Genomic DNA, 115,343 nt, shown 5'->3' on the forward strand with positions numbered 1-115,343 from the left:
AACCGTTTGAGTACGTGGAAACAAAACATGGCTTATAGAATTTCACATGGTCTTAAAATGCTTATCAAAGGCTCCCCTTTTGGGGGAGCTTTTCTTCATATTATGAGTAGAAATGTTAAAAAGTATAGATTTTGAAGAAATCGTTTCAGGCGGACGCTTTCCGGCAGGAAGCGAGTCGGGCTGTGCCTAACTCGTTTGCGACGAAGCGCTGAGCCTCCTCGGCGCAAGCCCGCAGGAAAGCGGAGTTGGTTTGCGGAATATGAACAGTAGGATAGAAGCAAATATTATTAAAAGCTTGACCTATACAATGAAAATATATAGGTAGGTCAATTGATGAAAGAAAACAAACACCGAAATCTGAAATAGTGAACAACTGGAGAGGGAGTCGTTATGACAACATTTAAATTGCTCGCAACAGCAGCAATGGGCTTGGAATCCATTGTAGCCAACGAAGTAAAAGAATTGGGATACGAAACAGAAACAGAAAACGGCAAAGTGTTTTTTGAAGGAAATGAGCGGGATATTGCCAAGACCAACTTATGGCTCCGGACAGCTGACCGCGTTAAAATCATTGCTGGTGAATTTAACGCTTATACTTTTGATGAATTGTTCGAACGGACAAAAGAAATTGAGTGGGAAAAATTCCTGCCGGTAGATGCGGAATTCCCGGTACAAGGGAAATCGGTTAAATCCACTTTACACAGTGTGCCAAACTGCCAATCAATTGTAAAAAAGGCGATTGTTGAGCGTTTGAAGAAAGCTTATCACCGCAATTCGTTCTTAGATGAAACAGGACCACGCTTCAAAATTGAAGTGTCAATCTTGAAAGATAAAGTTCAATTGTCCATTGATACGAGCGGAGCGGGCTTGCATAAACGCGGCTATCGTTTGGATCAAGGTGAAGCACCATTAAAAGAAACCTTAGCTGCGGCCCTCGTGAAATTATCAAGATGGACGCCAGACCGTCCATTCGTAGATCCATTTTGCGGTTCAGGAACAATTGTTATTGAGGCAGCAATGATTGGACAAAATCTGGCACCGGGTTATAACCGTGAATTCGACAGTGAAAAATGGCCATGGATTGGTCAGGCAATTTGGGATGAAGTCCGCGAAGAGGCAGAAGAACTGGCAAATTATGACCAACCGCTCAATATTCTGGGAACGGATATTGACCACCGTATGCTTAAGGTTGCAGAAGAGAATGCCCGTGAAGCCGGTTTCGCCGATTTAATTCAGTTTGAGCAGCGGCAAGTGAAGGATTTCACCGCCACGGAAGAAAATGGCGTTGTCGTTGGCAACCCGCCGTACGGAGAGCGTATTGGCGAAATTGAAATCATTGAAGAAATGATTGCGGACATGGGGCGCGTGTTTTCTAAACACCCTACATGGTCCGTTTACATGCTGTCTTCCATGGGGCGTTTCGAAACACTCTATGGTCAGCCAGCTACAAAGAAACGTAAATTATTCAACGGTTTTATCCGCACGGATCTTTTCCAATTCTGGGGAGAACGTTCTAAAAAATAAATGAGACGAAACGGGAGGGCAGCAGCTCTTCCGTTTCTCTGTGAGGAGAGTTTATGAGACAGCCACTACCATTTCCTTTAACGAAGGACAAAACTTTCTTTGAATCACTCAATGACTGGATCGGCGATGTATTTTATGATGAGTTGCCGGAAAAAGGCTACGATTTGCGCGATGAACAAATTTTCATGTCTTTCCAGATTGAACAGTCTTTAAAAGAAAAAGCGGTGCTATTTGCAGAAGCTGGAGTCGGTACGGGGAAAACAATGGCTTATTTGCTGCCGGCTATTGCTTATGCGCGCTATACCGGAAAACCGGCGCTTATTTCATGCGCAGATGAAACCCTTATCGAGCAATTGGTCAAAAAAGGCGGAGATGTTGACCGCCTGAACGATCTGTTCGATTTAAATCTGGATGTGCGCTTGGCAAAATCCCGTGATCAATATTTGTGCCTCCAGCGGCTCGAAGGTGCTAAAAAACGCAGCGATGCCGATTTTCTGGATGACATCGAATACAGCTTGCCGGAATTCGTCAACAAAACCTTTTCGATGCAAAATACTTACCCGTACGGTGAGCGCTCAAGCTATCCGGATGTTACAGATGAAGAATGGCAGCAGGTCAACTACCATCCGATTCAGAATTGCAATGCGTGCGATATGCGCAATAAATGCGGCCAAACCATTCACCGAAACCATTACAGACAGGCGACCGATTTGGTTATTTGCTCGCATGATTTCCTGATGGAACATATTTGGACAAAAGAAACGCGCAAACGTGAAGGACAGAGCCCTTTACTTCCCGAGTTCTCTCAAATTGTTCTTGATGAAGGCCATTTATTAGAATTTGCTGCACAGCGTGCATTGACTTATGAAGTACAGGAAAGCACCCTGCAAGATGTTACAGAGAGTATTCTCTCTGATGGCATGCGCGAGAAAACATTAAACATGATTGAGCAGACAATTGATCTTCACAATGATTTTTTCCGTCTGCTGCGCATTCACACGGTTAAGAGTGATGAAGACCGCAAAGCGATTACGAAAGACCCTGAATTGGTCAATGTCGGCAAAATGTTGGTTCGCCACATTGATCTGATGATGGAAGAGTTTGTCTTTGAAGGTGAATTGTTCACCATCCCCGAATACGAATTGCGCCTTGCTGAAGAATATTTCGAACAATATACTTTCTCGATGCGTTTGTTTGTAGAGGAAGGCGACGCTGTAACGTGGTTGGAAATAAAAGATGAGATTGAGACTTTGGTCATCATGCCGCGTTTGGTCACTGATATTTTGGACGAAAAATTATTTGATGGAAAAATCCCGATTATTTTTTCTTCAGCAACTTTGTCGATTCAAAAAGATTTTACTTACCTTTCAGACAGTCTGGGAATCGATAAGTACCAGTCATTTTCTGTGCCATCGCCCTTCGATTATGAGGATGTTATGAAAATTTATAAGCATCCACTCGAACAGCAGCAAAAATTCGAACGTGTTTATGATTTATTCAGCACAGGCGATCAGTCGCTGGTGTTGTTCACTTCGAAGATGGAAATGGACAACTTCAAGAAATCCTTGCCTTTGGACCATCAATACACCATCGAATTTGAGGGCGACCGTGAACTGTCGACAGTGGTCAAGGAATTCCAGGAAGGCAAATTCCAAATTTTATGCTCGTATCACCTCTGGGAAGGACTGGATCTGCCAGGCGAAGCTTTAACAAAAGTCATCATCGTAGATCTGCCATTTCCTCCAAAGGATCCAGTTTTTGATGCCAAACGCAAATTCAGCAACAACCCGCTGGAAGAAATCGATTTGCCGTTCATGCAGCTGCGCATCCAACAGGGAATCGGCCGCTTGATCCGTACTTCAAACGATCACGGTGAAATCCATCTATTGCTGAATGAAGACGAATTGCGTGTTGAGCATCTCTGGGAAACGATTCTTCCTGTGCCTGCTGAAAACTTCTAAGAAATTGGAAGCGTGTGATACAATAGTCTCATCAACCATTGGAGGGATTTTTGTGTCACTCGAAAAACGATTTAGCGAACATTTCAATAAGATCAAAGGTTATGAAGAAGCAATTGCTTTACTGTATTGGGATTTGAGAACAGGGGCGCCGAAAAAAGGAATGGAATTTCGTTCTGAGAGCATCGGTACTTTATCTGCAGAAGTTTTCAATTTATCCACGTCGGACGAGTTCGGCGAATTGCTGTCTTCGTTAGAAGCAGACCAAGCCACATTGGATCCATATATTCGTCGCTCAGTGGAAGAAGCACGGAAAGAATATGATTTGAGCAAAAAAGTCCCGCCTGAGGAATACAAAAAATTCATCATCTTGCAATCCAAAGCGGAATCTGTTTGGGAAACTGCCAAAGAACAGTCGGATTTCTCAATCTTCCTGCCTTATTTGGAAGACTTGGTCAGCACGACCAAAAAAATGATCGGTTACTGGGGCGAGAAAAATGGTAGCCCTTATAATACATTGCTCGATCAATATGAACCTGGCATGACCACTGAAATTCTGGACGAAGTGTTTGGCAAATTGCGTGAACGCATTGTGCCGCTGGTGAAAAAAATCGCGGCTTCACCAAACAAGCCGGAAACAGCATTTTTGTATGAGCATTTCCCTAAACAGGCCCAGCAAGAATTCAGCCGTCAGATGCTGGAACAGCTGGGCTACGATTTCGAAGCCGGCAGGCTGGATGAAACGGTTCATCCATTTATGATTTCGGTCAACCGCAAGGACATCCGCGTGACGACCAAATACGACGAAAGCGATTTCCGAACGGCGGTCTTTGGCACCATCCACGAAGGTGGCCATGCTATGTATGAACAGAATTTGGGAGAAGCCTTAGCAGGTTTACCAATCGAAACAGGTGCTTCTATGGGAATCCATGAATCCCAGTCCTTGTTCTGTGAGAACTTTATCGGCCGCAATGAACATTTTTGGCAGCAAAACTTCAATTTGCTGAAAGAATATGCACCTAAACAGTTTGCTGATGTCGAGCTGCTGGATTACGTACGGGCAATCAATGAATCCAAACCATCGTTGATTCGCATTGAAGCAGACGAACTTTCGTATGCACTTCATATTATGGTGCGTTACGAACTTGAAAAAGGTCTGTTCGACGGGGATATTCAAGTCAGTGATCTGCCGGAATTATGGAACGCCAAATACGAAGAGTATTTGGGTGTGCGTCCTTCAAACGATGCAGAAGGCGTCTTACAGGATGTTCACTGGGCAGGCGCAAGCTTTGGCTATTTCCCATCTTATGCACTGGGGTATATGTATGCAGCTCAGTTCAAAGAGGCGATGCTGAAAGACTTGCCGAACTTCGATGATTTATTGGCGGCACAGAATATTAAACCGATCCGCGAATGGTTGAGCAAAAACATCCATCACCATGGTGCGTTCAAAAAACCGCTTGATATTTTAAAGGAAGTTACTGGAGAAGGACTGAACCCGGATCATTTAGCGGAGTACCTGGAAGAGAAATATTCGAAAATTTATCAGTTGGATAAATGATAACTTGCCATCGTGAATCATCGCGGTGGCTTTTGTTATTTTTAAGGACAAATGACGAAGAGTTTGATTATAATAAGAGCGGAGGCGATAAGCGATGTTAAAATCATTCAGTTTGGAAGGCAAGACAGCCATTGTCACAGGGGCCGGAAAAGGAATCGGCAAAGCGATTGCCATGGCATTTGCAGAAGCAGGAGCCAATGTCATGCTGGTGGCACGCACCGAGTCCGATCTTCAGCAGGCCCAGCAGGAAATTGGCAACAACCGCACTTCCTATGCCATTACTGACATTACGAAACGCAGCGACATCGAGGCGGCAGTGGAGAAAACCATACAGCAATTCGGGGCGCTGGATGTTCTAGTCAACAATGCAGGGATGAATATCCGTTCTTCTTTATCGGATGCAACAGATGCGGAATGGCACCAGATTATGGATACCAACGCTCAAAGTGTTTTTATGTTCTCACAGGAAGCTGTCAAAAAGATGGAAAGCGGCAGTTCCATCATCAATATCAGCTCAGTGGGAGGCGACCGTGCTTTGAAGACCGGTGTCGTTTACGCCGCATCTAAAGCCGCCATTATCCAAATGACCAAAGTCATGGCGATGGAATGGGGACCGAAAAACATCCGTGTCAATGCAATCGGACCATGGTATTTCAAGACGCCTTTAACGGAAAAAATCTTGAATGATCCAGAATACCTGGATTCCATATTGGCAGTTACACCGATGAAGCGGGTCGGTGAATTGCCGGAAGTGGCTTCGCCAGCCGTATTTTTGGCGTCGGATGCTGCTAGTTATATTACCGGTCAGACCTTGTTCGTTGACGGCGGCATGTCGATCCATGGATTTTCCTAATAATTACGGCATCCTTCTCAAAATCGGGAAGGATGTTTTTCGTTCTCTCTTAAAAATGATATGATAGAGAGCAGTAAGCGGAGAAGGAGATTTCTAAATGACAGTTCTTGACCATAAAAAAGAATTACTTGAAACGGCACATCTTTACCGGATCTTCAAAGACAACGAAGATACCGAGAGGGAAGCGAAAGCGCATTTATTTGCAAAGAAAATCCTGAAAAATAATTTCATCATCGGCTTTGCCGGACATTTCTCATCCGGAAAGTCGTCCATGATCAATGCGCTGACAGGTGAGACTTTACTGCCATCCAGCCCAATTCCGACTAGCGCCAATATCGTCAATGTCCAGAAAGCGGATAAGGATTTCGCAATCGTCAATATGCGAAACGAGAAGCCCGTCTACTTCCCTGAAAATTACGATTTCAACGCCGTAAAGGAATTCTGCAAAAATGGAGATGTCACGCAGATTGATATCGGCCACCAAGCTTCAGTCCTGCCAAAAGGAATTACGGTTATGGATACGCCTGGCGTCGATTCCACAGATGATGCTCACCGCATGTCGACAGAATCGGCACTTCATGTGGCGGATATGGTCTTTTATGTGATGGATTATAATCATGTTCAATCCGAATTGAATTTCAATTTTACAAAAGAACTGCAGAAATACACCGAGCTGTATTTGATTGTCAACCAAATCGATAAGCACCAAAGCAGCGAGATGAGCTTTGCGGATTTCCAGCAATCGGTCCACGATTCTTTTGCAGCATGGGGAGTGGTCCCTAAAGGAATCTTTTTTACATCCTTAAAAGATTTTAATTTTCCGGGCAATGATTTTGAACAGGTTAAAGAGCTGGTATCTTCAACGATGCACAATTGGAAAGGCCATATCGGCGAAGCTTCTGATTCGGCATTGAGTCAACTAAAAGACGAACACATCAAGTTTTTGGAAGATGAAAAAGCAGAGCGTCTGCAAGCCTTTTCAGACATTCTCGATTCTGCCGAATGGGAAAACCGTGAAGACTTGAAAAAAGAAAATGCATTGGTGTCACGCAGAATGTCTGTGCAGGATTTCGAAAACTGGCAGTCAAAATTCGAGAAGAGCCGCAAAGAGCTGTTGGAAAACTCGAATATCATGCCCTATGAACTGCGCAGTGCATTAACCAGCTACCTGGAGTCCATTCAGCCAAATTTCAAAGTTGGCATGCTGTTCAGCGGCAAAAAGACAGAAGAAGAACGGCAGAGAAGAAAGCAGGAAGTAGATGAGCGGCTTGAGACGACAGTGTCTTCCCAAATCACCAATCATCTGAAAAAGTTGATGAAGTCTTCATTAAAAGATGCGGGACTGCTGACCGACAGCGAATCGCTAGCTATTGATGATTTGGTATTCGATGTTCCGTTCGCCGTTGTTGAAGAACAGGTTCCGACGGGTGCTTCCACGACTGGAGATGCTGTGCTGAATTTTGCCAATAGCATCTCAACTGCAGTGCAACGCTGGTTTATCCGTGAAACAGATGGTTGGAAAACGGCGCAGGAAGAAAAGTTTAAAGGCTTGTCGGACGATGCCAGTACAGAGATTGATATGAAAGCTCAAACCATGTCTCAAAAAGTGCTTGCTATCGAAACACTTGAAGAAATGGACAGCAAAATCGATAAAGTCAAAAAATCCTATTCAGCCATGCTGCCAAAGCAAAAAACGGCAGCTGAAGAAAAAGTAGATCAATGGCTGGAAGAATTTGAAGTATCCATTGAAGAAATGACGGAATTCGATCCGGCGATGCTTGAGAAAAAGGAACAGCAAAAGGCAGAACCGGAGCAGCAGGCTGAAACACTTGAAGTAGCTGCGTTCGATGAAATGGCAGTACTTGAGCGTGCCAACCGCACTGCAGAAGTGATCACTCCGATCAAAGGCTTTGCAGAAACTGCGGCTTACCTGAAACGGAAAGCGGGCCGCTTGGAAGGACAGGAATTCACGATTGCTTTATTCGGTGCTTTCAGTGCCGGGAAATCGTCATTTTCGAATGCTTTAATGGGAGAATCGGTTTTGCCGGTATCACCGAATCCGACGACGGCAACCATCAACCGGATACGTCCTATTACAGAACAGCATCCGCATGAAACCGCGGATGTGCGTTTAAAGACACGTGCTCAAATGACAGAAGACGTCAAAAACTCATTCCATGTACTGGGTATTGAAGTCGCTTCACTGGAAGATGCCTATGCCAAATCGCTGAAATTGCCGGAAGATACTCCGACTGAGCAGCAGGTCCATAAATCGTTCATCATCGCATTCAATAAAGGCTATCCGGTGTTTAAGGACCGTCTGGGTGAAACCATCCGGACCAATCGCGAGGAATTCGGACTATATGTGGCAAAAGAAGAGAAAAGCTGTTTTGTCGACGAAATCGACTTCTACTATGATTGCGAACTAACGCGCAACGGTGTCACGCTTGTCGATACACCCGGAGCAGATTCGATCAATGCAAGGCACACCAACGTCGCTTTTGAATACATTCGCAATGCCGATGCGATTTTGTTTATTACTTATTACAACCATGCCTTTGCGAGAGCCGACCGGGAATTTCTGATCCAGCTCGGACGAGTTAAGGATGCGTTTGAAATGGATAAAATGTTCTTTGTTGTCAATGCAATCGATTTGGCCAATGATGAACAGGAAAAAGACGCAGTTGTCACTTATGTGAAAGACGAGTTGCAGCGTTTTGGCATCCGTTTCCCTCGATTATTTGGTGTTTCAAGTCTTTTGGCGCTGCGCGACCGGGAGCTTTCCGGAATGCCCGAGTTTGAAGAAGCGTTTCAGCATTTCCTGAAAGAAGAGCTGAAAGGCATGGCCGTGCAATCATTGGCGGAAGAAGAACAAAAAGCGGTGGACCGTTTCCGCAGCCTGATCGAACATACAGAAAAGAACTTGTTGCGGAAAGACGAACGGCTGGAAGAACTCAAGCATCTTGAGAAGCAGCTGCGCATCCTGTTTGGTGCATCGATCGCTAAGCTACTGGAGCGGGAAGCATTGCAAGAACTGGATGAATTGCTGTATTACGTCAATCAGCGGGTATTCTACCGCTTTAATGACTTTTTCAAAGAAGCGTTCAATCCCTCGGTCTTCTCCAATAAATCGGCACAGCAGGCGCTTGATATCGCTTTACAGGATATGAATGAAATGACCGGCTTTGATTTCCAGCAGGAACTGCGTGTCACTAATTTCCGTCTTGCGCAATTTATCGAAAGGAAGCTGGAATCACGCTTTAAAGAAGATGCAGCCAAGCTGAAAGAATTGAATCCGGATTTCTCGTTCACACCATATGAAGTTCAGGAAGCGGGTTCTTTGGAAATCACCAAACCATTCGCAGATGCTGATTATTCATCGGTAAAATCGTATTACAAGAACAACAAGAGCTTCTTCGAGAAAAATGAAAAAGAAAAACTGCGGGATGCATTGCAGTCCATGATGGAACCGGATGCTTTACGCTACCTGGATAAAGAGAAAAAAGAGCTGGCGAACTGGGCGGAATTTTGGATAGAACAGGAAGCGGAAGGCTTGCGGCAGCATGTTCTTCGCCAGGCGGTCGATCAGATTGATTCGGAGCGAACCTTGCTTCAGCAATCCGAAAGATTGGCACAATGGAAAGAGCTTTATTCAAATTTGATGGATGGAAGGGTGTAGACGATGTCAGTTTTTATTGAAACGACCGATACCAATAACCATAGATGGATTGATGCGCGATTTGATTTGAAGGATCCATCAGCCGGCAGAAAATTGTATGAAGAAGAGCATGTGGCAGGAGCTGTTTTTTGGGATCTCGAAACCGACATGTCAGATATGGCATCTGCTGAAGGCCGTCATCCTATGCCGTCCAATCAGCAATTGACTAGATTGATTCAATCAAGCGGTTTGGAGTCCAGCGATTCCGTCGTCATTTATGACCAAGGCGGCTCTCCTTATGCTGCGCGTGCCTGGTGGCTGCTGAAATACGCAGGGTTTGATAAGGTCCACATCAGCAAAACGGGTTATGACAAATTGAAACAGCAGGGGATTGACGTTTCCACTGAAGTTCCTGAATATCAAGCAACAAGCTTTGAACCCGAGTTCATTACAGACATCTTTGCTGATCAGTCTTATGTGAAAGATGTTATTAGCGGCGACGAACTTGGAGTATTGGTGGACGCACGTTCTGAAGAGCGTTATGCAGGACGGGAAGAGCCGATTGACCCGGTGGCCGGAAGAATCCCTGGGGCTCGACATTTGGATTGGTCTCAATTCGTATCCAAAGGCGAGTTTCAAACGGAAGAAGACATCAGCCACATTGTCCAAAAGAATGAGCCGGCTGTCGTCTATTGCGGCAGCGGAGTGACAGCGGCTGCCTTGTATGCTGTCCTTGCTGATAAAGGGTACAATCAGGTAAGGCTTTATATGGGCAGTTACTCGGATTGGATCACCGATGCGGAGAATGTTGTCGAATTTGACCGAGGTGAGCATCCCGAAGCGGCGGACGATCAGACCAAAACTATTTTGGCGAAACTGATCGAAGAAGGCTATTCAGGTGAGATGCTCATGAAAAAATTCGAATACGAAAAATCATTGTTAGAAGAAAAATAAAAAATCACCCGGCAGCATTAGCTGTCGGGTGATTTTTTTGCTTATTCCGTTTCAAGTACCTCTGTTTTGCGTGTCAACAGTACGCGGATAATCTGATGATTTTCCATTTCCCGTACTGTGATGGTGTGAGTCGGCAATTCAACCGACTCGCCTTCACTGATGTCCGTGTTTTTCAACTGGATCCATCCGCCGATGGTGTCGACGTCTTCACTATCATCAAATTCGATAGCAAAACGATCTTCCAGATCCGACAACAGCACTCGGCCATTCAAGAGATAATTATTGATGTCGACGGCTTTAATCTCGTCGCGCTCATCTTCATCGAACTCGTCGCGAATTTCCCCGACGATTTCTTCCAAGATGTCCTCCATTGTGATGACACCGGCCGTTCCGCCGTATTCGTCGACGACAATCGCCATATGGACATGTTCTTTCTGCATTTTCAGCAGTACGTCCTGGATTGGCGCCATGTCATGTACAAACGGAATATCGTGAACGACAATGCTATCATTCAAATCCTGTTTATAGGTGTAATTGGTCAGCATTTCCTTGACGTTGACGAAGCCCAGTATGTCATCTTTATCACCCTGTTCGGTAACGGGATAACGGGTATACTGGTGGTCACGCACAATCTCCATCAAGTCGTCATGGCTCATTTCAAGTGAAATCGTCTCCATTTGTGTTCGCGGCAGCATGATATCCTTTGCCATACGCTCATCGAAAGAAAAAATGTTCTGCATATACGAAAGTTCCGTTTGATTGATTTCACCGCTTTGGTAGCTTTGCGTCATGATGATCTTCAGTTCTTCTTCTGAATGGGCCTGCTCATGCTCTGCCGGTTCAATGCCAAAAGCGCGAAGCAGTAAACGGGCTGATCCGTTCATCAACCAGATAAATGGGGACAAGATCACTCCAAACAGATAAAGCGGACGGGCAAAGATAAAGGCCATTTTTTCTGCATATTGAATTGCCAGAGTTTTAGGCGCAAGTTCGCCGATCACGACGTGCAAAAAAGTAATGACGGTAAAGGCAATGATAAAGGAGAAAATCGACGCAGTCGGTCCTTCTACACCAAAGTTTTCAAAAATCGGATGCAGGATCCGTTCTACAGTTGGTTCACCCAACCACCCAAGGCCAAGCGCTGTCACTGTAATTCCCAGTTGGCAAGCGGACAAATAATAATCCAGGTTGCTAATGATTTTCTTCGTCAGAATGGCATTTTTATTGCCTTCTGAAACGAGTTGATCGATCCGGGACATCCTGACACGAATAATCGAAAATTCCGATCCAACAAATAAAGCGGTCAGCCCGATTAAAAGAGCGACCAAAAACAAATTGATAATGAGTATACTGTCCAATTCGTCCCTCCGACTAGGAGGGTTCACCTCTGCTTTCTATAAGTAAAAACAGTATAACATAAATGAAAGGGCTTTTGCTTTGTCGACGGGCCGGTGAAAAATTCAATCCAAACGTATTGAATGCAGCAACAAATAAACTTATGATGAGAATAGAGAAAAGGAGTGGTTGGATGAACGTATTATGGCATGGGGGAACAATCTACACAATGGAAGCTGAAGGCGCTACTGCGGAAGCGGTATTGGTGTCGGATGATCAAATACAGAGAATCGGCTCATACGAAGAATTAAAACGGCACGCTGATAAAGAAATCGATCTGAAGGGGAAAAGCATGTATCCAGGATTGGTTGACAGCCATATGCACATGATTGGCCATGGCGAAAAACTGATGCGTGTAGATTTGTCTAAAATCGAAAGCTCCGAAGAAATGCGTGAGCAATTGATCGAGTCGACTAACGACTTAGCTAAAGGCGAATGGTTTATCGGAGAAGGCTGGAATGAAAACAATTTTGCGGACCGTAAAATCTTCCACCGCAATGAACTTGACGAAATCAGTCAATCACCGATGATGTTGAAACGAGTTTGCCGACATGCGGTACTGGCCAATTCCAGTGCTTTGGCACTTGCCGGTATTACCAAAGAAAGCCCAGATCCAGAGGGCGGTGTGATTGTACGCGATGCAGACGGAGAACCGACCGGTTATTTATTGGACGCGGCACAGGACCTGGTAGCAAACCAGGTGCCGGAGGTCAGCGTAGAGTATTTGACTCGTGCCCTCCAAAAGTCAGTGGACCATTTGCTGTCGCTTGGCTTGACGGGGGCCCATACAGAAGACATGGGCTATTACGGCCATTACTCAAGGCCATTGCAGGCATTCAAGAATGTCGTTGGCAAAGAGGTGAAATTCCGGGCCCATCTGCTGAGAGCCCATAGTGCTTTCGAAGATATGATGGCAACCGCCTCATATGCGGAGCCATTTGTCGATCCCGGCCCGATGAAAATCTTTGCAGATGGTTCGATTGGCGGGCGTACAGCGTTATTAAGCAAGCCATACAACGACGACCCATCAACCATTGGAGTTGCGATTCAGTCAGATGAGGAATTTAAACGCCTCGTCTCCATAGCGCGTAAACACGGAGAAGCAGTTGCAATTCATGTGATCGGTGATCTTGGCCTCGAGATGGCACTGGACGCCATCGAAGCGCATCCGGTACCGGCAGGAAAGCGTGACCGGTTGATTCATGCAATGGTTGTCAGGGAAGATCTGGTAGCACGCATGCAGCAGATTGACGTGGCGTTGGATCTTCAGCCGAGCTTTGTGACTTCCGATTTTCCATGGGTTGTAGAACGTCTGGGAGAAGGCCGTTTGGAATGGGCATATGCTTGGAAAAAACTTCTTAACCACGGGTTGATTTGCGCAGGAGGATCAGATGCGCCGATTGAAGAGGTGGATCCGTGCCTTGGCATTTATGCAGCGGTTACACGGAGAAAGCCATACGAATCGCATGAAGGCCATCAGCCAGAAGAAAAGTTATCCCGCTTTGAAGCCATTCAGCTATATACAAGCGGCAGTGCAGCAGCAATCTGTAAAGAAGATGTCCGAGGGGTGATTCGTGAAGGGTACGATGCCGATTTCACAATTTTCGACCGGGATCTGTTTACAGGAAATGAAGAACAGATTTTAGAAGCTCAAGTCGAGATGACGGTAGTAGCAGGAGAAATCATGTATCAAAAAGGCGGGCAGGAATAATGGCAAAAGAAGCGTATATCATTACTGGAGCTTCAAAAGGGATTGGTTTCGAATGGAGCCGGCATTTGAGTGACGCGGGACATGTGGTCATCGGAATCGCGCGCACCGAGCCGGACAACTGGCCGGGCAAGCATTTTCTGTCCTTTGACCTGATTCATCTCGATGCAATGGAAAACATCGTCGCAGAAGCCTTAAAACTGATCCCCGAAGAAACAGAAACAATTGTTTTAGTGAACAATGCCGGAACCATTGAGCCAATTGGCCTGGCTCATACTAATGAAGCGGAAAAGGTCAGCCAAAGCATCGTCTTGAACCTGACGGCACCAATGCTGTTGTGCGGCGCTTTTATTCGGCAATTGAAAAGCAACACCGCTGAAAAGAAAATTGTCAATATTTCTTCCGGAGCGGGACGTAAAGTTTATGAAGGCTGGAGCGCTTATTGTGCCGGAAAAGCCGGTCTTGATCATTTCAGCTCTTGTCTGGATGCGGAAAACGACGACGTAAAAGTGGTGTCAGTAGCACCGGGCATCATCGATACCGCTATGCAGCAAAAAATACGCCAAAGCGAAGCAGCTGATTTCCCACTAATTGAAAAGTTTAAGGATTACAAGGAAAGCGGACTGCTCAGCAGCCCGGAAGAAACAGCTCAACTCTTGATGGAAATGACCCAAAGAGCAGATTTTAACGAACTGCCAACCATTTTGGATATCCGCAACTTACCAGCAGCGGGAAAGGGGAGTTTGAATTGAACAAGACACCGGAAAACATCCTGACCAAACTGGCCGATGCAAACCAAGCGGGGATTGACATGGACAGCCCGAAAGCAGTCGTCACCTTTTTGCTAGCGCAAGGAGAAAAAGAGTCCATCCTGTTCTTTTATAAATCAAACAGCATTGAATTCGATTTCGACAAATTCAATGGGGCGGTAGCCGAAATGAATGAGCGGAAGAATTAAACAGGACTTTTTGATGTTCGTAAATGTCCGGTAGAATTAGTGAACGTTCGCAACGTGTTTTGACACGTTTACGAACGTTTTTTCTATGTGCTTTAAGCGAGGTTTGAAGTGTTCGTAAAGGTGTACTTTTACGAACGGTTTGAATAATCAAGGAGTAAACAAGAAAAAGTCAACTTATAACTTTGCGTCTATTTCTTTCACTTTTCCCAACCCTGCTGAAATGGAAAAGGTCATCCGTAGTGGCGGTAGAGCTACGAATTTTGAAGCAACTACGGAAATGCAGATTCCTTCAAGTTATCAGAACACTTATACGTTAAGGGAAACCAATGGATATCCATTAGTCGGAAGCCTGAATCCTTTACGTCACATTTATTTCATGATAATGTTTAATTCGAGTTATATCGAAATACTTTAGGGTAAAACATTTTATATTAGAAAAAGGGGTGCATCAAAAATGGATAATGATCAAATTGTTAAAGTTCATAAAGCATTGGGGGATAGTACCCGATACAAAGTTATCCAAATTATCGGTGAGGAAAATAGTTTGTGTCCGGCACAACTTGAAGGCCGTCTTGATAGTATTCCTTTATCCACATTATCTCATCATTTAAAGCAATTATCAGATTGCGGAATTTTAAAGCCTGAGAAGCGAGGAACCTATATTTTTTATAGTTTGAATGAGGATGTTGCAAAGAAATTTGTACCTCATCTGTATGATAGCCATTAAACCGGGCAAACCGAAATCCTAACTATAATAATTCTGTATTCCTATGGAATTATTTTTTGTTTGTTATTTCTATTTTTTTCGAAATATAAAATGTTCTATCCTAAAAGGATTGGAGGTTTGATAACAGGACGTCTCTGTAAATGACGACAATTTGAATTTATTCGCTTAAAACGATGTTTTGATACTTTGGTATTACGATAAAGATTTGAATAATCATAAATTTAAACTGCTTTCTATTTCTATATTTTTAGAAACACGGAAATATAAAATATCGAGTTGTTAATGGTTATGTCTCAAAACTTAACCACATTAAGCAGTGAATTAGTGGAAGACCGAAACATGGTGATCCTAACAGAATATGAATCAAACACTTTACGCGGTAATTTGGGTCTGCCTTATCCTGAAAATAGATACTCACTTTGAAACAATTTCCGGATAGAGCCCCTGATGGAGTTACATACTGGCCTTCATGCTTGAATAGTTAAACAGACAAGGATTTGCTAAAAAATAAACGCTTTTACTTAAAGTGATTTTCGAGGAGATATATATAAATGGAAAAGAACTACAATACACGTATCATTATGGCAGCGTTGCTGCTCTGCGGTTTCTCCGGCTATCTAAGCGAAACGGCCATCAATATTGCAATGACTAATTTAATGGAAGTATTCCAAGTTTCAGCGGCAACTGTACAGTGGTTAACAACTGGATACATGTTGACGATAGGCATTTTAACGCCAATAAGTGCGATGTTGCTGCAGATGTTTTCTACAAGAAAGCTCTTCACCATTTCGCTCACAAGCTTAATCGCCGGTACATTGATTTCGGCGCTGGCGTTCAATTTTGAAATGTTAATGTTCGGTCGGATTTTCCAGGCAGTAGGTATGAGCACCTTAATTCCACTCCTGTTCAATACAGTTCTCATCATTTATCCACATAATAAACGGGGGGCGGCAATGGGGTTAGTCGGGCTTGTGACCATGTTTGCCCCGGCAATCGGACCGACCTTTGGTGGTCTAGTAGTCGGATATTTAACATGGCAGTATATCTTCTGGTTATCACTCCCATTTTTAGTTATAGGGTTGTTGATGGGGTTGAAATATTTGGAGAACGTTACCGCTGTCACAAAGCAGCGGATTGATTTACTGTCTGTGTTACTGTCAACGATTGGATTTGGAGGAGTTGTTTATGGCTTTAGTCAGGTGGGCGAAGGATCTGAAGGCTTGGGCAATCCAGTTGTGATTGCTTCGATCCTTGTTGGCCTCGTCGCACTGGCGCTGTTCGTGTGGCGTCAAAACGTTGCGAGTAATCCGTTGATGGACCTGAGCGTGTTCAAGTATCCGATGTACGTTGTCGGACTGGTTCTAGTAGCGATAGTCCCGATGATTTTTATGGCGACCCTGATCATCCTGCCGATGTTTCTGCAGACGGGTGCAGGATTATCTCCGTTCACTGCGGGACTCATGCTGTTGCCGGGCAGTGCGCTTTTCGGTCTCCTTTCCCCGCGAATAGGGCACTTGTTTGATCTATATGGCGCAAAATGGCTCGCTATTCCCGGGTTCGTCATCGTTTCAGTCATGTTATGGTTCTTTACTAACCTATCTCCTGCTTCTTCAGTAGCCTTAATGGTGGCTTTGCATATAGGGCTCTCAATTGGGACAGCCATGATATTAATGCCAGCTCAAACGCACGCACTAAATCAATTACCGCCAGAATTATATCCGCACGGTACGGCAGTTATCAACACAGTGCCACAGGTTTCAGGGGCGATTGGAATTGCTTTAGCTGTCAGTATACTTACGGGTGGTATGGATAAATACCTGCACAACTTCTCCGTTCCCGCCAGACAGGTCGAAATGGCTAACGCGATGTCGGCAGGATCACATAACGTGTTCTTGTACATGATTATGTTGGCACTGATTGGTTTAGTCACAGCGTTCTTCATTCGCCGTGGCGTAGTCAGCCGCAAAGAGGTGCAGGCGTAACATCAATGTTTTGTCAGCGAATCCTTTATTGGTATCTCTGAAAACGATTTAAGGAAATAAGGCTTTGCAAAAAATAAACCGTTATTAAGTTAATTAGGTTACTAGGAGAGAAAAAATGAAGAAACAATACAATACGCGCGCCATCTTGGCGTCGCTGCTGATCGTCGGTTTTGTGGGCATGTTCAGCGAAACTGCCCTTAATATTGCCATGACTAATTTAATGGACGTGTTCCAGATTACGGCTGCAACTGCACAATGGCTGACGACCGGGTTCTTACTGACGCTCGGCATCTTGATGCCAGTAAGCGGTTTGCTGCTGCAGAAGTTTACAACAAGACAACTGTTCGTAAGTTCGCTAATAAGCTCAATTGCGGGCACATTGATTGCGGCGCTCGCGTTCAATTTTGAAATGTTGATGTTTGCCCGGGTTTTACAGGCAGTTGGCATGGGCTTGCTGCTTCCGCTCCTGTTCAATACGATTCTTGTCATCTATCCCCCTGAAAAGCGGGGAGCAGCTATGGGATTCGTCGGACTGGTCATCATGTTCGCACCAGCGACCGGACCGACCATCGGCGGTTTACTGATCCAGTATTTTACGTGGCATTACATTTTCTGGTTCTCGCTGCCACTTTTAGTCGTAGGGTTATTGATCGGGTTAAAGTATTTGGAAAATGTCACCGAGGTCACGAAACCCCGGATCGATCTCTTATCGATTGCCTTGTCAACCATCGGCTTTGGCGGAGTGGTCTTTGGCTTCAGTAAAGCAGGCGAAGGCTCAGAAGGTTGGACTAGTACAGTGGTGGTTGCTTCCATCGTTGTCGGGCTCGTTGCTTTAGTCTTGTTCGTCCTGCGTCAGACTTCTATGAAAGATCCTATGTTAAACCTGAGCGTTTTCAAGTATCCCATGTACGTCATTGGGCTGCTTCTGGTCCTGATCTGCATGATGATTATTATGTCCAGCATGATCATTTTGCCGATGTTCCTTCAAACTGGCGCCGGATTCTCAGTATTCATTGCCGGACTCATGCTTCTGCCGGGCAGTGCGCTAAATGGTATTCTGTCTCCACTAGTAGGACGGTTATTCGATAAGTATGGACCGACTTGGCTGGTTATTCCAGGCCTTGTTCTCGTTGCGGTTATGCTTTGGTTCTTTGCCACGCTATCCCCAGCTTCTTCCGTGGCCTTTATTGTACTGTTGCATATCGGGCTCATGGTGGGGATCTCCTTGATTTGGATGCCAGCACAAACGAACGGTTTGAACCAATTGCCGCCGGCATTATACCCGCACGGTACAGCCGTCCTGAACACGCTGCAGCAGGTTATGGGAGCGATTGGAACAGCGGTCGCCATCAGCATCCTGACGAGTGGTATGGAGAAGTACCTGCATGGCTCCTCCGATCCGACAAAGCTAACCGAAATTGCCAAAGCGATAACTGCAGGTTCACAAAATGTCTTCTTGGTTGCAATGTTCGTTGCACTGCTAGGCATTGTCTTAGCGTTCTTCATCCGTCACACAGTTGCCAGCCGTAAGTCGGCGCCATCCATCCATTGATTTCATTAAAGGAGAACGGAATACGTTAATTCTTCGTAGCTGGTGGATGAATAAACCAACAATATAAAAAACATGAAATCTCTGAAGTCAGTATGGGTCCACGCTCGGACTTATGCTGACTTTTTATAAGGAGTGTAGTCAATGATTTCAGTAAGAATGACTAATAGAATATGCGAAATATTAAATATAGAAAAACCAATTGTACAAGGCCCAATGTCTTGGATTACAAATGCCGAATTTGTTGCAGCGGTAAGCAATGCTGGTGGACTAGGATTTCTAGGCCCAAATGCCGGTCAGATTGACACAACTCGTTCACCCGAAATAAGTGCGGAACGAATGAGAGCTGAAGTACAAAAATTAAAATCATTAACTGATAAGCCATTCGGAATACCTGTGATCGTACATTCTGATTTAGCTTACACATGGCCAATTTTAGAAATGGTTATTGAGGAGAAAGTTCCTGTTGTTATAGTGAACGGTATATTGGATGAAAGAATCTTTAAACCATTAAAAGAAAATAATATAAAAATTATTTATAGACCCCTTACTCCTACTATTAAAGATGCAAAAGCTGCAGAAGAATTTGGAGTAGATGTTTATGTAGCGACTGGATTTGATGAAGGTGGGTCGGTTCCAGAACGAGTCATTGGAACATTTTCGATTGTTCCAATGATTGCAGATGCGATAAATATTCCTGTAATGGCAGCTGGTGGTATTGGAGATGTTAGAGGAGTGCGTGCCGCATTTGCTCTAGGCGCTGAAGGTGTGTTTGCTGGGAGTGTCTTTATTCCAACAAAAGAAAACCCGGCTGCAGAAAACGTGAAACAAATGATTGTAAATGCTACAGCAGAAGATTTACTGATGTTCCGTACTTTGCCTGCATACTATCGTTCTTTACCAACTCAATTAGCATATAAACTAGTCGAAATGGATAACCAAGGTGTTAGTCGTGAAGAAATAGCAAAAACGATGGTTGGCTCAATTGGTATGCGTATCGGTATGCTGGAAGGCAATACAGATGATGGCTATATTTCTATAGGTACTGGAATTACGCCAATCAAAGAAATCAGAACCGTAAAAGAAGTGGTTGATACTTTAATGCAAGACTTTAATTGAACTTATTAAACAACTGTCTCGAAATATAAAGATTCTCTCTATCTTCTTAATAGAGACCCTAAAGAATTATGTGTAAATAGTTAGTTCGAGAAGTTAGTGCATAAAAATTAAGAGAACTGGAAAAGAGAATTTAGTTGATGAAATTATGATTGTTGATTTTTATGGGGAACAAGAAGGTCGGTTAAAATCCTATAATTTGCTTGCAGAAGAATTCTTACATTCAACATAAGAAAATAAATACTTAAAGATTAAGATAACCATCATATTTTATTCCGATAGAGAGAAGGTAAAGGAATGGATAATAGAAAAAAGTTAAAAATAGGCGCTATTATTGAAGGTGTTGGCTACAACCATATGGGGTGGCGACACCCTGACATGCCTGCTGATGCGAGTGAAAATATCGATTACTATGTAAAACAAGCAAAAATTGCAGAAAAGGCGAAATTCGATACTTTGTTTTTAATCGATGTCAGCCATGTTGGGCCGGGAAACATACCACATTACTTGAGCATGTTTGAAGGGGTCAGCATCATGTCAGCGCTCAGTATGGTTACTAAGAATATTGGCCTTTCAGCAACCATTGCTGCGTCGTACGGAGATCCATTTTCTGCTGCGAGACAGATATTATCCCTCGACAAAATCAGCAAAGGCCGGGCTTCCCTAAATGCGATTACTTCTAATCCCGGTGGAATGGTGAACTATAGCAGAGGGCACCTAACAAAAGCAGATCAGTACCCGATGCAAAAAGAATTTATGGAGATTCTCTTAGGTTTATGGGATTCATATGAAGATGATGCTTTTATACGAGATAAAGCAAATGGAATCTATTTAAATCCACAAAAAATGCATCCTATAAACTATAGAGGGAATTATTTCTCGGTAGATGGTCCATTGAATCTCAGTCGTTCGATTCAAGGCAGACCGGTACTCTTCACGGCGGGTATGTCTGATAATTTTATGAATAATGCTGCGAAGTATACGGATGGAGTCTTTACCTTTGCTCAATCAGTTGATCATTTAAAAGAAATTGTGACAAAAATTAAAAAAAAGGTAGCATTAGAAGGACGATCTCCTGAGGACTTTATTGTTGCGGTTTCACAGCAAGTGCTTGTTGGCAGAACTGAAAAAGAAGCCGAAGAAAAATTCCGGGAAATGGAAAATCTAATCCCTCAGTATCGAATTCAAAAACCTTTATTTTTCGGTTCGGCCGAGAAAGTCGCCGATCAAATTCAGGAATGGTATGAAGCAGGTTTCATGGATATGTTGTTGGTTCAACAAGAGCATCCAACAGCTTTAGAAGATTTCGCTGATTTAGTCGTTCCAATTTTACAGGATAGAGGCATTTTCCGTACAGAATATGAATCAAATACGTTACGAGGAAATTTAGAATTGCCTTATCCCCAAAATAGATATTCTATCTGAATAAATTGAAGAGAGGTGTGACTAGTGGAACTAGAAGAAATCATCCTCGCTTGTATAGAAGAACACCCAGGAATGAGTGCAAAGAAGGTGGTTTCATGTTTGGATTCAAAAACAAACGGTTTCACAGTAACCGAAGAAACGAAGCTACAAGCTTCGATTTTCAAACAATTCTGAAGTGATTTTAAATAACGTTTATTGAAGGAGAGATTCTTATGGAAACAAAAATTAATATTATCGCCATATCAGGAAGTAGTCGAAAAAAATCTTCAACTCTAAAAGCACTCAATAGCCTGAATAAATTCGTACCCAGCAATGTTAATTATGAAATATACGATGGCATTGAAAAACTTCCGCATTTTAATCGTGAATTAGATAATGATAACGCTCCAGCAGAGGTGGAAGTATATAGAGAATTGCTTTCTAGAGCAGACGGAGTCATTATCTGTACACCCGAATATATAAAGGGGGTACCAGGAGTCTTAAAAAACGCTTTAGAATGGTTGGTGTCGTCTGCCGAGCTTTATGCGAAACCAGTAGCGGTTATTACAGCTTCATGTGATGGGGAAAATGCTCATCAAGCCTTGCAACTTAATTTATCTATGGTAAATGCGAATGTGTTCGATGGCGGCGCCTTATTAATTTCAGGTGAAAACAATAGATTGAACGAAGACGGGGAATTTATAAAGGATGAGGTTAATTCTTCACTAAAGCTATTAATATCGAAATTGCTTGAAGAAATTAATAAAAAAGGGTCTTTTTAAGATCGGTTTTTTAGATAAATTAATATAGAAGAAAAACCAGGTATTTAGATATTTAGAGAAATACTAAATTGCTGAAATGAAAGGATAGAAAAATTATGAGTGATATTATTATTATTATTTCTGGAAGTCCTTCTGATACCTCAAAAACGAAGAAGGTTCTTGACTATTTGGGGACAATTTTGGAGTTGGAAGGATTTTCAATAAAACATATTTCAGTAAAGGATGTTTCCAAAGATGTATTATTCGATGGGGCATATGATAGTCCTGAAATTCGGGATATCGCTATTTTAATCCAAAATGCGAAAGGTGTCATCATTGGGTCGCCAGTCTATAAAGATGCCTATTCAGGGGTACTGAAAACATTAATTGACGTACTTCCACAAGATGTATTGGAACACAAACCGGTGCTTCCTTTAATGACTGGTGGCAGTTCTACACATCTTCTGGCACTAGACTACACATTAAAACCAGTCTTGGCCTCATTAAAAGCACACAATTTAAAAGGTCTATACTTCATAGACGCACAAATTGATAAACAGAGCGAAATTCCAATAAATGATGTGGACACGTTAAAACGGACGAAAAAACAACTGTATTACTTTATGGAGTTAGCTAAATAATTCGGTTTTAATAAGAGAAATGAAGATTTCAATGAGCTTGTCACCCCTCTATTACAAAAACTTAGTATTTTAAAGGCCTTTATCAGGCAGCTAGATGAAGAGTAAATTCAGATTTACTTTATATACCGAATCATTAGGTAGAAAAAATTAAAAGAATAGCCCAGTTATTAAATTAACTAAAGACAGGTAAACAGGAGATGCCAATATGAATTATTCAATACTTGATTACGTGCATATTTTTAAGGGAGAAACTCCGCAACAAGCACTGGAAAATACAAAAGAAACAGTGGCATTAGCTGATTCTTTGGACTATAAACGCTACTGGTTTACAGAACATCACAATGCAACGACCATTTTTAGCATGGCACCCGATTTATTAATGATGCTCGCAGGTACATTAACGAAAAATATGAACATCGGGGCAGGCGGCATTATGCTGCCTAATTATAGTCCTTATAAAGTGGCGGAAAACTTTGCGATGTTAGAAGCAGCGTTTCCGGGTCGTGTGGATTTGGGAATGGGACGTGCATCTGGTACAGACTTTTTAGCAAAAATTGCACTCCAAATGACCAGAGAGAAAATGATTGAGGTGGATACAGCTGATCAGATTCAAGAGATCATCTATCATTTAACGAAATCCTTCCCAGAAGGTCATCCGTTGCAAACGTTAAAAATTCCTGGTGGACCGTATAAGCCGAATATGTTTATGTTAGGTTCATCCGCTGGTGGCTTAAGCTTAGCGGCAGAATTCGGTTTAAAATTCGCTTTTGCAGGCCAATTAAACCCTAATCAAGACGTACAATTATTAAACCTCTATAAACAGCGCTTTGAAGCGCAAGGTCATAAAGAAAAGCCGTATAGCATTTTATCGAAATTTATTTTCGTGGCAGACACGGAGGAAGAGGCAAAGCTAGCGGCATTACCCGCTGAAATTAGCTGGATGAAAATGTATAAGGGTGCTAATGCAGAGGAACTGCAATTGTTAACGGTAGCAGAAGCTGCTAACTATAAATTTACTTCGCATGAACTAGCCATTCGTGAACAAAATAAAGGACGCTTTATTGTAGGGAATCCCGAGCAAGTTAAGGCACAAATCCAAGAACTTGAACGTGCAGCACGCATTGACGAAATTATGGTGGCGGATTTTTATCCGGATCAGCGTACGCGACTAAAAGGACATACGTTATTGGCTGAATTAATGAAAGCAGAATGGCTCTAGAAAGTAGATACCATATGAAAATAAACTAGGGGGATTTATTTATGTCTGAAAAAAAACAAATGTTGCTTGGTTTAGGATTTACAGGGGCATTCGGTGCAAATGCTAAAGCTTGGAAAAGTGAGGGTGTCAATGTGACTACTTATCCAGATATTAATGCAGATATTCGCTATGCTCAACTTGCTGAAAAAGGTAAATTTCAATTTATATTTGTAGGTGATTTCCCTGGAGCAATACCCGATGATAACAGGGAGGTGCCATCGATGACGATTGAACCTATCATTACTGCCACTGCAATATTACAACAAACAAAACACATTGGTGTGGCGTCAACTGTACATACTCAGTGGAATTATCCTTTTACTTTAGCACGTCAATTTAAAGGGATAGATTTAATGAGTGGTGGACGTATTGCTTGGAATGCTGTTACGGGATCAAGTCCAAAGGTAGCAGAAAACTTTGGTGTAAAACTAATGGATAGTAGATCACGTTATGAAAGTCATTATGAGTTCGTAGAAACTGTGCAGCACTTATGGGCAACATGGGGAAAAGATGCTCTAAAAGCTGATAAAGAAACCGGTGTATTTGCGGATTATAGCCAAGTAAAACCTGTTCATATATCTGGTAAACATATACAGGCAAATGGAGCCTTGCCAATTCCACCTTCACCACAAGGACAACCGGTCATCTTTCACTCTGGTGGATCTCCAAATAGTATTGCGTTTGCAGGACGCTATGCGAGTGCAATGATTGGTGAAGTGTGGACGAAAGAACAAGGTATTGCTACAAGAAATGCACTACGCCAGGCTGCGATAGACGCGGGTCGAAATCCAGATGAGATTAAATTTATCGCAGGACTCATGCCGGTTGTTGCAAATTCTAAACGTGAAGCAATAGATCGTCACGCAAGTTTTATGGATGAAAATATAGTACAACAACGTGCATTTCATATCGGAATGATATTAGGAATCAGCTTAACTCCTGAAGATTTAGAACGCCCGATCGCACCAGAACTTTTAGACAAGGTAAAAATCGACCGTTACTCTGATCCTCGTGCTGAGAATGTTTTAAAGGTGGCGCGTGAAGGTTGGACATTACGCGATATCATTTATCATTCTGTAATTGATTACCATCCTGCAACATTAGGTGATGCAAAAAAAACTGCGGATTACCTAACTGAAATGTTTGAAAGTGGCGCAGCAGATGGCTTTTGGATACTACCAGATGCTTATGAAACCGACTTTAAACGTTTTGTAGAAGAAGTGGTCCCTATTTTACAGGAACGTGGTGTATTCCATGAAGATTATGATGGAGAGACATTAAGAGAAAATCTTGGTGTGCCCTATCAATATGGTGTAGATAAACGATTATCTTAATAGAAGTCATATAGAGCACAGGCTGATAATGGCCTGTGCTTCTTTTTAATGGCTCTTATAATTTATAATTTATAATTTGTAAAAAAATAAGAATAATAAATACGGAACTGCAATTTCAATCTATGTTCTTTTTTAAGTTAAATTTATTTAGAAAGTCGTTTAACTTTATAGTGTTCCTCCTAGTTTGCTATTAGAATTACTGCTGTTTCTGATAGTCTACCTCAGAAATTTTATTCAAAATAAACCAACTGCTATTAAATAGATACCGACGAATACAAAAAGCGAACCGCTTATAATCAAAAACAATTTTAGCAGCCAGAAATTTACGATTGGTGGAAGGAACAGTGTATGTTTAAATCCTTTGAAATCATCTGTATCCAGAAATCTTTTTTTTCTCATATAAACTACTCCGAAGACTAGACAACAAACTCCCATGAGTAGGATTAATATACCAGAATTTAATTGGTTGAAATCCAAAGAAAACTCCCCCTTTACTAAGTTTTTTTAGTATCTAACTTCTGATAACCGGCGATATGTAAACTTATTCACTTACTTTTACAAAAGACTTATGCTCTTTTCTCTGTTTTTGCTGGTTCCATGAATTTAAACTGTTCAATTTGAGTCCCTGCAGAAATACCAAAATGGCGTTGTTATTTATAAAAAAACTACTGTGTATAAATGGAGACTCGTATTTGATATTCATGATTGAACTAAAAAAAGAGAAAGAAAATACTCTTGGTTCCGTTTCTTTTTTCCTCTTAGCAATTCATGATATGTGAATTTTGTTAATCATTTCATGAAATGAACAATAACCAGTTAGGGAATTGCTTACTGCCTGGTTATCGTTTAACAAAGTATGCACGAGTTAAGTGCTGTACGTAATTCCCCCGTGTTCTCATCTTTTCATTTTGAAAAATTCCATTAAAAAACCGCCAGGACTTTTTTGATCTCTTGGCGGTCAAGTAATTCATAGGATATTTACTTGTTTTTGATCGCTAAATAACTCACAGCCTGTTGAACAGTAGCCATAGTATCGAAAGTCGATAAATCTACTCCCGTTTCCAGCACTTTTCGGGCAAGATCTGGTCTTAAGCCCGTCAAAATTGGATGGATTCCCATGAGACTTATTGCTTCACTGATTTGAAGGAGATATGCGATTACTACACTATCTATATTGTAAGTTCCTGAAAAATCGATGATTAAAGAATCAATATTAAGGTTGTGGACTTTCGTTGGAATTTCTTCTGCCAATTGTTTGGCTCTGCTTGAATCAATTGAACCTACCAACGGAAGAATTGAAACGCCTTCAAAAATCGGTACAATCGGAGCAGAAATTGAATTGATTTCTTTTATAAGTTCTAGATTTTTTCTTTCTGCTTCTTTTCGTGGAGTTATATCCCGGAGCACGGATTGAATGGCTCGCTGGTTCCCATAAATCAAGGGCGTGCAATTTACCTCAACATCAATTGGTGTCCCGTCCAGTCTTAGCATCGTCTGCTCAATCAACTGGGCTGGTTTATTTTCAGACATGACTTTTTGAATTCGCTGTTTAATGGCTTCTTTATACTCTTCTTTAATGATACCCAGAACACTAGCACCTATAATTTCTTTTTTGGTTCCTTTTAACGCTTCTGAACCCGATTCGTTAATATACAGCACCCGATGATTCTGATGGATAATAATTATTTCACTAGATTGTTCGACAAGTTGACTGTAGATTTTTTCATGTTCCATAGCCGATTGGATAGCTTCGTCTGGCGCTTTGCTTTTCATTACATCTTACTCCTTTGTTGAAAGTTTATGCCAAATGTCTAATATTCTGAGCAGTGAGAATTATACCATATAACCTTCTGAGCACTTGATGCAGTTTCCTTCGACATTTTACAAGTGACTAAACAGCAAGCGTGAGTCTTAGATTTTTTGCAAAACGGGAAGTTCGATTTGAGTAAGAAGTTAACAGAGCTTGCATTGATTTATCTAAAAATAATGCAAAAAAGGCCTTTTATAAGACCTTTTTGACTTAACGAGTCGTGTTTCTTGTAGAACTGTGTTTTTCTGGGAATACATTGCGATCCAGGTACTTGTGGTAGAACCATTCACCTGCGCCAATCACCAATGCAGAGATGATAGCGGCTTGCATAAGGTCCTCAGTGTCCGCAAATAAGGCTTCGCCCATCAGCCAAATCACCAAGAAGGACGTTACAATATCGGCTACTGTCGCAATGGCATTGCGCTTTGTGTGATCGGAGTGATGATCGTTTGCGCCATTATGGTTTGAACGGTCTCCGGTTTTCCGGAAAATCAGGAGATCGCCTAATACATAAGCCACTAATGTTAAAACCAAGCTAATTAATAGCGTATCGTTGAACTCCACATCGTAAATCCCTGTCAGGATAACTAAAAGGACAACGGCAATCATAACAAATTTGATAATAAGAGCTTTTACATGATTCAAGACGTGTTCCTCCTTTGTATAATTTTTGGGTACAAATTACATATACCCAAGACTTTTTTAACCTAATCATTTTTTTAAAAATATTCTTGTAAAGACCTCCTCTCTTTGAAAAACTCCCTATGTACCGATTCATTGATTAAGTGAATTCCGTTTAGTTTTTTAAAAAAGACTGTTTATGGAAAAGAAGGATTAAATTCAAGAAAAAAAGGGCATTTCTTTTAAAAAGAGGGGAGAGATAACCAACCATGCTGCCGGTATTTGGAGAGAATGAACATAAAGTTTTACATGCCCTGAAATTAAACGGATTCAATCAAACATACAGCGTTAAGAAAAAGATTAAGGAAACCAGTCTTTATTCGGTATATCTTCTCTCAGTGAAGAAAAAGACCCTAACGCGTGATGAAGTGTTACTGATCGAGCATCCTCCTGCTAAAGAATCATCCGCACACATCTTACCCATCAACATTAATGAATTAGGAACGACAACAGAAACCATACAAAAAATCGCTGAAGCTGTATACGCTCACTTTGCACGGAATCCGTACTGGTTCCGTTAATAGATGGAATACTTCGTTTTTCATTAGAATAGAAGTTTAGGAAAAGGATGGAAGAGGAATTAATTAAACTTACAGACAAAAAAGAAATAGGAGTGATAGGGTATGGTCAAAATTGCAGTGGAACACCCATTTACAGATGTACGCAGTGCATTTAAGAAAAAAGGATATCAGGCAGATATGATAAAGCAGGCAACGGATGCAATTGGTTATGATGCTGTGGTCGTTCAAAACCAGAATGTATTTGCTGGTTCTCAAATAGAGGGCTCCTTAGTTGAAACCAGAGGGCGCAGTGTCAATGAAATCGTCGAAGAAGTGGAAGAGCGCCTTCAACGCGTCGGAAAAATTCCTGGTACTGCAGATGCCGCTAAAAGCAGTTCAGGTGGCAGCTTTAAAAAGGGTGTTGTAACTGGGGCTTTGATTGGTGCAGCGGCAGCACTTATCTTTACTCCGAAAAGTGGGAAAGAAATGCAGCATGTGTTGAAAGAAAAAGTATCAAGTGGCACTTCAGACGAAAATAAAAACACCCAAATAAACCAGATTAAAGAAAAAGTAACGGATGTAGTAACACAAGCAAAAGAACAAACAACAAAGGTGACAGATCAAGTGAAAGAAAAAATTACTGCTACAAAAGAACAGAATGAAAAAGATGGATCCAAAGAACAGGAAAAATCAGAAAAGCAAGAGAACGAAAAGAATCAGCAGTCCTGAATCATTTTTAAATGACGCCGACTAACATAGAGTACACGTTTCCAAACATTTCAAAATGGCTAAAAGATAATAAAAAGAATATTCGCAAAGTCTTTTTGACATATTGCGGACGTTCTTTTTTTGTGGGACATATTTGACCATTACTTACTAATTTTTCTTTGGTTTTTTCTTTAGAAATACTTTATTAAAAAAAGAATATGCAAGTATAATCAAACTCTTATAACATGAAACCAAAAGAGGTGGTGATTGTTGATAATGACTCCAAGCGAAGTAAGTGCAAAATTAATATCCAACCATCTACATTGCGAAAGTATTCGGCTTTGCTTGAACAGGAAGGTATTCAATTCAAACGAACCCATAAAAATGCCAGACTTTATACAGATAGCAAGTGCATAGCGATTGATTCTATGGAGGCTGAACTTTAAAGACATCCAGAGTATATAGCACATTGGAACAAGCCACGGAGACAGAATCCCTTAGCCTTTTCTAAGAAAGATGGGCCGTTTTATTACACTCATTATCCTCTAAAAAAACCTGCAACAAAAACGTCCGCAGCACTTTTTCAGAGGCAGCGGACGTTTTTGTAATGAAAAAGCATTTAGTTATTTGCGTAAATGCGTTCATAAATGACTTCAGCTGCTTGATCAACAGAGACGTAGTACTCTCGCTGCTGCGTTTTGCTGCAGGTTATTTCCAGCACGAACGGATCCCGTAAGCATTTAACATGCAAGCCATCTTCCTCGCCGATAGCAAAGGAATGCGTGATAAAAGATGTGTTGAAGGTAAGGGAAATCTGTAACAGGTTTTTGATGGTTTCTAGCTGCATACTCATTCATTCTTCCGGTTTCTGACTTAGTCGTTTTAGTCTCCAAAACATACATTCGGGTTAGTTGATTTTACCCTCTATTAGAAATTCTAATCAAAAAAAACTCCTGAAAAATCAGGAGTCTGTGCTCATCTCACGAGAAGCAATATAATCTATGATGTACTCAGCTGTTTTTTCCAGCGAATCGTTTTGAATGACCTCTTGAGTAGCTAAATGGTCAATTTCAAACGTATATGTACCCGGCAGACAACGAACGGATAAACTTGTTCCGTCTTTTGCAGTAAAGACCTGGTTAATCTTCACCGTATTGTATTCATACATCGTCTTAAGATAAACCATGACGCTATTATATTTCATATGCGGAATTTCCTTTCCAATGTTGGAAAATGACTAAGAAAAGTCGGGAATAATCCATTAATTGTTATAAATTATAACACACAAGAGTGAAACCACCTAAATAGAGGACTCTTCACTCTTAAGGATTTCTTCAACCACTAAACAAAAACCCGGCTAAAGGCACGTATTTAGCGGGTTTGCAGCGTTTTCTGTTGGTCTATTTCTCCTATTCCGTTGCATGTCCTATTACAACGGCTTCAGGGAGTCAGCAAGAAAGTATAAGCAGCTACCTATAGCTTTAATAATGCCTCAAAAAAAAGAACGAATGCAACTCGTTAAGTAATTCCAAAACGCTTTTTTAACCCTACTTAATTTTGAATTCCTAGAGGAGTCGATCGGATTTTTGAAGCAGTTCACAGTAATTGTGTAATAGTTACAGATGGTTTCAAACCACAAGTGGTTTGAAATGCCATGCCTCACACGAAAACCACTTGTGGTTCTAAAAGCTATTCGATCATAATTCTGGATATAATTTAACTACCGGTAGTTGAATAAATATAAATTTCATTAGACTACCGGTAGTCGTTCTATTGAAAGTGAATGTAACATAAGTGCAGATAAGTTACATTCGGATACGTTGAAAGCATAGGAAGAGGTGAATTTATATGAAATATATTCTAAACGGCTTGATTACTGTTTTATTATCTATTCTCGGATTTTATGCGATTTTGGTTCTTTTAATTTTTACGGTGAGTGATAGTGATGAAGTAGTGCTCTATGCATTTGCAATTGTCTTAGGGGTGTTACTTATTGTTATCATCAATCAGTTAGTTAGATTGAATGACAAATTGGAAGCAATCAAAAGTGAACTTAACTAAATTGAATGTAACTTATTGGTAATTAAGTTGCATTCAAAAAGGTTAGAAGCTGGAGGAGGATCCGTTATCGATAAACAAGAGTTGTTATTTAAGCAATTAAAGGAAATAAAAGATTATTGGGTTGAGACTGCAAACGATGGCTTAAACGAAGACCAAGACATGATATGGTCGCAAGTAGAAGAAGAATACAAAGTACTTCGCACTAAAATAACAAGTCAAGCAGAACGAGAAGCTTATCAAAAAGTGGTCGATGAGGTTATTAAAGGGGTCATGCACTCTGTTCTGGTGATGATTGACGGTGGCGACGAGTTAGCGGAGAACGTGCTAATTGATCTAACAGAACGTGACACAAACGAATCACTTTCGGGACAAACAGCATTACATGAAGAATTTTTTGGTTATTTATTAGACACTGAAGATGAGTAACCAAGTTAATTCCATTGGATTTGAATGTAACTTATTGTAAAGTAAGTTACATTCAAAATGCCGATCCCATTGACTTCATGAGAAAATCAAGTGAAACCCAATTTGCTAGAAAAAATGATTCAATCAATAGACTATTCTATAGGATTTATAGATAGTTTATATATGAATATTTATCGAAAGAAGGCACTTCATTTGAAGTACCTTATCTTTTTTGTTCGCAGAAGTGTACTTTTACGAATGGTTCTTTGATTTTGAAAAATCTTCAGAAAGAACTTTTGCATTTGAAGTCGTCGCCATACAATCGTATAATTGTATGAAAAGGATGGGGACTATGCCAATAAACTCATTTGAAAATTATCCAATGTCGTGGAAACCGACAGTGAGCCGAAAAGAACGGCCTATTTATCAGGCATTGGCGAAGCAGCTGGAAGATGACATTAAAGAAGGTCGTTTGCTGCCTGGCACAAAACTGCCACCGCAACGCGAGTTAGCGGATTATTTAGAAGTGAACTTAAGCACAATATCGAAAGCATTTAAAGTAGCTGAGTTAAAAGGACTCATCAGTGCAACGGTCGGTAGCGGCACGTATGTTTCCTATGATGCTGTTTCCAATGCCTATTTGCTTGCGGAAGAAAAACCGAAACATTTGATTGAAATGGGCGCCATGTTAACGGACCGGGTATCCTATAGTCCATTATTCGAGTTGCTGCAAGAAATGTTGCAGGAGTCGGATTATGCCAGATGGTTTGACTACAGCCGGCCTGGCGATACGGTTTGGCAAAAAGATGCAGGCGTCAAACTGATGGAGTTTGCAAGTGTCAAAACGAAAAAGGAACATATTTTAATGGCAAATGGCGGACAAAACGCCATTACCGCAACCCTTGCGGGACTTTGCCAGCATGGCGATCGAATCGGAGTCGATCACCATACTTATCCGGGATTAAAGACAGCTGCCGCAATGCTGGGCATCCAGCTTGTTCCGATTCGGTCGGAAGGAGATGAAATGAGTCCGGAAGCTCTTTTATATGCATGCAAAAATGAAAACATCAAAGGGTTATACCTGATTCCGGATTACCAGAATCCATTGACATATACAATGAGTGTCGAGACCCGCAAAGCGATTGCAGAGATTGCGATACAGCATGATTTATTTATTATCGAAAATGGAATGTTTCATCTGCTTCAGGACGAAGTACTGCCGGCCCTAGCGTCATATGCTCCTGAGCAGACAATCTATGTTGTTAGTTTATCAAAATCACTGGCGCCGGGGCTCCGGCTTGCTTACGTGGCGGTTCCTTTAAAATTCCTGGATCCGGTCCGGAAAGCTCTCTATAACTTAAACATCTCCGTGTCTCCGCTGTTTGCAGAGTTGGCAGCACGGGCCATTGTGTCGAAGCAGTTCGAACAGGTGGTTGCTCTCCATAAAGAGGAAACGAAAGCCCGCAATCAATTAGTGGACCATTATCTAGGTAAGGGGAACTGTCTAGGCAAAGCTACCGGGATTTTTCGATGGTTACATTTGCCGGGTTCATATACAGGCGACCAATTTGAGAAGCTTGCTGCAGTCCAAGGGGTACAAGTTTATAGTGGCGGTCGTTTTGCAGTAGGAAATATTGCTCCGGCAAATACTGTACGTTTAGCCATTTGCACGCCCGAAACGAGAGCGGAATTGGAGAGGGCTCTCGTAATCTTAAAAAAATTACTGAATGTGTAAAAACACGATTTATTTATATACAATATTGTATGCCACACAATTATATTATTGTGTGGCTTTTTTGTGCGTGCTACGCTAATAGAAACTTAGTCGAAGGATAAAATACTCTTCATAGAAAAAGAAGGAATGGAGGACCACTTGTGAATCAGAGACAATTATTACTAACTTACGGTTCCGTATTTTTAGTCACTGCTATTTGGGGACTTAACATGGTCATCATTAAAGTATTGGTGGAAGATTTGCCGCCTCAAACCATGACGGCATTCCGGATTATGATGGCGGGGGTTACAGCACTGATCATCATAGTGCTCGGGAAATCATTTCGCCGTTTATCAAAGAGAGAATGGATCTATACATTGTTTGGGATGTTGTTTGGAGTCGTCCTCCATCATCTGCTTATAGCCGTCGGGTTAACCATGATCGATGCTTCGAACGCTTCCTTAATCCTTGCCTTAGTACCATTGACAACCGCCATACTTGCGGTCCTTTTTCTAGGAGAACAGTTAACGAAAATCCGAATCATCGGTTTTCTACTTGCACTGATCGGCGTCTTTTTTATTCAGGGCGGTTCATTCAGCGGGATGCAGCTCTCTCAAGGGGAATTGCTTTTGTTTATTGCCGTCTTGGTCCAAGCCATAAGTTTTATTTTCGTGAAAAAGGCGACAGCTACGATGGATTCCAAACAGATCACCACCATCATGTACCTCGTCGGCTCGATTGGTTTGTTGATTATTAGTTTGATCACCGAGCCTGAAGGACTCCCGCAGATGACATCAGCTTCTCCTTTTACTTATTTCTTATTTATCGTATCTGGAGTTGTGGCAACGGGAGTTGGATATATAGTTTTTAATGCAGCCATAGAGAAAATCGGGGCAGGGCAAACGGCCATATTCAATAATTTTGTTCCATTTTTTGGCCTTGTGTTTTCTGCTCTTTTTTTAAGTGAAACCATTACAATACCTCAATTAATCGGATTTGTATTTATTGTATCTGGTGTTCTATTTGGTACAGGCTATATTGAACGAGTATGGGTGAATAGACGAAGACGGATTCATCATACAGAAAAGAGTGTAGGGTAACTACGATTATTGAAAAAGTCCTTCCTTTAGAAAACTAACAAGTACTCCCTCAATATATTGCAACGAAAAACGCCATTCTATACGAATAGGCGTTTTTATGCATTTTCAACAAAAAGGGATAATCATTGAAACTTAGTAGAGCCGCATTTACATCAAAATTTTTAGCAATACGTAATTTCGCGAAAAGCTACTTTAGCCATACTGCAAAATTAATAAACAAACTCTCTACAAGGATAGAAATTAGGTTTTCAGACATTAGACGGTTTTAAATTTTCAGATAAGTAGTTGACAATTACAATTTAGGTAGCTACAATGAAAACACTTACACAACATATGAGCGATACCTGCTCATATGTGCAAAAGGAGTGATAAAGTGGAGTGGGAAGAGGAGAGGTTATTATTTAAGATTGCTCAGCTGTATTATGAACAAGATTTTACGCAAGCTGAGATTTCGAAAGAACTCGGAATTTACCGCACCACTGTGGGTAGAATGCTGAAGAAAGCCAAAAAAGAAGGGATTGTAAAAATAGAAGTAAAAAGTAAAGTTAACGAACAAATAGACATGGAAGAAAAAATAAGGAAGTACTTTGGCATGAAAGAAGTTGTTATTGTTCCTTCTAAAAAAACAGCTACTCACTTTGAAGTGGAACAATTGATTGGAAAAGCCTGTTCCTAATTGCTGAACCGAGTCGTTAAAGATAAAGATGTGATTGGGTTAGCTTGGGGAACCACTTTAGGAAACATGGTTTCTCGATTATCAGACATTACCCCCAAAAATGTAGAATGTGTTCCTCTTGTCGGGGGACCGGGAGAAATGAATGTGGAGTTTCACGTCAATGCCATTGTCTATAAGTTAACAGAAATTTTTGCCGGTAAATCCTATTTTATTGATGCTGTAGCTGTGTATAGATCGAGTGAAACAACACAAGAAATTCTAAATGCCAGCTTCATGAAGAAGATTTTAGAATTATGGCAGAACCTGACGATTGCTATCGTTGGAATAGGCTCCCAGACAAGTTCTTCGAACATGGTATGGAGTGGTATTTTGGGGGAGTCGGACCGCAACTTACTGGAAGAGCATAAAGTAGTCGGAGATATTTGTTCGCGTTTTTATACCTTATCTGGTGAATTGATCGAATCGGACCTTTCCGAGAGAACAGTATCCATCGAAATAGAGAAACTAAAAAACTTAAACTATTCTATCGGTGTAGCTTACTCAAAAGATAAAGTTGATTCGATTATAGGTGCAATGAAAGGCAAGTTTATCAATGTACTGGTAACGGATGAAAAAACTGCTTTAGAAATTGTTGAAGCCATGGACACTCCAGAAATAGAAAGTGGGAGACAGTGATGGGGATTTTATTAATTATGGCGGCTATCATGGCGGCTTGGGTATTGCAAACTTTGTTTGGGACATATCAATTAAAGGATTTCAATCGGAATTACTCAGTAATGCGTGCACGAGGACCGGTTTCAATTGGTCGCTCAAAAGGGATTGTACGCACAGGCGTTGTGCTTTTAATGTCTTTAGACAAAGATAAAAAAATAACCGATGCGCGAAAAATGCAAGGGCTTACCATTTTCGCTAAATTTAAAAGCTTGCCTTTGCTTGAAAATCAGAATCTGCTACACATCGATCCTGTAGTTTATAACAAAATGGATCGATTTACGCAAAAAGCATTTGATGAAGCAGTAGATATTTATAAGAAGGTTGCCAAAGGAGAAGAAATTCCTCCATCACGAAGCCCTATCGGAGGATTAATCGCAAGTGTAACTAAAAAATAGGAGGTTTTAAATATGGACTTTTTAGTAAGGTTAGCTGAAGGATTTATTGGCCTTTTTGAACAAGGCGGAGAAATATTCATGGGATTTGTTACCGGTATTATCCCACTACTTATTGTGTTGCTTGTTGCGATGAACGCTGCCATTCGCTTGATTGGGGAAGACCGGATCAATAACTTGGCGAAGGCTTCATCCAAAAATATATTCTTGCGTTATCTGGTGTTGCCTTTTGTAGGCACTTTCTTTTTACTTAATCCAATGACGTTGTCTCTGGGCCGCTTTTTACCAGAACGATACAAGCCGGGTTATTATGCTTCTGCAAGCTACTCAACTCATTCAATGAATGGACTCTTCCCGCACGTCAACCCAGCTGAACTATTTGTCTTCCTGGGAATTGCTGCAGGTATTACGCAACTAGGACTTTCAACTGGAGATCTTGCTATTCGGTATTTGTTGGTTGGATTGGTTACGAATATGCTTCGAGGATGGGTCACGGATCTATGTGTAACTTACGTTGAGAAACAGCAAGGTCTTAAACTTTCAAAAGAATTGGTTGATGGAAAGGAAGCGGCTTAAATGAGTGAATACAAATCGATTGTTGTAAAAGCGGGAAGTGGCGGATTTGGCGGGCCACTGCATGTGACTGTGAACGAAAAAAAGAATAAAATCGTCAATATCACTGGCGGAACCATGTCTTCAGTTGCTGAAAAAGTAGCAGAAGTTAGCGGTGGAGAACTAGTGGATGGCTTCAGAACTGGTGTGCCTGAAGAGGAAATCGCTTGTGTGATCATTGACTGCGGCGGAACATTAAGAGCAGGGCTTTATCCGAAAAAACGAATTCCAACAATCAATATAATGGCAACTGGCCAAAGTGGACCGATGGCAAAATTTATCACCGAAGATATTTATGTATCTGCAGTAAAACCAGACAACATTTCAGTGGCTGCTGGTAGTGACCAAGCTAGCACAGAGGAAACAAATGTAGAACGTGCAACCGAAGAGCTGGAGGAAACAGGGCCAGCGAGAAAATACGATACATCGAAAAAAATCACGCAACAATCACAAGGAAATATCATGTCAAAAGTCGGCCAGCTTATGGGCGGTGTGGTCAGCGTCTTTTATCAAGCGGGACGAGATGCCATTGATACGGTTCTAAAAACGATTTTGCCATTTATGGCTTTTGTAGCTATGTTGATTGGTGTCATCTTAGGTTCAGGAATCGGCGACCTTATCGCCAACTTCTTATCGCCTTTAGGCGGCAGCATCTGGGGCTTGATTGGCTTGGCTGCTATTGTATCATTTCCATTGTTATCCCCGTTCTTGGGACCTGGAGCAGTAATTGCACAGGTTATCGGCACATTGATTGGTGTAGAAATTGGGCGTGGAAATATTCCCCCTCAATATGCATTGCCGGCATTATTTGCGATAAACGCACAAGCAGCAGCAGATTTTGTTCCTGTAGGACTTGGGCTGGCCGAAGCTGAGCCTGAAACTGTAGAAGTTGGAGTACCTGCTGTACTTTATGGCAGATTTTTAACTGGTGCACCAACCGTATTTATTGCTTGGCTTGCTAGTTTTGGAATGTATGATTCTTAAAAAAAAATAAAAAGGCGGAGAAAAATATGGCACAAACAATTTATAAAACAGTGGTAACAAAACTTGGAGAATCTGTAAATGAATTTTTGGAACAAGGAATGCTCATCACATTTAAAGATAACGCTCCTGAAACTCTTGCTGAATATTGCATTCTTCATTCAGAAAACGATTTAATGGAAAACATTGAAGTGGGAGACACTCTTTTTATCGGCAATGATTCATATCGCATTATTGGTGTGGGAGAGGCAGTTAATAAAAACTTAAAAGCATTGGGACATATTACATTTGATTTTAATGGTTCGGAAGAAGTTGATCTTCCTGGAACTCTAGCGCTAGAAAATAAAGAAATTAGCCAAATTGAAGTAGGAGACGTTATAAAGATTGAACGGTAATTAGAGGCGTTAACTCAAAATGGAATGGCCTCTTAAAGAAAGAGGCGGAATGGAGTGTGGACGATGACGAAAGCAGGAATTCAATTAGATGGAAAAGTAATTATCATCACTGGCGGAAATTCAGGTATTGGAGAGCAAATTGCCAAACAACTGCAGAAGAACGGAGCTAGTATAGTTGTTGCTGATTTGCACGTAGAAACAGGGCTTCAAGAAAATGGAATCTTTACAGTCCAATGCAACGTAACGAATAAAGATAGCGTAGATAATTTAGTGAAGTCGACATTAGAAATGTACGGAAAAATTGACGGATTGGTCAATAATGCAGGAGTCAACCTTCCACGTCTTTTAGTTGATGTCAGAGGCGAAAAACCAGAATATGAATTAAGTGAAAAAGATTTTGATTTTATGGTAGCAGTGAATCAGAAGGGTCCGTTTCTATGTGCCCAAGCAGTTGCTAAACATATGGTGAAACAAAAAAGCGGCGTAATCGTCAATATGTCTTCAGAATCAGGAGCAGAAGGTTCGGCTGGACAAAGTTGCTACTCCGCAACAAAAGGCGCGTTAAATGGCTTTACGAGATCTTGGGCGAAAGAACTTGGGAAATATGGGGTCCGCGTTGTAGGTGTAGCACCTGGTATCATGGAAAAAACAGGATTGCGAACAGACGCTTACAATGAAAGCTTAGCTTATACCAGAAATGTGGCAGTCGAACAGCTAGACGGCAACTATGCAAGTACAATCCCACTAGGGCGACCAGGTAGTTTGGAGGAACTAGCAGATTTAGTAAATTACCTAGTTTCTAATTACTCAACCTATGTAACTGGTACAACCATCAATATTTCGGGAGGGAAATCTCGCTGATATTAGAGGAGGAATGAGTAGTGAAAATCTATATTGATTCTGCAAATGTAAAAAGCATTGAGCGACTAACTGAGTACTTTCCCATAGCAGGAGTTACAACAAATCCCACTATTCTAGTAAATGAGAAACGACCTTATTTACCCTTACTAAAAGAAATTCGAAAAATTATTAGTAACGATAAAGCTTTATTTGTACAAGCAATCGGTAGTCAAGCAGAAGATATTGTTAAAGAAGCGCTTTTTATTACTGAACAAATACCTGGCAAAACCATTATTAAAATTCCGGTAACAGATGAAGGGATCAAAGCCATTAAATTGCTTTCTAGAGAAAAGATTCCTACATTGGCTACTACCATATATACACCTTTTCAAGCAATTATAGCTGCTCTCGCTGGAGCAAGTTATGTGGCACCTTATGTAAATCGAATAGAGAATTTGGCTGGTAATGGGGTCACAGTTACGGCAGAAATTGATCATCTATTTCGAACAAATAAACTAAACTGCGAAATTATAGCTGCGAGCTTTAAAAACGTACACCAAGTTCAAGGCATCTTTCTCTCTGGAGCAGACTCCGCAACAGTTTCTCCCGATTTAATTGAAAAAATGATAGAATTCCCTTCGACTGCAACAGATGTCGCCGAATTTAAAAAGCAATGGCAAAATGCTTATGGAGAAAACTCCAATACTATAATAAATAGTTAACTCTTTTATAACAAGGTTAGGACAATTGTACGCAAATTGTCCTGCCTTTTTTAGTCTTTCACAATGATTATAGCGAGGTTGATCTATACCTCAATAATTTTTTATTTTTCTCTTTTAATCTTTTAAGTAATGAGATAAAGAGGAGTCGGTAAATACTAGGATGAAACCAATTATCCATATTTTTTTGAATGTCAGCCTAGAACAGGATGACAGAACCGCTGTTATGAGCAGTAATAATGCGAGGATTAAAAAACTGCAATTTATCATGATAATTATTGCTGCGATAAGGAAATGAGGCAGGACTACACCAAAAACCATTCCAATCAGGATAAAAAAACCATTCTCTTATTAATAAACGATGAAATGATTTTATCGGAAAAATTATGATTAGCGCTATAATTTCAGCTATCATAGTTTGAAATGTTGTTATACTTTTAGAAGGCTACTGAAACCTTTACTGATAGCATAGTACATAAAAGGGAAGGAATAATCTGCTGTTTATTTGCATATGGTAATTTATAAAGAGAATAGTGATTAAACATTAGGTTTCTCTCCATTTTTTCATAATGAATTATATATGAATTGAAGTAATCTGACTCTAATAGAAAATCTAATAACTTACTTACTTTTTTAAGTATGAAGCTATTCAATTCTACTATTAATATTCTTTTAAGCATTTTTTATTTTCAGACAAATAATTGACAATTATCAATACACCCTATAAAATGAGAACACTTACACGACATATGTGCATATTCTGCTTATATGTGCAAAGGAGTGATAACTTGACTTGGGAAGAAGAACGGTTACTATATAAAATTGCCAAACTTTATTATGAGGAAGATTATACACAAGCGCAGATTTCAAAAGAATTAGGTATCTATCGCACTACTATAGGAAGAATGTTGAAGAAAGCCAAGAACGAAGGCATTGTAAAAATAGAAGTAAAGAGTAAGGTGAATGAACAGATTGAAATCGAAGAAAAAATAAGAAGCTACTTCGGTATGAAGGAAATTGTCATTGTTCCTTCTAAAAATGCCCTTACACGGGTTGATATAGAAGGGTTGATTGGAAAGGCTTGCTCTGAACTTCTTAATCGTGTGGTACATGATAAAGATGTAATCGGTCTAGCATGGGGCACTACTTTAGGAAATATGGTTTCTCGTTTAACGGACATCACTCCTAAAAATGTTGAATGTGTTCCACTTGTAGGGGGACCAGGGGAAATGAACGTTGAATACCATGTCAACGCTATTGTTTACAAATTAGCGGAAATATTTAATGGTAAATCTTATTTTATTGATGCGGCAGCAGTTTACAGATCAAAAGAAACAACACGAGAAATTTTGGAAGCGAGTTTCATGAAAAAGATTATAGAGCTATGGGAAAATCTGACGGTAGCGATTGTCGGAATTGGTTCACAAACAAGTTCTTCTAACATGGTGTGGAGTGGAATCTTGGGTGAGCCGGATCAGAATTTACTGGAAAGCCATCATGTAATCGGTGATATTTGTTCACGTTTTTATACCTTAGATGGCGAACTCATCGAATCTCAGCTTTCTGAACGTACAATTTCTATTCAATTAGAAAAATTGAAGGAATTGAATTATAGCATTGGAGTCGCTTATTCGAGAGATAAAGCAGAATCAATCATTGGAGCAATGCGTGGAAAATTTATCAATGTTTTGATTACCGATGAAGAAACTGCTGCTGAAATTATTAAAAGCATGAATAATTAGTGGGAAAAGGACAAATGGCTTTCAAGCGCTGTTTGTCCTTTTTCATAGTCACTAATGCGTATCCGTATTTACTGCTTCAATCGATTTTCTTCCATATGGGTCAACATCTGCTCATTGTCTTTATAAGACAGATTTGCATAGAGAGAAGTGGTTTCGATGTTACTATCCCCAACTGATTATGAAGGAGGACAATACTTCCGCCATTTCAGATATACTTAACGGCATAGAAAGGCATGTCTTTCAGCTGTTTTTAATCCATTGGAGGACATGCAATTCTTCGGCGGCAAAGCCATATTGTATGGGCCTTCTTTTAATAATTGATTTCTATATGTTCGTAAAATACCTATTTAACGAACGAATCTAAACATTTAAACAGGAGAGAAGAGGCTGGTCTATAAGGGTCTCTTCTTTTTCTTTTTGTTCGTAAGAGTGTACTTTTACGAACGCTCGTCAATATAAAAAGCTTTAAAAGACACTCGCGACAATTCGATACTAGTTCGCCAAGTATCCCGAAATTTCCCAACCTCCTAAAAATACTTTTATTTTAAAATCCAAGTTAAGCTTAAGGTGATACAATACAAAAAAAGTAGGTGGGGAATTAAATATGAGACTATTCAATAATATAGATTTAGCAAGAGAAATAGAAAACATTAAAATAAAAGGAACAAAAGAATATATTGTTAATCGGAAAAAAATATCTCCCATATATACTGGAGATTATTTGGCGCTGCATGGAAAAGGTTATGTTTTTAGCATGGAGAAATACTTTTTTAGTGTAGGCTTTGGATTAAAAGAGGAAGTTTCATCATCTGACATTAAACTTATAGAAAACTTTGTGCTTAACAAGAATATATTGCCATGTCCTCGTGTGCATTTTGAGGTGACTCCATATAGTGATCCGCTATTTCTGACAATAATTCAGGAAAAAGGCTATACGCTTGATCACTTTTTATCAGTTTGGGTACTTGATTTAGAGGCGTGGGCACCAACCGATACCAGTTTTAAGAGCGATGAAGTTTCAATTATAAGAGTAGCGACAAATCAAGCGTATGAATGGGCAAAAACGGTGGCATCAGGTATTGCCGAAGATAATACTGCAACAGAAGATTCTATAGAATCGATAAGGTGTTTTTTTAATGTCCCTGATACCGAAGCTTTTTTATTAAAGGATAATGACCAAAGTGTCGCAGGTGGCTTTTTAATGCTGAACGGTCAGCTTGGAGAATTGTTTCTCACCAGTACGATCCATTCTCATAGAGGCATGGGATATCAGAATTTACTGATTGAAGAAAGAATAAAATATGCAAAATCCAGAGGATGCACGTATTTGACAGTCACTACAAAACCTAATAACACCTCAGCAAGAAACATGGAGAGGAATGGTTTTAAATTAGGATATAACAAAGCAATTATGAAAAGTCCTTTGTTGAACTCTGCGAAGCATGAGGGTGAATTCAATTAAGTAAAACACAAATCACAACTTCCAAATAATTACTCATAAAAGAGGTTACATCTCAGAAATTACAGGAAGGAGAGGAGTATTAAATTTAGCTTCTTCCTTCTTGTGGTGGTTTAAGTGTACTTTTACGAACGCTTTTCTGCTCAGATTTATTTAGCTTTCATTTTGCTCTGTTGGTATATTCAAGTGGAGTGGGGAATCCTGCCAGACGGCGACTTAACCGATAAGGACTACAAGGAATGCGGAAGCCTACTGCGCGAATTAACTGATTTTGGACTGAGAAAATACAGGAGCCGTCCTGACTTCTTATGGACTTTTGGATACATGATCTCTTTGTTTCCTGAAGTTTTTGTCGATTCACATGATGAAGAGGCAGAAATGAAAGGGATAGAGATGTAACTTAATATGAACTAAGCTACATTTAAAACTAAGAAAATAAAGGCGATGAAAGCATGAAATGGGAAGATAAATAATTGCAGAGAAAGCATTAAAATGCCTGCTTATCGGAAGTCAAATTGATGGAGTTAGATTTGGTTCAGGACCAGGAATGATTTACATCTATTTTGCTCATTATTCTGACCAAGATCCGGGAATCATATGACTTCTGATTGAAAACAAAAAAGTGGCCGTATTTGCCAATCTGGAGCAATTGAAAATGGCTTCCAAAGAAAATTTGAAAGAACTGGACGATAAAGAATCGTTTCAGCTGTTTTTGGAAAACAGAAGAGAAAAAGTGAAAGTCGTTTGGTTAGGGTCCGAATCTCCAAATTTATGTATATTGCTCGAATCCGGAAAAGTGTTATATGTAAATGGAGAAGATGAAAACTATGAATGCTGGCAAATTGGAGACGGTTACGGCTATGTAGCAAATGAATGGTTAGTTGTTGCTGTACCAGGAAATGCAATAGCTGTATGGAGTCCTGAAGAGTTAATATGAGGCTTCTTATGATAAGAAAAAACTAGATGGAACATTATACTAATTAAGTTACATTTAAAAAAGCCAGACAAGGGGTTTTGCCCTTAGCCTGGTCTATATCGTTACTCTTCATTATTCTCATTTATCGTGGAGGAACTTACGTTTAAAAGCCCTATTAGCAATGAAAGGCTTTTTGTGTGCAGGCACCGGCAATAGAGTAAGACACGTAGTGTAATCTACGAGAACGTGGTGCTTTGCAAGGACATCAGTTGGCTTTATCCGCGTGGATTTTTTCATAGAGTGCCTTGGCTGCTTCATCGACAGACGTATAATGGTTGATCTGTTGAGTGGCACTGGATATCACTTCGAGTATGAATGTATCTTTTATACAGTTCACCCGTAGAACCTCTCCCTCGCCAACCGTGAAAGAATGGCTGATGGAAGAAGTGTTGAAATCACACGAAAGTTGCAAAAGATTCTTAATGTGTTCGTACTTCATCCTAATCGCGCTCTTTCTGTTTGTGACTTAGTGGTTTCATCTCAATATGCTATGAGATGTCGATATATAAATTTTACCCTTTTCAAGGGGTCTTTAATCAAAAAAACTCCTGAAGACTCAGGAGTTTAGGGTCAAATCATGAGAAGCGATAAACTCCCCGATATAATTAGCTGTTTCTTCAATTGAATCGTTTTGAATAACCTCTTGCGTTTGGGAATTGGTAATTTCGAATGTGTATGTTCCGATTAAACAACGAATGGACAGGCTGGTGCCGTCTTCGGCCGTAAAGACTTGGTTGATTTTAACCGTATTGTATCTATGCATCGTTTCAAGAAAAACCATAATGCCGTTGTTTTTCATATGCGGAATCTCCTTTCCTATTATGGAAAGTGACTAAGAAAAGTCGGGAAGAATCCATCTGCTTATTGATGGTAAGCATAACACAAAAGTATAGTGCTTGATAACTATATAGTTTTTTCTACTTAGTTATCTGTTTACAATTCCATTAACATTGCAACTTAATGCACGGTTACTGCCTATGGATTGTGGTGAGCTTTCCGAGGAGCCTTTCCAAGAAGTGTTAGAGTCTTGTAAATGTGGAACCACAGACGGTGGTGGAACCATGCTACGGCCAACAGGTGAAATGGAGTTTTCCGATATAGAAATACTTCTTAAAGACAATAATGTAGAAAATGTTAATAAACTATTACAAATTATCGATATAATTGGCGTACCAAGGGGTTCTTTTCTGAGAGCGGATGGTTTCGAACAATCTGTTGGAACGCTTGAAGGTTTAGCACTTTATTTAAACGGGACAGAATTGTCAGAAGAAGTGTATCAAAACAGTGATATAAATTGTGTGATTGAAAGATTTGACAAAGGGCTCGATGGTTCTGGGTGTTTTTAAAGCCATTGGGAAGGCCCAGAAAATACAGCTTTGTATTTTTACGGCAGTTCATTTGAAGAAATGAGGCAAAGAATGACTTCTTTTCTATCCGAATATCCACTTTGCCAAAAGTGTAGACTAGAACAAATTGCATAATAAATAAAATCATCTTAGTCAACTAATGATTGTGCTATTTTAACAAGTAAATTTATTAAACAAGAACTTCCCTAAATTAGGCAGTTTTATTTTTTATAAGTATTATCAACATTAAGCTTTAACAGAGCAAAGAGATAAAAATGGTAAACGGCACTTCTCGCATAACGGAATCTTAATAAGAAATATCTTTAGGCCATCACTGCTGCAGGTACAGGTTCTGGATATGGAACGCCACTTGGAAGTGCAAGAAGTGGTGAACTGGAACAGGCACTGCCCTAAGATCTATTAACTATTAAATAAGCAATGCGTACAAGAAGTTCATTCTTGTGCGTTTTTTTTTTCGGATAAATCTAAAAATAAGGATTTAGGGAGAGCAATTATATTTGAAGTAGTTACACATTAACTAGTGTTCTAGTAGATGAAGAATCTGATCATTTTACTGGTTGATACATACATATCTCCTGTTTTATTAAAATGGTAAAAGTTATACATACGTATAACTTTTAATTAAAATTTGTTGAAAAAGCTTAATTAACAGTATTTCTGGCGAATATTTTAAAGAAAATAGAATACAAAACATTGTTAAATTTTTTGTTGCAATATGTAAGCGCTTGCTTTATGATAAACGTACGTACAAATTAGAAAATTCTAAATATTCAGTAAAGGAGTTGGTAAATCTCGCTACTCATATATAACTTTGAAGATTATGGTTTTTACCACTCGCAAAACTAGAAATTTGTTTCAGGCGGAATTTACAAGCCAGTATTTTATTAAATTTTAAATAAAAACTCAACACACAAACAAAAAGGGGGAAATGAAATGAAAACTTTGTTCAAATCGAAATTATTCTTATTGTTGGCTATTTCGGTAATGCTGCTATTAACGGGATGTGGATCAGATACAACCACAGGGTCCAGTGAGGCAAACGCAGGTTCAGGTGGATCTGACAAACTGACGATCGGGTTTTCACAAGTGGGGGCTGAAAGTGAATGGAGAACAGCTAATACAGAATCAGTTAAAAGTGCCATTACAGATGCAGGGCATGAATTGAAGTTTTCGGATGCTCAGCAAAAACAAGAAAACCAATTGAAAGCAATTCGCGATTTCATCGCACAGGATGTAGATGCAATCGTATTTTCCCCAGTAGTGGAAACGGGCTTTGAAACGGTTTTGCAGGAAGCTAAAACTGCAGGCATTCCGGTATTCTTGGCTGACCGTGCAGTGGATATTCAAGACGATTCACTTTGGACATCGTTTATCGGATCGGATTTCGTTGAAGAAGGACGTAAAGCTGGCAATTGGCTCGTTGAAGAATACAAAGATATAGAAGGCGATGTAAATATCGTGGAATTGCAAGGGACGGTCGGATCTGCTCCAGCAATCGACCGCAAAGAAGGATTTGAAGAAGTATTGGCTGACCACCCTAAATTTAAAATCATCAAAACTCAAACCGGTGATTTTACAAGATCTAAAGGGAAAGAAGTTATGGAAGCATTCTTAAAAGATAAGGGAGAAGATATCGATGTTTTATTCTCTCATAATGATGACATGGCTATCGGAGCAATTCAGGCGATTGAAGAATTTGGTTTAGCACCTGCTGAAGACATTACCATTATCGGTGTCGATGGTGTCAAAGGGGCGTTCGAAGCAATGGCTGATGGGAAAATGAATGTGACAGTGGAATGTAATCCGTTGTTCGGAGAGCAGCTTGTTGAAATCATTGAGACACATTTGGCTGGTGAAGAAGTGGAAAAACGCATTGCAGTAGAAGAGGGCGTTTACACAATGGATCAGGCGGAAGAGCTATTGCCGGAACGTAAATATTGATAAATAAAGACTAAGGAATGGAGCTGTTTCAATTTCAGAGCAATGTTATGTTATCTGGCCACTAACTAACATAATGTGTCTGAGGTTGAGGCGGCTCTGTTTTATTTGTAGCCATAAAACGGGAGGGTGGAAATATGGAAACTAAACAGCCGGTAGTAGAGATGAAGGGAATTACAAAAACGTTTCCAGGTGTAAAAGCTTTGTCAAATGTTGATTTAAGACTATATGCAGGGGAAGTTCATGCTTTGATGGGCGAAAATGGCGCCGGTAAATCCACTTTAGTGAAGGTTTTAACCGGAGTCTACCCATATGATGAAGGAATTACCGAGCTCGAAGGACGCGAGTTTAAAGTGGACACACCATTGGAAGCTCAGGAAATGGGAATAAGTACAGTGTATCAAGAAGTAAACTTATGCTCCAATCTATCGGTAGTTGAAAACATTTTTATCGGTCGTGAAATCATGAAAGGAGGGAAAATCGATTGGAAAGAAATGAATCAGCGTGCAGTGGAAGTATTGGCACGACTGCATTTGAATATAGATGTTTCAAAACAATTGTCTTCTTTTTCAGTCGCAATCCAGCAAATGGTGGCAATAGCCCGTGCGCTGAATGTTTCTGCGAAAGTACTTATTCTAGATGAACCGACTTCAAGTTTGGATGCAAACGAAGTAAAGCAATTGTTTGCCATAATGGAGAAACTCAGAGATGAAGGACTTGCACTTATTTTTATTAGCCACTTTCTTGATCAAGTTTATGAGATATCAGACCGCATTACTGTTTTAAGAAATGGGGAGTGCATCGGGGAATACATGACGGCAGATCTTCCTAGGCTAGAACTGGTTTCTAAAATGATCGGTAAAGAACTCAATAATTTTGAGTCGATTGCACAAAAAAATGAAGAAAAAGAAGACGATGGAGACGTATTGCTAGAGGCAGAAAAAGTTTTTAAAAAAGGAAGTATACAAGCTTTTAACTTGAAAATTCGCCGCGGCGAAATAGTGGGTCTCGCTGGTTTATTGGGATCTGGAAGAACTGAACTGGCCCGTCTGTTATTTGGTGCTGACAAAGCAGATAGTGGAAAAATCACATTCAAAGGACGCAAAGTGGCGCTTTCATCTCCGCAAAAAGCCATTTCAAATGGAATAGCCTTCAGCTCTGAGAACAGAAAAAAGGAAGGAATCATTGCGGATTTGACGATTCGGGAAAACATGATGCTGGCCATACAGGCAAGAAAAGGTTGGTTTAACTACATTTCCAAGAAGAAGCAAAATGTCATTGTGAAAACGTACATTGACTTGCTGAATATCAACCCGCCCAATCCTGAACAGTTGATCAAAAATCTAAGTGGTGGAAATCAGCAAAAAGTACTTTTGGCAAGGTGGCTGATTACGAATCCGGAGTTGCTGATACTGGATGAACCGACACGAGGAATCGACATTGGCGCTAAAGGTGAAATTCAAAAATTGATGCTTAAGTTAAGTGAAGAAGGGATGTCCATCGTCTTTATTTCAGCAGAATTGGAAGAGATACTCAGAACCTGCCAAAAAATTGTAGTCATGAGAGATCATGAAAAAGTCGCGGAAATTCAAAACGATACAAATGTGACACAGCAAAGCATTATGAAGAAAATGGCCGGAGGGATGTGACATGATGAAATCCAAATTATTCTGGCCGATCATCGTATTGGTCAGCATCTTATGCATCAATTTGTTTTTCGACCCAAGTTTTTTCTCGATCGAAGTCAGAGGCGGCCATTTCACCGGAAGTCTTGTGGACATCGCAAATCGCGTAACTCCTCTGCTGTTGATTTCAATTGGAATGACACTCGTTATTGCAACAAAAGGCATCGATTTGTCGGTGGGTTCAATAGTTGCCATGTCTGGCGCTATGGCAGCATTCGTCGTCGGACGACCTGGAATTTCTGACGATAGCCTGGCTCCGTTATTTTTGGCTATTGCCCTTTCGATCGGTTTGGCTCTATTGGTAGGATTATGGAATGGTGCTTTAGTTTCCCGTGTCGGAGTTCAGCCCATTGTGGCAACTTTAATCTTGATGATCGCTGGACGCGGAATAGCTCAATTGATTACAAATGGTCAGATTACGACAATCTACTATGAACCGTACGCGTTTATAGGGGCTGGATATTTGTTTATGGTGCCTTTTTCAATCTACATAGCAGCAGCTGTATTTATTCTGGCTGTTCTGCTAACCCGAAAAACAGCAATCGGTTTATTTATTGAATCGGTTGGAGCGAATCCTGAAGCCAGCCGTTTAGCAGGACTCAATTCAAAAAATATTATTTTGATGGTTTATGTATTTTCAGGTTTATGTGCCGGCATCGGCGGCCTTATCTTAAGTTCGAATGTAGCAGCAGCAGATGGCAATAACGCAGGGCTTTATTACGAGTTGGATGCGATATTAGCAGTTGTGATTGGTGGAACCACACTTATGGGTGGGCGATTCTTCCTCATGGGCACTGTCATTGGCGCATTGATCATTCAATCTTTGACTACTACGATTTATTCGATTGGCATACCTCCAGAAGTTAATCTGGTTGTCAAAGCGGTTGTCGTATTGATCGTTTGTCTTCTCCAGTCTCCGGAATTTAGAAAGAAATTCACACGAGTGCTTACATTCAAAAAAATGACTAAAAAAGAGGGAGTGGCTCAGCCGTGAAATCATTAAAATTAAAATCTCAACACGTGCCTGTGATGGTCACTCTTATCTTATTTTTGACAATGTTTGCTTTTGGGGCTTTGCGCTACGATAACTTTTTTTCAACTCAGGTATTCTTGAATTTGTTTGTTAATAATGCTTTTTTAATCATCGCAGCAGTAGGAATGACATTTGTTATTATATCAGGTGGAATTGATCTGTCAGTCGGATCAGTCATTGCTTTGACCAGTATGGTAGCTGCGTCTCTTTTACAAGATGGCCAATTTTCAGCTTTAACAGTCATTCCTATTTCTTTACTGGTCGGAACGACGCTTGGATTTATTATGGGTTGTGTTATACATTTCTTTAATCTTCAGCCATTCATCGTAACGCTGGCAGGCCTGTTTTTAGCAAGAGGGCTGGCATACTTGGTCAGCATTGAAACAATTTCCATCAATAATCCATTCTTCAGTTATATGGCGAGTGCGAGAATTCCTATTCTTGACGGATTTATCTCAATCAGTGTAATTATTTCTCTGATTGTTGTTGCTCTTGGTATTTTTATTGCCAAGTCAACCAAATTCGGGCGAAACATCTACGCAATCGGCGGCAACGAGCAATCGGCTGTTTTGATGGGATTGCCGGTAGGACGGACGAAAATTTTAATTTACACATTAAGCGGTTTTTGTGCATCTCTTGCAGGATTGGTCTTTACGTTTTATATGCTGTCTGGTTATGCCCTGCATGCCAATGGGCTGGAACTGGATGTCATTGCGGCAGTTGTAATTGGCGGTACTTTGCTGACAGGTGGAATGGGCTATGTGGCAGGCAGTGTGTTCGGGGTTCTTATTTTAGGGATCATCCAGACAATTATTGTGTTTGAAGGGACCCTTAGTTCGTGGTGGACGAAAATCGCAGTAGGTGTTTTATTGCTGGCATTCATTGTTTTCCAACGCGTATTCATTACGTTAAGTGAAAATAAGAATACGATAAAACCTTCTGGAACGAATGAACAAGAAGCGTTGAAACTTAAATCTGGCGTTAAACCTGGAACAACAGCTGGAAGAGGATAGAACAAGTGGCTAGAATGAATAGTAGAAGTGGATAAATGTAATTTATATATTGAATATGGTATGTTAAACATATACGAATAAGTTTGCAGATTCCATTTATTCTCTAGTGAATTGAGGTAAGAACTATGACAACCAAATACAATATGGTGAAACAAGCTATTAAAGCCAAAATTTTAGATGGAGTTTACAAAACAAATGAGAAAATAAGTTCCGAAAGCGAAATGATGAAAGAGTTCGGAGTCAGTCGACATACAGTAAGGTTGGCAGTCGGTGATCTGGTTACAACGGGCTGGCTCTATCGCCAACAGGGATCAGGAACGTTTTGTGCAGATAGAAGCATGTTTGAAACAAACCAAAATAATGGTCCTCAGAAGAGAATTGCCATTGTCACGACTTATTTATCAGATTATATTTTCCCTTCCATTATCAGAGGCGCAGAAACAAAGCTCAGTGAAGAAGGGTATCAAGTGAGCATCTTTAGTACAAACAATGATCATATTATGGAACGGGCTGTATTGGAGAAAATTCTTTCCCAAGGGTTTGATGGCGTCATTGTTGAGCCCACAAAAAGTGCGTATTCAAATCCGAATATCTCTTTTTATTTAAACTTAGAGCAGCTTTCCATTCCCTATATAATGATCAATGCGTTCTATGATGAATTAGAGCCGATCAATATTGTAATGGATGATGAGAAGAGTGGGTATCTCCAAACCGATCACTTGATTAAATTAGGTCATAGAAACATAATCGGTTGTTTTAAAACAGACGATACCCAAGGTGTAAAACGAATGAAAGGATTTTTGAAAGCCCACCGGCAAAATAAAATTCCAATTGTTCCTTCGCATATTATCACTTATAACACAGAGGAAAAATATTCAAAACCCCTTGCCTCATTGGAGAAAATTCTAGACGCAAGCGGTGATTCCATAACTGGTTTAGTTTGTTACAATGATGAACTGGCTATGCAGTTATTGGAGTTGCTCCGGATCAGGGGTCTGCGGGTTCCAGAAGACATTTCAATTGTTGGCCATGACGACTCATTATTGGCGGAAATATCAGAAGTGAAGCTGACTTCTGTGGTACATCCGCAAAGTGAGATGGGCGAACTGGCTGCCAGTGCGATTGTGGATTTGATTGAATCGAAAAATAGAAAAACGGATAGTTTTAGTGCGAGTTCAAAAGTTTATGAACCAAAACTCATTGTCAGAAGCTCGACTAAAGATTTGAATTCTGTTGAGTCTCTTGCATAAGCAGCCAACTCTCATTCACTTATTAATATGAAAATAGTCCACAGGACAGAAACAAAACAAGTCATTGCCAGTATAAAAATCTATATGATTCTATGTAGTACCTAAACACAGCCAACGGATGATTACGATGGCTGTGTTTTTTACGAGCAAACATTAGTGAGATAATCTTGCATCTTTTCTGTAAAACTGTAAGATATTTATATTTTGTAACCTTGAATTATATAGTTTATAAGAAAAATCGTATGAAGAGCTAATATAAAAGGAAGAGGACACGCCCTAAATAGAGCATACTCTCTTCCTTCGATATTTATAAAAATTCATTGGCCGATTATACAAAATATGCAGCTTAAAAGGCATTTAGGCAAAGATCAGTATGCACATTCATTGGACAATGAAACTTTACTTTTGTAATTTGTATCCTATTTTGTTCAGCGCTGATTCAATATCCGTAACGTATTCTGTCTGCAGGTCTGATAAATGATTGCGAACTTCCTGAATTTTTACTAGCCATGGGGGAAGTCCAGTCATCATTACTTGTATTCCCATAATACTCAGTCCCAATACTAGATTCTTTAACACATCCGGAAATCGGTTTTCTAGTAGGGCGAGCTGTGATAAATCAATGATAAAAGAATGAATACTCTTTTCAGCTGCATAATGCAAAGTGTCTTCCATAATTTTTTGCGAGCGTTCTTCATTAATATTTCCTTGCAAAGACAAAATAGCCAAACCTTTTTTGATAGGAATGATTGGCACACTCAGCAATTCGATATCCGCGATGGTATTGTCCAAGTGAATTATGTATGACAAGACCTCAGCCATTTGTTTTAAAAAATGAATGTTCTCGTCGGTGAAATTTCTTTCTTCCTTATCCATTACACATAAGGTGCCGAAGACATTTCCATAAAAGTCGCGAAGGGTTACTCCTAAAAATCCTTTAACCTCGAGTTGATCTGTTACTTCCAGATCTTTTGTTAAATTGAAGCGGCCTAAATTATTTGTATACATTGCTTCTTTTTCGCTTTCGAGAATCAGCCGGCAGTAAGTACCATCATAGTCGACTTCATATCCTTCTGGGATAATATAGTGATCTTTATTGAATGAACTAATAACTCTCATAGCTTTAGGTTCGCGCTGAGTTACGTAAGCAGTATTGACATCCAGCTCATCGCTTATTACTTGAAACAGTTTATATGAAACGGTCTTTAATGAATCGTGGGTGGATGTTGTCTTCTTTTCTTGCATCTTTTTCTCCTCCCTAACGGATGTCAACAAGAACTTATGCTTAAGTTCTTGACTTTTAAGGCCATTTGAAGGTGCATATGTTGAGCGTGTATAGCTTAGAATTACGTTTTCATACAACTAGTAAAGCATTACAATTGTATACAAATCTAGATATACAATGCGTAATTCAATCTTCGAAATACCTCTACTTTTAACCCTATATGATATAAAGAAGATCAGCAACCGTTAGGTAATAAAGATTTTTAAAAAATAAAAAAAGCGGCAAAATCAGCCGCCCCCTCATTATTTTCTCATCCAATGTTGAAATTCAGCTGCCTTAAAATTATAAATAGGTTTTAATACGGATTGAATATCGATAGTGTCTTTCGTGTTATCTATAATTTCCTGCATCGTTTTATAAGCGAAAGGTGATTCATCGATTGTGTCCTGAGTAACGCTTGTGGTATAGACATCTCTCATGGTATCTGTAAAATCATTCAGTTGCAGGAGCTGTTTGGCTTTTGTTCTGGAAAGAATACGGCCAGCTCCGTGTGGACCAGATTGATTCCAATCGTCGTTGCCCTTGCCTTTGGCAAGTAGGGAACCATCGCGCATATTAATGGGAATCAGCACCATTTCGTCTTTTCTGGCCGATATTGCGCCTTTTCGCAAAATCATATATTCCAGATCAATATAATTATGGACGGTATCGATCCGGCCAACTTCCTTAAAAGCCATTGCTTCAAGGAGAACTTGAACCATGGCAGCACGATTCCATTTGGCGTAATCTTGAGCGATTTGCAAGTCGTTGAAATAATTTTCCATAAGAGAGCCAGTTAGATAGGCAAGATCATGTGGAACAATCGGCTGTGTGGATTTAAAAGACTTTATCGCGTCCTGTATTTCTTTATGCCGTCCTTCTTTCTTCAAATGAGCAATTAGTTTATCCAGTTCTTCTTTATCAGTGGATAAGCTCTCAATAGCTTTCTTTTGGTGGTAATTTGCTACTTTAGCTCCGAGATGACGGCTTCCGCTATGGATGACCAAAAACAATCGCCCATCTTCGGTTCTATTCATTTCTATAAAATGGTTGCCTCCTCCAAGCGTACCGAGGGAAAGGACGGCTGTATCTTTTGAAAAATTGGAAAGTACATTCTCTAACTTTATATTTTTCGCGAATTCATGCGCAGTCGTTCGAATAGATTGACCAGAAGGAACTAATGCACGAACAGCCGTATCCAACTTTGCAAAATCGATATCCTGCTTTTGAACTTCCACACAAAGCATTCCACAGCCAATATCAACTCCGACCAAATTTGGCACAACGCGGTCAATCACCCTCATAGTCGTGCCAATAACCGCACCTTTTCCGGCGTGGCAGTCTGGCATGATGCGAACATGTGCCTGTTTAGTCAATTCTTCATTTAAGAACTCTTCGATCTGTGATATCGTCATTTCGTCAATATTGTTTGTAAACACTTTTGCATCGCTGTATTTCCCCTTTATAACTTTCAAACTCACCATTCTCCCTTGTGTCTTAAATTTTCTCTAAATGAATTAACAGAATCTAAAGCTAAATTTATCAGGATTGAACCGAACTGTGTAAAAAAATGGATGAATTTCCATCTTGCGTTCAAATTTTAAGAATCACAGTTCAATTGTACTAGGAACTTTCAATTAATAATCATCGATTCTACATTTGGGTTAGGAAAATTTTAGAAAGTGAAAATTTCGTTTGTAGTCCAGAGTTTACGGGTTTATGTAATTTGAAAAATTGAAACTGCATGTTCGAATAAGATTAAAATAGAACCTGAATATACAGAAACTATTTGATTGAATATACTGAGTGTAATTAACAAAGTTTTAAAGAAGGATCTAGCCATTATTTGAAGTCATTAGTTCCTAAGCTGAAAACAGGTATTAATTAAAGATGTGAATATATGCTGATTTCTTTAAGGTCATTGTTTTTAAAGAAATAAATTAAGGTTTATCCATATGAATGGAGGAGCACTAGTGAATGAATTGGAATATAAGAACTTCTATGAGACTGTTGGTAAGGTGAATGGTTGGGATTTTAGCCAAGTACAAGTTTCTCTTGGTGAACCAGCTTGGGATTTCGGCGAAGAAGTGAAGAAAAGAAGCAACAAAACCGATATGTTGTTGGACATTGGTACTGGCGGAGGAGAGGGGCTTCTGACGATTTCCCCTTCTATACTTCTTGCAGTCGGAATCGATTCATCAAGCAGTATGGTGGAATCAGGACAACAAAATCTTAAAAAATCGGTTCAAAGAAATGTGCGTTTTATTGAAATGTCTGCTGAGAATTTACAGTTTCCAGAAGGTTTTTTTGATATAGTCATCAGTCGCCATGCTCCTTTCAATTCTGTAGAAGTGGCTAAAGTTTTAAAAAGTGACGGCATATTTATAACTCAGCAAGTAAGCGAAGACGATAAACTAAACATTAAAAATGCATTTGGACGTGGCCAATCTGTTGGTGAGAATGATGGCGCCTTAAAAGAAATATACATAAAAGAATTAAAAAAAGCTGGATTTGCTCATGTACAAGCTTACGATGACAACGTTAAGGAGTATTATCAAAGAACCGAAGATATTTTGTTTTTGCTTCAGCATACGCAGATCATACCTAATTTTGGTTGTGAGAAAGAAGACTTTGCCTTGTTGAAAAAGTTTATTGCAGCCAACCAAACAGCCAAAGGCATTTGTACAAATTCAAAACGGTTTTTGCTGATAGCGCGGAAATTGTAAAGTGAACAATAACCAGAATAATTCCTCTCAAAATAAGGAGTTCAAAAGATGACTACATCATACGTAAAATGGGGAGAAGCGACTGTCAAGTTAACGTGGGATTCTAATAAGTCACTTCCAGCCGTTAATTTAATAACTAGTGTGCATGGCTTTTGTTTTTGTGAAAATCAATTGCTATTGGTTAATTTAAGACATCGAGGTTGGGATTTTCCTGGAGGGCATATTGAAAATGGGGAAACGCCTGAAGAATGCATACAAAGAGAAGCAATGGAAGAGGGATATGTTTCGGGCAGCTGTCAATTGATAGGGAGTCTAGTTGTCGATCATTCTGAAAATCAACTATGGGACATGAATGGCAAATATCCCAAAATCGGTTATCAAGTATTTTACAGGATGGATATTGAAAAACTGAATGCCTTCAAAGCAGAGCATGAATCGGTGCAAAGAATGATGATACCAATCAATGAAGCGGCAAATTATCATCATGATTGGAATGGAATTTATCAAGAAATTCTTTCAGAAGCAATGTGCTTAGAAAAAAATGATAAAACGAAAGAGGCAACATGGAGAAGTAGTAATGAGTAACTGAGACAACTTCTTTAAGAAAGGATGATGAAATAATGGATATTGAAACGGTCATGCAAGAGCTGGAGGCTTTGGGCAAGGAACGGATGAAAAAAATCTATTTATCCAATGGAGCACATGAACCGCTTTTTGGCACGGCTACAGGTGCGATGAAGCCGATGGCAAAGAAAATAAAAATCAATCAGGAGTTGGCTGAAGAGCTGTATGCAACTGGGAATTATGATGCCATGTATTTTGCAGGTATAATAGCTGATCCGAAAGCGATGAGCGCGTCGGATTTCGAACGCTGGATGGAAGGTGCATATTTTTATATGCTTGCCGACCATGTGGTTGCGGTAACTCTGTCTGAATCAGACATAGCGCAGGAGGTAGCTGACAAGTGGATTGCAAGCGGCGAAGAACTGAAGATGTCCGCGGGCTGGAGTTGTTATTGCTGGCTTTTAGGAAACAGGCCGGATCCGGAGTTTTCTGAAAGTAAAATTTCCTCTATGTTGGATCTTGTAAAAGAAACAATTCAAGATTCACCGGAACGAGCAAAATCCGCTATGAATAATTTTTTGTATACCGTGGCAATTTCGTATAGGCCATTAAATGAAAAGGCCATTGCGACGGCCAAAGAGGTTGGTGTGGTGGAAATGAAGAAGGAAGGCAAAAAAAGCAGTTTTTTGAATGCCTATGAAAGCATTCAAAAACAAATGGATAAAGGGAGATTGGGTTTTAAACGCAAGTATGTCCGTTGTTAAAAAGCAGTAAAATATAGAGGATTCATTATATAGGATCCTCTCTCTATTTAAATACAACAAAACCTCTCTTTTCAATGAAATATCAATCGTCCTCTACGGTTTGCGAGGAGTAGCCAATATACAAAAAGACGAATCCGGTAATCAGTGTGGCACCTGCAAATACAAAACCGAAGAAACTAACTCCGATACCTGCCTGCACTATAGGCGCAATGATTCCCATAAAAACAAAGTAGATTAGAAAAGGGAGCAGAAATGCTGTGAAATAGCCGGCATTGATCCACCGATGCCGCTTCTGTCCAGCAAAACTTTTGACAGCAAAACTTAAAAGAGCAATATATACGGCTAAGATTAGTATCACTATTATACCTCCAGTTGGTTTTCTGGCTTTGTATTTTGGCACCCCTACTTTACTGATTCAATGACATCATAAAGTTCTTTATGTGTTCTGAACTGGCGGTTGGATTAGTAATGGGCAAGAGATGGTAACTGTCAGGAATCCGTTTGACTGTTGTGTTTTCATTCGTCAGGGTGAAACGGTTTACTTTCTCTTTTTCCAACTCCTCTTTTTCCTGATCAGCCAGCAGCAATAAAACAGCGAATTCCTTGGAATGCTGCAGACAATAATTGGTCTCCACTATAGCTTTGGAAAGTGAGTTTACAGCAAGCTCGCTGCTGTGATGCATATAAACACCATCTTTGAGGAGAAAATTTTGCAGAAAATAGTTTTCAATCCGCTTTTTGTTGCTGAAACTCAGCTTATCCATCGAATTTACCTGCTCTTTGATGGCCGCATGTAAATCTTCGATTTGTTCGACGATTGGAAGTTCGATTTCTTCTTCAGATTCTTTGTAATCGCCTGGAAAATAATAGCCTCCGTCCATCAAGCTTAGAGACAGTACTGATTTAGGGAAAAGATGAGAATAGGCCTGAATGATCCAGGCACCGATTGAGTTCCCTACGAAATGTGCTGTTGAGATGGATAATTGATTGAGAAGCTTATTTATTTCGGTTAGATAATTGGCGATTGATAAATCTTCAGAAGAATACTGTCCATGCCCGGGCAAGTCGATAGCAATAAGGCGGAATTCATGTAAGTTGATAGCCAACGCCTCAAAAATTTCTTTGCGCTCGCCAAGAGCAGGTATAGCAACAATGACGGGTCCTTCAGTTTTGGGATTGTACTGTACATACTGCATTATTAACTAAACCTCTTCCGAAAATCATTAGATTTATAAGATTACCAGGTCTATAACTAGTTCGGTAGACAATGGGAAATACCTGCTGTTTGAAAGCTTCAGTTGGAATGGAAAATATATAAAATGTTGAACAAACTTAAATGAGAAAAAGTAGATTACGATAGGGAATAGGAGATAAATGAATGAGGAAGATTTCTATTTGGATGATTGGCTGCTTTTTGATGGCAACGATTATATGTATTTTTGGGCAAGGACTGGCTTACTTTTTGAGTGAGAATATCGCGCCGATCGCACCAGTTTATTATTTGACCGGACTAACGATTCTCGGGGTTTTACTGTACGTGGTAACTGGTGTTTTGCTTTATTTCTTTTTTAAAAAGCAGACAATCACTTCGGAAAATCAGGGGATCTGCCTGATGATTTTAGGCATCGTTGCACCAAGTTCCTCTGCATGGGCTTTTTTTGTGACAGTGATGTGGTGGGGCTAAATGCGGGTAGTTGCGTTAAAAATAATTGGCTGAAAATATCTTCATACTTTCAGATATGTAAATTAAGAGAACAAGCAATTATCATACTGAATATGACCTTGTCCATGCTATAATGAGGAACTTAGGGCAGTTAAGGATTGTGCTCTTGATGGAACGGATGCCAAAAAGCCTCCGCTGACCGATAGAATATGGAGGTGTAAGAAATGAATAAACGATGGACCTTTACTGAAATCAAAGCATTTGTCGAGAAAAACTCAGACAGCAAATTATTGTCGACGGAATATCATGGCTTTTCTCAAAAGCTGCTGTTTAAATGTGCCTGCGGCAATAACTTCGAAAAAACGTTTACAAAATTTAATACGAAAAACCAGCGTAAATGTGATGTGTGCCAACCGCCAAAAGCGCCACGTGGTGCATAATTAATAAATGAAACACAGATTTCTATACAAAGGAATCTGTGTTTTTTTATTGTGAAAAAAGCGAAATCAAAAATGAGCCCAACCACGATATAGCTTTTTTCAAATGTAAAACTAATTCCATTTTTAACATCTCTAACAATCCTTCACCTATAATGAGAATAAAGTGGCAGATGAATACCAAACGGATGGGAGGAACTTGATAAATGAATTCTTTCTTGGATAGAGATAAAATAGAATGGCTTTTTGGAAGTCCCGAAATAAGAGGACTTGTGATTGTATATGCTGCAATTCTACTGTTGATGACATGTGAATGGTTCATAAGGAAAAAAACGGGCCAAAGATTTAGATCAGGTACAGCTGAAGGGCTTATCAGTTTTTGGGCTAAGTATTTACGGTTGTTTCTCGTTGTATGCGCATTGCCACTTCTTACTGCTCAAACGGCATTTGTTCTGGTAATGTTCTTAGGAACATTGTCAGCTAATATTTTCGTAGCGATATACTATTTAAAGTGGCTATGTTTTAGCGTTTTATTCTTGTTGATAGTAGTAAAAGCTTTTTATGAACGGAAACTTCTATCAGGAAAAATATATTTAGTGACTCTTGGCTCGGGCATTACAACTACAGGTTTGTTGTATTATATCTACACATTTTGGTTTTAAATGCCGGCAGTCTTCGGCATACATATTTTAGTGAAAGTTGAGTTAATGCCAAAAAGCAAAGTGACCATACATAATTAATAAAGAGACACTATGCTTGCAGGCATAGTGTCTTTTATTTGGTATTATCTGAAGAAGAGTTCTATCTTTCTTTTCCGGACAAGTGAACAATTTATATATACTTTTCATGTTAGTCTAGCAGAATTAAATATACATATAGGATCTTCAGCTTGACGACATATACGGTACATGCTATCTTTAATTTAATTAAAGACAATAAGAGTCTGTAATGTCTTTTAATAAAAAGGAGGTTGTTATGAAATATTCAAACGCGACGAATTATGCTTTGCACACGATGGTGTATTTAATCTGGCTGCCAAAAAGCAGTACAATTGGCGTTCAAGAGCTGGCGGAAATTCAGAAGCTTTCACCCACTTACTTGTCCAAAATTTTAACCAAGCTGACGAAAGCTGGGCTAATCGAATCGACACCGGGTGCAAAAGGCGGCTACAAAATCTCCAAATCTCCAAATGAGATTTCTTTTCTTGATGTCATTATCGCCATAGAAGGAGAAAGCAATTTGTTCAATTGCTCTATCCATCATAATGAAGGCTGCCTGATTGAAGAAGTTATGCGTCAATCTGAAGAAAATATGAAGGCGGAGCTAAAAAACAGATTGCTTGTAGATATTGTAAAAAAGATGGAGGAACAGAAACAGCAGAAAGCAAACAGCAACTAAAACTTATAGAAGGAAGATGATCAGATGATACTGGATTGTGCAGTAATTGGTGGAGGTCCAGCGGGCTTGAATGCTTCACTGGTTCTCGGAAGGGCAAGAAGAAAAACCGTCTTGTTCGATGACAATAAACCACGGAATGCTGTAACTTCAGAAGCCCATGGATTCATAACGCGAGATGGTATCAATCCGCAGGAACTGAAGCGAATAGCTCAGCAAGAGTTAAAGAGCTATCCCGATCTCAGTATTGAAAGACAGCGAGTGAATCATGTAAGCAAAGAACAACAGCTTTTCCGCATTGAGACAGAAAATGGAGACATCTATAAGGCAAAAAAAATAATCTTAGCAACCGGTTTCAAGGAAATTTTGCCGGAGATCCCTCACTTGGAGGAGTTTTATGGAAAAAGTTTGTTTAGCTGTCCTTTTTGCGACGGTTGGGAGCTCAGAGATCGTCCATTAGCGGTCATTGCAGAAATACAAGGAGCTTATCACATGGCGAAAGTGGCTTCTAACTGGACGAGTGATTTGATTGTATGTACGAACGGAAAACAAGTTCTTTCAAATAGTGAAAAAGAAAGCTTGGAGAAAAACGGCATCAAAATCAATGACAAAAAAATTCGTTCACTCATTGGAGAAAATGGAAGCTTAAAGGGAATCGAATTTCACGGCGGTGAGATTATTTCACGCACAGGGGGATTTGTTGCAGCAGAATGGGTACAGGCTACTTCTATTGGTTCGTCACTCGGATGCAGCGTAAATGAGCGCGGAGGGATAAATGCTGATCGTTTTCAACGAACAAATATCGAAGGGGTTTTTGCCTGTGGAGATACAATCATTGGAGGCCCATCGCAGTTAATCATCGCTGCTGCAGAAGGAAGCATGGCCGCTATTTCCGTAAATGGAGAATTGCTGGAGGAAAGGTTCATAACGGCAAGTTAGTTGTAACAGGACCGGGATATGGCTGTATAGGAGTAATGACTTGAAAGTAGAAGAGGAGAAATGCAAATGCCAAATGAACATAACAAGTCTCATGGATCTGCTCATCAACATGGAAAAATAAATTACCTGGAAAGTACAGAAAGAAGAGCGGAATTTTCTCCGGAACAGCTGTTAAGCAGAATTCCATTAAAGAAAACCGACAATATTTTAGATTTTGGAGCTGGCACAGGCTACATGACAATACCTGCAGCAAAGCGTGTGGATGGTACAGTCTTTGCACTCGATATTGATCCAAGCATGTTGAAAATCATCAGTCAAAAAGCAGCCGCTGAACAACTTGCCAATATTGTTGCAATCCAAGGAGGAAGTGCAGCACTTCCAGTAGCCAACGCATCTATCGATATCGTAATCGCCTCCCTTGTTTTACATGAAATCAGTCCTTTGACTGAAGTATTAAACGGAATCCATAAAGTTCTTAAACAAAACGGCTGCTTAGTTGTCGTTGAGATAGAACCCCAAGAGCATTCAGCACATAAAGCTCCAAGAATTTCATTGAGCGGCATGGAACAGGAAATAGCGGATGCAGGACTGCGGTTGACAGAAAAGTTCTTTCCTTCTGAATCTTTGTATGTCTTAATTGCAGAAAAAACTGATGCATAGAAAGCAAAACTATTTTTTTGTTTTAATTAAAGATAACAAGTATCTGTAAAGTAGTTAATTTAAAGTTTTTTCAAAAATATCAAATCACTGGCCAATAACTGTTTAACAAAATGAAAAGGAGCAGGAAGTCCTGCTTCTTTTTTATGCATAATTTTTATAAGACTTCTGGAAAGTTAATTACCGTATTCAAGTACTTCCATTATTTTAAAAAATTTAGGTGGGATAGCAGAAACTTTAACTTTTCGATGGTAGCTTATTGAAGTATATTTAGTATAAGTTGGCAGTAGGAAAAGATGACATCATTCATCGGTATTATCTGGCTTTAAACATCCGAAAATACTTGGATTGGAAGATAAAAAACTATGGGGCGGGAGATGCACAATGAAGTTTAAATTATGGGCAATAGGAGTCGCTATTGCCATTGGCATTATTGCTTTTTTTGTTTTAAAGGCAACCGTATTCAATACGGACGCTAGTCCTCAACCGTTGGGCAATGAGCCTGATAGGACAAATGCAATTTATAATATCAAACTTAAAAAGGGAGAACAAGGAGATTTTGAGGTCTCTTCTTCTGTTAATGTAACAAATGATTCACCGGACTCCTGGTCCGATATCGGTTTTTATTTGGTTCCGAACGCCATGAATTCTGAGGAGACGCCCTTGTATGAGGATGAAGATTTGGTAATTGATATTTCTTCGATAACAGTAGATGGAGAAGAAGCTGCATACGAACTGGATAATAATGAGTTGCTTGTCGAGTTGAATGCTAAATTGGCACCGAAGTCTGCGGCAAATGTAACTGTAGAATATTCGATGATTTTACCAGAAAATGGCATGCGCTTGTCGCAGGTAGAGGACAATTATTATTTGGCACATTGGTATCCGATGCTCGGCTTTTACGATGATGGGTGGGATATCAAAGATTACGACTCGAAAGGTGAGTCCTATGATACCGACTACGGTGATTTTACTGTGAGCTATGAATTGTCAAAAGACTATTTAGTGGCGAGTTCAGGAGAAGATGGCTCGATTGAAGCAGCATCGACCGGCACGGTGACAGGAGAAAACATCAAGGATTTTTATATGGCGATCATGGATCCGGAAGAATGGGAAGTTGAAAGCGTACAAGCCAATGAGACCGAGCTTCGGGTGTTCACCCCACGTTCAGCGAATATGCTTGAAGAGACTTCCGAATTAGCGGTCGATGCCTTTGTGTATTTTGAAGATAATATTGGTGATAACCCTTTTGCTGAGCTGGATATCATTTCAAATGACGGCTATATGGAATACCCGAATATTATTGAAGTGGCAGCCGATGAAGAATCTCAGGAATCCGTGCTCGTCCACGAAATTGCCCATCAATGGTTTTATTTTATCGTAACAAATGATCCATACAACGAGGCCTGGTTGGATGAAGGATTGACGGAATTCAGCAGTTCATTGTTTCTCAGTGAGCGCTATGATGACGACGAATATGGGTTTTGGAGTGCCACAATGGCTGCAGAGTATTATCCGCCTGAAACATATGTGAACCTGCCGCTCGATGAATTTGAAGAAGAAACGTATTACTCCACAATTTATGGAAAAGTCCCGGTATTGCTGAAAGAGTTTTTTGACGACAATGGAGGAAATAAAGCTGCTTTGGAATTCCTTTCTGCCTATTACGCTAATTTTCAATTCAAACAAGTAGACACGGTAGAATTTAAAGAGTTTTTCGAAGGATATTTTGACGGGGATCAAAGCGAGTTTTTGGATGGTTGGTTGAAATAACAACGTTATAGAGTAGAGAAGAAACTCACTATGAGTTTCTTCTTTTTTTAATAAGAAAAAGGCTGGAATTAACAAATTCATCCAACTGGAAGCATAATGGATTTTTATATGGTACTGTATTTATATGGGATAAAACCAAAAATAAGTAAGGTGTAAAAATAGTTGAATTAAATAGAACCAACGAATACATTATACAGCGAGCGAGGCTAGTAATTTAATGACAAAAATATTAGAAGTAAGGAACTTATTTAAAACCTATATAGGCAAAGGATTCGAAGTAAAGGCACTTAAAAATATTTCATTTGATTTATATAGCGGAGAATTCGTCGCCATAATGGGAACAAGCGGTTCTGGAAAAAGCACTTTATTGAATGTGTTGGGAGCTTTAGATGAGCCTACCAGCGGCACCATACGATTAAATGGCGTAGATTCAGAAGATTTGTTTGTGGAGCCAAAAGCTACCGATTACCGCAGAGAAAATATTGGGTTTATTTTTCAGGCCTATAACTTATTGAAGGATTTAACGGTGGAAGAAAATATTTCGTTGCCATTACTATTAAGCGGTGAACCGAAAGAGTCTACTGATTTAAAAACAAATGACATGATCGATCGTATGGGATTGAGTAATTGGAAGAAGCATCGCCCGGTTCAATTATCGGGTGGGCAGCAACAGCGTGTCGCCATTGGAAGAGCGCTTATTAGTCAGCCGCCCATTCTTTTAGCTGACGAACTGACTGGCAATTTGGATGCTAATACATCTGAGGAAATCATGAATGTATTGACTTCTATGAAAGGTTTACTTGACCAAAGCATACTTGTAGTAACGCATGACCCGAAAGTGGCTGCTTATGCAGACCGGGTCTTATTTTTTCATGACGGTGAAATTGTTAATGAACATAAAAATAGTGGCAACAATAATCTTGAGCAAATTATGAAAATCACCCAGCATATATTAAAAGGGATAATGAGTTGAAATCACTCAACCAGTTGGCGTTCCGTTTATTCAGAGAAAATAAGTTTTTAGTCTTTACATCAATAGCCAGCATCGCAATTGCCGTTTCCCTAGTATTGACGATGTCTCTTTTTGCTGTCAATGCAAAACAAACACTTAAAGATGACTTGAGAGAAATGTACGGTGATTTGGATATAGCCTTTGTTTACAGCAATCAAAACCCGGTGGAAAACGAGATGGCACTTTATCAATCTATTTCGAAACATGTTTCAACTGTCAGCGTTTCGGAAGTGCTGGCAACACAAGCATATGTAACACCACTGGGTGGTGAGGTATATGCCCTGGGTATTGAGAACGATCCGATTGCGAAAAGCCGGTATAAAACAACGGCAGATTTGACGGAAGATACAGTTATCCTTACAGAGAATTTGGCAAATTCCTTGAATCTTTCAATAGGTGAACAAATCGAGATTGAACAAGACTCGTTTGAAATCGCAGAAATACTAACTAATGCACAAGGAACAGGAATCGCTCCAGATATGGTCATTTTTTCATTGGAGAGAGCCAATTTGCTTAAAGACACAGAACAATCCTTTCTCCAAAATGAAACAACTGCTTTAATGGTGAAAGCCAAGGACCAAACAGATTTAATTGCAATGGCTAATGAAATCAAAAAAACACAGCCGAACGTGCGTGTGGATATTATCGAACAGGACGAAGCGGCGAAAAATAACATCGATTCACTCACATTATTTATTGTCGTTCTTTCAGGTTTAACATTGATCATCACTTCTGTTATGGTTATTTCCAATTTCGACTTGTTTATTTATAAGAATAAAAACCAATTCGCAATAATGCGTGCACTTGGAGCGAAAACAACCCAATTGTCAAAAATCATCCGGATTCAAAGCTCAATGATTACTGCTGCAGGCGCTCTGTTAGGGTTAGCGATTTCGTATTTGACTGATCAATTCCTGCAGCCAAGACTTGGACACTTGTTTTCAGTTTCTCTAACTGAAATGCCATTCGTATGGGAAGTGGCGATACCGGTGCTAATCGTGTCGAGTCTGGTGATTCAACTATTCCTGTATATTCCGGTCCTGAAATCATCAAATATTTTGCCATTGAACATATTACAGGAAAATGAAGAACTCGATTTTAGAGATAGTGGAATGCGTAAAATAATAATAAAAGTTTTATGGATTTCATCCATTGTGTCGCTGCTGTTTGGCCTCATTCTGGCAGCCGATGATAATGCGAGAGCGCTATTGATTTTAATCAGTGGTTTCTTACTGTTATCCAGTTTTTTTGCAGCACTGCCAATTTGGGTCTCTACTATCTTAAATACGATCGAACACAAATTTAGAAAATTTCTCTCAAGCAATACCTTACTTGCACTTCAAGTTTTAAAACCGCAAGTAAAAAAGAATAGTTTTGTCATCTTGTCAATAAGCGTGGTCATGGTTATCACGATATTCGGTTCGGTCATGCTAAACACCATCAAGCACAATACGACTGACTATATCAATGAGCAATTCCCCACTTCGGTAATCATCACTAGCCGAATCCATCAAAATGAAATTGATCCAGCAGAGTTGTCCGAAGAAGTGCGTATTCAAGTGCCGAATGCTCGAGTAGCTTCCGTCAGTACATTCGGTGGAGGAGAACTGTTCGCTGATGGAAGAACTGTTTCATTTGACTATACATTGGGAGACTTAAAAGCGTTGGAAAGCTTAAAAATCTTGCCGAATTTAACGATGGATGATTTAGCAACAGCAGCGATTGTATCTCCAGCATTTTCTAAACAAAACAATTTGGATGTCGGGGACTCTTTGGATATCGGTTTTTACTCAGAAGAAAAGCAACAAGCTGAATATGTGACTACAATGGTGGTAAGTGACATTTCAGAAGCGGTCACCGAAGGAGAAGTTCTTTTTGACTGGCAGGCGTATGCTTTAAATGATTCTGTCACTAATTTTGATAAACTATATGTAGACTTACTTGATGAATCAGAGGCTGCAGCTTCTCTCGAAATTTTGACAAGTATATATCCAGAACTCACAGTTCATACACGTGCCGAATCATTAGATGAATTTTCTTCAATGTTTCTACAGCGCTGGGCAATCTTCATTTTAGTACTGATTGTACTTGTGGTTTCGGTTATAGCAGGTGTCTTTAACACGCTGCTTAATAACATAATGGCTAAAAGGAAAGAGTTTGCAGTACTGAGGTCGCTAGGCGTAAAACCATCGGGAATTATGAAGATAGTTGTCACGCAAATATCCTTTTATCTTTTGACAGGCATTTTTTTGGGAATGCTTTATGGACTGATATTTACTTTGATCATTTTACTGATCGATCCTGGCCGATTCGCAATTGACTTTGCCTTGATAGTATACGTGGCAGCAGTCATGTGGATAATGGGTTTGCTTATATTCGTACCAGTAGGGTGGAAGCTTGGAAACAAAAAGATCAGCATGGAAATGGTAAATGATAATAAATAAATTATTAGAGGCTTTAAAATGTAGCATGAAAAAAAGAATTTTAATGAAGCAGTGTAAAGATCTCTTTGTATCGTGTTTAAGTTTGAGTTTTTACTATAAATTAATTTGGTTTCTTCGTACATCTAAAGTCTTAGTTTTAAGCCACCCTGAGGCCGATTATGTAACTGGATAACCCAGTTACACTATTCTTAAGTGATCAAAAGGCAGGAGGGATAGATATCGAAACAAAACGCTTACAAACAGTCCGGAAATTAGCTTCATTATCAATTTTGTTAATGATTGTTTTTTTAAGCGGATCTGAGATTTTCTTAAACTCCCTCGAAAAAAATCAATTGCTCCATGGTATGTTAATTGAAGTATTTGAACACGATCCTAAAGTTCAATTGGATAGGAGTAGAGGAGATACCACTATTACCGCGGATGAATTTGCAACCGACCTTATCCTTTTTGCAAAAGATATTCTTATGTATCCTTTTTATTTGATAATATTCTCCATCCTCTTCAGTTTGATGGGTCTGATTACTACTTATGTAAATCCGATGATAGCGGTCATTTTCTTAACTTTAGCCGGTGTACTTTCGCTTTTCACATTGTTGCCGCCTATCTTATTGTTTCTTGCTTCAAACACTTTACAGAAAGAACTTGGGCATTTTCATACAACACCGCATAGAAAAGTAATTTGAAGATCTTTGAATTTTTTTCAACTCCTTTTATTTTGCGAACAAATATGTTCTGTTATCTGAAGAACATAAGAAAGGAAGCTGAAAGATGAAAAGCTATTTCCCTTACATACTATTGTTGGTTTTGATTCTTATATCTGCTGTCGAAACATGGGGAGAAACAAACAAAACAATTTTATACGGAATTGCTGTTGCAGGTCTTATTGGATTAACAGTAATGAAGGCAATAGAAAAAAGACGGAAAAATTATTATTGATAGCTTTATACGGTTCTCTTAGATAAAGAATGAAAAGAAGCACACTTGTTGTAACTGCATTTTAAATTCTTTACAACCCAATTGGCGGAGAAATATCTTACAACGATCCAGACGATGCCATTAAAGTAGTAGCTTGGAAACACCTAGGGATGTACTGTCAATTAACTTAAGCTATACAGAAGACAGGGAAATGTTACTTTCTTTTTTAGGGGGTAACCAACTTTAGGTAGTTGACTAAAAGAGCAATTACTTATTAAATCATCGATTATGTAATATTAAAGGTAAAGTATTCTAAATTTGTAAGACTTATTTGACTAACGTGAATAGTTAAGATATGATGATTGAAAAATATGTAAATTCTGCGACGAAGAGAGTACTTGTAATTAGATACGACAGCGAATCGGGGATAGTGGGAGCCTGATGGTATTGATTGCAACGAAGCGCACTTCTGAGAAACGGCCTGAACTTTATCAGTAGGGCATTGTCGGGAAATCCCGTTATCATGTTAAGATGGTTCATATGTTCATGGACAAAAAGAGTGGTACCGCGGGAAAAGCCCGTCTCTGTATTTAAATATACAGAGACGGGCTTTTTTATTTTCACAAAAAAAGGAGGACGTGTTATGGAGTTATTGAAAACTTATGCTGAGGAGATTTCTTTGGAATTAGATGGACTGGTTGAACTTGATAAAATCATTGAACTAATCGAAGAACCAAAATTTGACTGGCAAGGTGACTTGGCTTTTCCCTGCTTTACCTTAGCTAAGTCAATTAAGAAGTCTCCTGCAAAAATTGCTGAAGAGTTGGCGCAGACAATCACTCATCCGCTATTTGAAAAAGTGGTGGCGGAAGGACCGTATTTGAATTGTTTTTACAATAAATTAATTGTTAGTTCAGAAATAGTAAAAACTGTATTGTCCATGCAGTCTAATTATGGAGCTTCAGCAATAGGGCAGACAAAGACGGTGACTATAGACTTTTCTTCTCCTAATATTGCAAAACCTTTCTCTATGGGTCATCTGCGTTCCACAGTTATTGGCAATTCGCTAGCGAATATCTCTGAGAAATTTGGATACAACACAATCCGTATAAACCACTTAGGTGATTGGGGAACTCAGTTCGGCAAACTGATCACGGCTTATAAGCTTTGGGGAAATGAAAAGCAAGTGAAAAATGAGCCGATTGCAGAGTTGTTAAGTTTATACGTGAAGTTCCATCAGGAAGTTGAGAAGAATCCAGAATTGGACAGCGAAGCCAGATTGTGGTTTAGGAAGCTCGAGAACGGCAATGAAGAAGCAGAAAAACTATGGAAGTGGTTTCGTGACGAGTCGCTTCAAGAATTCTCTAAAATCTATCAGCTGCTGAATATAGAATTTGATTCATATAATGGAGAAGCTTTTTACAACGATAAAATGGGGGAAGTAATAGAACTTCTTGAAGACAAGCAATTGTTGGTTCAATCGCAGGGTGCTGATGTTGTTGAATTGAGTGATTATAACCTGCCGCCACTCCTGATCAGAAAATCTGATGGCGCGACTTTATACGGTACACGGGATTTAGCGGCAGCATTGTACAGACAAAGAAACTATCATTTTGATAAATCATTTTATGTCGTAGGACAAGAGCAGACTCTTCACTTTAAACAATTGTTTGTAGTTCTTGAGAAATTGGGATATGAATGGCCAAAAGAGATAAAGCATATCGCTTTCGGCTTTATATTGAAGAATGGGAAGAAGATGTCGACTAGAAAGGGGGGAGTGGTGTTGCTCGAGCAAGTCATCAACGAGGCAATCGAACTTGTGGGGCAAAACATTGCAGAAAAAAACGCCGACTTGGTAGACAAAGAAGAAATTGCGAAAATGGTTGGAGTCGGGGCAATCATTTTCCATGATTTGAAAAATGAACGCCAGAACCATATTGAATTCTCTCTTGAAGACATGTTGAGATTTGAAGGTGCAACGGGTCCATATGTCCAGTATACGCATGCGAGGGCCTGTTCAATATTGTCAAAGTCAACGATCGACTTTAATCAACTCAATCCAATGGGGTTGACTGATTCTTACAGTTGGCCAATCAGTAAGTTGCTGCTAGCATTTCCTGAAGTTATTGAAAAAAGCTTTCATCAAACTGAACCTTCCCAGATTGCCAAATACCTCATTTTATTGGCTCAGGAATTCAACTCCTATTACAGTCATGTGAAAATCTTAAAAGAAGATGATGAACAAGAAAGTCGATTAGCTTTGGTTCAGTCAGTAGCAATTGTTCTAAAGGAAGGGTTAAGGTTACTGGGAATCCAGGCGCCTGAAAAAATGTAACAAGAAATTGAAAGGTGGATTATATGTCTAAGGAAGCGAATTGTCCGTTTTGCAATCCTCATCAAGACGAAAACCAAAATATTGTTTTTGAAAATGAAACCTGCTATTTTCTTCAGCATGCCAAAGAGCAAGATGTGCTTGAGGGCAGCGGTGTGATTGTGCCGAAGATCCATCGAAGCGATACTTTTCAATTATCTCAAGAAGAATGGAATGATACGTATGAATTGCTTCACAAGGCTAAGGAATATTTAGAATACAACTATTCGCCTGATGGCTTTACGCTTGGTTGGAACGTAGGAAAGGCATCCAATCAATCGGTCAATCATAGCCACCTCCATGTGATTCCCCGATATAATGATGAGCCGTTTGCAGGGAGAGGCATCCGATATTGGTTAAAACAGCCGGGAAATAAGAGGCGTAAGCAGAATTAATGAGAAAAGATAAGCATTTTTATTTCATTAACAATACACCTACATCAACCGATTTGTTTAAAAAGAAAACGATATTGATTTATCATGGTTGGGGTTCCAGTATTAAAAACTACAGAGAGTTTGCGCATTCTCTAGCTACACTTGGGTTTCAGGTAGTTGTACCCGAATTAATTTTTCATGACAATAGAGATAAATTAACGAATCATTATACGGTAAAAGCCACACAAGAATTCTTCTGGAAGACGATCTTTAAAAGTATAGATGAAGTCAACAGCCTCTGTTCTGAACTAAAAATAAAAACGGAGGACACCATACTGCTTGGCATTTCAATGGGTGGATTTATCGCGAATGGTATATATGCCAATGATCAGAAATTCGCCGGAATGATCAATATAAACGGTTCCGGTTCTTTCCTTTTATCAGAAAAAATTTTCAGGAAAAGAGATAATCGGCCGACATTATCTTATAAAGAAATCGATGCATTAACTTATTACGATCCAATAAGCAAGAACCGGGGATTAGCGCCAATTCTATTAATGCACGGTGAAAAAGATGAAATTGTCTCAATTAAAGGTCAGGAAGACTACTTTAAAACTATTACCAAAAAATATGGGGAGACTAACCTGGTCTTTCAAAAGTACAGCGAAATCAATCATGTTGTATCTGAAGAAATGGAAGTACAGTTGTTTAAGTGGCTGCAAGAAAAATTTGTAGATTATCAAAGGACAGAGAAAGATTTGTCTGATACATATTAACGTTTTTTTATTTATTTTACTAATTATGGAATAAAGGAGTGATATACTATTTCTACATAAATGGAATTTCTAAATAGAGCAGAACGATAAGATTTCGCCAGTAGGAGGAGAGGCTGTGAAACCGAAATTGAAAGAGTGGAAAACACCGGGGATTTTGCTGGGTTCCTTAGGGATCGCGAGCATTGGGGATTTTATCTACTTGGTTGCGATAAATATCATCGTCTATCAGATGACGGAATCTGCAGCGGCAGTAGCTGGTTTATGGGTTGTCAGCCCGTTGACCAATATTGTGACCAAGTTCTGGACCGGCAGCTTTATTGATTATCGCAGCAAAAAGAAAGTTGTCATGGTTACTTACATACTGAGAGGCCTATTCATTGCTTTGATTCCTTTTGCACCAAGCATTTTTGTGATTTACTTGATTCTTATTGCCCTCAGCATGGCCAAAGCTTTTTTCGGACCGGCTTCGATGACGTATGTCACCATGCTGGTTCCTTCTCAAAAAAGAAAGCGATTCAATTCGCTTCGTTCATTCACTTCCTCCAGCGCCTTTATTATCGGACCAGCTATTGGGGGTACTCTCATTTTATTGACCAATATAACCGTAACATTGTGGCTGAACGCGGGGTTCTTTTTAGTTGCCGCTTTGCTCCTGACATTACTGCCTGATACCGAAAAAATTGATCAAGAGAAAATTCCAACATTAACTCCTGCTCAAGTGGCTAAAGATTTTACAGTAGTTTCTGCTTTTATGAATGAGAGAAAATATGTGACAGCGATTTATTTAGGTTTTCTGGCAGTTATGCTATTCTCTTTTGCAATGGATGTGCAAGAAGTTGTTTTCACCCAGCAAGTCATTGGTTTATCGGAAGTGGAATACAGCTTGCTTATTAGCATCACCGGAATTGGTTCAGTGAGCGGAGCGCTTTTGCTCTCGATTTTTTCTGAAAAAATCTCTATCCGATCCATGATTGTAGTCGGGTTGCTGATGATGACTGCCGGTTATCTCATTTACGCTTTTTCCTGGTCTTTCGCCTCGGTTACAGTCGGTTTTATCATTCTCGGGTTTTTTAATGTCTTCCTGAATGCAGGTATAATGACTTTTTATCAAAATAACGTACCTGTCTCTGTCATGGGCAGAGTCACAAGCATATTTCAGTTGATTCAAAGCGTTTTCCAAATCGTCTTTATCTTGGCAATCGGGTTATTGGCTGATTTCGTTTCTTTAAAACTGACCATCGCTTCGCTTGCTGTCATCATGTTGGTCACTTCTTTTCTGTACTCTATTGCTGTGTTGAATCCGAAATACGCGGGATGGTATCGCGAAGAGGGCCAAGAAATTAAAGAAGAAGCCGTTTAGGTTAGACGGCAAGTTGCGTTACATTTAAGAAACCATTGCTTTAAATAAAAAAAAGGAGATTCAGTTTTTATGCAGATTGACGGAAAAGAATTTGAAAAGAACCACTTGGCGTACACTATACGATCAGCAGTTGAAAAAGATGCTGGGTCTTTGTCGAAATTAAGGGTTCAAGTTGATGGGGAAACAGAAAACTTAGACAGAGAAAAAGGCGAAGCATACATAGACGATGCAGGGTTTTCCAAAATTATCAGAGAGGATAGTAAGGCGTTCAACAGTCTGTTTTTGGTAGCTGAGGCAGATGGACAGCTAGCAGGATTTTCACGTTGTGCAGGAAGTCAGTTGAAAAGAACATGTCATCAAACAGAGTTTGGTATAGCTGTATTAAAAAAATATTGGGGATACGGCATCGGACAACATTTATTAATGGAGTCGATTCGGTGGGCAGATGAAAACCAACTTAAAAAATTGACTTTACGTGTTCTTGAAACCAATATCAAAGCTATTAAATTATATGAAAAACATGGTTTTGAAGTGGAAGGTATTCTAAAGAAAGATAAGCTTTTATCTGATGGCAATTACTACGATACAGTTTTGTTGGGCCGAATAAATCGAAAATAGAATCCAGTAGAAATAGGTTCATGCTGGATTCTTTTAGACCAGTAGTAATTAATTTGTTATTTTCTGGCTTTGATGATTATGGAAGTGGGGAAGCTTTGTGCTTTATAAAGAGAATAATAGCGATCGGAAACTTCTGCCTTCACATTTTTAAGATGATGGGGGACGTCTGTTTCAACGACTTCTTCAATTGAAAACCCTGCTTGAATCAATGAGTTTAAATAGGTACTGAATTTTCTTTTTGGAATAGAGATGGGTGCATCTTCTCCTTTAAAATTCTCATATCTGGTCCAGCCTTCATCTTGATAAGAGCCTTTCAACGAAAGAATGCCATCTTCACTATGTAAATGAGTATATAGTGGATGATCCCAACTAAAAATGAAACAACCGGCGGGCTTTAAATAAGAGTAAATAAGATTCAACGTTTTGACTAAATCTGTTGACCAGCCAATTGCATAAATGGAATAGATAATGTCAAAATAATGGTTGGGCAAGTCGATGTCTTCTTCCATGGCTGCACAATGCAGATGTGCCTTCAGCCCTTTTAAGGTTTCCTTCGCAATATCAAGTTGTCTTTCCGAAAAGTCGACACCCCACAATTCGGCAGCCCCTTGCTCTTTCATATATGCCAACGAATGGCCACTTCCGCATCCTATATCAAGAACCTTTTTGCCTGCAATCAAATCAAATATATTCAATTCATCATTGGTTTGAGAAAAAGGCCCAAAACTTGGCAACGCATCAACCCCATTAAAATGATCTGCAACGGTATTCCAGCTTTTTTTGTTCTGTTTGACTATTTCTGTTCTCACTTTTAGCCTCCTCCATTCTCTTCTATAATTCTCGAAAAAAAGGTAAAGTCCTTCATAAACAGAAGCTAACAGATATTTTGCCTCTTACAGGTGCTATTCGTAATACCATCACTCAAAAATTTGCGAAAACGTTCATAATGAAACTCTTTTCTTTGGTAGGAATATTAGTTGAACCTTGCAAAATGCAGTAAAAGAATGGAAAATGAATGATTGTGTTATTCATCACTTACTTTATTTGTGAGTATAAATTCTTTACTTTATAGGCTTCAATTGATTGATTATGCATATTAGGAGATCTAAAATGCCATTTCTTACGTTAATTAATAAAACTCGTATATAAGAGAAAAGAGGAGCAAGCAATGAACACAGGTAAAACAAACGCTGTTAAGTCGCCAAGAAAATCATCCGGTACAAATACATATAGAACCATTTGGAGATGGCATTTGTATGCGGGGGTAATTTTTGCGCCGCTTCTGGTGCTTTTAGCAATTACTGGCTCCATCTATTTGTTTAAAGCGGAAATTGAAGAAGTTCTTTATCAGGACTATTACCAGGTAGCCCCGCAAGATGAAAAAGTACCCGTTTCTGAACAGTTGGAAGAAGTAAACCGTTTATATCCAGATTCAGTCGTCACAAAGTATAGGCCCGGAGAAAACAATACACGGTCTAGCGAAGTGACGATAAATACAGACAGTGAATCCTTGACTGTATTTATAAATCCATATACAGGGAAATCCATGGGTCAGTTGAACAATGAGGACCGGATCATGGATAAAATTGAGGAAATACATGGAGAGCTGATGGCTGGAACCGTTGGCGACCGATTAGTGGAATTAGCAGCATGCTGGGCTATCGTCCTGTTGGTGACAGGATTCCTGCTGTGGTTTCCAAAGAAAACAAAAGGCTTGGCCGGGGTTTTATTTCCTCGCTTGAGAAAAGGGAAAAAGATAGCAATGCGCGACCTGCATGTAGTGCCGGCTGTCTGGATTTCCGGCGGACTGCTATTTTTAATTTTGACCGGGTTGCCTTGGTCGGGATTCTGGGGGGACAATTTTCAGGCTATCACTACGAATACCGGCGAAGGCTATCCGCCCTCGGTTTGGATCGGGGAAGCGCCTGTATCGGATTTAGAAACGAAGGACATTGCAGAAGTCCCTTGGGCTGCTGAAACTTTGGACGTTCCCGTTTCGAAGCTGCAGGGACTGGTTCCGCAATCGCTTGATCAAATCGTCAAGATCGCAGATCGAGAAGGCATCTACCCCAGTTATTCAATCTTCGTTCCTCAAGAGCCGGATGGAGTCTATACCCTTTCTGTATTTCCGCCAAAAGCTGAAGATGAAGCGACCATTCACATAGATCAATATTCAGGTGCGGTTTTGGCCGATTACCGTTACGACAATTACGGCATTATCGGCAAAGTCGTAGCATGGGGCATTACTTTGCACAAAGGATCTCAATTCGGACTGATCAACCAGCTTGCCAGCCTTGCAATTTGTCTGGGAATTATTTTTGTTGTGATCAGTGGCATCTACTTGTGGTGGAAGCGAAAACCGAAAAAAGGAATGGGGGGTCCTGCTGCACCGGCACTTTTCAAGACAAAGTCATTTTTACTGATAATGATTGTTCTTGGAATTGTATTTCCGCTTGTTGGTATTTCAATAGCGGCCGTTTGGCTGTTTGATTGGATGATTGTTCAACGGATTTCTTCAGTTAAGAGGTGGTTTAATGCATAAGAAGAGGAAAGAAGGACGACTCATGAGAAAACGACGATTGCTGCTTTTAAGTATCTTCTGTATCTCTATACTCAGCGCTTGTTCCCTGCGCAGCGATGCAGCTGATTTATACAAGCAAGAAAATCCTCTTCAAGTAGAAATAGCTATGCCGGATTCCATTGCTGCACAGGAGACTTTTACTATGCAAGCAGTATTAACTGAACCAACAGCATCCATAGAAGAAGCCAATTTCGTCCACTTTGAAGTTTGGAAACACGACCATTCAATACATCTTCCAATGGAAGAGGCAACATTTCTCGGCAAGGGTGTATATGAAATGGATTTTCAGCTAGAAGAGGAAGGGTTATATTATTTGGAAGTACACGCTGGAAACAATGGATCGATTGTGAGTCCTCGGCAGCAATTTATTGTCGGAAAACTTTCAGAAGCTGAGTTGAATACCTTAAAAGAAGGACCTGTAAAAGAGCAGGAATCATCAGAAAAGCATCATTGATAGTGATTCAATTTTATCTGAATAGGAGATAGGAAAATGATTATTGAAACTTCGCGCTTAGTCATGCATGCAGCTGACAAACAAGCGCTTCAAGTCATGAAAATTCACCAGTACAACAATGGACAGGAAGTAACGAATCATATAAAGGAGCTGGCTGTGGATGCCTCTCTCTTGGGTTGGGGAAGCTGGCTTGTTTTTCGGAAATTCGATGAGGCCTTGATCGGAGACGCAGGTTTTAAAGGAAAACCGAATTCGCGAAAGGAAGTAGAAGTGGGCTATGGTTTTCTCGAAGCTTATTGGGGGATGGGGTATGCAACAGAAGCTGTCGGTGGGCTTATCGATTGGGCCTTTCAAACCTCAACTGTAGAAAAAGTGATTGCAGAAACTGATTATGACAATGCTGCTTCAATTCGGGTATTGGAAAAAAATCAAATGAAGAAAACCCATGAGGCGGCTGGAATGGTTTATTGGGAATTGACTGAACGTTGATCTGAAATAAAGTGTTAAAAAAGACTGGGAGCGAGAGCATCCAGTCTTTTTTCTTATTGAATTATTTAAAATCAAAGTCGGTATGGTCTCGAAGAAAAACTAGCGAGTAGCTACTTGACAAGCAACTAAAAGGTTGCGTATTATGAGTGTATGGAAAACAAAGACTTAGTATTTAAAGCACTCAGTGATGCGACGCGTCGGTTGATACTGGACGAGTTATCAGAACGAGATGAAATGACTTTGTATGAATTGACAATTCGTTTAATTACAAAGCACAATCTTGACATTTCGCGACAGGCTATCGCTAAACACCTTGCCATACTGGATGAAGCAGAATTAGTGAAGTCCGCGAAAAAAGGGAAATATCGCGTATTGACGTTTGACAAAGAACCATTAAAAAATTTATTGGAAGCTTGGCTTGGTTGATTTATTGAAGTGGAGCGGTATGACACTTATTAAAGGGGGAAGGACGATATGAACATCGTTGTTACCAGTCTTTTTGTTGAAGATCAAGACAAGGCACTGAGGTTTTATTCGGAAACACTTGGGTTTGTAAAAAAACACGATATACCTTTAGGGGAATTCAATTGGATCACGCTAGTTTCTCCGAATCAGCCAAATGGTACGGAACTTGTGCTCGAACCGAATGCTCACCCGGCCGCCAAGGAATTTCAGCAGAAGATTTTCGAGGACGGTATTCCTGCAACGATGTTTGGAGTAGATGATGTTCAAAAAGAATACGAAAGGCTGTTTAAGCAAGGCGTAAGGTTTACGGTAGAACCGACAGAAATGGGCAACGTAAAGATAGCTGTCTTTGACGATACCTGCGGCAACTTAATTCAAATCGCACAGCCACTTTAAGGCTTGCAGCAATTTTTCAATAACCGCTCTTCAATTGAAGAACGGTTATCTTTTTGGCTTTACTTGTTGCTATGTAATTGTTCCAGGACGTTACCGGTATCTTCCCACTCATATATGAGTTCTTTCAATTTAACACCGCCAATTTCAATTTCGACGGCTTTTACTTTTTTTGCTCCATAGTGTTCATAGAAGAAGCGTGTGTTATTTTCCTCTAGTACTTCTACAAATATTTTTTCGTACTTTAACTGCCTAAACCGCAAAAACAACTCTTTTAACAGCATCTTCCCGATACCGTGCCCCTGATATTCCTTCAGCAGATAAATGGAAGTCAAATCTCCAGAATTCTCTACATGATTGGTTTTCCTTTTCGAAGCAGTACCGAAACCGATGATCTCTCCATCATTATTCTCAGCAACGACCACGTAGTCAGTTTTATCTCCAATGTTTCTCGTCCACAAATCTGTTCGCTGTACATACGATAAAGTATTCAAAAATTCAGCTGGCATAATGTGTTGATAAGTGGTTTTCCAACTGTCTACATGTACTTTTGCAATGCCTGCGGCATCATTTAGCTGTGCTTTTCTTATTTGCATTTCTCCACCCCTTTTTTAATTGGAAGAAACTATTCAAATTCTTTAAAAGCGATAAACAGATAATAACATATTTATCCAAATCCATGAAATTACATTCTATCGGCAATACTCCCTTACTAGTAGAATACGCAGGCAGAAATTTCGTGATTGAACTATTCTTGTCGGTGAAAGGCACGTATCCGCCTCTTCCAATTCAGCTAGGCAAGACCAAAAAACCCTTATCATTTTTAAAAAAAACAGACAGATTTGAATTGAGCGTTTCAAATCTTTCTGCTTTTTACTGTATTATTAATCAATACATCTACTGGGTGGACATTTTCTTCTTTTGATATTTACCTGCTGCTAGTTGGCAACAACAGTAAAAGCGGCGACAGTAGGCAGTTTGAATACTCGGTAAAAACTATCAGAATCTGTTATCTTCCGCCAAGTAAATCGAAAAGACCGCCGGCTGCACTGCCTTCACCTTGTGATCGGCCAGTTGGATTTTGAGGAGCTGCAGCAAATACACGGCTCGCTAAACGGCTGAAAGGCATAGATTGGATCCAGACACTGCCAGGGCCGCGAAGTGTAGCAAAGAATAAACCCTCGCCGCCGAATAAAGCGGTTTTAATGCCAGGTACACTCTCGATATTGTAGTCGACGTCACCTGTCATGGCAACTAAGCAACCTGTATCAACTCGCAGTACTTCTCCTTTTTGGAGGTTTTTACGATAAATGGTGCCGCCCGCATGAACAAATGCCAAACCATCGCCTTCAAGCTTCTGCATGATAAAGCCCTCGCCGCCGAAAAAGCCCGCCCCGAGTTTGCGTTGAAATTCAACGCCAATCGATACACCTTTGGCCGCAGCGAGAAAAGAATCTTTTTGGCAAATGATTTTACCGTTCAACATGCTCAAGTCCATTGGAATGATTTTGCCGGGATATGGTGCTGCAAAAGACACGTGGCGCTTGCCGGTCCCGTTATTGGTAAAAGCGGTCATAAACAAGCTTTCACCGGTGATGATTCGCTTTCCTGCACCCATCAGCTTGCCCATCAAGCCACTGCCGCCTGAACTTTTAGAGCCGTCACCAAAAATCGTCTCCATTGCAATGCCGTCTTCCATCATCATCAATGCGCCAGCTTCTGCAATAACCGTTTCAGAAGGATCCAGCTCTACTTCAACAAATTGCATATCATCCCCATGCAGCTTAAAATCGATTTCATGGTTATTCATCTTATTTCCTCCTCAATCTTCTGTGGTAGTTGTTATATAATGGATACGTCTGAAAATATAGAAAGTTTCACAATTTCAAGGCTGTCAAAAATAAAAAGAACGGGGATGAAAATTATGAAGGCAGAAGATTGGATCACGCATTTGGACATGGCCGCACATCCAGAGGGCGGCTATTACAAACAATCATTCGTCTCAACTGAAAAAGTCCAGATGGCTACTCACTCAGCTGAAAGAAATCTATACACGAGCATCTATTATTTACTCCGCTCACAGGACATTTCACATTTTCATCGGCTAAAATCGGATGAACTGTGGTATTTTCATGCAGGGCATGGTCTAACAGTGCATATTTTGGACGCGAAAGGGAATTACCGCACTGAAAAATTGGGTCTGGACATCGAGGCTGGTGAACGGCCTCAGGTATTGGTGGAAAAGGGCAGTGTTTTTGGTTCTTCCGTTGAGGCAGAAAATGCATTTTCATTAGTGGGCTGCATGGTTTCACCAGGTTTTGATTTCGAGGATTTTGAATTGCTGTTGCAAGATGAACTTTTGGAACGTTATCCCGACCAAGAGCATATCATCCGGAAGCTGGCTTACGAAAAAATTCCCGGCGCTCTATCGAATTCTGAGGATAAATGCTAGAATTGCGGGAGACATATCGAAAAGGTGAGGGAAACTAATGGGGAATTTTTTACTGATTTTAATTATTGCTGTTGCGATCTTTGTAGGAATTGCCTCTAAAAAATTCTACGACAAACCGTATATCGTGAATTTTGGCATTGCCGTGATGATGGCTTTATTGGTCATCCAGACATTTCAAATGACGCCGATTGGCGGAATCGGCTATGCGGCAATCATTCTTTGTTCGATTGCTTTTGTATTTCAACTGGTACTGGGTATCAGAAGTTTGAAAACAGCATCTTAAATTCTAAAAAAGGCGCTTGATCATTGATCAAGCGCCTTTTTTTACTAACTTGACTAACTAAAGACGATTGAGTGCGTCTGCGATGTCATCCTCACCGGATACAATTTCAAATGTCTTGTTATAAACATGTTCATTTTCAAGTGAATGCAATAGCACACGCGCCACATCTTCCCGTGGAATTTCACCAGAGTCCAAATTTTCCGTCGCCAGGACTTTGCCAGTTCCGGGCTCATTGGTTAGAAGGCCTGGCCGGATGATGGTATAGGTTAATCCGCTGGCACGCAAGATATTATCCGCGTGATGCTTGGCTACGTAATAATGCGCCATATCCTCTTTCCACATATCGCGTTTGTCGGCATTGATGGCACTGATCATGAGAAAGCGTTCTGTACCGGTCTGTTCTGCTGCTTCAATGGTTTTTGCGGCACCGTCCAAATCAATCAATAAGGTCTTATCGGCACCTGTTCCGCCGCCGCTTCCGGCTGTAAATACTACAGCTTCACAGTCTTTCATAGCTTCAGCAATCTCCTCCACACTGCCTTCCAAGCTGGTCAATATCGACTCTACTCCCAGACTGTTGAAAAAACTGATTTGCTCTTCTTTTCGGATCATCGCTTTCGGTATATGGTCTTCACTGTCTGCCAGCATTTTTACGAAATGCCGTCCGATTTGTCCATTTGCTCCGACTACTAATACTTTCATTCAAATCAGCCCTTCCAATAAATATATTTCTTTCTTTCATCATTATACCCCCGGAAGGCTGGTTCAACCAAAGTGCTCGTTTGTTTTTTCTGAAAAATGACAATTAGATGAAAAGGGGACTATATTCTCAAGTCAAGTTTAGTATAATGGTAGATATCTCAACGATTGACTGCAACTGATTTTAGGAGGAACAACATGGACCCGATGACAGACACAAAGACGATGAATCTAAAAGAAACAACTCTAAAGAGAGAGACCCCGCCTGATTTTTCTCAGTTTAAAGGGAAAAGATTAGATAAGGAACCAAGCCGTTTTCTTGAAATGCTGGGGTATGCGGTGTGGTTCTGTGCAGGAGCCGGTATTTTGATGGCCATGATTTTTTCGTTGTTTTATTTTGTTTGAAACTAAAAGGGGGACTATTGAATGATTCGTTATCCTGCTATTATGTTTACCACAATGGGTATTACCGCTCCGTCTTCAGGAGTTGGTCCTGAGCAGCATAGCCTTTTGGAACAAGCGATTGCTCGTCAACAAGAGAAAGGCTTTAAAGTAGTGACCGGCGACACCGCCTGGACGCAGGAGTTTGCAAAATCAGCACCTGCCAAAAAACGCGCGGATGAATTCATGGATATGATGAACAATACTGACATTGATTTTATCTTCCCTCCATGGGGTGGGGAATTGCTGATTGAAATACTGGAATATCTGGATTTTTCAAAAATACAGCCTAAATGGGTACTCGGGTATTCGGACCTTAGTTTACTGTTGCTGGCAATTACGTTAAAAACCGGAATAGCGACGGCACATGGCACCAACATTGTGGATCTGCGTGGTAAAACAAGCGATGAAACAACGGATCGCTGGTTATCAGTGCTAAAAACTGGACAAGGTGAAACGATAGCTCAAAGCTCTTCAAAATACTATCAGAAACAATGGAATCATGCTGAGCCGTCGCCAGTGGTCTTTCATTTAACGGAACCGACTGAATGGAAGACGGTTTCCGGGAGCTCTGAGACATTCTCAGGGCGGCTGTTGGGCGGGTGTATAGACGTTATCCGCCATTTGATCGGTACACCATATGGAGAAGTTCGAGCGTTTAGAGACGAGCACATTCCAGAGGAACCAGTTATCTGGTACTTGGAGAATTGTGAAATGTCTGTTGCCGATTTAAAACGCTCACTGACTGGCATGAAATACGCAGGCTGGTTTGAGAATTGTGCCGGCATTTTATTTGGCAGAAGCGGAGCGAATGAGCCAGTGGAAGGATATACGGTAGAAATGATGTATCAGGATCTAGCAGAAGATTTAAGTTTGCCGATTGCCTATGACATCGATTTAGGACACGTTCCTCCTCAAATCACCTTCGTCAACGGAGCGCATGCAGAAATCCAGGTTGCCGAGGGCAAAGGAACGGTTATACAGGAATTCAGATAAAAAGGATGAATGGCCATGGAGATTCGAAAGCTTAGTGTTCAAGACGCACAGGCCTATTATGATTTGCGTATTGAAGCATTAAAGAACAGCCCAGATGCTTTCAGTACAAGACTGGAAGATGCAATTCAACGCCCAGTCGAAAAAACTGCAGAAAATCTGGCTTTGGAAAATGCTGTCACTTTTGGTGCTTTTCGAGGCGGGGTGTTGTGCGGCAATGTAACTTTGCTCCGCAATGAAGCGCCAAAAATGCAACACCGAGCATTGGTGCTGGCTGTATATGTCACACCTGAAAAAAGAGGCAACGGACTTGCATTGCGGCTGATGCAGGAACTTCTCCATTATGCCTTAAAGTGGCAGGGACTCGAGAGGTTGGATTTAATGGTCGCCAGTAACAATCTGCCGGCAATTACTTTATATAAACGTCTGGGCTTTGAAAAATACGGAACTGACATACGGGCGATGAAAACACCGGAAAAATATATCGATGAAGATCTGATGGTGAAATTCATTTAACAGCGTAAAGGATTCAACTACAAAGAAAAGGTGTATTGGATTCATCCAATACACCTTTTGCTATTCATTCAATTTATAAAGTTTGTCATCATTATCCGCAGGGCTACCACGGCCGTCAGTATTGTTGGTGATAAAATAAAGTGAGTCTCCATCTGAGTAGACATCTCGTACCCGACCAAAGCCTTCAATCGAATCCGTCACTTCGGCGTTATCGAGATCCATAACTTTGATAGCTGTTCCACCGAGCGCTGCTACATAAAGCGAATCGTTATGCGTCGCTATTCCGCTCGGTGCCCACGTTTCATTAGATCCCGTGGTGTAGAAAGGGGATTCCATGCCTTCTTCAGACTCAGTGCCTTCGATAATTGGCCAGCCGTAATTATTGCCTTCTTCGATAATATTGATTTCATCATTTGCGGACTGGCCATGTTCAGAGGCATACATCGTGTCATTGTCCCAAGCGATGCCTTGAGGATTGCGGTGGCCGTGCGAATAGATTTCAAATTCATTGGAAGCGTTGAGTCTAAGAATTTTGCCGTTGACAGAACCTAAATCTTGAGCAAGATCTGGAGTTGAAGCATCGCCGATCGTCGCGAAAAGGGTACCGTCAGAATCCAATTCCAGCCGACCGCCGTGATGGACATTGCCAGTTGGAATTCCCTCAAGCAACACTTCATTTTCTTGCCATTGCCCGTCTTCCAAAAGCAAAGTGACAATCTTGTTGTAGTCCTGGCCATCGCGCTCATAGACGTAATATCCATAAGCTTCCTGACTCTCTTCAAAGTCTTGCTTTAAAACAAAGCCTAAAAATCCTGCTTCAGCGGCACCAGAGATAGAATCGCTAAAGTTGACTTCTTGGCGCATCAGGTCACCATCTGCATTTATATAGGCAACTGTGCCCGGCCTTTCCGAAATGTAGAATTCATCACCAATCTTATTGATTGACCAAGGAGTTTCAAGTCCTGTGGCGACTTCTTCGAACGGTGCAGTCGCTTCATCCGGATTAGGTGCTGCATTATTGCATCCCGCCAACAGCAAAAGGGAAAGTGAGGGTGTTAGAATTTTTCTCACAAAAGATACCTCCTTTTTTCCATCATAATTGAATAATTCACAGATAGGAAATAATAGTATGAAGGAGGTGATTCCATGCCCTTATTGAAAGACGTCAAAGAACAAGAAGAAATCCGAAAAAAACAGAACCTCATCCGCATCATTACTTGGGTCATTGTTGCCGTTGTTCTGGTGCTGGTTTGGTATTTCACCAGATAAAAGAAACATCCTCAGTTAACGCTGTACAAAAAAAGACCATACACAGCCCGAATCGTTCGAGGCTGTCTACAGTCATCTTAGGATGGCTTTTTTTTCGTCTGGATAATTTCAGAAATGACAAATCCTAGCGTTATACCCAACATTACGTTTATGAGCAAAGGACTTAAAAACTGGTCGCGGAAAATCGTCGCAACTGTCAGTATGTAAAACACCGCTTGTGTGATTTTGGCAATGGGGGGGATGGCGTCTTTAGGATAGCGCATGCGGGCCAACTGGAACACAAGGAAAGCCAGCAGCAAAACCAGGTAATGTGGCCACGAAAAGGAAGCGACCGTATTATTGATAACCGCGAAAATCACTAGCGGTATTAGATAGAACAAAAGCGATTTCAAAATTAAAGCCTCTTTTCAACTTATTTTTTCGTATTGCTCTGTTGTTTGCGTGCAACTAGTAAATACAGGTTATAGACGGAGAAGATGACCGCCACGGTCACGATAACGACCGATACTACTGGATAAACAGAAACGCCATTTTGCATCATATCAATAATTCGAGTGTAGACGATCCATGGTCCGATGACCAAAATAAAGATATCGAGTGCAGTACCAAGTTTAGTTCTCATAAGGTTCCTCCAATGATAGATAATACTTTAATCTTATCAGACTTTGGCGCTTACGTATGCATAGAAACCCAAACAGCCGACCATAAAGTTAAGGTCGGCTGTTTAGGTTGAGGACAAATTATTTGTGTGCACGAAGCTCGGTTCTCGCCAAAGCATCTGCTGCACGGTTTTGGGAGTCTGGAATCCATTTGATAAAGCAATAATCGAATTGATCGCCAATTTCAAGTGCTTGTAAAAGCAATGGCTTAAACTTTGGATTTTTAATCGATCTCTTTTCAAAAGCATCCACAGTCACTTTGGAATCGGACTTGATCGACACCATACCAGATGACAATTCTTTGGCAAGCTCGAGTCCTTTTACCAATGCAGTAAATTCTGCAGTATGATTATCCATCTCTCCTACATATTCGCTCCAGTGGATTAAATGGCCTTCACCTCGAATAAATACACCGACTGCGCTGACTTGCGGGGTGCCAGCCGATGCCGCATCCACAAAAACTTCCAGCATTACATCACCTGCTTTTCATCAATGGGTTTAATTAATTTTGCAAGATAGCCAAAAGGCGTATCCAAAACAGAGACGATAAACTTCAATACGTAAGTCGAAATAAAAATTTGCAGCCAAACATCGAACGGGAAGACGCCCCAAAAAGCGATGGACGTGAAAATCAAGGTATCCAGCAACTGACTCAGCAATGTGGAGCCATTGTTGCGGATCCAGAATTGGCTATCCTTTGGAAACATCTTGCGAAGCGCACCAAAGATAATAACATCCAAGTGCTGGCTGGCAAGATAGGCCACCATGCTGCCAATAGCGATTTGCGGAATCAGCCCGAAAATCGTTTCCAAAGAGCCTTGCGCAAAATCACTTTCAGCCGGGATAAACTTAATGCCGAACTGCATAACCAGCACCAAGATCAATAGAGAAGAGAAGCCGAGCCAAACTGCTTTTTTTGCTTCTTTCTTGCCATATTTCTCATTTAAGATATCCGTAGCAAGAAAGGTCGAAGCATAAAGGCTATTGCCGAGTGTAGCCGTCAAACCAATGATTTCAATGGTTTTCGTCACTTGGATATTGGCCAGCACCGTGGAAATGGCAACCCAGGCAAACAAGCCGGTCTTGCCGAAGAATTTATACATAAGCAATAATAAAACAAAATTGAACAAGGCAAAGCCAAGTCCCCAAAATTCATTAAACAAAAAAACTTCCTCCTTAGTTTTGGTAAAGCGGGAATTTGCGAACCGCTTGGTACCGTAAAAATGTCCTCAGTCAGTATAACTATTGTTGGAATAAAAAACAAATGCGTAGTAGAATGAGGAAATGACGATTTGCTAAGAGGTGACAAAGTGAAAAAAGTTTCCATTATTAACGAAATCGATGAAATGCTGACTACATACTGTGAAGGCTGCTTTGTGAAAACCCAACTTCGCAAAGACGAGGGGAAAACGGCTGCCCACAGATTCTGCATCAGCAATTGTACAGTTGGATCCCAACTGCAATTTTTGGGTAATGAACTTAATAAAGTCGGAACCGGCGATAAACAATAAATAGAAAGCCTGTGGCAGAAATTGCCACAGGCTTTTTATTTGACTTGATTGGAAGTGTGTTGCTCATGCAATTGAAGGACAGCAGAAGCAGGTTTTGGGACAGTTCCATAAAATTCGGCATTCTGAAAAGCATGGACTTCTGTGTAAACTTTTTTCATCTTTTCTAAAATCCAAGCATCTGTTACGTCATGAGGGGACCAGAAGAAGATATCCATTTCACTTTTTTCTCCGGTCATCGGATGTTTGCGGACATACTGAATGGCATGAACTTTCTTAAAATGAAGCTTTTCGTAAAAACGGACACGCCTAACAGATTCCGGATCTTTCGAGGAAATCGGATCAACTTCCAGAAGGATCGGTTTATTTTTGTTCTTGATCCGTTCCATCAATTTGCTGCCGATGCCACTGCCTCTAGATGAGCTGAAAATCAGAATGTAATCAATAAATAAAAAGCCAGGTTCCTCATAGTAGACCAAAGTGTATTCGGAGTTTGTTTCTACCTTATACTTATTGCTTTTCTCTTCCAATAAACAAGCCATGTGTTCTTCGGTTTTCATTTCTTTGGCTGGAAAATATTCCTTCAGGTTTAAAAACCATTGTCTCATCGAATCACTCCTTTCCTTTTATTTTGCCGATCTGGAGAAGGAGTAAACCGGATTAACTGTATGTTTAGAATATTTAACGAAGGCAATAGTAAAGATATGCAGGGACCTATAAACTATCGGATAAGGAGTGTTATTATGGAAGAAATGAAAGAGCAACAAAAACTCACAGCTTTGTTAGGGTGGAGTTTACCCGCAATAGAAGCGATTGATAAACTGGACCGGCCATTTGTAGTAGTCGGACCGCCAGATTTTCAAACCTTTGCAGATGAAAATGACATCACCTTTATTGCTTGGGATTTTGACCGCCTCAATGAAGGTTCGGACGAACTATACGAAAGATTGAAAGAACTGAATACGAAAGTGGCTGTACCCATCTACGAGGAAACTGTTGAATGGGCGGGGGCGTTGAACGCAAGATTTTTCGATGATCCACGGATATTCAACCGTTCGCTGTTGCTGCGCGACAAGGGCTTGATGAAGCGCAAAGCCCAAATGTCAGGCATTAAAGTAGGTGTTTTCGAAGAAGCCTACTCTAAGGATGATATCCACCGGTTCCTCAAACGTGTCAATGATGCCCTGATTAAGATAGATGGCGATTTAAACGATCCTATCCACATTAAACCGTTGAATAAAGCAGGAACCGTCGGACATATGATGATTCGCGACGCCAGTGATATCGATAAAATTGGGGATCAGGAATTTCCCTATCTTATGGAGAGCCATCTGGATGGCCAAGAATTTTCATGTGAAGCGTTTATCCATAACGGCCAAGTGAAATTCCTCAACATTACGGAATACGTAAGATTAGGACATTCCAATTTCGTTCCAGCTTCCCCTGCCCTTGAAGAATGGCGCCCTCAGATTCTTGAGCAAGTGCAAAAACTGGTGGATTCATTTGAAATTCAGTATGGTGTCATTCATCCCGAATACTTTATTTCCCACGATGGAACCTTAAACTTCGGTGAAGTGGCGGCACGCGTGCCGGGAGGACATATATTTGATTTGATTGAAAGAGCATATGGATTCAATGCATTTCAAGCACAAATTCTTTGCAGTGATCCTGATACCTCTCCAGAAGAACTCGATAATTTCTTCCCGGAAGAAGTCGTTTCAGCAAAAGGCTATGCGGGAAGTCTCATGGTATATCCGCGTGTTCGCTTGATTGAAAAATTGGATGTTCCCGAAGAACTAAAGAACGACCCATATTTCGAAAAGCATGACCTATTCATACCCGTTACCTCTAAAGTGGCAGAACGGGTAGGATTCGGCAATCATTATGGAACCTTGTTCTTTTTTGGAGACGACAGCGAACGAATGAAGGAATTGCTGAAGCATTACGAAGACTATGATTTTTATCATTAATAGCTTGGGGGAGTTTAAATGACAACAGAGTTAACGACCAAAGATAAATTCGGGCAAGCGCTCCAAACACTTGAAGACGCCAAACCATTCGCCAAAAGCATGTATCAGACGAATGTTTTTCAGTTGGCGACTGAACTCGCTTCTACGGAAGAAGGATTGGCTCAATTATATGAATTTGCACCGAAATTCGATCAAGCGGGCGTCTTTCACGGCGGACCTTGGGCGGATGCCTCGAATCTGGAAGCTCCATTTGTCGGTGGATCTCTGAAGATTAAAGGAATTAATTCGCTAGTTGAACTATTAAGCGAACTCCGGATGTTGGCAATAGCCGAAGGCAACTATGAGCATCCCGAAGTATCTTCAGAAGAAGCAGCCACTTTTCTAAACGAAGTACTGGCATTAAACCTGGATCTTCTTTTTCCACCTGAAACTGAAGAAGCAAGAGTGGCAGGCTTTGGTGAGCATTTAGAAAGAGGCGAGCGGCTATTCCGTTTTCTTGGAGGGAAGCTTTCCTATAAAGCGGTGGCCGAAAAGTTGGTGGAGGAAATCGAGCGCTTGACGGTTCAGCGTCCGATCATGGTCGACCGGATTATTCTAATGATTGAAACCGCAACCCGCATGATTGATGAAAATATTTCTGATGGTACCAAAGATCGGTTGTTGTATTTCAAAAAAGCGATATCGTATCCGACCGCTTTAAGCGAAAAATATACTGATTTGAAGTCATATCGGAAACAACTGATGCAAGAAAGTGAAGAAAATCTTCGTGAAGAAGCGCGGACATACGCCGAGTCGATGAATGCGACCGGGTTGGTATCACCTGCTAATGCGGTATTTGTCCGTTATCTTAACCGGAAATATCCTCATCTCTTGCCAGATGCTTTAAACCTGACCGAGCAGGGACAGGCAAGCCTGAATGCCAATGCTGAATTGATTCGGGATATGATCCAGATTTCTATTCACCCGGAAACCAGTAAAGTCATATATGGTTTGTCGAAAATGCTGGACCGGGGCGTGTTGACACAAGAACCTTTATTGCCGGCGCTCAGAAGACTTTTTGATATCGATATCCGTCCGGAAGTGAAAAAATTACTGACGAAACCTGAGTTTGGAAAAGGCGGCATTACAGCTAATGGCATTTTGGTTGGCGGAGTCATTAATATCCTGGGACAACCGCTTGGCATCGGACAAGGTTTGAATCCGACCTGTCAATCTGCGAGAGCCTTGAGTTTATGGGCACAGCATGGCATCGGCCAATTGCTTGAATACATCGCCCGTGCTGTTCGGGAAAACGATATTGATATGACGTTTGAGGGAGAAGCAATCCATTCCAACGTCGTCGTAAATGGAGTTGCTGAAGAGATTCATCAGGATCTGGATCCCGTCTCCATTGTTCTGGTTCCTCATTTAGATAAGATTTATAATGAAATGATGAAAAAAACCATCTTGCGTGGTGAAGACGGCCACAAGTGGGTCAATCCTGAATTTTACGGAGAATGGATCTCCCGCGGTTTTGCCAACATCATAGATCCATTGACTGGTTATGTAGCCGATTACTCAGCGTTTGTTCGGCTGTTTTACGCAACACACCATCCGGAATACAATGAAGGGTATGAAATGATTTACCCGAACCCTGTTGGAATTTATATCACGAATGTACATGGCAATCTTCTAGGCTTGCATGCCGTCTCTATTCAACGGATTGCAGAAGACCCACAAGGCGAGTGCCGCGTCTACTTTTATAATCCGAACAATGACAGCGGCCAGAACTGGGGTCAAGGAATCTTGACGAGCGTGCAGGGGAACGGGGAATTTGAAGGGGAGTCTTCATTGCCTTTCCATCAATTCACTTCCCGGATGTACGCATTCCATTATAATCCTTACGAACAAGGCGATTTGATCATGGTGGAAGATGCAGATGTAGAGAAAATAGAAGCTTTGGCGCGTGAAAGCTGGGGCAAAAATTACACGTGGATTTAATGCAAAAAAATAAAAGCAGGAACGGAATTTCCGTTTCTGCTTTTTTCTATTGTTTTATTCTGAATCAATTTGGATAACATTTGCTGCTTGTGGACCACGGTTGCCATCAATAATATCGAATGATACGATTTTGCCTTCAGTCAAGGTTCGAAACCCATCGCCCTGGATACCTGTAAAATGGACAAATACATCATCACCATCATTATACTCAATAAATCCGTAACCTTTTTCTGAGTTAAACCATTTCACTGTTCCCTGGTGCATGCGAGTTCCCCCTATTATTGAGTATGCCATGGACCTATAGACGCCATGTTATGGATGGCTATACTATACATGAAGCCTATGAAAACGTCAATAATCGTTGGGAATACAGGCATTATGGTGCAACTTCAGGTTATAATAGAAGAAACAAGCGTTAGGAGCGGAAGCATGGAAAAGGAAAAAATCAGGCAATGCAGGAATGAAGTCCAGAAAATTTATGAATCTTTCGATGCCAGCCATGATTGGCAGCATATTGAGCGGGTCATGAAGAATGCACAAGCGATTTTGAAAAACGAGTCTGCTGACGCGTTTATTGTCGAGCTGGCGGTGCTTTTGCACGATGTTTCAGACCCGAAATACAAAAAACCCGGTGAAGACTTGGAACAGGACATATTGAACCGCCTTGGACTTCCGGACGAACAGCTAAGACAGATTCAGAAAGTCATCGAGTCCGTATCTTTCAAAGGCGGCAACGGAAAACCGGCAGAAAGCATCGAAGCAAAAGTCGTGCAGGACGCTGACCGCTTGGACGCTATTGGAGCGATCGGCATAGCGCGTGCATTTGCATACGGAGGAGCCAAAGGACGAAAATTGTATGATTGGAACGAACAAGCGCGTACCGAGATGACCGAACAGCAATACCGGGAAGCGCCTACTAGCAGCGTCACGCATTTCTATGAAAAGCTTTTATTGTTGAAAAATCAGATGACAACGGAAACAGGTAAGCAGATGGCTGAAGATCGCCATGAATTTATGCTATCCTTCTTAGAGCAACTACAAACAGAAATGGATGGGAATAAATGAGCCACTTAAATATTACAAAATTAACGAAAACAGTTGGAGCCAAAACACTATTCAAGGATGTCGAATTTTCATTGTATCCAGGAGAACGTGCCGGACTGATTGGTGTCAATGGAACAGGGAAATCAACTTTGATGTCCATTTTAGCAGGTACAATGGACGCAGACAAAGTGGTTATGGACCACCCGAAAAAATACCGAATCACTTACTTGATGCAGGAGCCTGAATTCGATGAGTCCTTAACAGTACTTGAAACGGTATTCTCAGGAGAATCACCAATACTTGCTTTGAACCGTGCTTATGAAAATGCCTTGAAAAACATGATGGTTGATTCAAGCTCAACCCAATTGCAAGATGAATTGATGGACATCCAGGAAAAAATGGAGCAGGAGAACGCGTGGGATATCAACGCCTTGGCGAAAACGGCTCTGTCGAAACTGGGAATCGATATGTACGATCAGCAGATCAGTGAATTGTCAGGCGGCCAGCGCAAGCGTGTCGCACTTGCGAAAGCCCTGATCGAACCAGCGGATCTGATTTTACTGGATGAGCCGACCAACCACCTGGACGCCGTTTCAACGGAATGGCTGCAGGAAACATTATTGCGCATGGGTTCAGCTATGCTATTCGTAACGCATGACCGCTACTTTTTGGATGCCGTTTCAACGCATATTTTCGAGATTGCGGACCAGACGATGTATACGCATAAAGGGAATTACGGTGACTATCTAGAGAACAAAGCGATACGCGATGAAATGAACGCTTCATCACAGCAAAAGCTCGAAAATCGTTTCCGTTCAGAATTGAAATGGATACGCCGCGGGGCAAAAGCGCGTTCGACTAAACAAAAAGCGCGGATCCAGCGCTTTGATGAAATCAAAGAAAATGTTCAAAAGGAAAACGACAATACTTCACTCGAACTGTCGATGCAAAGCCAACGTTTAGGCAAGAAAATTATCGAGGGCAAAAATATGGGTGTTGCTTATGGCGACAAGCAGATTTTTAGCGGCTTTGATTTTCTTTTGCAGGGCGGCGACCGTATTGGAATCGTCGGACCAAATGGCGCCGGAAAGTCAACATTGATGAAAATGCTGGCTGGTGAACTGGAACCGACTACAGGCAAGATGGAATACGGCAGTACCGTGAAAATTGCTCACTTTACGCAGCATTTACCGGAAATGGATGAATCTCAGCGAATGATCGAATACATTCAAGAAACGTCGAGTGATTTCGAAGCCGAGAAAGGTGTGCGTCTATCAGCGACTCAAATGCTCGAGCGCTTCCTGTTCCCATCAAATGGTCACGGCACTCAAATTGGCAAGTTATCAGGCGGCGAACGGAAACGTCTGTATTTGCTGAAGCTTCTGATGGAGCAGCCAAATATCCTGTTTCTGGATGAGCCGACCAATGACTTAGACATTCAGACACTTTCAGTCCTGGAAGATTTTCTGGAAAACTTCCCGGGCGTTGTCATCACAATTTCGCATGATCGCTTTTTCCTCGATCGCATCGCGCGCAAATTGTGGACAACAGGAACCGGCCGAATTGAAGAATATCAAGGATTGTACTCTGAATTCATTAAAGAGAAAAACAATCCGGTCGTTCTCGCCGAGCAAGAACTGGTGGAAACACCGGCGGCTGAGCCCGTAACCGTAAAGACTAAAAAGAAAATGAGCTACAAGGAACAATTGGAATATGACGGCATCCTTGATAAGATTGCCGAAACGGAAGTGAAAATTGAAGCAGCTGAAGAAAAAATGGCTTCCGCTGGTGCTGATTATGATAAATTGCAGAAACTGACAGAAGAAGTTAATGGGCTGACAGCGGAGTATGATACGCTGATCGAGCGCTGGACTGAGCTTCAGGAAATTGCAGAATCATAAGCTATAAATTGCAGGAGGGATTTTTTGTGAAAATCATAACGATTGAACCGACACCGAGCCCGAATACGATGAAAGTGATCATCGATCAGGAATTGCCGTTTGGCAAAAGCCATAACTACCATAAAGACAATTTAGAAGATGCGCCGAAGGAAGTCCGGGAGCTTTTGGAAATTGAAGGTGTGAAAGGCGTTTACCACGTCGCTGATTTTTTGGCAGTCGAGCGCATTTCAAAATTTGATTGGGAAGCAATTCTGGCGCAAGTACGAAATGTTTTTGGTGAAGATCGGGAGCATACAAGTGAAGAAATTGAATTGGATGAGCATTACGGTGAGGTCTATGTCCATGTGCAGGAATTCAAAGGAATTCCACTCCAAGTTAAAGTCTTCGATAATAACTCTGAAGAACGTTTTGGCATGCCGGAGCGCTTTGTAACAGCGATGAAGCTTGTGATGGATCCTACAGAAGAAAATTACTTGCTGCAGCGCAAATGGGCTGATTACGGCGTTCGTTACGGCGACAAAGGCGAGATCGGCAAAAGCATGGTAGAGGAAATCGAAGCTGCTTATCCGCAGGAACGTTTGGATAACTTGACTACCAAGGAAGATACCGAACACACCGAAGTGGCATCACGTGACCGCAGAATTACAGCGGACGAATTCGCTGCGCCAGACTGGGAGACTCGTTTCCAGCTGCTTGATCAAATGATGGAAGCGGATATTGACGATCTGCCATTGCTGTCGCTCGCATTGGATGATGAAAAGATGTCCATCCGCCGCCAAGCTGCTATATTTCTTGGAGACATTAAAGACAAAGCAGTGGTTCCTTATGTCGAACGTGCCATGAAAGATAAAAGCTGGGCTGTACGTAGAACTGCCGGGGATACGATCAGTGATCTTGGATTTGAGGAATTTGAACCGATCATGATTGAGACCTTAGGCGACAAAAATAAACTGGTTCGCTGGAGAGCTGCGATGTTCCTTTATGAAACTGGAACAGAAGCGGCATTGCCAGCTTTAAAGCAAACAGAAAATGATCCCGAATTTGAAGTGAAGCTGCAGATCAAAATGGCAATTGCCCGTATTGAACAAGGCGAAGATGCTAAAGGTTCGGTTTGGAAACAAATGACCGAAGCGCGTCAAGCGATGAAAGAAGACTAACAATGAAGGCCGGTGACTAAGAAGTCGCCGGCCTTTTTCTGCTTTAATTTCAATTTGGCCGCAATAAAATGTTTCCATTCGCCCATTAAGAGGTAAAGTGCTCCTAACCAATATAAAATAGGGAGTCACAATTTACTGGGAGGAATTAAAATGGCAAACAGTGTTTATTCGATGGAAATTTTATATAGCGGAAAGTATGAATCATGGGAATTTAAAGATCGTCAAAAACGCGATGCTTTTTATAAGAAAGTAACGAATCAATTTAAAGATCAGAAAGTAACGGAAGAGGAAGATGCTATTGACGATACCCAAATCGTTCAACTTTCCTCTAATAATCTAACAATCAAGGATGATGGGAAATACGACCAGGATACGTCTTACGAATGGTTCGAATATGACATCTTCAGCCAAATGCTCGATTTTATCAATAAAGAATACGACAAGTTGGAATAACGCTTTCATTAGCTAAAGGAGAGTGGAAGAAGATGAGACTCACCAAAGAACAGTTAGAAATTATTGCGAAAACTTTGAATGATAAAGGGGTTAGTAAGGTTTGTGCGGCATGTGGAAAGAAAGATCCTGTTATCGTAGATGAGCTTTTGTTCCTCGGCAAGTCAACTTCGGGGAAATTTCCATTAATCGTCACTGGCTGTGGCCATTGCGGATTGACACAAAGTTTCGCGGTGAACAGATTGGTACCGGGACTATTCGATAATGTAGCAGTCGACAAAGAAAAATGAAATTGACATCCTTAAAGCTGCCCAAATCGGGTAGCTTTTTTATTGCTAGGAATGTGTGGTGTGAATGTAGATAGTGTCATAAATATAGGATAATATAGGTATTTAAAATCACTTTATACATCAAAAGATATGAATTTATCAAGATTAATAAAAATTATTAAAAAATATTAGGTCCTTGTATACGTTTGTTGTTATTAAATTTATGCTATCTTGTTAGTATATACATAGGAGGGTTTCAGGTGAATCTTACAGTCAATGGGATAGTATTAAGTGAAAAAAGAAGTTCGCTGATCATCAGTGAACTTATAAGAGAAGCGGTAGCAGAACATGCACAAGGTGTGGAAGAGTATTTAAAGGATTACAAGGTAGAAGAAGTCGGAAGCTCCATCATTCTTCGCCCGCCATCAGCTGAAGGCATTCAAATTTCGCTATTCAAGTCATCCTGAGGGATGGCTTTTTATAATTGACTGATAGTAAAAGAAAAAACCTCCTGTATGAGGAGGTTCGAAAGTTAAGTGGAATGGATCTTATTAAATAGACTTTCTGCCGCTTCATCAATAGAGGTATGGTGTTCGATAGCGTGACTTTCGCTTGTTGTGATTTCTAGAATGAACGTATCTTTTATACATGTGACTGTAAGCGTATCTTTACTGTCTTTTATAGAAAACGTATGGGTAATTTGAGACGTGTTAAAATGACAGGTTATCAATAGAAGTTCCTTAATATAATGCAAATTCATAGAATCGCTCTCTTTCAACGTTAGACTTAGCAATTTCACTTAAGAGTGAATCCGAGGCGAGGTTCATGAAAGGTGCTATATTTCACTGTTTTGAAGATCATAAAATCCTGAACTAATAGGGGGAAAGGGCAGCATGATTCATTTTTAGGGGAATTGACCAAGTGAAGCTTTAGTGAATCTTTTAATCTCTTCCGTGCCTCACTATAACACAAGGAAGAAATCCATGTACCAAATGTAAAAATAGCTGAAAAATAAGCTGCAGTTAAAAGAGGAAGCCCTTTGTTTATTTGTTTGCAATTCCGTGTTAGCGAGTAGTTGTAATGCTTCTTTCCAAAGTTTCTCTTTTGTTGTATATTGGTAAAAGAAAAGAGTGATACTATGGGCAGTGCAGTGTTTCCGGCAAAAAAGAAAAAAATAGAAGCGATGATCAATAAATATGGACAAGATATGACTTGGCATACGTTCAAAATTAATTTTAAAAACGACTATCCAGAGGATTGGGAGTTGATTACTTCTGCTTTTGAAAGTTATCAACGAAATACCAAAAGAGGCAAAAATCATCCGATGCCCCATCCGGATAAATACCTTAAGAATTTGTATACTAGCATTTCAAAAGATAAATAATGAAAAGGGTGTCCAAGGGGCACTCTTTTTCTTATTTAGTAGAAACTTATTCATGTCTTAACACGACTAATACTAAATAATGCAGATCGATGAAAATTAAAAAACATTGATAAGACGATTTTGGATCTTTTATTCGACGAGATTGCTGATTAGCAAAAGAGGAGGAATAATTATGTTCATGATCTTAAATGCAGCTGTCATTTCACTCTGGATTATATCGCTGTTGGCGTTTGGAACAAGTTATATTCGTTACTTAAAGGAAGAACAGGCTTACGAAAAAAGCCAAAGGGCCGATTCCAAATAGCTGAGTTATCTAAAGAGACACTCGGGTTTGATCGTCTTTCCGCAATTGCAAAAGCCCCTATCCGTAATTCTACGAGCCGAGAATAAGCAGCGGCTTCTTAAAATTACGAATAGGGGATTTTTGACTAGTTGGTGTAACAAGAGATTTTTCCAACTAGATTCAGAGCTTGCTATACAAATGATTAATCGTTCTTGGTATGAATAAAATCGTATTTCATATGATAGTCACTACGAGTTGAACGATAAGGTACAAACTAAAATCTTTTAACAAAGCAAGTCTCTTCTTTCTTCTGCTTTTTCCCCATCATACATCTTCCTGTCTTTATGAGTGTGTGTCGAATAGTTTATGAGCCAAAACTCTATTGATTCCTTTCTATATATATGACCCTAGGAAAGGAATTCCTGAAATTCTCTTTAAAAAATCGTACTGACCGACAAAAAATCTAAATCGGCATACTATGAAATTTGAAGCTATCTAGGTTACACTGAAATAGACAAGATCTTATACTATGTACAATGTCTAACCACTATTAAACGAAAGAAGGCGAAAGCATGAACGCATATGATGAGTACATGAAAGGCATAGTTGTGCCTATGCGCCAGGAATTGACCGGCGCGGGATTTAAAGAGTTGCTGACGGCGGAAGAAGTCAATGAACATATGAGCAGTTCTGAAGGGACCAGTTTAGTGGTCATCAACTCTGTTTGTGGCTGTGCTGCAGGATTGGCGCGTCCGGCAGTCATCGAAGCGCTTCAAACAGTTGAAACAAAACCTGAGCATTTGGTTACAGTATTTGCAGGCCAGGACAAAGAAGCAACTGCCCAGATGCGCAATTATTTTGAAGAAGTTCCACCATCGTCGCCATCTATTGCAATATTGAAGGACGGGGAGCTGGCACACTTTATTCCGCGGGAGCAGATCGAAGGCTATCCGATGGAACAGATCCGTGACCATTTGGCGCAAGTTCTTGAACAGGTGTCTGCTCAGTGAAAACGGTAGTCACTACAGCGTACCGGCCTACTTCATTTACTTTGGAGTGGGCTGCTCGCGTTTCAGCAGACCTGGGAATCTTGCAAGTCGAGCGCAATAAACGATCCATCGAGAGAATGCATGCGGATGAAGAAGCACATCTCCTAGTCTGTTTGAAGGAGCGGCTCGAGTTTTATCCATGGGGTAAGAACGAGCCGTTCTTTTTTCATCCAAATTCTGCGGCTTTTCGAACAAAAAGGCCGATTGAGCAGGACCCACTGATTGATATTTCTGGATTGGAAGCTGGCGACTCATTTTTGGATTGCACATTGGGGCTGGCGTCTGATGCGATTGTGGTTTCCCAGTGGGTCGGAGAAAAAGGACAGGTATACGGATGCGAAAGCCGTCCAGTTCTTGCCTATGTTGTTGGACAGGGCTTACAGCAGTACAAGGGCATGTCTCATTTAACAGAGGCTATGCAGCGCATCCAAGTTGTTTCTTCAAATGCTGTGTCATTTCTGCAGCAAATGGAATCTGATTCTATCGATGTCGTATACATGGACCCGATGTTTACTGAAGAAATATCAGAAGCCGCCAACTTTACTCCACTGCGGGGTCCAGCTGATCAAGGACAATTGACGGAGCTGTGGGTAAAAGAGGCAAAGCGTGTGGCACGAAAAAAAATTGTTTTAAAAGCACATTTCCGTTCTCAGGATTTTGAGCGTTTTGGTTTTATCCGTCGTGTGCGGCCTAATACAAAATTTCATTTTGGTGTCATTTCCTGCTGAACATAAAAATAAGCAATAAAAAAACTTTCTGTCATCCAGAAAGTTTTTTTATTGCTTATTAGTCTGTAAATGAAAGTGAAGTCAAGTATACAAGCATAAACAGGAGACCCAGTCCGATCAATAATGATGCATCCACGAAAATTCCTCCTTTTCAAAAAAAACAAGGCGTTGTTAATGACTTTATTGTACAATGAATTTCAAGAAGATGAAACCTTTACCAATGAAAATCGTATAAATAAGCAAACGCGTTACTAAAATGTTCATAAATGAAAAGGTGATGTTAATGAAAAATTGGTGGCAGAAGTCGCTGATGATTACAGTTGCCGTATTGACATTGGGCGCAATCTCCCCGAACCATCTAATCTGGGAGTCCCTTTTGGACGAAAAAGGCCAACCGAAATCACATGCAGCGGAAAGTGATAACAAACAATATATATATGATTGGATCGACCCGAGCGAATTTTACGACAATGGCGAATCTATTATTCACTCGGTCCATAAGTCTGCCGAGGAACAGGCTTACTTAAAATTCGGTTCCCGGATTGGACCTGTGATTCAAGACGAATTCCAAACGATGATACTACCAAATATACAACGGGCTATTGACGTTCATTTGGCAGGTCTAGATACCGGCAAATTGAACAAATTGGCCATATCTGAAAAACCATCAGGCGATTATTCGGAAAAGATTTTTCATGTTTACGACACGGAAACAAATAAAGACGAAATTCGTTTCCACGTTAGAACGGAGAAAAAGCCCCAAGTTGGCTATTCTTTTAATTTTCATTATCATTTGGCTGAAGACGATTTCCAAAAGCACATTACCTTGGGCGATATTTACTGGTCCAAAAATACGCCGCCAAAATGGCTCTCTTAAACCGCTCACTTTGTGACGGTTTTTTGTTTGGATTTTTTTGATTTTACTATTATTCAGTTCAGAGATGTCGTTAATAGCGAGTTTTTGTTATGATTAGAAATAACAATGGAGGCGATTTACATGAAGCAATATTTAGATTTATGCGAACATATTTTACATAATGGAGCGACAAAAGAAGACCGGACCGGTACAGGGACCTTAAGTGTTTTCGGCCATCAAATGCGATTTGATCTAAATGAAGGATTTCCATTGATGACGACTAAAAAAACAGCGTTCCGACTGATTGTTTCGGAACTTTTATGGTTTATCAAAGGGGACACCAATGTCCGTGCTTTACTAGAAGACAATAATCACATTTGGGACGAATGGGCATTTGCCCAATGGGTGGAAAGCGATGAATACACAGGACCGGATATGTCCGATTTTGGTCGCCGAGCCCAAAAGGATCCAAATTTTGCAGAAGACTATAAAAAGCAAATGCAAATATTCCAGCAAAAAGTATTAGAGAATCCTGTTTTTGCAGGGAAATATGGAGACCTTGGCCCAGTTTATGGCAAGCAATGGCGGTCTTGGGCAACAACAGAAGGTGGAACCATCGACCAACTGAAAAATGTTATTGAATCGATCAAGACAAATCCCGATTCCCGCCGCCATCTGGTCACTGCCTGGAATCCCGAATTTATTGATGACATGGCTTTGCCGCCTTGCCATATCATGTTCCAGTTCTATGTGGCGAACGGCAAACTTTCATGTCAGCTCTACCAGCGCAGCGCCGATGTATTTTTAGGTGTACCGTTCAATATCGCTTCATATGCTTTATTGACGCATCTTATTGCCCGCGAATGCAATTTGCAAGTCGGCGATTTTGTGCACACCACAGGTGATACGCATCTGTATTCAAACCACCTGTCTCAGGTACAAGAACAATTAACCCGCGAACCAAAACCATTGCCAACATTGAAAATCAATGACAGCGTCGAATCGATTTTTGATTTGAATCTAGAAGATATCACGATTGAAGGGTACGATCCGCATCCGCGGATCAAAGCCCCTGTAGCTGTATAACTGGTGATACCGCCTGGAAAAACTTCTTCAACTTGAGCAAAATTAAAATTCCCGCCATTGAGCGGGATAGGAGGAAAATGCATGATTTCATTAATGGTAGCGCATGATCCTAACCGGGTCATCGGAAAAGACAACGAATTGCCTTGGCATATTCCAGCCGATTTGGCTTATTTTAAAGAACATACAATTGGAAAAGGCATCGTCATGGGGCGCAACACTTTTGAATCCATCGGCCGTCCGCTTCCAAAACGCCGTAATATCGTTGTCACACGCAACGATGATTACCAAGCAGAAGGTGTGGATGTGGTCCATAACCTTCAAGATGCTGTAAAATTAGCGAAAGAAGTTCATGAAGAAGTAATGGTAATCGGCGGCGAACAGATTTTCAACTCAGTTTTGGACGAGGCAGATCGATTGTATATCACACTGGTTCATCAAGCTTTTGAAGGAGACACATATTTCCCGGCATACGGCCGTGAATGGAAACTCGTTTCGGAGTCGGAACAACAAATTTCAAATGAAGTGCCTTTTTCGTACCTAGTATACGAACGGCGCAAAAAGAAATAAACCATGTTTAACTCGATTCGGACATTTTCATTTCTTTTCGGCTATTTGCCGCTCAGTGCAGTGAATCTGAAAAAAATTATTAAGCAGAAACCTCAGTTGAGTGTTCAAGAGTATGATCAATTAATTCATACCGAGCCTCAGAAATGGGCTGCAGGCATCATGAAGCGGACAGGCAGCAGCGTGACCATCGATGGGTTGGAAAAATTGCCTGATGGGCCGGTCCTATTTGTCAGCAATCACGAAGGGAATTTTGATATACCGGTCCTCTTGTCTTCAATTCCGAAGCCCTTCGGCTTTATATCAAAAAAAGAAGTGAAGAAGTTTCCTATTATTCCGATGTATATGGAACAGATGAATTGTGTCTTTTTAGACCGTACCGATCGGCGAAGCGCATTGAAATCCATCACAGATACGATAGAGAAATTGAAAGAAGGCCATTCCATCCTGATTTTCCCCGAAGGAACGAGAAGCAAGGGAGAAGAGATGGGAGAATTTAAATCGGGGTTTATGCGTATTGCGAAAGACGCTGGCGTACCCATCATTCCAATTGCTATTCAAGGAACTTCCGATATAATGGAAAAAAATAATAATAAAGTCTTGCCTGCAAGTGTGACGGTGCATCTTCTGGATCCTATCTCTTCTGAAATGATAGCGAGGCTTGATGCAAAAAAGGCAATCGAACTTGTACGGTCTCGAATTTCTGAAGCCCTTACAACTTTGCCTTCATCAATATCCACCGGCTAATGTCAGATTATAAGCGGCAAAGCAGCCGTATCATTTGTTTACTATCCTGTAATTACTTACACTAAGTGAAGAAGAAGGAAGTGATTTCATGTCTAAGATTCACATCGTTACGGATTCGACCGCTGATTTAAAGCCAGAGGTCATTGATAAATATGACTTGCATGTGGTACCACTGACGATACAAATCGGTGGAAAAACCTACCTGGATCGCGTGGATTTGGAACCTGAGTCTTTTCTTGAATTGATGAAAAATTCAAACGAAATGCCGAAAAGCTCACAGCCTGCTCCTGGCGTATTCAAAGAACTGTATGATAAGTTGGGAAAAGACGGAGATCAAATCCTTTCGATCCATATGACTGGAGGCATGAGCGGTACTGTTGAATCGGCAAAAGCCGCTGCTCAGCTAACTGATTCGGATGTCACTGTGATTGACTCACGGTATATTTCACATGCCTTGACATTCCAAGTGTTTGAAGCTGCGGACATGGCGAAAGCTGGGAAATCGATGGAAGAAATCGTCGAACGCGTCGAGCAGATTCGCCTTAACACGAAACTGTATGTTGTAGTGGATACACTTGATAATTTAGTTAAGGGCGGACGAATCGGAAAAGGTCGTGCCTTATTGGGTTCATTAATGAAAATTAAGCCAATTGCTTCGCTGGATGACGGAGAGTATACGCCAGTTGCGAAAGTCAGAAGCCATAAGCAAGTAGTGGAGTACCTCATGAACGATTTTATTGAACGAACAGCTGGAAAACTGGTCAAAGGCGTGGGCATTGCCCATGCCAATGGGCTTGCAATGGCTGAACCTTTACGTGAAAAAATCAAGGAAACGGGTTTTACAGATATTAAATTCGATTTTACAACACCAGTCATCTCCACTCATACGGGAATTGGAGCAATTGGTTTTATGTACTATACGGATTAAGTGAAACGGAAAGATCCACTTGAAAAAGGAGAGACAAAATTGAAACGCATCCTGTTAATTGTCATTTTGCTCATGGGTATAGTAGCGGGGTGCAGTCCAACTTTTATCTTTGGCATTGAAGAAGCGGAACCAAGAAACGAGCCAGCCGTAACCCCTTATACTGTGCCACCGAATTTCATTCCTCAAGCAGTGATCATCACCGCGCTTGGGGATTCCTTGTCTCAAGGAGTTGGAGATGTGGAAAATTTAGGAGGCTATACGGGAAGAGTGGCTGCTGAAATGCGAACGTGGCAAGGGATTGAAGGTGTCGCTATTGAAAATACCGCAAAACGCGGACGCCGCAGTGATCAACTGCTTGCTATGTTTCAGCAAGGGGAGCTGACCGGACCTGTAGCGGAAGCAGATTACCTAACCATGACGATTGGTGGAAATGACGTGATGCGGATCGTCAAACGCGATCTGTTTTCACTTAATATGCAAGCTTTTGCTGATGAACTGATTCTTTACGAAAATAGATTTGATAATATCTTCACGGCCATCCGGGACATTAATCCAAATGCACCTATGATTATTATGGGAATCTATAATCCTTTCTCGCTCATCACGGATGAAGTGGAGGAGTTTGATCAGATCATTGCCTCCTACAATGAAGCAATGCAAGAAAGAACTGAAGCAGATCCACAGGCCTGTTTTGTGCCTGTCAGTGATTTGTTCGCCGGCAATAAAAATTTGGTTTACCATTCTGACTTTTTCCATCCGAATAGCAAAGGCTATGACTTGATGACCAAGCGGATATTGAAAAGGATGGAAGAATGCGGATTGAGTTATGAAGAATAGGGGGTGTTGGCATAATGAAAAAATGGCGTTTCGCTTTCATTTTTCTGCTGGCGCTGAATCTCTTGGCGCTCGTGGGTGTTGCGCTTTATGTGACGACTCCACCAAAAGATTATACATCTTATCAGGCGCTGAAAAACACACCTGCAGCCGGCAATACGGTGGTCGTCAATACTACTAAAGCCGATTTTGAAGGAATTGCTAATACCTATATACAGGATGCCATGAAAGACCAGCCAATTCCTTTGGCGCTGTCGGTCAATGACGATGTCAGTATATCGACGGAACTTACTATTTTCTCCGTGACACTTCCAATTTTGATGAAATTTGAGCCTCTTGTTCAAGAAGACGGCAATTTATTGCTCGAACAAAAGTCTGTAGAAGTCGGCATGCTGGATATTCCTCCTGAATCTGCGTTAAAGTTGCTTAGAGATTCAGTTGAACTTCCAGAATTCATGGAAGTGATGCCTGCGGAAGAAGAGGTATTACTCAAGCTGACGGATATACCGTTGGATGATGGCATCTCAGTCCGGGCAGCATCATTCAACTTGCAAGAAGATGATATCCGATTACTGGTGACGATTGAACCATAAAGAACGGGGTGAGTGGATGAAGACGGAAAAAGCGACATTTGCAGGAGGCTGTTTTTGGTGCATGGTCAAGCCTTTCGATTCACTGGATGGCATTGAAGAAGTGGTGAGTGGGTACACAGGCGGCGATATGCCGAACCCTACTTATGAACAGGTTTGTTCGAACGCGACTGGCCATGTCGAGGCAGTTCAGATTACATTCCAGCCTGACATCTTTCCTTATGAAAAATTATTGGAAGTTTTCTGGATGCAAATAGACCCAACAGATGCAGGCGGCCAATTTTTTGACCGCGGTGAATCCTATCAGACAGCTATTTTTTATCATTCCGAAGAGCAGCGGGTGGCTGCAGAAAAGTCCAAGCAGGAGCTGGACAATTCAGGCAGATTCGATAAGCAGGTAGCTACGCCGATTATTGAGGCAAAACCATTTTACTTGGCAGAATCCTACCATCAGGATTATTATAAGAAAAACCCTGCCCATTACAACCGCTATTCAGTTGGTTCCGGGCGGACAGCGTTTATCGAAAAGAACTGGGGTGGACAATCATGAAAGAAGATTTGAAAGCAAAGTTAACACCAATGCAATATCATGTAACTCAAGAAAGCGGAACTGAACCGCCTTTCCAGGGAGAATACGATCAGCATTTTGAAGACGGCATCTATGTCGATATCGTCTCAGGAAAGCCGCTATTCAGCTCCAAAGATAAGTTCGACGCCCATTGTGGCTGGCCGAGTTTTGCAAAACCGATTGAAGGCTCTGAAGTAAAAGAAAATCTGGATACGAGCCATGGCATGAGAAGAACGGAAGTCCGTTCCTCAACAGCTGATTCCCATTTGGGGCATTTATTCCCGGATGGACCTTCTTCGCTCGGAGGCTTGCGCTATTGCATCAATTCGGCAGCACTTCGTTTCGTGCCTAAAGAGCAATTGGATGCGGAAGGCCTATCTGAATACAAGAAACTGTTTGAATAAAGGGTTGCCCGGACAACTGTCCGGGTTTTTTTTGCCTAAAATATGGAAGGAGACCTTCATGGAACGTTCATTTTATCAATTTGCATTGAAATACCGAGGGAAACTTGATGCCGATGACTATTCACGCTTTGCGGATGCGATGTTCTTAGACCATTCATTTCCAAAGACAGCATCTGATTTCGAGTGGCTTTCCAAATATGTCGAAGAAAAAGCTCATCCGGTCATGAAAGCATCTACTTTTGACGAAATGTGGGATGAATACATGGGGAGTTAAGGCTCTTCATTGCACTCTAAAGAAAAAAACAGTATGATTAAATCGACTATATTAAAGTGAGGTTTTTAGATGAGTGTTCATATCAATGCGAAAAAAGGCGATATCGCCGAAACGATTTTATTGCCAGGAGACCCGCTTCGTGCAAAATACATAGCGGAAACTTTCTTGGAAGATGTGACTTTGTACAATGAAGTCCGCAACATGTTCGGTTATACCGGTACATACAAAGGAAAACGCATCTCTGTTCAAGGAACAGGAATGGGTGTACCGTCAATTTCGATTTACGTAACTGAATTGATGCAGGAATACGATGTGAAGAAATTGATCCGCGTTGGAACTTGTGGTTCGATCCATAAGGACGTTAAAGTTCGCGATGTCATTTTGGCACAAAGCGCTTCTACCGATTCAAAAATGAATGAAATTATCTTCAAAGGCATCGATTACGCACCAACAGCAGATTTCGATTTATTGTTGAAAGCTTACAATGCCGGCCTTGAAAAAGGATTAAACCTGCGCGTAGGGAATGTCTTTACTGAAGATGTCTTCTATAATGAATTTGCAGAACATGAAAAGTGGGCGCAGTATGGAGTACTTGCTCTTGAAATGGAGTCTGCGGCTCTTTACACATTGGCAGCGAAATTTGGCCGTCAAGCCCTATCGATTTTAACGGTCAGCGATCACTTGCTGACTGGTGAAGTGACAACTTCAGAAGAACGTCAAACGACATTTAACGACATGATTGTCGTAGCTTTGGACGCAGCGATCCAAGAATAGAAAGAAAGCGAAAGAGTGGGCGCTAAAAGTTTGTAAGCGAATCTTTTGTCCTCTCGATAGCTTGAAAAAAGACTGTCTTGACAGTCTTTTTCTTTTAATGGTTTCCAGTTCTCAAGGTAATTATGAAAGTGGTGAAATAGATGGATGATAAACGTCCGGGGGAAGAGCATGAACAGATTCCGCCAACAGAAGAATCTCCGTCGCATATCATTAAGATGAAAACATTCTCTTTTATCATGCTTGTATTCCTTTTAATTATAGCGACGGCAGGTTTGACGGTATTTGCGCTGACATTTGGCGATGACAAAGCCGTGGAAGTCAATTCACCGGAACGGCGTGAATTTGAGAAACTTTATACCGCTTACGATCAAATACAGAACGAGTATTTCGAGGACGTTGACAGAAGCGTTCTTATTAACGGGGCCATCAACGGGATGGTTGATTCATTGGAAGATCCTTACTCTGATTATATGAATGAAGAGGAAGCTTCTCAATTCCTGGAAGGGATCTCGTCGAGTTTCCAGGGAATTGGCGCAGAAGTTCAGGAGCGTGGAGGATTCATAACCGTGGTTTCCCCAATCAAAAATTCACCAGCTGAAAAAGCGGGCGTAATGCCAAACGACCAGATTTTAGCGGTTGATGGAGAAAGTATTCAAGGATTTACGACGACTGAAGCCGTCATGCTGATTCGGGGTGAAAAAGGCACGGAAGTCACTTTGACCATTCAACGAGGCGAAAATGCAGATCCAATTGACATTACCATCGTCCGTGATGAAATACCGATCGAGACTGTTTATGCAGAAATGATCGGCGACAATGTTGCGCATATTCAAGTAACTAGCTTTTCTGAAAATACCTATCAGGAACTGCTGGATGCTATTGATGAAATGAAAGCTGAAGGAATGGAATCGCTTGTTATGGACGTTCGTCAAAACCCGGGCGGCCTGTTGGATGTAGCTCTTGATATTTCCAACCTCTTTATTGAAGAAGGAAAACCATTGTTTGAAGTACAGGCAAAAGGAGAAGAACCTGAGATTTACATGTCTTCACCGGGTACGAAAATCGATGTGCCGGTTACCATGCTGATTGATGGAGGAAGCGCCTCGGCGTCTGAAATTCTTGCTGGAGCTATGAATGAGTCTGCAGATATTAAGTTGATCGGTGAGAAAACATTCGGCAAAGGTACTGTGCAGACAGCTAATGACCTTCAAGACGGCTCCAACTTGAAATTTACTACAGCTAAATGGCTTACGCCGGATGGCAATTGGATTCATGAAAAAGGAATCGAACCGGATGTAGCAGTAGCGTATCCGGAATATGCTTCTCTTCCGGTCCTGGATTCTTCTATAGAGCTTCAAGACGGCTCTATTTCAGATCAGGTAGAAATAGCTGAGCAAATGCTAGAAGCGCTCGGTTATGAAGTCGGAGAAGTGGATGGCGTATTTGAAGAACAAATGACAGAAGCAGTCGAAACGTTCCAGGAAGAAAACGATTTGGAAGTGACTGGCGTTCTGACTGGAGACAGTACATTTGCAGTGATGGATGCCCTGCGTGAGAAAATCGAAAACGATGATCCACAATTGCAGGAAGCTAAAAAATTGCTGTTGGATGGTTCTGCTAATACAGCTGAAGCAACAGAAGACGAAGAAGAAACTGAAGAATAATTCCAAAGGTCCGCTTAGGCGGGCCTTTTCTTAAGTATTTGCAGAAAGGATGAGTTGATGAAAGACGTATATTTGTTCAGTGGATTTTTAGGAAGCGGAAAAACAACGCTGTTGAAGGGCATGATCAGCCAAATGAAAAACCAAGGCTTGAAACCAGCAGTCTTCATGAATGAACTTGGCAAAATGAACATGGATTCGGATTCAGTGGAAGATGGAATACCATTAAAGGAAATTTTGGACGGCTGCATCTGCTGCACCGGATCTGAAAAATCTGAAGCACAAATCCAAACCTTATTGGCAGAAGAAGATTTTGATGTATTGCTGATCGAAACAACAGGCGCTGCGCACCCAGTAGAAGCGCTGGATGCTATTTTTTCTCCCTTATTTGCCGACCGATTGAATTTCAAGGGAATTGTTACAGTAGCTGACAGTAAACGTTGGATGGACCGCAATAGTCTATCTCCCCAGATTCGCTCCCTGTTTCTGGAACAGATTCGCCATGCTGACTTGATACTGGCCAATAAAATGGATTTATTGACGGATGGAGAGCAGGGAACAGTGGTCTACGAAATTCAATCCTTGAATCCGAAAGCGCAGATTATCCAGACAGTGCATGCCAAAGTGCCGTTTTCGGCATTGGATAAATTGACGCCATCACCAACTGAAGATGTTGCCAAAGCGCCTGTTTCAAAATTGAATTTGAACGCCAAAGTGCTTCAGTTTGAAGCGCCAGTCCAGCGGGAAAAATTTGACGAGTGGCTGCGGGCGCTGCCTGATACAGTATTTCGTATTAAAGGCTACGTACCTCTTGAAGGCGACAAGTATCCACACGCCTTTCAGTTTGCATACGGGATGGCGCAGTGGCTTCCTGAGTATATTAAAATGCAGAACCAGATTGTCGTCATCGGAGAAGGACTGGAAGGAGTCGAGCTTCCATGATCGGGTCGTATCGGAAACTGTGGCCACAGCGTACAGCTGCAGAGCAGATAACTACACAAGAAGAGCTGGAAAAATATATGTTGATCGAGTTGAATGATGAGTTGACGCATCCGCGCGTCCGCAAAACCCGGCAGCAAAAACTGGAGCTGGCACTTGCTCGCATTGAGCAGTCGGATTTGACGGAATCGGAAAAAGAAGAACTGGCTGTTTTATACAGAAAGCTTGCGGCTCAATAAGTCTTGAATAAAAAAATAGCATGATAGAAAAAGCAGCCACAGATTTTTTCTGTGGCTGCTTTTTTGTTTCATTTGATATCTTGAATGCTAGGAGGTTGAGATGTAATTTTTTTTTGTATCGCCAACAAACGGATAGACAGGGTGATGGCGCCAGCTGTTAATCCGACGATCAATCCAATCCAATAGCCGAAGGCGCCAAAATCAGTAAAGTTCGCCAAAAGGTAGCCGGACGGAAGCCCAATGACCCAATAGGAAATCACGGCCATAACAAAGGTAATATTGACATCCTTGTAGCCGCGGAGCGCTCCTTGGACAGGAGCTTGAATGGCATCCGACAATTGGAACAAAGCTGCAAACAGCAGGAAGTGAACGGCCAGCTCGACTACTACGGGATCTGATGAATACAATGCAGCGATTTCGCTGCGCATAAAGAATAAGATGCAGGCGGATATGGAGCTTAGCGACACGGCGGTTCCAACACTGAGCCAGCTGTACTGCTTGGCGTCCCAGAAGCGCTTGGCGCCGACTTCGTAGCCGACCAGAATAGTGGCCCCCATAGAAATGCTGAGCGGCAGCATATAAAGTAGAGAAGCGAAATTTAAGGCGATTTGATGTGCTGCAATCGTAACGGTGCCATAGACGGCCAACATGAAGGTCACAGCTGAGAAAATGCTGGTTTCCACAAAGATCGATATGCCGATGGGGACACCGATTCGGCTGATTTCAGCCCAATGGGTCAGTGATAATTTTGGCCAGTTTCGGAAAATTCCATAGGCATTGAAAGGGCTTCTTGTATGGATAATCCATATGGAAATCGCAAGGATTAACCAATAAGTGATGGCCGATGCAAACCCGGCACCCGCTCCTCCAAGTTCAGGAAAACCGAAATTGCCGAAAATCAGTAAATAATTGAAAAGAACATTGATGGGCGCCGATAATAAGGTAATGACCATTGTAACCCGTGTAGCGCCAAGTGCATCGATATAGGAGCGCAATGCATTATAGACGAACAAGGGAATCAATCCAATGGACATTGCGAAAATATAGCGGCTGGCGACATCAGCAACCGCTGGTTCGAGGTCCATGAATGCCAGCAAAAACTCGATGCCGAAGTAGAAGAAGGCAAAGACAATTGCGGACAAAACAATTGCTAAATAAATCCCTTGCTGAACGGCTTGTTTTACCTGTTCTTTTTTCTTAGCTCCCATCAATTGTGCTACAATTGGAGTAATAGACATAAGGATACCCGCCAGGCCGATATAGACGGGAACCCAAAAGGAAGAACCGATGGAAACGCCGGCCAGATCTTCTGTTCCATAGCGCGCAGTCATGTAAATATCAAAAAACGTCACCAAATACATCGCTACTTGAGTAACGAGAATCGGAAACACAATTTTCACCAACAGCAATAATTTTTCTTTCGTGGTTCTTGTTTGGTGCATATTTCTTTCCTCCTGCAATCTATATAAGTTAAATTTAATTTTTTTGCTTTGCCCTAACTCTTTGGACATAATTCTCCGCAAGCAACCAGACAAAAGCGTCTGTTTTGCTGCTTTTCTCATCCCGCCAAAGCGTTGGCAAAGAAGATGCATGAGAAGTGATATATAGTATGTACACTTATTAATTTCAGCAAAACCAAGGCTTCGCTGAAAAGCGGAAAGGCTTGATAAGGGCTTATGGTCGCACTAATTTATGTGAAATATCATTAAGTAAAGATACTCAACAATAATTTACAGATAAAAACCAGTATAGCATAGAAACGCACTGAATTAAGAAATGCTTCTATGCAAAATTAATAGATGAGAGTAGGACAAGTAATGGACAACAAAACAATTTTATTAACCGGGGGCGGAACGGCAGGACATGTTTCCCTGAATCAAGCATTGATTCCAGAACTGAAAAACTTAGGCTTTACTGTAGAATACATTGGATCCAAAGACGGTATTGAGAACGAGTTGATCCGCGAATCGTTTCCTTCGGTACCTTATCATGCGATTTCCAGCGGTAAATTAAGACGCTATTTTTCTACTAAAAACTTCTCGGATCCATTCCGGGTAGGTGCAGGGCTGATGCAGTCGGTTAATATCATCCGAAAAACCAAACCTGTCGCAATTTTTTCGAAAGGTGGATTCGTATCTGTACCAGTCGCTATGGCTGGCCGCATGATGTCGATTCCCGTTATTATCCACGAGTCGGATGTGACACCTGGATTAGCTAATAAAATCGCTTTGCCTTTCGCTGACCATATCTTCACTGTATTCAAAGAAACTTTGGCGCATGTGCCAAGTGAAAAATCCACGTGTACAGGATCGCTTATCCGCAGCGAATTAATGGAAGGATCCGCAAAAAGAGGGCAGGAAATCTGCCGGTTTGATAATGCCCTCCCAGTCTTGATGATTATGGGCGGTAGCCAAGGTTCGGCAATGATTAACTCAGCCGTCCGCAATAATTTGGAACGATTGCTGGAACAATATAATATTATTCACTTATGTGGCAAAGGCAATACCATGCCGGAGCTGGATGCTTATCCAAATTATCGACAGTTTGAATATGTTACGCATGAATTGTCGCACTTGCTGCATATGACGGATTTTGTCGTCTCGCGTGCCGGCTCCAATTCAATATTTGAATTTTTGGCATTGAAAAAGCCGATGCTGCTGGTGCCATTGTCTATGCAAAAAAGTCGTGGCGATCAGATACTAAATGCGAATTTATTTAAAAAACAAGGCTTTGCCCACGTGGTAGAAGAGGAAGAGCTGTCTGCAGATCGATTTATGGAAGAGCTGGACCGATTACAGGCGGAGAAAGATCAATTGATAGAAACTATGACACAAGCTGAATCTCCGATTACCGCTGCTGAAATGGCTAAATTGGTGTCAGCCCATACAAAATAACTTTTAATTCTATATAAAGAGGTGACCGTAATGGAAATGACATTGATTAAAGTCCATGGCTCAATGAATACATTTTACATGTTTGAAACAGATGAACGCGATGATTTCGCGCAGTTGGCAATCCAATTATCGGCTTTAGACAAAGACATCGATGGCATTCTGGCGATTTTGCCTTCATCAGTTGCCCACGCAAAAATGCGTGTCTTTAATAATGATGGATCAGAAGCATCCATGTGTGGAAATGGCCTGCGCTGTGTTGCCCGTTATGTGTGTGAACGTGACGGTGTTCAGGAAGCTGTAGTCGAAACCATGAAAGCTTTGCTGCGTGTGAAACGGGAAGAGACATTGAACGAAGGCATTGAGACCTATGCGGTAGAAATCTCTCCTGTGTCCTTTTCCCTGAGCAGTTTACCGATGAGCTACGAAGGACATAAAGAGTGGATCCAAAAACCTTTGCCGTTTGTTTCAGAGGAAATTCCCTTTTCAGCGGTTGCTGTTCCAAACCCACATCTAATCGGGATCGTACCTCCAGTTTTGCAGAAGGATACAAGCCATCAACAAAAATGGGCAGAGTACTTTAATGGAGACAACGAATATTTTTCCGATGGAGTCAATGTCAGCTATGTAACGCCATTAGAAGAAGGGATATTTGTCCGTACTTTTGAACGAGGTGTCGGTTTTACCAATGCCTGCGGAACCGCAATGACTGCTTCTGCATTGGTCAGCTGCATGGCGGGACTCGTTCCTTACGGAGATGTTGCCGTTTATAACCCTGGAGGCATGGTGAAATGTTCGGTTGCCCGGAAAGGCGATGATATTCGCCTTCAGCTAACCGGCAACGCCACGTATTTGTCGACGCACAAATTCGATTGGACTGGTAATAAGGAAGAAAGCGGCATGCTGTCTTCAGAACCGTTGGATGAGCAGGATCGCTATGAACAATTTATTGAGCAAATTTCAACTTTCTCGAAACAATTTGTGTAATGGAAAGCGGTGAAATAGATGCCAATGCCTTTTACTATGGATCAGCTGGGACTCCTTTACGGAAAAGCTAAAGACCCGGTTTATTTTATGAAACAAAACGGCGACACCTTTGACTATGTATACGTCAATCCGGTGTGTTTTGCTGTGTTTAAAAAAGAACTGATTGGCACTGCATTGGAAGATAGTATGCCGCCAGATCTAACAAGGGAAATCAAAAAACAGTACCTTATTGCCTTGAAAACTGGAGAGAAGCATATCTACCGTGATTACAGCTTGTTCAGTGATCTAGATACAGCAATGGAAACCGAATTGACGCCAATCGAGTTTGAAGGGCAAAAATTTGTACTTGCTATCACGAAAAATGTTACAGCTCAAAAGAAAATTGAAGAGGATTATTTGTTTTACGAATCTTTGGTACAGAACTCGGTAGATCCGATGATCATGATTTCAGCGGAATACATGATCATTGATTTGAATCCAGCATATGAAAAAACATTCGGTGTGACCAAAGATGAGTGGGTGAATCGTTTTTACCGTGATTTGCCAGACAAGCAAAAACAACTGTTTAAGGCAGGGAAAAGCTTGTTGGAAAAATTTGAACCTGATTCGAGGAGTACTTCTGTCATCATGAAGCGGCAAAAGCAGGACGGGACAGAGGCGAAGTTTTCAGTCAGCTACTCACCGATCAATGAAAATGGAATCATTCGGGCATTTCATGTGGTTTTCAGGGAATTGACCAATGAACTGCTGTTGAAAAACGAGCTGAAAAAGACAGAGAATATTCTGGAGAGCTACAAGGATGCACTTAATTACGCAGCGCTTGTCGCAATCTGGAATCTGTCTGGTACCATAGAATTCGTTAATGATAATTTTAATGAATTGACAGGCTATAAGCCTGAGGAACTTATTGGCAGCAATATCTCTAACATAGGAAAAGCAGTCATTTCAACAGAGGAATACGAAAAGATTCGGGAAGTTATTTGGCAAGGAACCATATGGCGCGGCCAAGTAAAGAGCTTAAAGAAAAATGGTGAAAAATTCTGGGTTGATGCCACTATCATTCCGTTGATGGACGTGGATGGTGAAATTTATCAAGTCTTGTCGATTTTGTTTGATGTGACGGAACAAAAGCAATTGGAAGAGCAGTTGCACTTTATGGCATACCATGACAGTTTAACGAACTTGCCCAACCGCCGTTTAATGGTTAGGCAGTTTCAAATGATGAAAACGCAGGCCGAAACAAAAGGAGAACATATCGCTCTATTGTATATGGATGGAGATGACTTTAAATCAATCAATGATCAGTTTGGCCATGATGTCGGGGATGAGTTTATTTATCATTTTGGACAGGCCATCAAAAACAGTGTGCGCAAGCACGACATGGTTGCAAGAGTAGGCGGAGACGAGTTTCTCGTGGCGT

The 115,343-nt window shown here is 40.8% G+C and carries 126 protein-coding genes, 1 other RNA gene and 1 other annotated feature (2 of these 128 cut by a window edge); of the genes, 104 read left to right on the forward strand and 23 right to left on the reverse strand.

Going from position 1 to position 115,343, the window contains the following annotated elements:
• The 7 genes from rnpB to FQV26_RS07565 form a co-directional block, all read left to right on the forward strand.
• An RNA gene (rnpB, locus tag FQV26_RS07535) (RNase P RNA component class B) lies at positions 1–40 on the forward strand (it extends 339 nt beyond the left edge of the window).
• 350 nt (positions 41–390) lie between these two features.
• Positions 391–1,524: a THUMP domain-containing class I SAM-dependent RNA methyltransferase gene (locus tag FQV26_RS07540; RefSeq protein ID WP_146556880.1), complete on the forward strand. Its 1,134-nt coding sequence runs from the start codon at positions 391–393 to the stop codon at positions 1,522–1,524.
• Positions 1,525–1,577: 53 nt separating this feature from the next.
• A complete protein-coding gene (locus tag FQV26_RS07545) occupies positions 1,578–3,485 on the forward strand; it encodes an ATP-dependent DNA helicase (protein ID WP_146556882.1) in 1,908 nt (635 codons plus the stop codon).
• A gap of 52 nt (positions 3,486–3,537) precedes the next feature.
• Positions 3,538–5,043 carry a carboxypeptidase M32 gene (locus FQV26_RS07550; RefSeq protein ID WP_146556884.1) on the forward strand — a complete coding sequence of 502 codons (1,506 nt, stop codon included), beginning with the start codon at positions 3,538–3,540 and terminating at the stop codon, positions 5,041–5,043.
• A gap of 94 nt (positions 5,044–5,137) precedes the next feature.
• The gene (locus FQV26_RS07555; protein ID WP_146556886.1) at positions 5,138–5,896 is read left to right on the forward strand and encodes an SDR family NAD(P)-dependent oxidoreductase; all 759 of its coding nucleotides are present in this window, start codon (positions 5,138–5,140) and stop codon (positions 5,894–5,896) included.
• Positions 5,897–5,993: 97 nt separating this feature from the next.
• Positions 5,994–9,575, forward strand: coding sequence for a dynamin family protein (locus FQV26_RS07560; RefSeq protein ID WP_146556887.1), 3,582 nt, complete (start codon positions 5,994–5,996; stop codon positions 9,573–9,575).
• Positions 9,576–9,578: 3 nt separating this feature from the next.
• A complete protein-coding gene (locus FQV26_RS07565; protein WP_146556888.1) occupies positions 9,579–10,508 on the forward strand; it encodes a sulfurtransferase in 930 nt (309 codons plus the stop codon).
• A gap of 41 nt (positions 10,509–10,549) precedes the next feature.
• Here the strand turns inward: FQV26_RS07565 and FQV26_RS07570 are convergent, their stop codons facing one another.
• A complete protein-coding gene (locus tag FQV26_RS07570; protein WP_146556889.1) occupies positions 10,550–11,866 on the reverse strand; it encodes a hemolysin family protein in 1,317 nt (438 codons plus the stop codon).
• A 170-nt stretch (positions 11,867–12,036) separates the two neighbouring features.
• On the opposite strand from FQV26_RS07570, the gene FQV26_RS07575 reads away from it, so the two are divergent.
• From FQV26_RS07575 to FQV26_RS07630, 13 genes are all read left to right on the forward strand, one after another.
• Positions 12,037–13,614, forward strand: a complete 1,578-nt coding sequence (locus FQV26_RS07575; protein ID WP_146556890.1) for an amidohydrolase — start codon at positions 12,037–12,039, stop codon at positions 13,612–13,614.
• A complete protein-coding gene (locus FQV26_RS07580) occupies positions 13,614–14,363 on the forward strand; it encodes an SDR family NAD(P)-dependent oxidoreductase (protein WP_146556891.1) in 750 nt (249 codons plus the stop codon). Before FQV26_RS07575 ends, FQV26_RS07580 begins: the two co-directional genes overlap by 1 nt.
• On the forward strand, positions 14,360–14,569 hold the full coding sequence (locus FQV26_RS07585) for a hypothetical protein (protein ID WP_146556892.1): 210 nt from the start codon (positions 14,360–14,362) through the stop codon (positions 14,567–14,569). The genes FQV26_RS07580 and FQV26_RS07585 overlap by 4 nt, the downstream gene beginning before the upstream one ends.
• Positions 14,570–15,023: 454 nt before the next feature.
• Positions 15,024–15,296: an ArsR/SmtB family transcription factor gene (locus FQV26_RS07590; protein WP_146493827.1), complete on the forward strand. Its 273-nt coding sequence runs from the start codon at positions 15,024–15,026 to the stop codon at positions 15,294–15,296.
• Positions 15,297–15,847: 551 nt separating this feature from the next.
• On the forward strand, positions 15,848–17,278 hold the full coding sequence (locus FQV26_RS07595) for an MDR family MFS transporter (RefSeq protein WP_146493828.1): 1,431 nt from the start codon (positions 15,848–15,850) through the stop codon (positions 17,276–17,278).
• Positions 17,279–17,393: 115 nt separating this feature from the next.
• Positions 17,394–18,830: an MDR family MFS transporter gene (locus tag FQV26_RS07600; protein WP_146493829.1), complete on the forward strand. Its 1,437-nt coding sequence runs from the start codon at positions 17,394–17,396 to the stop codon at positions 18,828–18,830.
• Between the two features lie 156 nt (positions 18,831–18,986).
• The gene (locus FQV26_RS07605; protein ID WP_146557783.1) at positions 18,987–19,946 is read left to right on the forward strand and encodes an NAD(P)H-dependent flavin oxidoreductase; all 960 of its coding nucleotides are present in this window, start codon (positions 18,987–18,989) and stop codon (positions 19,944–19,946) included.
• Positions 19,947–20,240: 294 nt separating this feature from the next.
• Positions 20,241–21,368: an NtaA/DmoA family FMN-dependent monooxygenase gene (locus FQV26_RS07610; RefSeq protein WP_146556893.1), complete on the forward strand. Its 1,128-nt coding sequence runs from the start codon at positions 20,241–20,243 to the stop codon at positions 21,366–21,368.
• Positions 21,369–21,392: 24 nt separating this feature from the next.
• Positions 21,393–21,542 (forward strand): hypothetical protein, encoded by a 150-nt coding sequence (locus FQV26_RS18730; protein ID WP_186759658.1) that lies wholly within the window; start codon positions 21,393–21,395, stop codon positions 21,540–21,542.
• Between the two features lie 38 nt (positions 21,543–21,580).
• Positions 21,581–22,129: an NADPH-dependent FMN reductase gene (locus tag FQV26_RS07615; RefSeq protein ID WP_146556894.1), complete on the forward strand. Its 549-nt coding sequence runs from the start codon at positions 21,581–21,583 to the stop codon at positions 22,127–22,129.
• Positions 22,130–22,224: 95 nt separating this feature from the next.
• On the forward strand, positions 22,225–22,749 hold the full coding sequence (gene ssuE, locus FQV26_RS07620; protein ID WP_146556895.1) for an NADPH-dependent FMN reductase: 525 nt from the start codon (positions 22,225–22,227) through the stop codon (positions 22,747–22,749).
• 205 nt (positions 22,750–22,954) lie between these two features.
• A complete protein-coding gene (locus FQV26_RS07625; RefSeq protein WP_146556896.1) occupies positions 22,955–23,968 on the forward strand; it encodes an MsnO8 family LLM class oxidoreductase in 1,014 nt (337 codons plus the stop codon).
• A 41-nt stretch (positions 23,969–24,009) separates the two neighbouring features.
• Entirely contained in the window at positions 24,010–25,341 is a 1,332-nt protein-coding gene (locus FQV26_RS07630) for an NtaA/DmoA family FMN-dependent monooxygenase (RefSeq protein WP_146556897.1), read from the forward strand.
• Positions 25,342–26,319: 978 nt separating this feature from the next.
• Here FQV26_RS07630 and FQV26_RS07635 read toward each other — a convergent pair.
• Both FQV26_RS07635 and FQV26_RS07640 read right to left on the reverse strand, forming a co-directional pair.
• A complete protein-coding gene (locus FQV26_RS07635; RefSeq protein WP_146556898.1) occupies positions 26,320–27,114 on the reverse strand; it encodes a PAS domain S-box protein in 795 nt (264 codons plus the stop codon).
• Positions 27,115–27,361: 247 nt separating this feature from the next.
• Positions 27,362–27,796, reverse strand: a complete 435-nt coding sequence (locus FQV26_RS07640; RefSeq protein WP_146556899.1) for a YndM family protein — start codon at positions 27,794–27,796, stop codon at positions 27,362–27,364.
• Between the two features lie 245 nt (positions 27,797–28,041).
• On the opposite strand from FQV26_RS07640, the gene FQV26_RS07645 reads away from it, so the two are divergent.
• Positions 28,042–28,353: a hypothetical protein gene (locus FQV26_RS07645; protein ID WP_146556900.1), complete on the forward strand. Its 312-nt coding sequence runs from the start codon at positions 28,042–28,044 to the stop codon at positions 28,351–28,353.
• A 102-nt stretch (positions 28,354–28,455) separates the two neighbouring features.
• Positions 28,456–29,061 (forward strand): YkuS family protein, encoded by a 606-nt coding sequence (locus tag FQV26_RS07650; protein ID WP_146556901.1) that lies wholly within the window; start codon positions 28,456–28,458, stop codon positions 29,059–29,061.
• 598 nt (positions 29,062–29,659) lie between these two features.
• Here FQV26_RS07650 and FQV26_RS07655 read toward each other — a convergent pair.
• Together FQV26_RS07655 and FQV26_RS07660 are read right to left on the reverse strand one after the other, a co-directional pair.
• Positions 29,660–29,893, reverse strand: a complete 234-nt coding sequence (locus FQV26_RS07655) for a hypothetical protein (protein WP_146556902.1) — start codon at positions 29,891–29,893, stop codon at positions 29,660–29,662.
• A gap of 108 nt (positions 29,894–30,001) precedes the next feature.
• Positions 30,002–30,244, reverse strand: coding sequence for a hypothetical protein (locus tag FQV26_RS07660; protein WP_146556903.1), 243 nt, complete (start codon positions 30,242–30,244; stop codon positions 30,002–30,004).
• Between the two features lie 644 nt (positions 30,245–30,888).
• Between FQV26_RS07660 and FQV26_RS07665 the strand changes: the two genes are divergently transcribed.
• The 16 genes from FQV26_RS07665 to FQV26_RS18985 all read left to right on the forward strand — a co-directional run bounded on the left by FQV26_RS07665 (position 30,889) and on the right by FQV26_RS18985 (position 43,787).
• Positions 30,889–31,101, forward strand: a complete 213-nt coding sequence (locus FQV26_RS07665; RefSeq protein WP_146556904.1) for a hypothetical protein — start codon at positions 30,889–30,891, stop codon at positions 31,099–31,101.
• Positions 31,102–31,116: 15 nt separating this feature from the next.
• The gene (locus FQV26_RS07670; protein WP_261384274.1) at positions 31,117–31,527 is read left to right on the forward strand and encodes a histidine kinase; all 411 of its coding nucleotides are present in this window, start codon (positions 31,117–31,119) and stop codon (positions 31,525–31,527) included.
• Between the two features lie 331 nt (positions 31,528–31,858).
• Positions 31,859–33,241 (forward strand): aminotransferase-like domain-containing protein, encoded by a 1,383-nt coding sequence (locus FQV26_RS07675; protein ID WP_146556905.1) that lies wholly within the window; start codon positions 31,859–31,861, stop codon positions 33,239–33,241.
• A gap of 140 nt (positions 33,242–33,381) precedes the next feature.
• Positions 33,382–34,320, forward strand: a complete 939-nt coding sequence (locus tag FQV26_RS07680) for a DMT family transporter (RefSeq protein WP_146556906.1) — start codon at positions 33,382–33,384, stop codon at positions 34,318–34,320.
• Between the two features lie 373 nt (positions 34,321–34,693).
• Positions 34,694–34,996 carry a helix-turn-helix domain-containing protein gene (locus tag FQV26_RS18980; RefSeq protein ID WP_261384275.1) on the forward strand — a complete coding sequence of 101 codons (303 nt, stop codon included), beginning with the start codon at positions 34,694–34,696 and terminating at the stop codon, positions 34,994–34,996.
• Complete coding sequence (locus FQV26_RS07685; RefSeq protein ID WP_261384276.1) at positions 34,997–35,671, forward strand: sugar-binding transcriptional regulator; 675 nt, start codon at positions 34,997–34,999, stop codon at positions 35,669–35,671.
• Positions 35,671–36,105: a transcriptional regulator GutM gene (locus tag FQV26_RS07690; RefSeq protein ID WP_146556907.1), complete on the forward strand. Its 435-nt coding sequence runs from the start codon at positions 35,671–35,673 to the stop codon at positions 36,103–36,105. Before FQV26_RS07685 ends, FQV26_RS07690 begins: the two co-directional genes overlap by 1 nt.
• A 12-nt stretch (positions 36,106–36,117) precedes the next feature.
• Positions 36,118–36,678, forward strand: coding sequence for a PTS glucitol/sorbitol transporter subunit IIC (gene srlA / locus FQV26_RS07695; RefSeq protein ID WP_146556908.1), 561 nt, complete (start codon positions 36,118–36,120; stop codon positions 36,676–36,678).
• The gene (srlE, locus tag FQV26_RS07700) at positions 36,679–37,698 is read left to right on the forward strand and encodes a PTS glucitol/sorbitol transporter subunit IIB (RefSeq protein ID WP_146556909.1); all 1,020 of its coding nucleotides are present in this window, start codon (positions 36,679–36,681) and stop codon (positions 37,696–37,698) included.
• Between the two features lie 26 nt (positions 37,699–37,724).
• Positions 37,725–38,090 (forward strand): PTS glucitol/sorbitol transporter subunit IIA, encoded by a 366-nt coding sequence (locus tag FQV26_RS07705; protein WP_146556910.1) that lies wholly within the window; start codon positions 37,725–37,727, stop codon positions 38,088–38,090.
• Between the two features lie 63 nt (positions 38,091–38,153).
• Positions 38,154–38,951 (forward strand): SDR family oxidoreductase, encoded by a 798-nt coding sequence (locus FQV26_RS07710; RefSeq protein WP_146556911.1) that lies wholly within the window; start codon positions 38,154–38,156, stop codon positions 38,949–38,951.
• Positions 38,952–38,971: 20 nt separating this feature from the next.
• Complete coding sequence (locus tag FQV26_RS07715) at positions 38,972–39,652, forward strand: transaldolase family protein (RefSeq protein WP_146556912.1); 681 nt, start codon at positions 38,972–38,974, stop codon at positions 39,650–39,652.
• Positions 39,653–40,437: 785 nt separating this feature from the next.
• A complete protein-coding gene (locus tag FQV26_RS07720; RefSeq protein WP_261384277.1) occupies positions 40,438–41,391 on the forward strand; it encodes a sugar-binding transcriptional regulator in 954 nt (317 codons plus the stop codon).
• Positions 41,392–41,995: 604 nt separating this feature from the next.
• The gene (locus FQV26_RS07730; protein ID WP_146556913.1) at positions 41,996–42,853 is read left to right on the forward strand and encodes a GNAT family N-acetyltransferase; all 858 of its coding nucleotides are present in this window, start codon (positions 41,996–41,998) and stop codon (positions 42,851–42,853) included.
• A gap of 114 nt (positions 42,854–42,967) precedes the next feature.
• On the forward strand, positions 42,968–43,249 hold the full coding sequence (locus FQV26_RS07735; RefSeq protein ID WP_146556914.1) for a hypothetical protein: 282 nt from the start codon (positions 42,968–42,970) through the stop codon (positions 43,247–43,249).
• 256 nt (positions 43,250–43,505) lie between these two features.
• Entirely contained in the window at positions 43,506–43,787 is a 282-nt protein-coding gene (locus FQV26_RS18985) for a hypothetical protein (RefSeq protein WP_261384278.1), read from the forward strand.
• A gap of 244 nt (positions 43,788–44,031) precedes the next feature.
• Here FQV26_RS18985 and FQV26_RS18990 read toward each other — a convergent pair whose 3' ends face one another.
• Together FQV26_RS18990 and FQV26_RS07745 are read right to left on the reverse strand one after the other, a co-directional pair.
• Positions 44,032–44,163 (reverse strand): hypothetical protein, encoded by a 132-nt coding sequence (locus tag FQV26_RS18990; RefSeq protein ID WP_261384279.1) that lies wholly within the window; start codon positions 44,161–44,163, stop codon positions 44,032–44,034.
• Between the two features lie 219 nt (positions 44,164–44,382).
• The gene (locus FQV26_RS07745; RefSeq protein WP_146556915.1) at positions 44,383–44,625 is read right to left on the reverse strand and encodes a hypothetical protein; all 243 of its coding nucleotides are present in this window, start codon (positions 44,623–44,625) and stop codon (positions 44,383–44,385) included.
• A gap of 178 nt (positions 44,626–44,803) precedes the next feature.
• On the opposite strand from FQV26_RS07745, the gene FQV26_RS07750 reads away from it, so the two are divergent.
• The 6 genes from FQV26_RS07750 to FQV26_RS07775 all read left to right on the forward strand — a co-directional run bounded on the left by FQV26_RS07750 (position 44,804) and on the right by FQV26_RS07775 (position 52,112).
• On the forward strand, positions 44,804–45,172 hold the full coding sequence (locus FQV26_RS07750; RefSeq protein ID WP_222433893.1) for a hypothetical protein: 369 nt from the start codon (positions 44,804–44,806) through the stop codon (positions 45,170–45,172).
• 954 nt (positions 45,173–46,126) lie between these two features.
• Positions 46,127–47,134: an ABC transporter substrate-binding protein gene (locus FQV26_RS07755; protein ID WP_146556916.1), complete on the forward strand. Its 1,008-nt coding sequence runs from the start codon at positions 46,127–46,129 to the stop codon at positions 47,132–47,134.
• 134 nt (positions 47,135–47,268) lie between these two features.
• Entirely contained in the window at positions 47,269–48,780 is a 1,512-nt protein-coding gene (locus tag FQV26_RS07760) for a sugar ABC transporter ATP-binding protein (RefSeq protein WP_146556917.1), read from the forward strand.
• Position 48,781: 1 nt separating this feature from the next.
• Positions 48,782–49,810 (forward strand): ABC transporter permease, encoded by a 1,029-nt coding sequence (locus FQV26_RS07765; RefSeq protein WP_222433894.1) that lies wholly within the window; start codon positions 48,782–48,784, stop codon positions 49,808–49,810.
• On the forward strand, positions 49,807–50,862 hold the full coding sequence (yjfF, locus tag FQV26_RS07770; RefSeq protein ID WP_146556918.1) for a galactofuranose ABC transporter, permease protein YjfF: 1,056 nt from the start codon (positions 49,807–49,809) through the stop codon (positions 50,860–50,862). Before FQV26_RS07765 ends, yjfF begins: the two co-directional genes overlap by 4 nt.
• Before the next feature lie 125 nt (positions 50,863–50,987).
• The gene (locus FQV26_RS07775; RefSeq protein ID WP_146556919.1) at positions 50,988–52,112 is read left to right on the forward strand and encodes a GntR family transcriptional regulator; all 1,125 of its coding nucleotides are present in this window, start codon (positions 50,988–50,990) and stop codon (positions 52,110–52,112) included.
• A gap of 399 nt (positions 52,113–52,511) precedes the next feature.
• On the opposite strand, the gene FQV26_RS07780 is transcribed toward FQV26_RS07775, so the two are convergent.
• Together FQV26_RS07780 and FQV26_RS07785 are read right to left on the reverse strand one after the other, a co-directional pair.
• Positions 52,512–53,357, reverse strand: coding sequence for a GAF domain-containing protein (locus FQV26_RS07780; RefSeq protein ID WP_146556920.1), 846 nt, complete (start codon positions 53,355–53,357; stop codon positions 52,512–52,514).
• A gap of 282 nt (positions 53,358–53,639) precedes the next feature.
• Positions 53,640–54,860, reverse strand: a complete 1,221-nt coding sequence (locus tag FQV26_RS07785; protein ID WP_397430683.1) for an RtcB family protein — start codon at positions 54,858–54,860, stop codon at positions 53,640–53,642.
• 489 nt (positions 54,861–55,349) lie between these two features.
• Between FQV26_RS07785 and FQV26_RS07790 the strand changes: the two genes are divergently transcribed.
• The 3 genes from FQV26_RS07790 to FQV26_RS07800 are packed head-to-tail and all read left to right on the forward strand — an operon-like array spanning position 55,350 to position 57,430.
• Positions 55,350–56,102 (forward strand): class I SAM-dependent methyltransferase, encoded by a 753-nt coding sequence (locus tag FQV26_RS07790; protein WP_146556922.1) that lies wholly within the window; start codon positions 55,350–55,352, stop codon positions 56,100–56,102.
• Between the two features lie 48 nt (positions 56,103–56,150).
• Positions 56,151–56,687, forward strand: coding sequence for an NUDIX hydrolase (locus FQV26_RS07795; protein WP_146556923.1), 537 nt, complete (start codon positions 56,151–56,153; stop codon positions 56,685–56,687).
• Between the two features lie 35 nt (positions 56,688–56,722).
• A complete protein-coding gene (locus FQV26_RS07800) occupies positions 56,723–57,430 on the forward strand; it encodes a DNA alkylation repair protein (RefSeq protein ID WP_146556924.1) in 708 nt (235 codons plus the stop codon).
• 82 nt (positions 57,431–57,512) lie between these two features.
• Here FQV26_RS07800 and FQV26_RS07805 read toward each other — a convergent pair whose 3' ends face one another.
• Both FQV26_RS07805 and FQV26_RS07810 read right to left on the reverse strand, forming a co-directional pair.
• The gene (locus tag FQV26_RS07805; RefSeq protein WP_146556925.1) at positions 57,513–57,788 is read right to left on the reverse strand and encodes a hypothetical protein; all 276 of its coding nucleotides are present in this window, start codon (positions 57,786–57,788) and stop codon (positions 57,513–57,515) included.
• A 49-nt stretch (positions 57,789–57,837) separates the two neighbouring features.
• Positions 57,838–58,626, reverse strand: a complete 789-nt coding sequence (locus FQV26_RS07810; protein ID WP_146556926.1) for an alpha/beta hydrolase — start codon at positions 58,624–58,626, stop codon at positions 57,838–57,840.
• A gap of 182 nt (positions 58,627–58,808) precedes the next feature.
• Here FQV26_RS07810 and FQV26_RS07815 point away from each other — a divergent pair, with 182 nt between their 5' ends.
• The 16 genes from FQV26_RS07815 (at position 58,809) to FQV26_RS07885 (ending at position 74,164) form a co-directional block, all read left to right on the forward strand.
• A complete protein-coding gene (locus FQV26_RS07815) occupies positions 58,809–59,114 on the forward strand; it encodes a hypothetical protein (RefSeq protein WP_146556927.1) in 306 nt (101 codons plus the stop codon).
• A 203-nt stretch (positions 59,115–59,317) separates the two neighbouring features.
• The gene (locus tag FQV26_RS07820) at positions 59,318–59,533 is read left to right on the forward strand and encodes a hypothetical protein (protein WP_146556928.1); all 216 of its coding nucleotides are present in this window, start codon (positions 59,318–59,320) and stop codon (positions 59,531–59,533) included.
• A 203-nt stretch (positions 59,534–59,736) separates the two neighbouring features.
• Positions 59,737–60,192: a hypothetical protein gene (locus FQV26_RS07825; RefSeq protein ID WP_146556929.1), complete on the forward strand. Its 456-nt coding sequence runs from the start codon at positions 59,737–59,739 to the stop codon at positions 60,190–60,192.
• A gap of 313 nt (positions 60,193–60,505) precedes the next feature.
• Positions 60,506–60,928: an Rrf2 family transcriptional regulator gene (locus FQV26_RS07830; protein WP_146556930.1), complete on the forward strand. Its 423-nt coding sequence runs from the start codon at positions 60,506–60,508 to the stop codon at positions 60,926–60,928.
• Between the two features lie 24 nt (positions 60,929–60,952).
• A complete protein-coding gene (locus FQV26_RS07835; RefSeq protein ID WP_146556931.1) occupies positions 60,953–61,864 on the forward strand; it encodes an NAD(P)/FAD-dependent oxidoreductase in 912 nt (303 codons plus the stop codon).
• A gap of 66 nt (positions 61,865–61,930) precedes the next feature.
• Positions 61,931–62,524 carry a class I SAM-dependent methyltransferase gene (locus tag FQV26_RS07840; RefSeq protein ID WP_261384280.1) on the forward strand — a complete coding sequence of 198 codons (594 nt, stop codon included), beginning with the start codon at positions 61,931–61,933 and terminating at the stop codon, positions 62,522–62,524.
• Between the two features lie 381 nt (positions 62,525–62,905).
• A complete protein-coding gene (locus FQV26_RS07845) occupies positions 62,906–64,294 on the forward strand; it encodes a M1 family metallopeptidase (protein ID WP_146556933.1) in 1,389 nt (462 codons plus the stop codon).
• A gap of 217 nt (positions 64,295–64,511) precedes the next feature.
• Positions 64,512–65,267 (forward strand): ABC transporter ATP-binding protein, encoded by a 756-nt coding sequence (locus FQV26_RS07850; protein ID WP_146556934.1) that lies wholly within the window; start codon positions 64,512–64,514, stop codon positions 65,265–65,267.
• A complete protein-coding gene (locus FQV26_RS07855; protein ID WP_146556935.1) occupies positions 65,264–67,750 on the forward strand; it encodes an FtsX-like permease family protein in 2,487 nt (828 codons plus the stop codon). Before FQV26_RS07850 ends, FQV26_RS07855 begins: the two co-directional genes overlap by 4 nt.
• Before the next feature lie 275 nt (positions 67,751–68,025).
• Positions 68,026–68,433: a hypothetical protein gene (locus FQV26_RS07860; protein ID WP_146556936.1), complete on the forward strand. Its 408-nt coding sequence runs from the start codon at positions 68,026–68,028 to the stop codon at positions 68,431–68,433.
• A gap of 85 nt (positions 68,434–68,518) precedes the next feature.
• Positions 68,519–68,686, forward strand: a complete 168-nt coding sequence (locus tag FQV26_RS18735; RefSeq protein ID WP_186759663.1) for a hypothetical protein — start codon at positions 68,519–68,521, stop codon at positions 68,684–68,686.
• A gap of 352 nt (positions 68,687–69,038) precedes the next feature.
• Positions 69,039–69,254 (forward strand) — a binding site (T-box leader).
• A gap of 54 nt (positions 69,255–69,308) precedes the next feature.
• On the forward strand, positions 69,309–71,000 hold the full coding sequence (gene argS, locus FQV26_RS07865; protein WP_146556937.1) for an arginine--tRNA ligase: 1,692 nt from the start codon (positions 69,309–69,311) through the stop codon (positions 70,998–71,000).
• A gap of 23 nt (positions 71,001–71,023) precedes the next feature.
• A complete protein-coding gene (locus FQV26_RS07870; RefSeq protein ID WP_146556938.1) occupies positions 71,024–71,431 on the forward strand; it encodes an HIT family protein in 408 nt (135 codons plus the stop codon).
• Positions 71,431–72,186, forward strand: a complete 756-nt coding sequence (locus tag FQV26_RS07875; RefSeq protein WP_146556939.1) for an alpha/beta hydrolase — start codon at positions 71,431–71,433, stop codon at positions 72,184–72,186. Before FQV26_RS07870 ends, FQV26_RS07875 begins: the two co-directional genes overlap by 1 nt.
• A gap of 115 nt (positions 72,187–72,301) precedes the next feature.
• A complete protein-coding gene (locus tag FQV26_RS07880) occupies positions 72,302–73,546 on the forward strand; it encodes an MFS transporter (RefSeq protein WP_146556940.1) in 1,245 nt (414 codons plus the stop codon).
• Between the two features lie 69 nt (positions 73,547–73,615).
• Positions 73,616–74,164, forward strand: a complete 549-nt coding sequence (locus tag FQV26_RS07885) for a GNAT family N-acetyltransferase (RefSeq protein WP_146556941.1) — start codon at positions 73,616–73,618, stop codon at positions 74,162–74,164.
• A gap of 56 nt (positions 74,165–74,220) precedes the next feature.
• Here FQV26_RS07885 and FQV26_RS07890 read toward each other — a convergent pair whose 3' ends face one another.
• A complete protein-coding gene (locus FQV26_RS07890) occupies positions 74,221–74,973 on the reverse strand; it encodes a class I SAM-dependent methyltransferase (RefSeq protein ID WP_146556942.1) in 753 nt (250 codons plus the stop codon).
• Between the two features lie 359 nt (positions 74,974–75,332).
• On the opposite strand from FQV26_RS07890, the gene FQV26_RS07895 reads away from it, so the two are divergent.
• The 5 genes from FQV26_RS07895 (at position 75,333) to FQV26_RS07915 (ending at position 78,549) form a co-directional block, all read left to right on the forward strand.
• Positions 75,333–76,706 (forward strand): PepSY-associated TM helix domain-containing protein, encoded by a 1,374-nt coding sequence (locus tag FQV26_RS07895; RefSeq protein ID WP_146556943.1) that lies wholly within the window; start codon positions 75,333–75,335, stop codon positions 76,704–76,706.
• A gap of 22 nt (positions 76,707–76,728) precedes the next feature.
• On the forward strand, positions 76,729–77,199 hold the full coding sequence (locus FQV26_RS07900) for a FixH family protein (RefSeq protein ID WP_186759665.1): 471 nt from the start codon (positions 76,729–76,731) through the stop codon (positions 77,197–77,199).
• 36 nt (positions 77,200–77,235) lie between these two features.
• The gene (locus FQV26_RS07905; RefSeq protein ID WP_146556945.1) at positions 77,236–77,688 is read left to right on the forward strand and encodes a GNAT family N-acetyltransferase; all 453 of its coding nucleotides are present in this window, start codon (positions 77,236–77,238) and stop codon (positions 77,686–77,688) included.
• 150 nt (positions 77,689–77,838) lie between these two features.
• Positions 77,839–78,114, forward strand: a complete 276-nt coding sequence (locus tag FQV26_RS07910; protein WP_146556946.1) for an ArsR/SmtB family transcription factor — start codon at positions 77,839–77,841, stop codon at positions 78,112–78,114.
• Positions 78,115–78,162: 48 nt separating this feature from the next.
• Positions 78,163–78,549, forward strand: a complete 387-nt coding sequence (locus tag FQV26_RS07915; RefSeq protein ID WP_146556947.1) for a VOC family protein — start codon at positions 78,163–78,165, stop codon at positions 78,547–78,549.
• A 59-nt stretch (positions 78,550–78,608) separates the two neighbouring features.
• Here FQV26_RS07915 and FQV26_RS07920 read toward each other — a convergent pair whose 3' ends face one another.
• Positions 78,609–79,142, reverse strand: a complete 534-nt coding sequence (locus tag FQV26_RS07920) for a GNAT family N-acetyltransferase (protein ID WP_146556948.1) — start codon at positions 79,140–79,142, stop codon at positions 78,609–78,611.
• A gap of 413 nt (positions 79,143–79,555) precedes the next feature.
• The gene (locus tag FQV26_RS07925; RefSeq protein WP_146556949.1) at positions 79,556–80,356 is read right to left on the reverse strand and encodes a TIGR00266 family protein; all 801 of its coding nucleotides are present in this window, start codon (positions 80,354–80,356) and stop codon (positions 79,556–79,558) included.
• A gap of 114 nt (positions 80,357–80,470) precedes the next feature.
• On the opposite strand from FQV26_RS07925, the gene FQV26_RS07930 reads away from it, so the two are divergent.
• Together FQV26_RS07930 and FQV26_RS07935 are read left to right on the forward strand one after the other, a co-directional pair.
• Positions 80,471–80,998, forward strand: coding sequence for a cupin domain-containing protein (locus tag FQV26_RS07930; protein WP_186759668.1), 528 nt, complete (start codon positions 80,471–80,473; stop codon positions 80,996–80,998).
• A gap of 37 nt (positions 80,999–81,035) precedes the next feature.
• Positions 81,036–81,281 carry a hypothetical protein gene (locus tag FQV26_RS07935; RefSeq protein ID WP_146556951.1) on the forward strand — a complete coding sequence of 82 codons (246 nt, stop codon included), beginning with the start codon at positions 81,036–81,038 and terminating at the stop codon, positions 81,279–81,281.
• 57 nt (positions 81,282–81,338) lie between these two features.
• Here the strand turns inward: FQV26_RS07935 and FQV26_RS07940 are convergent, their stop codons facing one another.
• Positions 81,339–81,983 (reverse strand): SDR family oxidoreductase, encoded by a 645-nt coding sequence (locus FQV26_RS07940; RefSeq protein WP_146556952.1) that lies wholly within the window; start codon positions 81,981–81,983, stop codon positions 81,339–81,341.
• Positions 81,984–82,178: 195 nt separating this feature from the next.
• On the opposite strand from FQV26_RS07940, the gene FQV26_RS07945 reads away from it, so the two are divergent.
• The 3 genes from FQV26_RS07945 to FQV26_RS07955 are packed head-to-tail and all read left to right on the forward strand — an operon-like array spanning position 82,179 to position 83,930.
• Positions 82,179–82,385 carry a hypothetical protein gene (locus tag FQV26_RS07945; protein ID WP_146556953.1) on the forward strand — a complete coding sequence of 69 codons (207 nt, stop codon included), beginning with the start codon at positions 82,179–82,181 and terminating at the stop codon, positions 82,383–82,385.
• Positions 82,386–82,406: 21 nt separating this feature from the next.
• The gene (locus FQV26_RS07950) at positions 82,407–83,417 is read left to right on the forward strand and encodes a S66 family peptidase (RefSeq protein ID WP_146556954.1); all 1,011 of its coding nucleotides are present in this window, start codon (positions 82,407–82,409) and stop codon (positions 83,415–83,417) included.
• Positions 83,418–83,432: 15 nt separating this feature from the next.
• Positions 83,433–83,930 carry a GNAT family N-acetyltransferase gene (locus FQV26_RS07955; protein ID WP_146556955.1) on the forward strand — a complete coding sequence of 166 codons (498 nt, stop codon included), beginning with the start codon at positions 83,433–83,435 and terminating at the stop codon, positions 83,928–83,930.
• 60 nt (positions 83,931–83,990) lie between these two features.
• Here the strand turns inward: FQV26_RS07955 and FQV26_RS07960 are convergent, their stop codons facing one another.
• Entirely contained in the window at positions 83,991–85,001 is a 1,011-nt protein-coding gene (locus FQV26_RS07960) for a PQQ-dependent sugar dehydrogenase (protein WP_146556956.1), read from the reverse strand.
• Positions 85,002–85,076: 75 nt separating this feature from the next.
• On the opposite strand from FQV26_RS07960, the gene FQV26_RS18995 reads away from it, so the two are divergent.
• Positions 85,077–85,199 carry a hypothetical protein gene (locus FQV26_RS18995; RefSeq protein ID WP_261384281.1) on the forward strand — a complete coding sequence of 41 codons (123 nt, stop codon included), beginning with the start codon at positions 85,077–85,079 and terminating at the stop codon, positions 85,197–85,199.
• 77 nt (positions 85,200–85,276) lie between these two features.
• On the opposite strand, the gene FQV26_RS07965 is transcribed toward FQV26_RS18995, so the two are convergent.
• The 4 genes from FQV26_RS07965 to FQV26_RS07980 form a co-directional block, all read right to left on the reverse strand.
• The gene (locus FQV26_RS07965; RefSeq protein ID WP_146556957.1) at positions 85,277–85,591 is read right to left on the reverse strand and encodes a hypothetical protein; all 315 of its coding nucleotides are present in this window, start codon (positions 85,589–85,591) and stop codon (positions 85,277–85,279) included.
• A gap of 20 nt (positions 85,592–85,611) precedes the next feature.
• A complete protein-coding gene (locus tag FQV26_RS07970; RefSeq protein ID WP_146556958.1) occupies positions 85,612–85,821 on the reverse strand; it encodes a hypothetical protein in 210 nt (69 codons plus the stop codon).
• 118 nt (positions 85,822–85,939) lie between these two features.
• Positions 85,940–86,329 (reverse strand): ribonuclease HI family protein, encoded by a 390-nt coding sequence (locus FQV26_RS07975; RefSeq protein WP_146556959.1) that lies wholly within the window; start codon positions 86,327–86,329, stop codon positions 85,940–85,942.
• Positions 86,329–87,021, reverse strand: a complete 693-nt coding sequence (locus FQV26_RS07980) for a queuosine precursor transporter (protein WP_146556960.1) — start codon at positions 87,019–87,021, stop codon at positions 86,329–86,331. The genes FQV26_RS07975 and FQV26_RS07980 overlap by 1 nt, the downstream gene beginning before the upstream one ends.
• Before the next feature lie 147 nt (positions 87,022–87,168).
• Here FQV26_RS07980 and FQV26_RS07985 point away from each other — a divergent pair, with 147 nt between their 5' ends.
• Positions 87,169–87,369 carry a zinc-finger domain-containing protein gene (locus tag FQV26_RS07985; protein ID WP_146556961.1) on the forward strand — a complete coding sequence of 67 codons (201 nt, stop codon included), beginning with the start codon at positions 87,169–87,171 and terminating at the stop codon, positions 87,367–87,369.
• A 35-nt stretch (positions 87,370–87,404) separates the two neighbouring features.
• Here the strand turns inward: FQV26_RS07985 and FQV26_RS07990 are convergent, their stop codons facing one another.
• On the reverse strand, positions 87,405–87,974 hold the full coding sequence (locus FQV26_RS07990; protein WP_146556962.1) for a GNAT family N-acetyltransferase: 570 nt from the start codon (positions 87,972–87,974) through the stop codon (positions 87,405–87,407).
• A 135-nt stretch (positions 87,975–88,109) separates the two neighbouring features.
• Between FQV26_RS07990 and FQV26_RS07995 the strand changes: the two genes are divergently transcribed.
• On the forward strand, positions 88,110–89,336 hold the full coding sequence (locus FQV26_RS07995) for an ATP-grasp domain-containing protein (RefSeq protein ID WP_146556963.1): 1,227 nt from the start codon (positions 88,110–88,112) through the stop codon (positions 89,334–89,336).
• Between the two features lie 18 nt (positions 89,337–89,354).
• A complete protein-coding gene (locus tag FQV26_RS08000; RefSeq protein WP_146556964.1) occupies positions 89,355–91,316 on the forward strand; it encodes a hypothetical protein in 1,962 nt (653 codons plus the stop codon).
• 54 nt (positions 91,317–91,370) lie between these two features.
• Here the strand turns inward: FQV26_RS08000 and FQV26_RS08005 are convergent, their stop codons facing one another.
• The gene (locus tag FQV26_RS08005; protein ID WP_146556965.1) at positions 91,371–91,580 is read right to left on the reverse strand and encodes a cold shock domain-containing protein; all 210 of its coding nucleotides are present in this window, start codon (positions 91,578–91,580) and stop codon (positions 91,371–91,373) included.
• A gap of 165 nt (positions 91,581–91,745) precedes the next feature.
• On the opposite strand from FQV26_RS08005, the gene FQV26_RS08010 reads away from it, so the two are divergent.
• From FQV26_RS08010 to FQV26_RS08120, 24 genes are all read left to right on the forward strand, one after another.
• On the forward strand, positions 91,746–92,381 hold the full coding sequence (locus FQV26_RS08010) for an HD domain-containing protein (protein WP_146556966.1): 636 nt from the start codon (positions 91,746–91,748) through the stop codon (positions 92,379–92,381).
• Positions 92,378–94,261: an ABC-F family ATP-binding cassette domain-containing protein gene (locus FQV26_RS08015; protein ID WP_146556967.1), complete on the forward strand. Its 1,884-nt coding sequence runs from the start codon at positions 92,378–92,380 to the stop codon at positions 94,259–94,261. Before FQV26_RS08010 ends, FQV26_RS08015 begins: the two co-directional genes overlap by 4 nt.
• A gap of 26 nt (positions 94,262–94,287) precedes the next feature.
• A complete protein-coding gene (locus FQV26_RS08020; protein WP_146556968.1) occupies positions 94,288–95,418 on the forward strand; it encodes a conserved virulence factor C family protein in 1,131 nt (376 codons plus the stop codon).
• A gap of 150 nt (positions 95,419–95,568) precedes the next feature.
• On the forward strand, positions 95,569–95,871 hold the full coding sequence (locus FQV26_RS08025; RefSeq protein WP_146556969.1) for a hypothetical protein: 303 nt from the start codon (positions 95,569–95,571) through the stop codon (positions 95,869–95,871).
• A gap of 32 nt (positions 95,872–95,903) precedes the next feature.
• Positions 95,904–96,158, forward strand: coding sequence for a hypothetical protein (locus tag FQV26_RS08030; RefSeq protein ID WP_146556970.1), 255 nt, complete (start codon positions 95,904–95,906; stop codon positions 96,156–96,158).
• A gap of 239 nt (positions 96,159–96,397) precedes the next feature.
• Positions 96,398–96,604, forward strand: a complete 207-nt coding sequence (locus FQV26_RS08035) for a hypothetical protein (RefSeq protein ID WP_146556971.1) — start codon at positions 96,398–96,400, stop codon at positions 96,602–96,604.
• A 671-nt stretch (positions 96,605–97,275) separates the two neighbouring features.
• Positions 97,276–97,521 (forward strand): hypothetical protein, encoded by a 246-nt coding sequence (locus FQV26_RS08040; protein ID WP_146556972.1) that lies wholly within the window; start codon positions 97,276–97,278, stop codon positions 97,519–97,521.
• 172 nt (positions 97,522–97,693) lie between these two features.
• A complete protein-coding gene (locus FQV26_RS19000; RefSeq protein ID WP_261384282.1) occupies positions 97,694–97,825 on the forward strand; it encodes a hypothetical protein in 132 nt (43 codons plus the stop codon).
• Positions 97,826–98,376: 551 nt separating this feature from the next.
• Positions 98,377–98,814: a BrxA/BrxB family bacilliredoxin gene (locus FQV26_RS08045; protein WP_146556973.1), complete on the forward strand. Its 438-nt coding sequence runs from the start codon at positions 98,377–98,379 to the stop codon at positions 98,812–98,814.
• Positions 98,811–99,581 (forward strand): class I SAM-dependent methyltransferase, encoded by a 771-nt coding sequence (locus FQV26_RS08050; RefSeq protein ID WP_146556974.1) that lies wholly within the window; start codon positions 98,811–98,813, stop codon positions 99,579–99,581. Before FQV26_RS08045 ends, FQV26_RS08050 begins: the two co-directional genes overlap by 4 nt.
• A gap of 283 nt (positions 99,582–99,864) precedes the next feature.
• Entirely contained in the window at positions 99,865–100,458 is a 594-nt protein-coding gene (locus FQV26_RS08055) for a YpjP family protein (protein WP_146556975.1), read from the forward strand.
• Between the two features lie 120 nt (positions 100,459–100,578).
• Positions 100,579–101,523: a thymidylate synthase gene (locus FQV26_RS08060; protein WP_146556976.1), complete on the forward strand. Its 945-nt coding sequence runs from the start codon at positions 100,579–100,581 to the stop codon at positions 101,521–101,523.
• A gap of 81 nt (positions 101,524–101,604) precedes the next feature.
• Complete coding sequence (locus FQV26_RS08065; protein WP_146556977.1) at positions 101,605–102,090, forward strand: dihydrofolate reductase; 486 nt, start codon at positions 101,605–101,607, stop codon at positions 102,088–102,090.
• Between the two features lie 3 nt (positions 102,091–102,093).
• Positions 102,094–102,834, forward strand: a complete 741-nt coding sequence (locus FQV26_RS08070; protein ID WP_146556978.1) for a lysophospholipid acyltransferase family protein — start codon at positions 102,094–102,096, stop codon at positions 102,832–102,834.
• Between the two features lie 88 nt (positions 102,835–102,922).
• Positions 102,923–103,762 carry a DegV family protein gene (locus tag FQV26_RS08075; protein ID WP_146556979.1) on the forward strand — a complete coding sequence of 280 codons (840 nt, stop codon included), beginning with the start codon at positions 102,923–102,925 and terminating at the stop codon, positions 103,760–103,762.
• Positions 103,763–103,801: 39 nt separating this feature from the next.
• Complete coding sequence (locus tag FQV26_RS08080) at positions 103,802–104,599, forward strand: GDSL-type esterase/lipase family protein (RefSeq protein ID WP_146556980.1); 798 nt, start codon at positions 103,802–103,804, stop codon at positions 104,597–104,599.
• A gap of 14 nt (positions 104,600–104,613) precedes the next feature.
• Positions 104,614–105,189 (forward strand): YpmS family protein, encoded by a 576-nt coding sequence (locus FQV26_RS08085; protein WP_146556981.1) that lies wholly within the window; start codon positions 104,614–104,616, stop codon positions 105,187–105,189.
• Positions 105,190–105,205: 16 nt separating this feature from the next.
• The gene (gene msrA / locus FQV26_RS08090) at positions 105,206–105,736 is read left to right on the forward strand and encodes a peptide-methionine (S)-S-oxide reductase MsrA (protein WP_146556982.1); all 531 of its coding nucleotides are present in this window, start codon (positions 105,206–105,208) and stop codon (positions 105,734–105,736) included.
• Positions 105,733–106,158, forward strand: coding sequence for a peptide-methionine (R)-S-oxide reductase MsrB (msrB, locus tag FQV26_RS08095; RefSeq protein ID WP_146556983.1), 426 nt, complete (start codon positions 105,733–105,735; stop codon positions 106,156–106,158). Before msrA ends, msrB begins: the two co-directional genes overlap by 4 nt.
• Before the next feature lie 58 nt (positions 106,159–106,216).
• On the forward strand, positions 106,217–106,432 hold the full coding sequence (locus tag FQV26_RS08100; RefSeq protein WP_146556984.1) for a YozE family protein: 216 nt from the start codon (positions 106,217–106,219) through the stop codon (positions 106,430–106,432).
• 69 nt (positions 106,433–106,501) lie between these two features.
• On the forward strand, positions 106,502–107,206 hold the full coding sequence (gene deoD / locus FQV26_RS08105; RefSeq protein WP_146556985.1) for a purine-nucleoside phosphorylase: 705 nt from the start codon (positions 106,502–106,504) through the stop codon (positions 107,204–107,206).
• 140 nt (positions 107,207–107,346) lie between these two features.
• The gene (locus FQV26_RS08110) at positions 107,347–108,870 is read left to right on the forward strand and encodes a lmo1851 family serine protease (RefSeq protein WP_146556986.1); all 1,524 of its coding nucleotides are present in this window, start codon (positions 107,347–107,349) and stop codon (positions 108,868–108,870) included.
• A 57-nt stretch (positions 108,871–108,927) separates the two neighbouring features.
• Complete coding sequence (locus FQV26_RS08115) at positions 108,928–109,809, forward strand: CobW family GTP-binding protein (protein WP_146556987.1); 882 nt, start codon at positions 108,928–108,930, stop codon at positions 109,807–109,809.
• The gene (locus FQV26_RS08120; RefSeq protein WP_146556988.1) at positions 109,806–110,045 is read left to right on the forward strand and encodes a hypothetical protein; all 240 of its coding nucleotides are present in this window, start codon (positions 109,806–109,808) and stop codon (positions 110,043–110,045) included. The genes FQV26_RS08115 and FQV26_RS08120 overlap by 4 nt, the downstream gene beginning before the upstream one ends.
• A gap of 68 nt (positions 110,046–110,113) precedes the next feature.
• Here FQV26_RS08120 and FQV26_RS08125 read toward each other — a convergent pair whose 3' ends face one another.
• Positions 110,114–111,487 (reverse strand): MATE family efflux transporter, encoded by a 1,374-nt coding sequence (locus FQV26_RS08125; RefSeq protein ID WP_146556989.1) that lies wholly within the window; start codon positions 111,485–111,487, stop codon positions 110,114–110,116.
• A gap of 375 nt (positions 111,488–111,862) precedes the next feature.
• On the opposite strand from FQV26_RS08125, the gene FQV26_RS08130 reads away from it, so the two are divergent.
• The 3 genes in view from FQV26_RS08130 to FQV26_RS08140 are tightly spaced (at most 30 nt apart) and all read left to right on the forward strand, a layout consistent with a single transcriptional unit that may run on beyond the window.
• The gene (locus FQV26_RS08130; protein WP_146556990.1) at positions 111,863–112,939 is read left to right on the forward strand and encodes an undecaprenyldiphospho-muramoylpentapeptide beta-N-acetylglucosaminyltransferase; all 1,077 of its coding nucleotides are present in this window, start codon (positions 111,863–111,865) and stop codon (positions 112,937–112,939) included.
• A gap of 30 nt (positions 112,940–112,969) precedes the next feature.
• A complete protein-coding gene (gene dapF, locus FQV26_RS08135; protein WP_146556991.1) occupies positions 112,970–113,923 on the forward strand; it encodes a diaminopimelate epimerase in 954 nt (317 codons plus the stop codon).
• 18 nt (positions 113,924–113,941) lie between these two features.
• A protein-coding gene (locus tag FQV26_RS08140; RefSeq protein ID WP_146556992.1) for a sensor domain-containing diguanylate cyclase crosses the window boundary here: on the forward strand, positions 113,942–115,343 show its 5' portion. 245 nt of this gene lie beyond the right edge of the window; 1,402 of the gene's 1,647 nt are visible here — the first part of the coding sequence; its start codon is at positions 113,942–113,944; its stop codon lies off the right edge, out of view.

The organism is Planococcus sp. CPCC 101016, from assembly GCF_007859295.1.
Taxonomy (GTDB): Bacteria; Bacillota; Bacilli; order Bacillales_A; family Planococcaceae; genus Planococcus.

Excerpts from the sequence above, each read along its gene's own strand:
- FQV26_RS08130 (WP_146556990.1), top strand. The coding sequence starts at position 111,863 with ATGGACAACAAAACAATTTTATTAACCGGGGGCGGAACGGCAGGACAT.
- FQV26_RS07955 (WP_146556955.1), top strand. The coding sequence starts at position 83,433 with ATGGAGATTCGAAAGCTTAGTGTTCAAGACGCACAGGCCTATTATGAT.
- FQV26_RS07830 (WP_146556930.1), top strand. The coding sequence starts at position 60,506 with ATGAAATATTCAAACGCGACGAATTATGCTTTGCACACGATGGTGTAT.
- FQV26_RS08060 (WP_146556976.1), top strand. The coding sequence starts at position 100,579 with ATGAAGCAATATTTAGATTTATGCGAACATATTTTACATAATGGAGCG.
- msrB (WP_146556983.1), top strand. The coding sequence starts at position 105,733 with ATGAAAGAAGATTTGAAAGCAAAGTTAACACCAATGCAATATCATGTA.
- FQV26_RS07765 (WP_222433894.1), top strand. The coding sequence starts at position 48,782 with ATGATGAAATCCAAATTATTCTGGCCGATCATCGTATTGGTCAGCATC.
- FQV26_RS07845 (WP_146556933.1), top strand. The coding sequence starts at position 62,906 with ATGAAGTTTAAATTATGGGCAATAGGAGTCGCTATTGCCATTGGCATT.
- deoD (WP_146556985.1), top strand. The coding sequence starts at position 106,502 with ATGAGTGTTCATATCAATGCGAAAAAAGGCGATATCGCCGAAACGATT.
- FQV26_RS08040 (WP_146556972.1), top strand. The coding sequence starts at position 97,276 with ATGGGCAGTGCAGTGTTTCCGGCAAAAAAGAAAAAAATAGAAGCGATG.
- argS (WP_146556937.1), top strand. The coding sequence starts at position 69,309 with ATGGAGTTATTGAAAACTTATGCTGAGGAGATTTCTTTGGAATTAGAT.
- msrA (WP_146556982.1), top strand. The coding sequence starts at position 105,206 with ATGAAGACGGAAAAAGCGACATTTGCAGGAGGCTGTTTTTGGTGCATG.
- FQV26_RS07970 (WP_146556958.1), bottom strand. The coding sequence starts at position 85,821 with ATGAGAACTAAACTTGGTACTGCACTCGATATCTTTATTTTGGTCATC.
- FQV26_RS07580 (WP_146556891.1), top strand. The coding sequence starts at position 13,614 with ATGGCAAAAGAAGCGTATATCATTACTGGAGCTTCAAAAGGGATTGGT.
- FQV26_RS08005 (WP_146556965.1), bottom strand. The coding sequence starts at position 91,580 with ATGCACCAGGGAACAGTGAAATGGTTTAACTCAGAAAAAGGTTACGGA.
- FQV26_RS07755 (WP_146556916.1), top strand. The coding sequence starts at position 46,127 with ATGAAAACTTTGTTCAAATCGAAATTATTCTTATTGTTGGCTATTTCG.
- FQV26_RS07795 (WP_146556923.1), top strand. The coding sequence starts at position 56,151 with ATGACTACATCATACGTAAAATGGGGAGAAGCGACTGTCAAGTTAACG.
- FQV26_RS08075 (WP_146556979.1), top strand. The coding sequence starts at position 102,923 with ATGTCTAAGATTCACATCGTTACGGATTCGACCGCTGATTTAAAGCCA.
- FQV26_RS07575 (WP_146556890.1), top strand. The coding sequence starts at position 12,037 with ATGAACGTATTATGGCATGGGGGAACAATCTACACAATGGAAGCTGAA.
- FQV26_RS07900 (WP_186759665.1), top strand. The coding sequence starts at position 76,729 with ATGAGAAAACGACGATTGCTGCTTTTAAGTATCTTCTGTATCTCTATA.
- FQV26_RS07655 (WP_146556902.1), bottom strand. The coding sequence starts at position 29,893 with ATGAGTATGCAGCTAGAAACCATCAAAAACCTGTTACAGATTTCCCTT.
- FQV26_RS07785 (WP_397430683.1), bottom strand. The coding sequence starts at position 54,860 with ATGGTGAGTTTGAAAGTTATAAAGGGGAAATACAGCGATGCAAAAGTG.
- FQV26_RS08115 (WP_146556987.1), top strand. The coding sequence starts at position 108,928 with ATGAAAGACGTATATTTGTTCAGTGGATTTTTAGGAAGCGGAAAAACA.
- FQV26_RS07545 (WP_146556882.1), top strand. The coding sequence starts at position 1,578 with ATGAGACAGCCACTACCATTTCCTTTAACGAAGGACAAAACTTTCTTT.
- FQV26_RS08085 (WP_146556981.1), top strand. The coding sequence starts at position 104,614 with ATGAAAAAATGGCGTTTCGCTTTCATTTTTCTGCTGGCGCTGAATCTC.
- ssuE (WP_146556895.1), top strand. The coding sequence starts at position 22,225 with ATGAGTGATATTATTATTATTATTTCTGGAAGTCCTTCTGATACCTCA.
- FQV26_RS19000 (WP_261384282.1), top strand. The coding sequence starts at position 97,694 with ATGTTCATGATCTTAAATGCAGCTGTCATTTCACTCTGGATTATATCG.
- FQV26_RS08025 (WP_146556969.1), top strand. The coding sequence starts at position 95,569 with ATGGCAAACAGTGTTTATTCGATGGAAATTTTATATAGCGGAAAGTAT.
- FQV26_RS07995 (WP_146556963.1), top strand. The coding sequence starts at position 88,110 with ATGGAAGAAATGAAAGAGCAACAAAAACTCACAGCTTTGTTAGGGTGG.
- FQV26_RS07705 (WP_146556910.1), top strand. The coding sequence starts at position 37,725 with ATGGCACAAACAATTTATAAAACAGTGGTAACAAAACTTGGAGAATCT.
- FQV26_RS07815 (WP_146556927.1), top strand. The coding sequence starts at position 58,809 with ATGAGGAAGATTTCTATTTGGATGATTGGCTGCTTTTTGATGGCAACG.
- FQV26_RS07630 (WP_146556897.1), top strand. The coding sequence starts at position 24,010 with ATGTCTGAAAAAAAACAAATGTTGCTTGGTTTAGGATTTACAGGGGCA.
- FQV26_RS07610 (WP_146556893.1), top strand. The coding sequence starts at position 20,241 with ATGGATAATAGAAAAAAGTTAAAAATAGGCGCTATTATTGAAGGTGTT.
- FQV26_RS07780 (WP_146556920.1), bottom strand. The coding sequence starts at position 53,357 with ATGCAAGAAAAGAAGACAACATCCACCCACGATTCATTAAAGACCGTT.
- FQV26_RS07930 (WP_186759668.1), top strand. The coding sequence starts at position 80,471 with ATGAAGGCAGAAGATTGGATCACGCATTTGGACATGGCCGCACATCCA.
- FQV26_RS08030 (WP_146556970.1), top strand. The coding sequence starts at position 95,904 with ATGAGACTCACCAAAGAACAGTTAGAAATTATTGCGAAAACTTTGAAT.
- FQV26_RS08000 (WP_146556964.1), top strand. The coding sequence starts at position 89,355 with ATGACAACAGAGTTAACGACCAAAGATAAATTCGGGCAAGCGCTCCAA.
- FQV26_RS07730 (WP_146556913.1), top strand. The coding sequence starts at position 41,996 with ATGAGACTATTCAATAATATAGATTTAGCAAGAGAAATAGAAAACATT.
- FQV26_RS07935 (WP_146556951.1), top strand. The coding sequence starts at position 81,036 with ATGGGGAATTTTTTACTGATTTTAATTATTGCTGTTGCGATCTTTGTA.
- FQV26_RS07800 (WP_146556924.1), top strand. The coding sequence starts at position 56,723 with ATGGATATTGAAACGGTCATGCAAGAGCTGGAGGCTTTGGGCAAGGAA.
- FQV26_RS08010 (WP_146556966.1), top strand. The coding sequence starts at position 91,746 with ATGGAAAAGGAAAAAATCAGGCAATGCAGGAATGAAGTCCAGAAAATT.
- FQV26_RS08015 (WP_146556967.1), top strand. The coding sequence starts at position 92,378 with ATGAGCCACTTAAATATTACAAAATTAACGAAAACAGTTGGAGCCAAA.
- FQV26_RS08120 (WP_146556988.1), top strand. The coding sequence starts at position 109,806 with ATGATCGGGTCGTATCGGAAACTGTGGCCACAGCGTACAGCTGCAGAG.
- FQV26_RS08125 (WP_146556989.1), bottom strand. The coding sequence starts at position 111,487 with ATGCACCAAACAAGAACCACGAAAGAAAAATTATTGCTGTTGGTGAAA.
- FQV26_RS07560 (WP_146556887.1), top strand. The coding sequence starts at position 5,994 with ATGACAGTTCTTGACCATAAAAAAGAATTACTTGAAACGGCACATCTT.
- FQV26_RS07915 (WP_146556947.1), top strand. The coding sequence starts at position 78,163 with ATGAACATCGTTGTTACCAGTCTTTTTGTTGAAGATCAAGACAAGGCA.
- FQV26_RS07555 (WP_146556886.1), top strand. The coding sequence starts at position 5,138 with ATGTTAAAATCATTCAGTTTGGAAGGCAAGACAGCCATTGTCACAGGG.
- dapF (WP_146556991.1), top strand. The coding sequence starts at position 112,970 with ATGGAAATGACATTGATTAAAGTCCATGGCTCAATGAATACATTTTAC.
- srlE (WP_146556909.1), top strand. The coding sequence starts at position 36,679 with ATGAGTGAATACAAATCGATTGTTGTAAAAGCGGGAAGTGGCGGATTT.
- FQV26_RS07600 (WP_146493829.1), top strand. The coding sequence starts at position 17,394 with ATGAAGAAACAATACAATACGCGCGCCATCTTGGCGTCGCTGCTGATC.
- FQV26_RS08065 (WP_146556977.1), top strand. The coding sequence starts at position 101,605 with ATGATTTCATTAATGGTAGCGCATGATCCTAACCGGGTCATCGGAAAA.
- FQV26_RS07870 (WP_146556938.1), top strand. The coding sequence starts at position 71,024 with ATGTCTAAGGAAGCGAATTGTCCGTTTTGCAATCCTCATCAAGACGAA.
- FQV26_RS07650 (WP_146556901.1), top strand. The coding sequence starts at position 28,456 with ATGGTCAAAATTGCAGTGGAACACCCATTTACAGATGTACGCAGTGCA.
- FQV26_RS07840 (WP_261384280.1), top strand. The coding sequence starts at position 61,931 with ATGCCAAATGAACATAACAAGTCTCATGGATCTGCTCATCAACATGGA.
- FQV26_RS07675 (WP_146556905.1), top strand. The coding sequence starts at position 31,859 with ATGCCAATAAACTCATTTGAAAATTATCCAATGTCGTGGAAACCGACA.
- FQV26_RS07760 (WP_146556917.1), top strand. The coding sequence starts at position 47,269 with ATGGAAACTAAACAGCCGGTAGTAGAGATGAAGGGAATTACAAAAACG.
- FQV26_RS07975 (WP_146556959.1), bottom strand. The coding sequence starts at position 86,329 with ATGCTGGAAGTTTTTGTGGATGCGGCATCGGCTGGCACCCCGCAAGTC.
- FQV26_RS07665 (WP_146556904.1), top strand. The coding sequence starts at position 30,889 with ATGAAATATATTCTAAACGGCTTGATTACTGTTTTATTATCTATTCTC.
- FQV26_RS07565 (WP_146556888.1), top strand. The coding sequence starts at position 9,579 with ATGTCAGTTTTTATTGAAACGACCGATACCAATAACCATAGATGGATT.
- FQV26_RS07895 (WP_146556943.1), top strand. The coding sequence starts at position 75,333 with ATGAACACAGGTAAAACAAACGCTGTTAAGTCGCCAAGAAAATCATCC.
- FQV26_RS08055 (WP_146556975.1), top strand. The coding sequence starts at position 99,865 with ATGAAAAATTGGTGGCAGAAGTCGCTGATGATTACAGTTGCCGTATTG.
- FQV26_RS07590 (WP_146493827.1), top strand. The coding sequence starts at position 15,024 with ATGGATAATGATCAAATTGTTAAAGTTCATAAAGCATTGGGGGATAGT.
- FQV26_RS07910 (WP_146556946.1), top strand. The coding sequence starts at position 77,839 with ATGGAAAACAAAGACTTAGTATTTAAAGCACTCAGTGATGCGACGCGT.
- FQV26_RS07635 (WP_146556898.1), bottom strand. The coding sequence starts at position 27,114 with ATGAAAAGCAAAGCGCCAGACGAAGCTATCCAATCGGCTATGGAACAT.
- FQV26_RS07540 (WP_146556880.1), top strand. The coding sequence starts at position 391 with ATGACAACATTTAAATTGCTCGCAACAGCAGCAATGGGCTTGGAATCC.
- FQV26_RS07945 (WP_146556953.1), top strand. The coding sequence starts at position 82,179 with ATGGACCCGATGACAGACACAAAGACGATGAATCTAAAAGAAACAACT.
- FQV26_RS07605 (WP_146557783.1), top strand. The coding sequence starts at position 18,987 with ATGACTAATAGAATATGCGAAATATTAAATATAGAAAAACCAATTGTA.
- FQV26_RS07750 (WP_222433893.1), top strand. The coding sequence starts at position 44,804 with ATGGATTGTGGTGAGCTTTCCGAGGAGCCTTTCCAAGAAGTGTTAGAG.
- FQV26_RS07835 (WP_146556931.1), top strand. The coding sequence starts at position 60,953 with ATGATACTGGATTGTGCAGTAATTGGTGGAGGTCCAGCGGGCTTGAAT.
- FQV26_RS07920 (WP_146556948.1), bottom strand. The coding sequence starts at position 79,142 with ATGCAAATAAGAAAAGCACAGCTAAATGATGCCGCAGGCATTGCAAAA.
- srlA (WP_146556908.1), top strand. The coding sequence starts at position 36,118 with ATGGACTTTTTAGTAAGGTTAGCTGAAGGATTTATTGGCCTTTTTGAA.
- FQV26_RS07990 (WP_146556962.1), bottom strand. The coding sequence starts at position 87,974 with ATGAGACAATGGTTTTTAAACCTGAAGGAATATTTTCCAGCCAAAGAA.
- FQV26_RS08045 (WP_146556973.1), top strand. The coding sequence starts at position 98,377 with ATGAACGCATATGATGAGTACATGAAAGGCATAGTTGTGCCTATGCGC.
- FQV26_RS07615 (WP_146556894.1), top strand. The coding sequence starts at position 21,581 with ATGGAAACAAAAATTAATATTATCGCCATATCAGGAAGTAGTCGAAAA.
- FQV26_RS07625 (WP_146556896.1), top strand. The coding sequence starts at position 22,955 with ATGAATTATTCAATACTTGATTACGTGCATATTTTTAAGGGAGAAACT.
- FQV26_RS07645 (WP_146556900.1), top strand. The coding sequence starts at position 28,042 with ATGCTGCCGGTATTTGGAGAGAATGAACATAAAGTTTTACATGCCCTG.
- FQV26_RS07775 (WP_146556919.1), top strand. The coding sequence starts at position 50,988 with ATGACAACCAAATACAATATGGTGAAACAAGCTATTAAAGCCAAAATT.
- FQV26_RS07925 (WP_146556949.1), bottom strand. The coding sequence starts at position 80,356 with ATGAATAACCATGAAATCGATTTTAAGCTGCATGGGGATGATATGCAA.
- FQV26_RS08100 (WP_146556984.1), top strand. The coding sequence starts at position 106,217 with ATGGAACGTTCATTTTATCAATTTGCATTGAAATACCGAGGGAAACTT.
- FQV26_RS07710 (WP_146556911.1), top strand. The coding sequence starts at position 38,154 with ATGACGAAAGCAGGAATTCAATTAGATGGAAAAGTAATTATCATCACT.
- FQV26_RS08110 (WP_146556986.1), top strand. The coding sequence starts at position 107,347 with ATGGATGATAAACGTCCGGGGGAAGAGCATGAACAGATTCCGCCAACA.
- FQV26_RS07745 (WP_146556915.1), bottom strand. The coding sequence starts at position 44,625 with ATGAAAAACAACGGCATTATGGTTTTTCTTGAAACGATGCATAGATAC.
- FQV26_RS18995 (WP_261384281.1), top strand. The coding sequence starts at position 85,077 with ATGCCCTTATTGAAAGACGTCAAAGAACAAGAAGAAATCCGAAAAAAA.
- FQV26_RS07940 (WP_146556952.1), bottom strand. The coding sequence starts at position 81,983 with ATGAAAGTATTAGTAGTCGGAGCAAATGGACAAATCGGACGGCATTTC.
- FQV26_RS07875 (WP_146556939.1), top strand. The coding sequence starts at position 71,431 with ATGAGAAAAGATAAGCATTTTTATTTCATTAACAATACACCTACATCA.
- FQV26_RS07860 (WP_146556936.1), top strand. The coding sequence starts at position 68,026 with ATGATTGTTTTTTTAAGCGGATCTGAGATTTTCTTAAACTCCCTCGAA.
- FQV26_RS07850 (WP_146556934.1), top strand. The coding sequence starts at position 64,512 with ATGACAAAAATATTAGAAGTAAGGAACTTATTTAAAACCTATATAGGC.
- FQV26_RS07820 (WP_146556928.1), top strand. The coding sequence starts at position 59,318 with ATGAATAAACGATGGACCTTTACTGAAATCAAAGCATTTGTCGAGAAA.
- FQV26_RS07885 (WP_146556941.1), top strand. The coding sequence starts at position 73,616 with ATGCAGATTGACGGAAAAGAATTTGAAAAGAACCACTTGGCGTACACT.
- FQV26_RS07825 (WP_146556929.1), top strand. The coding sequence starts at position 59,737 with ATGAATTCTTTCTTGGATAGAGATAAAATAGAATGGCTTTTTGGAAGT.
- FQV26_RS18985 (WP_261384278.1), top strand. The coding sequence starts at position 43,506 with ATGGCTTCCAAAGAAAATTTGAAAGAACTGGACGATAAAGAATCGTTT.
- FQV26_RS07810 (WP_146556926.1), bottom strand. The coding sequence starts at position 58,626 with ATGCAGTATGTACAGTACAATCCCAAAACTGAAGGACCCGTCATTGTT.
- FQV26_RS08070 (WP_146556978.1), top strand. The coding sequence starts at position 102,094 with ATGTTTAACTCGATTCGGACATTTTCATTTCTTTTCGGCTATTTGCCG.
- FQV26_RS07660 (WP_146556903.1), bottom strand. The coding sequence starts at position 30,244 with ATGAAATATAATAGCGTCATGGTTTATCTTAAGACGATGTATGAATAC.
- FQV26_RS07595 (WP_146493828.1), top strand. The coding sequence starts at position 15,848 with ATGGAAAAGAACTACAATACACGTATCATTATGGCAGCGTTGCTGCTC.
- FQV26_RS07905 (WP_146556945.1), top strand. The coding sequence starts at position 77,236 with ATGATTATTGAAACTTCGCGCTTAGTCATGCATGCAGCTGACAAACAA.
- FQV26_RS18735 (WP_186759663.1), top strand. The coding sequence starts at position 68,519 with ATGAAAAGCTATTTCCCTTACATACTATTGTTGGTTTTGATTCTTATA.
- FQV26_RS07690 (WP_146556907.1), top strand. The coding sequence starts at position 35,671 with ATGGGGATTTTATTAATTATGGCGGCTATCATGGCGGCTTGGGTATTG.
- FQV26_RS07950 (WP_146556954.1), top strand. The coding sequence starts at position 82,407 with ATGATTCGTTATCCTGCTATTATGTTTACCACAATGGGTATTACCGCT.